Source organism: Acinetobacter sp. LipI_15, assembly GCF_058242865.1.
Genome location: NZ_JBZAYN010000001.1, coordinates 2,709,822 through 2,825,164 on the forward strand (window position 1 = coordinate 2,709,822; position 115,343 = coordinate 2,825,164).

General features: G+C 41.6%; 116 protein-coding genes, 4 tRNA genes and 2 pseudogenes (2 of these 122 cut by a window edge). 54 read left to right on the plus strand and 68 right to left on the minus strand.

Annotated features, from left to right (window positions below; translation table 11 throughout):
- From thyA to msrA, 5 genes are all read left to right on the plus strand, one after another.
- Positions 1-359 carry the 3' portion of a thymidylate synthase gene (thyA, locus tag AC4CU0_RS12790; protein WP_078189681.1) on the plus strand. The gene continues 484 nt to the left of window position 1, outside the view, so only the last 359 of its 843 coding nucleotides appear in the window; its start codon lies off the left edge, out of view; it ends in the stop codon at positions 357-359.
- A 99-nt stretch (positions 360-458) separates the two neighbouring features.
- The gene (locus AC4CU0_RS12795) at positions 459-971 is read left to right on the plus strand and encodes a dihydrofolate reductase (protein ID WP_180010197.1); all 513 of its coding nucleotides are present in this window, start codon (positions 459-461) and stop codon (positions 969-971) included.
- A gap of 27 nt (positions 972-998) precedes the next feature.
- Positions 999-2,069 (plus strand): Lnb N-terminal periplasmic domain-containing protein, encoded by a 1,071-nt coding sequence (locus tag AC4CU0_RS12800; RefSeq protein WP_490743268.1) that lies wholly within the window; start codon positions 999-1,001, stop codon positions 2,067-2,069.
- Between the two features lie 84 nt (positions 2,070-2,153).
- Positions 2,154-2,612, plus strand: coding sequence for an META domain-containing protein (locus AC4CU0_RS12805; RefSeq protein ID WP_168377884.1), 459 nt, complete (start codon positions 2,154-2,156; stop codon positions 2,610-2,612).
- Positions 2,613-2,771: 159 nt separating this feature from the next.
- On the plus strand, positions 2,772-3,296 hold the full coding sequence (msrA, locus tag AC4CU0_RS12810; RefSeq protein WP_180055634.1) for a peptide-methionine (S)-S-oxide reductase MsrA: 525 nt from the start codon (positions 2,772-2,774) through the stop codon (positions 3,294-3,296).
- 87 nt (positions 3,297-3,383) lie between these two features.
- Here msrA and AC4CU0_RS12815 read toward each other — a convergent pair whose 3' ends face one another.
- From AC4CU0_RS12815 to AC4CU0_RS12835, 5 genes are all read right to left on the minus strand, one after another.
- The gene (locus AC4CU0_RS12815; protein WP_078192724.1) at positions 3,384-3,788 is read right to left on the minus strand and encodes an ExbD/TolR family protein; all 405 of its coding nucleotides are present in this window, start codon (positions 3,786-3,788) and stop codon (positions 3,384-3,386) included.
- Positions 3,788-4,411 carry a MotA/TolQ/ExbB proton channel family protein gene (locus tag AC4CU0_RS12820; RefSeq protein WP_078192725.1) on the minus strand — a complete coding sequence of 208 codons (624 nt, stop codon included), beginning with the start codon at positions 4,409-4,411 and terminating at the stop codon, positions 3,788-3,790. Before AC4CU0_RS12820 ends, AC4CU0_RS12815 begins: the two co-directional genes overlap by 1 nt.
- A gap of 30 nt (positions 4,412-4,441) precedes the next feature.
- Positions 4,442-5,206 carry a TonB family protein gene (locus tag AC4CU0_RS12825; RefSeq protein WP_180171780.1) on the minus strand — a complete coding sequence of 255 codons (765 nt, stop codon included), beginning with the start codon at positions 5,204-5,206 and terminating at the stop codon, positions 4,442-4,444.
- A gap of 210 nt (positions 5,207-5,416) precedes the next feature.
- Positions 5,417-6,283, minus strand: a complete 867-nt coding sequence (purU, locus tag AC4CU0_RS12830) for a formyltetrahydrofolate deformylase (RefSeq protein WP_078192727.1) — start codon at positions 6,281-6,283, stop codon at positions 5,417-5,419.
- A 79-nt stretch (positions 6,284-6,362) separates the two neighbouring features.
- Positions 6,363-7,064, minus strand: coding sequence for a TetR/AcrR family transcriptional regulator (locus AC4CU0_RS12835; RefSeq protein WP_180004567.1), 702 nt, complete (start codon positions 7,062-7,064; stop codon positions 6,363-6,365).
- A 116-nt stretch (positions 7,065-7,180) separates the two neighbouring features.
- On the opposite strand from AC4CU0_RS12835, the gene AC4CU0_RS12840 reads away from it, so the two are divergent.
- From AC4CU0_RS12840 to AC4CU0_RS12860, 5 genes are all read left to right on the plus strand, one after another.
- Entirely contained in the window at positions 7,181-8,629 is a 1,449-nt protein-coding gene (locus AC4CU0_RS12840; RefSeq protein WP_180007171.1) for a coniferyl aldehyde dehydrogenase, read from the plus strand.
- A 162-nt stretch (positions 8,630-8,791) separates the two neighbouring features.
- Positions 8,792-9,028, plus strand: a complete 237-nt coding sequence (gene rpmB, locus AC4CU0_RS12845) for a 50S ribosomal protein L28 (protein WP_000048256.1) — start codon at positions 8,792-8,794, stop codon at positions 9,026-9,028.
- Between the two features lie 12 nt (positions 9,029-9,040).
- Positions 9,041-9,196, plus strand: a complete 156-nt coding sequence (rpmG, locus tag AC4CU0_RS12850) for a 50S ribosomal protein L33 (protein ID WP_001205031.1) — start codon at positions 9,041-9,043, stop codon at positions 9,194-9,196.
- 141 nt (positions 9,197-9,337) lie between these two features.
- Positions 9,338-11,056, plus strand: a complete 1,719-nt coding sequence (locus tag AC4CU0_RS12855) for a cation:proton antiporter (protein WP_490743269.1) — start codon at positions 9,338-9,340, stop codon at positions 11,054-11,056.
- Between the two features lie 264 nt (positions 11,057-11,320).
- Positions 11,321-11,548 carry a hypothetical protein gene (locus AC4CU0_RS12860; RefSeq protein ID WP_067763772.1) on the plus strand — a complete coding sequence of 76 codons (228 nt, stop codon included), beginning with the start codon at positions 11,321-11,323 and terminating at the stop codon, positions 11,546-11,548.
- A 69-nt stretch (positions 11,549-11,617) separates the two neighbouring features.
- On the opposite strand, the gene AC4CU0_RS12865 is transcribed toward AC4CU0_RS12860, so the two are convergent.
- The 4 genes from AC4CU0_RS12865 to AC4CU0_RS12880 all read right to left on the minus strand — a co-directional run bounded on the left by AC4CU0_RS12865 (position 11,618) and on the right by AC4CU0_RS12880 (position 14,956).
- Positions 11,618-11,896, minus strand: coding sequence for a hypothetical protein (locus tag AC4CU0_RS12865; protein ID WP_067763775.1), 279 nt, complete (start codon positions 11,894-11,896; stop codon positions 11,618-11,620).
- A 104-nt stretch (positions 11,897-12,000) separates the two neighbouring features.
- The gene (locus AC4CU0_RS12870) at positions 12,001-12,504 is read right to left on the minus strand and encodes a DUF6586 family protein (RefSeq protein WP_067763778.1); all 504 of its coding nucleotides are present in this window, start codon (positions 12,502-12,504) and stop codon (positions 12,001-12,003) included.
- Between the two features lie 123 nt (positions 12,505-12,627).
- Entirely contained in the window at positions 12,628-12,882 is a 255-nt protein-coding gene (locus AC4CU0_RS12875) for an RNA recognition motif domain-containing protein (RefSeq protein WP_067764143.1), read from the minus strand.
- 85 nt (positions 12,883-12,967) lie between these two features.
- Complete coding sequence (locus AC4CU0_RS12880; protein WP_411691162.1) at positions 12,968-14,956, minus strand: ATP-dependent helicase; 1,989 nt, start codon at positions 14,954-14,956, stop codon at positions 12,968-12,970.
- 97 nt (positions 14,957-15,053) lie between these two features.
- On the opposite strand from AC4CU0_RS12880, the gene AC4CU0_RS12885 reads away from it, so the two are divergent.
- Positions 15,054-15,437 (plus strand): hypothetical protein, encoded by a 384-nt coding sequence (locus tag AC4CU0_RS12885; protein WP_490743270.1) that lies wholly within the window; start codon positions 15,054-15,056, stop codon positions 15,435-15,437.
- 65 nt (positions 15,438-15,502) lie between these two features.
- Here AC4CU0_RS12885 and AC4CU0_RS12890 read toward each other — a convergent pair whose 3' ends face one another.
- Complete coding sequence (locus AC4CU0_RS12890; protein ID WP_180079656.1) at positions 15,503-16,633, minus strand: glycerate kinase family protein; 1,131 nt, start codon at positions 16,631-16,633, stop codon at positions 15,503-15,505.
- Positions 16,634-16,716: 83 nt separating this feature from the next.
- Here AC4CU0_RS12890 and AC4CU0_RS12895 point away from each other — a divergent pair, with 83 nt between their 5' ends.
- Positions 16,717-17,166, plus strand: a complete 450-nt coding sequence (locus AC4CU0_RS12895; protein WP_067763790.1) for a carboxymuconolactone decarboxylase family protein — start codon at positions 16,717-16,719, stop codon at positions 17,164-17,166.
- 74 nt (positions 17,167-17,240) lie between these two features.
- On the opposite strand, the gene AC4CU0_RS12900 is transcribed toward AC4CU0_RS12895, so the two are convergent.
- The 7 genes from AC4CU0_RS12900 to AC4CU0_RS12930 form a co-directional block, all read right to left on the minus strand.
- Entirely contained in the window at positions 17,241-17,813 is a 573-nt protein-coding gene (locus AC4CU0_RS12900; protein ID WP_067763793.1) for an HdeD family acid-resistance protein, read from the minus strand.
- Positions 17,814-17,939: 126 nt separating this feature from the next.
- Complete coding sequence (locus tag AC4CU0_RS12905) at positions 17,940-18,698, minus strand: hypothetical protein (RefSeq protein ID WP_067763796.1); 759 nt, start codon at positions 18,696-18,698, stop codon at positions 17,940-17,942.
- Positions 18,699-18,701: 3 nt separating this feature from the next.
- Complete coding sequence (locus tag AC4CU0_RS12910; RefSeq protein WP_067763799.1) at positions 18,702-19,496, minus strand: NYN domain-containing protein; 795 nt, start codon at positions 19,494-19,496, stop codon at positions 18,702-18,704.
- Between the two features lie 90 nt (positions 19,497-19,586).
- On the minus strand, positions 19,587-22,229 hold the full coding sequence (gene topA, locus AC4CU0_RS12915; protein ID WP_490743271.1) for a type I DNA topoisomerase: 2,643 nt from the start codon (positions 22,227-22,229) through the stop codon (positions 19,587-19,589).
- 38 nt (positions 22,230-22,267) lie between these two features.
- On the minus strand, positions 22,268-22,717 hold the full coding sequence (locus AC4CU0_RS12920; protein ID WP_180005286.1) for an ammonium transporter: 450 nt from the start codon (positions 22,715-22,717) through the stop codon (positions 22,268-22,270).
- Positions 22,718-22,787: 70 nt separating this feature from the next.
- The gene (locus AC4CU0_RS12925; protein WP_472585051.1) at positions 22,788-23,789 is read right to left on the minus strand and encodes a hypothetical protein; all 1,002 of its coding nucleotides are present in this window, start codon (positions 23,787-23,789) and stop codon (positions 22,788-22,790) included.
- Between the two features lie 132 nt (positions 23,790-23,921).
- Positions 23,922-24,167 (minus strand): SlyX family protein, encoded by a 246-nt coding sequence (locus tag AC4CU0_RS12930; RefSeq protein ID WP_078189840.1) that lies wholly within the window; start codon positions 24,165-24,167, stop codon positions 23,922-23,924.
- A 34-nt stretch (positions 24,168-24,201) separates the two neighbouring features.
- Between AC4CU0_RS12930 and AC4CU0_RS12935 the strand changes: the two genes are divergently transcribed.
- The 4 genes from AC4CU0_RS12935 (at position 24,202) to AC4CU0_RS12950 (ending at position 29,229) form a co-directional block, all read left to right on the plus strand.
- Complete coding sequence (locus AC4CU0_RS12935) at positions 24,202-26,106, plus strand: ATP-binding cassette domain-containing protein (protein ID WP_490743272.1); 1,905 nt, start codon at positions 24,202-24,204, stop codon at positions 26,104-26,106.
- A 191-nt stretch (positions 26,107-26,297) separates the two neighbouring features.
- Positions 26,298-27,059, plus strand: coding sequence for a 3-oxoacyl-ACP reductase (locus AC4CU0_RS12940; protein ID WP_411691154.1), 762 nt, complete (start codon positions 26,298-26,300; stop codon positions 27,057-27,059).
- Between the two features lie 89 nt (positions 27,060-27,148).
- Complete coding sequence (lpxL, locus tag AC4CU0_RS12945) at positions 27,149-28,084, plus strand: LpxL/LpxP family Kdo(2)-lipid IV(A) lauroyl/palmitoleoyl acyltransferase (protein ID WP_490743273.1); 936 nt, start codon at positions 27,149-27,151, stop codon at positions 28,082-28,084.
- 32 nt (positions 28,085-28,116) lie between these two features.
- Positions 28,117-29,229 (plus strand): glycosyltransferase family 4 protein, encoded by a 1,113-nt coding sequence (locus AC4CU0_RS12950; protein ID WP_490743274.1) that lies wholly within the window; start codon positions 28,117-28,119, stop codon positions 29,227-29,229.
- A 179-nt stretch (positions 29,230-29,408) separates the two neighbouring features.
- Here the strand turns inward: AC4CU0_RS12950 and AC4CU0_RS12955 are convergent, their stop codons facing one another.
- Both AC4CU0_RS12955 and AC4CU0_RS12960 read right to left on the minus strand, forming a co-directional pair.
- On the minus strand, positions 29,409-29,714 hold the full coding sequence (locus tag AC4CU0_RS12955) for a hypothetical protein (RefSeq protein WP_257231423.1): 306 nt from the start codon (positions 29,712-29,714) through the stop codon (positions 29,409-29,411).
- Between the two features lie 369 nt (positions 29,715-30,083).
- A complete protein-coding gene (locus AC4CU0_RS12960; RefSeq protein WP_180134952.1) occupies positions 30,084-31,211 on the minus strand; it encodes an endonuclease/exonuclease/phosphatase family protein in 1,128 nt (375 codons plus the stop codon).
- Between the two features lie 185 nt (positions 31,212-31,396).
- Here AC4CU0_RS12960 and asd point away from each other — a divergent pair, with 185 nt between their 5' ends.
- The 5 genes from asd (at position 31,397) to truA (ending at position 37,304) form a co-directional block, all read left to right on the plus strand.
- Positions 31,397-32,515, plus strand: a complete 1,119-nt coding sequence (gene asd, locus AC4CU0_RS12965) for an aspartate-semialdehyde dehydrogenase (RefSeq protein WP_180005293.1) — start codon at positions 31,397-31,399, stop codon at positions 32,513-32,515.
- A 143-nt stretch (positions 32,516-32,658) separates the two neighbouring features.
- A complete protein-coding gene (locus AC4CU0_RS12970; RefSeq protein WP_490743275.1) occupies positions 32,659-34,092 on the plus strand; it encodes a FimV/HubP-related protein in 1,434 nt (477 codons plus the stop codon).
- A gap of 75 nt (positions 34,093-34,167) precedes the next feature.
- Positions 34,168-35,478, plus strand: coding sequence for a fimbrial protein FimV (locus tag AC4CU0_RS12975; protein WP_490743276.1), 1,311 nt, complete (start codon positions 34,168-34,170; stop codon positions 35,476-35,478).
- Positions 35,479-35,527: 49 nt separating this feature from the next.
- Entirely contained in the window at positions 35,528-36,490 is a 963-nt protein-coding gene (locus tag AC4CU0_RS12980; RefSeq protein WP_180106030.1) for an asparaginase domain-containing protein, read from the plus strand.
- 16 nt (positions 36,491-36,506) lie between these two features.
- Positions 36,507-37,304, plus strand: a complete 798-nt coding sequence (gene truA / locus AC4CU0_RS12985) for a tRNA pseudouridine(38-40) synthase TruA (RefSeq protein WP_078189716.1) — start codon at positions 36,507-36,509, stop codon at positions 37,302-37,304.
- A gap of 129 nt (positions 37,305-37,433) precedes the next feature.
- On the opposite strand, the gene AC4CU0_RS12990 is transcribed toward truA, so the two are convergent.
- Positions 37,434-38,441 carry an AraC family transcriptional regulator gene (locus AC4CU0_RS12990; protein WP_078189717.1) on the minus strand — a complete coding sequence of 336 codons (1,008 nt, stop codon included), beginning with the start codon at positions 38,439-38,441 and terminating at the stop codon, positions 37,434-37,436.
- A gap of 231 nt (positions 38,442-38,672) precedes the next feature.
- Here AC4CU0_RS12990 and infA point away from each other — a divergent pair, with 231 nt between their 5' ends.
- The 3 genes from infA (at position 38,673) to AC4CU0_RS13005 (ending at position 39,983) form a co-directional block, all read left to right on the plus strand.
- Complete coding sequence (gene infA, locus AC4CU0_RS12995; RefSeq protein WP_001284370.1) at positions 38,673-38,894, plus strand: translation initiation factor IF-1; 222 nt, start codon at positions 38,673-38,675, stop codon at positions 38,892-38,894.
- A 153-nt stretch (positions 38,895-39,047) separates the two neighbouring features.
- A complete protein-coding gene (locus AC4CU0_RS13000; RefSeq protein WP_490743278.1) occupies positions 39,048-39,422 on the plus strand; it encodes a hypothetical protein in 375 nt (124 codons plus the stop codon).
- 114 nt (positions 39,423-39,536) lie between these two features.
- Positions 39,537-39,983 carry a hypothetical protein gene (locus tag AC4CU0_RS13005; protein ID WP_490743279.1) on the plus strand — a complete coding sequence of 149 codons (447 nt, stop codon included), beginning with the start codon at positions 39,537-39,539 and terminating at the stop codon, positions 39,981-39,983.
- Between the two features lie 73 nt (positions 39,984-40,056).
- Here AC4CU0_RS13005 and leuB read toward each other — a convergent pair whose 3' ends face one another.
- The 5 genes from leuB to AC4CU0_RS13030 all read right to left on the minus strand — a co-directional run bounded on the left by leuB (position 40,057) and on the right by AC4CU0_RS13030 (position 44,332).
- Positions 40,057-41,136 (minus strand): 3-isopropylmalate dehydrogenase, encoded by a 1,080-nt coding sequence (gene leuB / locus AC4CU0_RS13010; protein WP_078189719.1) that lies wholly within the window; start codon positions 41,134-41,136, stop codon positions 40,057-40,059.
- A gap of 41 nt (positions 41,137-41,177) precedes the next feature.
- Positions 41,178-41,741, minus strand: a complete 564-nt coding sequence (locus tag AC4CU0_RS13015; protein ID WP_078189720.1) for a hypothetical protein — start codon at positions 41,739-41,741, stop codon at positions 41,178-41,180.
- A 109-nt stretch (positions 41,742-41,850) separates the two neighbouring features.
- Complete coding sequence (leuD, locus tag AC4CU0_RS13020; RefSeq protein WP_249708087.1) at positions 41,851-42,501, minus strand: 3-isopropylmalate dehydratase small subunit; 651 nt, start codon at positions 42,499-42,501, stop codon at positions 41,851-41,853.
- A 24-nt stretch (positions 42,502-42,525) separates the two neighbouring features.
- Positions 42,526-43,974 carry a 3-isopropylmalate dehydratase large subunit gene (leuC, locus tag AC4CU0_RS13025; protein ID WP_490743280.1) on the minus strand — a complete coding sequence of 483 codons (1,449 nt, stop codon included), beginning with the start codon at positions 43,972-43,974 and terminating at the stop codon, positions 42,526-42,528.
- Positions 43,975-44,131: 157 nt separating this feature from the next.
- On the minus strand, positions 44,132-44,332 hold the full coding sequence (locus AC4CU0_RS13030; protein WP_111884089.1) for a hypothetical protein: 201 nt from the start codon (positions 44,330-44,332) through the stop codon (positions 44,132-44,134).
- On the opposite strand from AC4CU0_RS13030, the gene AC4CU0_RS13035 reads away from it, so the two are divergent.
- Positions 44,331-44,567, plus strand: a complete 237-nt coding sequence (locus AC4CU0_RS13035; protein WP_180101442.1) for a DUF2061 domain-containing protein — start codon at positions 44,331-44,333, stop codon at positions 44,565-44,567. The genes AC4CU0_RS13030 and AC4CU0_RS13035 overlap by 2 nt on opposite strands.
- A 129-nt stretch (positions 44,568-44,696) precedes the next feature.
- Here AC4CU0_RS13035 and AC4CU0_RS13040 read toward each other — a convergent pair whose 3' ends face one another.
- Positions 44,697-44,906, minus strand: a complete 210-nt coding sequence (locus AC4CU0_RS13040) for a hypothetical protein (protein WP_111884091.1) — start codon at positions 44,904-44,906, stop codon at positions 44,697-44,699.
- A gap of 470 nt (positions 44,907-45,376) precedes the next feature.
- On the opposite strand from AC4CU0_RS13040, the gene AC4CU0_RS13045 reads away from it, so the two are divergent.
- Positions 45,377-46,240: a LysR family transcriptional regulator gene (locus tag AC4CU0_RS13045; protein WP_180084725.1), complete on the plus strand. Its 864-nt coding sequence runs from the start codon at positions 45,377-45,379 to the stop codon at positions 46,238-46,240.
- Positions 46,241-46,436: 196 nt separating this feature from the next.
- Here the strand turns inward: AC4CU0_RS13045 and AC4CU0_RS13050 are convergent, their stop codons facing one another.
- The 3 genes from AC4CU0_RS13050 to AC4CU0_RS13060 form a co-directional block, all read right to left on the minus strand.
- A complete protein-coding gene (locus tag AC4CU0_RS13050) occupies positions 46,437-46,679 on the minus strand; it encodes a DUF2789 family protein (RefSeq protein WP_078189726.1) in 243 nt (80 codons plus the stop codon).
- A gap of 94 nt (positions 46,680-46,773) precedes the next feature.
- A complete protein-coding gene (locus AC4CU0_RS13055; protein ID WP_490743281.1) occupies positions 46,774-47,247 on the minus strand; it encodes a DUF2628 domain-containing protein in 474 nt (157 codons plus the stop codon).
- Positions 47,248-47,339: 92 nt separating this feature from the next.
- Entirely contained in the window at positions 47,340-47,996 is a 657-nt protein-coding gene (locus tag AC4CU0_RS13060) for an HAD family hydrolase (RefSeq protein ID WP_490743282.1), read from the minus strand.
- A 181-nt stretch (positions 47,997-48,177) separates the two neighbouring features.
- Between AC4CU0_RS13060 and AC4CU0_RS13065 the strand changes: the two genes are divergently transcribed.
- A complete protein-coding gene (locus tag AC4CU0_RS13065; protein WP_078192761.1) occupies positions 48,178-48,657 on the plus strand; it encodes an RNA pyrophosphohydrolase in 480 nt (159 codons plus the stop codon).
- A 77-nt stretch (positions 48,658-48,734) separates the two neighbouring features.
- Positions 48,735-51,029, plus strand: coding sequence for a phosphoenolpyruvate--protein phosphotransferase (gene ptsP, locus AC4CU0_RS13070; protein ID WP_180024480.1), 2,295 nt, complete (start codon positions 48,735-48,737; stop codon positions 51,027-51,029).
- A gap of 1 nt (position 51,030) precedes the next feature.
- Here the strand turns inward: ptsP and AC4CU0_RS13075 are convergent, their stop codons facing one another.
- Both AC4CU0_RS13075 and AC4CU0_RS13080 read right to left on the minus strand, forming a co-directional pair.
- Positions 51,031-51,216, minus strand: a complete 186-nt coding sequence (locus AC4CU0_RS13075) for a DUF7230 family protein (protein ID WP_180024481.1) — start codon at positions 51,214-51,216, stop codon at positions 51,031-51,033.
- 184 nt (positions 51,217-51,400) lie between these two features.
- The gene (locus AC4CU0_RS13080; protein ID WP_490743283.1) at positions 51,401-53,074 is read right to left on the minus strand and encodes an acyl-CoA dehydrogenase family protein; all 1,674 of its coding nucleotides are present in this window, start codon (positions 53,072-53,074) and stop codon (positions 51,401-51,403) included.
- 92 nt (positions 53,075-53,166) lie between these two features.
- On the opposite strand from AC4CU0_RS13080, the gene AC4CU0_RS13085 reads away from it, so the two are divergent.
- Positions 53,167-53,772, plus strand: a complete 606-nt coding sequence (locus AC4CU0_RS13085) for a TetR/AcrR family transcriptional regulator (protein ID WP_067764153.1) — start codon at positions 53,167-53,169, stop codon at positions 53,770-53,772.
- 204 nt (positions 53,773-53,976) lie between these two features.
- Here AC4CU0_RS13085 and AC4CU0_RS13090 read toward each other — a convergent pair.
- Positions 53,977-55,186 (minus strand): annotated as a pseudogene (locus AC4CU0_RS13090) (alpha/beta hydrolase family protein).
- Between the two features lie 810 nt (positions 55,187-55,996).
- On the opposite strand from AC4CU0_RS13090, the gene AC4CU0_RS13095 reads away from it, so the two are divergent.
- Positions 55,997-57,517: a catalase gene (locus tag AC4CU0_RS13095; protein ID WP_490743284.1), complete on the plus strand. Its 1,521-nt coding sequence runs from the start codon at positions 55,997-55,999 to the stop codon at positions 57,515-57,517.
- An 82-nt stretch (positions 57,518-57,599) separates the two neighbouring features.
- Here the strand turns inward: AC4CU0_RS13095 and AC4CU0_RS13100 are convergent, their stop codons facing one another.
- From AC4CU0_RS13100 to hcaE, 9 genes are all read right to left on the minus strand, one after another.
- Positions 57,600-58,655 carry an MBL fold metallo-hydrolase gene (locus AC4CU0_RS13100; protein WP_490743285.1) on the minus strand — a complete coding sequence of 352 codons (1,056 nt, stop codon included), beginning with the start codon at positions 58,653-58,655 and terminating at the stop codon, positions 57,600-57,602.
- A gap of 60 nt (positions 58,656-58,715) precedes the next feature.
- Positions 58,716-59,657, minus strand: a complete 942-nt coding sequence (locus AC4CU0_RS13105; RefSeq protein WP_490743286.1) for a cation diffusion facilitator family transporter — start codon at positions 59,655-59,657, stop codon at positions 58,716-58,718.
- A gap of 229 nt (positions 59,658-59,886) precedes the next feature.
- The gene (locus AC4CU0_RS13110; protein ID WP_490743287.1) at positions 59,887-60,789 is read right to left on the minus strand and encodes a DMT family transporter; all 903 of its coding nucleotides are present in this window, start codon (positions 60,787-60,789) and stop codon (positions 59,887-59,889) included.
- Between the two features lie 435 nt (positions 60,790-61,224).
- Positions 61,225-62,460, minus strand: coding sequence for a 3-phenylpropionate/cinnamic acid dioxygenase ferredoxin--NAD(+) reductase subunit (hcaD, locus tag AC4CU0_RS13115; RefSeq protein WP_490743288.1), 1,236 nt, complete (start codon positions 62,458-62,460; stop codon positions 61,225-61,227).
- Positions 62,461-62,471: 11 nt separating this feature from the next.
- Positions 62,472-63,434: a 3-carboxyethylcatechol 2,3-dioxygenase gene (locus AC4CU0_RS13120; RefSeq protein WP_180007135.1), complete on the minus strand. Its 963-nt coding sequence runs from the start codon at positions 63,432-63,434 to the stop codon at positions 62,472-62,474.
- Positions 63,435-63,499: 65 nt separating this feature from the next.
- Positions 63,500-64,318, minus strand: a complete 819-nt coding sequence (hcaB, locus tag AC4CU0_RS13125; RefSeq protein ID WP_490743289.1) for a 3-phenylpropionate-dihydrodiol/cinnamic acid-dihydrodiol dehydrogenase — start codon at positions 64,316-64,318, stop codon at positions 63,500-63,502.
- Positions 64,319-64,320: 2 nt separating this feature from the next.
- Positions 64,321-64,647, minus strand: a complete 327-nt coding sequence (gene hcaC, locus AC4CU0_RS13130) for a 3-phenylpropionate/cinnamic acid dioxygenase ferredoxin subunit (protein WP_067763933.1) — start codon at positions 64,645-64,647, stop codon at positions 64,321-64,323.
- Positions 64,647-65,165, minus strand: a complete 519-nt coding sequence (gene hcaF / locus AC4CU0_RS13135; protein WP_067763936.1) for a 3-phenylpropionate/cinnamic acid dioxygenase subunit beta — start codon at positions 65,163-65,165, stop codon at positions 64,647-64,649. The genes hcaC and hcaF overlap by 1 nt, the downstream gene beginning before the upstream one ends.
- Positions 65,162-66,529, minus strand: coding sequence for a 3-phenylpropionate/cinnamic acid dioxygenase subunit alpha (hcaE, locus tag AC4CU0_RS13140; RefSeq protein ID WP_067763943.1), 1,368 nt, complete (start codon positions 66,527-66,529; stop codon positions 65,162-65,164). Before hcaE ends, hcaF begins: the two co-directional genes overlap by 4 nt.
- A gap of 279 nt (positions 66,530-66,808) precedes the next feature.
- On the opposite strand from hcaE, the gene hcaR reads away from it, so the two are divergent.
- On the plus strand, positions 66,809-67,714 hold the full coding sequence (hcaR, locus tag AC4CU0_RS13145; RefSeq protein ID WP_180002937.1) for a DNA-binding transcriptional regulator HcaR: 906 nt from the start codon (positions 66,809-66,811) through the stop codon (positions 67,712-67,714).
- A gap of 405 nt (positions 67,715-68,119) precedes the next feature.
- Here the strand turns inward: hcaR and AC4CU0_RS13150 are convergent, their stop codons facing one another.
- From AC4CU0_RS13150 to AC4CU0_RS13185, 8 genes and pseudogenes are all read right to left on the minus strand, one after another.
- The gene (locus AC4CU0_RS13150) at positions 68,120-68,977 is read right to left on the minus strand and encodes an alpha/beta fold hydrolase (protein ID WP_168377928.1); all 858 of its coding nucleotides are present in this window, start codon (positions 68,975-68,977) and stop codon (positions 68,120-68,122) included.
- A gap of 294 nt (positions 68,978-69,271) precedes the next feature.
- Positions 69,272-70,540 carry an OprD family outer membrane porin gene (locus AC4CU0_RS13155; RefSeq protein ID WP_078192777.1) on the minus strand — a complete coding sequence of 423 codons (1,269 nt, stop codon included), beginning with the start codon at positions 70,538-70,540 and terminating at the stop codon, positions 69,272-69,274.
- 536 nt (positions 70,541-71,076) lie between these two features.
- Complete coding sequence (gene dmpG / locus AC4CU0_RS13160) at positions 71,077-72,096, minus strand: 4-hydroxy-2-oxovalerate aldolase (RefSeq protein ID WP_490743290.1); 1,020 nt, start codon at positions 72,094-72,096, stop codon at positions 71,077-71,079.
- 11 nt (positions 72,097-72,107) lie between these two features.
- Positions 72,108-73,004: an acetaldehyde dehydrogenase (acetylating) gene (locus AC4CU0_RS13165; protein ID WP_078192779.1), complete on the minus strand. Its 897-nt coding sequence runs from the start codon at positions 73,002-73,004 to the stop codon at positions 72,108-72,110.
- 36 nt (positions 73,005-73,040) lie between these two features.
- Positions 73,041-73,838 (minus strand): 2-keto-4-pentenoate hydratase, encoded by a 798-nt coding sequence (mhpD, locus tag AC4CU0_RS13170; protein ID WP_490743291.1) that lies wholly within the window; start codon positions 73,836-73,838, stop codon positions 73,041-73,043.
- 689 nt (positions 73,839-74,527) lie between these two features.
- A complete protein-coding gene (locus AC4CU0_RS13175; protein WP_490743292.1) occupies positions 74,528-75,196 on the minus strand; it encodes an HAD-IA family hydrolase in 669 nt (222 codons plus the stop codon).
- A gap of 151 nt (positions 75,197-75,347) precedes the next feature.
- On the minus strand, positions 75,348-76,319 hold the full coding sequence (locus tag AC4CU0_RS13180; RefSeq protein ID WP_078189751.1) for an RluA family pseudouridine synthase: 972 nt from the start codon (positions 76,317-76,319) through the stop codon (positions 75,348-75,350).
- 55 nt (positions 76,320-76,374) lie between these two features.
- Positions 76,375-76,683, minus strand: a pseudogene (locus tag AC4CU0_RS13185) (hypothetical protein).
- A 394-nt stretch (positions 76,684-77,077) separates the two neighbouring features.
- Here AC4CU0_RS13185 and AC4CU0_RS13190 point away from each other — a divergent pair.
- The 6 genes from AC4CU0_RS13190 to AC4CU0_RS13215 all read left to right on the plus strand — a co-directional run bounded on the left by AC4CU0_RS13190 (position 77,078) and on the right by AC4CU0_RS13215 (position 83,309).
- Positions 77,078-80,506, plus strand: a complete 3,429-nt coding sequence (locus AC4CU0_RS13190; protein WP_490743293.1) for an Rne/Rng family ribonuclease — start codon at positions 77,078-77,080, stop codon at positions 80,504-80,506.
- A 185-nt stretch (positions 80,507-80,691) separates the two neighbouring features.
- Complete coding sequence (locus AC4CU0_RS13195) at positions 80,692-82,533, plus strand: long-chain-acyl-CoA synthetase (RefSeq protein ID WP_180163325.1); 1,842 nt, start codon at positions 80,692-80,694, stop codon at positions 82,531-82,533.
- A gap of 140 nt (positions 82,534-82,673) precedes the next feature.
- Positions 82,674-82,749, plus strand: a tRNA-Lys gene (locus tag AC4CU0_RS13200).
- A 21-nt stretch (positions 82,750-82,770) separates the two neighbouring features.
- A tRNA-Lys gene (locus AC4CU0_RS13205) sits at positions 82,771-82,846 on the plus strand.
- Between the two features lie 49 nt (positions 82,847-82,895).
- Positions 82,896-82,971 (plus strand) — tRNA-Lys (locus AC4CU0_RS13210).
- A gap of 262 nt (positions 82,972-83,233) precedes the next feature.
- Positions 83,234-83,309: transfer RNA gene (locus tag AC4CU0_RS13215), tRNA-Lys, on the plus strand.
- Positions 83,310-83,446: 137 nt separating this feature from the next.
- Here the strand turns inward: AC4CU0_RS13215 and AC4CU0_RS13220 are convergent.
- On the minus strand, positions 83,447-84,100 hold the full coding sequence (locus AC4CU0_RS13220) for a hypothetical protein (RefSeq protein WP_180007128.1): 654 nt from the start codon (positions 84,098-84,100) through the stop codon (positions 83,447-83,449).
- 301 nt (positions 84,101-84,401) lie between these two features.
- Here AC4CU0_RS13220 and AC4CU0_RS13225 point away from each other — a divergent pair, with 301 nt between their 5' ends.
- The gene (locus AC4CU0_RS13225; RefSeq protein ID WP_180007126.1) at positions 84,402-84,659 is read left to right on the plus strand and encodes a PspC domain-containing protein; all 258 of its coding nucleotides are present in this window, start codon (positions 84,402-84,404) and stop codon (positions 84,657-84,659) included.
- A gap of 118 nt (positions 84,660-84,777) precedes the next feature.
- Here AC4CU0_RS13225 and AC4CU0_RS13230 read toward each other — a convergent pair whose 3' ends face one another.
- Positions 84,778-85,884 (minus strand): HPP family protein, encoded by a 1,107-nt coding sequence (locus AC4CU0_RS13230; RefSeq protein ID WP_168377935.1) that lies wholly within the window; start codon positions 85,882-85,884, stop codon positions 84,778-84,780.
- A gap of 275 nt (positions 85,885-86,159) precedes the next feature.
- Here AC4CU0_RS13230 and AC4CU0_RS13235 point away from each other — a divergent pair, with 275 nt between their 5' ends.
- Both AC4CU0_RS13235 and AC4CU0_RS13240 read left to right on the plus strand, forming a co-directional pair.
- Positions 86,160-86,741 (plus strand): hypothetical protein, encoded by a 582-nt coding sequence (locus tag AC4CU0_RS13235; RefSeq protein ID WP_168377936.1) that lies wholly within the window; start codon positions 86,160-86,162, stop codon positions 86,739-86,741.
- Positions 86,741-87,349 carry an OmpA family protein gene (locus AC4CU0_RS13240; RefSeq protein WP_180002927.1) on the plus strand — a complete coding sequence of 203 codons (609 nt, stop codon included), beginning with the start codon at positions 86,741-86,743 and terminating at the stop codon, positions 87,347-87,349. Before AC4CU0_RS13235 ends, AC4CU0_RS13240 begins: the two co-directional genes overlap by 1 nt.
- Positions 87,350-87,640: 291 nt before the next feature.
- Here the strand turns inward: AC4CU0_RS13240 and AC4CU0_RS13245 are convergent, their stop codons facing one another.
- A complete protein-coding gene (locus AC4CU0_RS13245) occupies positions 87,641-87,928 on the minus strand; it encodes a 2OG-Fe(II) oxygenase (protein WP_218956003.1) in 288 nt (95 codons plus the stop codon).
- 313 nt (positions 87,929-88,241) lie between these two features.
- On the opposite strand from AC4CU0_RS13245, the gene glyQ reads away from it, so the two are divergent.
- The 8 genes from glyQ to AC4CU0_RS13285 all read left to right on the plus strand — a co-directional run bounded on the left by glyQ (position 88,242) and on the right by AC4CU0_RS13285 (position 95,335).
- The gene (gene glyQ, locus AC4CU0_RS13250) at positions 88,242-89,225 is read left to right on the plus strand and encodes a glycine--tRNA ligase subunit alpha (protein ID WP_490743294.1); all 984 of its coding nucleotides are present in this window, start codon (positions 88,242-88,244) and stop codon (positions 89,223-89,225) included.
- Positions 89,225-91,294: a glycine--tRNA ligase subunit beta gene (glyS, locus tag AC4CU0_RS13255; protein ID WP_490743295.1), complete on the plus strand. Its 2,070-nt coding sequence runs from the start codon at positions 89,225-89,227 to the stop codon at positions 91,292-91,294. Before glyQ ends, glyS begins: the two co-directional genes overlap by 1 nt.
- Before the next feature lie 107 nt (positions 91,295-91,401).
- A complete protein-coding gene (locus tag AC4CU0_RS13260; RefSeq protein ID WP_180066230.1) occupies positions 91,402-91,875 on the plus strand; it encodes a hypothetical protein in 474 nt (157 codons plus the stop codon).
- A 235-nt stretch (positions 91,876-92,110) separates the two neighbouring features.
- The gene (locus AC4CU0_RS13265; RefSeq protein ID WP_078192788.1) at positions 92,111-92,467 is read left to right on the plus strand and encodes a DUF3060 domain-containing protein; all 357 of its coding nucleotides are present in this window, start codon (positions 92,111-92,113) and stop codon (positions 92,465-92,467) included.
- A gap of 106 nt (positions 92,468-92,573) precedes the next feature.
- On the plus strand, positions 92,574-92,963 hold the full coding sequence (locus AC4CU0_RS13270) for a hypothetical protein (protein ID WP_078189759.1): 390 nt from the start codon (positions 92,574-92,576) through the stop codon (positions 92,961-92,963).
- Positions 92,964-93,315: 352 nt separating this feature from the next.
- On the plus strand, positions 93,316-93,963 hold the full coding sequence (locus tag AC4CU0_RS13275) for a hypothetical protein (protein ID WP_180002919.1): 648 nt from the start codon (positions 93,316-93,318) through the stop codon (positions 93,961-93,963).
- 262 nt (positions 93,964-94,225) lie between these two features.
- Positions 94,226-94,714, plus strand: coding sequence for a hypothetical protein (locus AC4CU0_RS13280; protein ID WP_180113705.1), 489 nt, complete (start codon positions 94,226-94,228; stop codon positions 94,712-94,714).
- A 111-nt stretch (positions 94,715-94,825) separates the two neighbouring features.
- Entirely contained in the window at positions 94,826-95,335 is a 510-nt protein-coding gene (locus AC4CU0_RS13285; RefSeq protein ID WP_180078097.1) for a hypothetical protein, read from the plus strand.
- Positions 95,336-95,444: 109 nt separating this feature from the next.
- On the opposite strand, the gene AC4CU0_RS13290 is transcribed toward AC4CU0_RS13285, so the two are convergent.
- The 4 genes from AC4CU0_RS13290 to AC4CU0_RS13305 form a co-directional block, all read right to left on the minus strand.
- Entirely contained in the window at positions 95,445-95,738 is a 294-nt protein-coding gene (locus AC4CU0_RS13290) for a hypothetical protein (protein WP_490743296.1), read from the minus strand.
- A gap of 101 nt (positions 95,739-95,839) precedes the next feature.
- Positions 95,840-96,793, minus strand: coding sequence for a 2-hydroxyacid dehydrogenase (locus AC4CU0_RS13295; RefSeq protein ID WP_490743297.1), 954 nt, complete (start codon positions 96,791-96,793; stop codon positions 95,840-95,842).
- A gap of 97 nt (positions 96,794-96,890) precedes the next feature.
- Positions 96,891-97,082: a hypothetical protein gene (locus tag AC4CU0_RS13300; protein WP_078189765.1), complete on the minus strand. Its 192-nt coding sequence runs from the start codon at positions 97,080-97,082 to the stop codon at positions 96,891-96,893.
- A gap of 124 nt (positions 97,083-97,206) precedes the next feature.
- Positions 97,207-98,478: an alpha/beta fold hydrolase gene (locus AC4CU0_RS13305; RefSeq protein ID WP_490743511.1), complete on the minus strand. Its 1,272-nt coding sequence runs from the start codon at positions 98,476-98,478 to the stop codon at positions 97,207-97,209.
- Between the two features lie 116 nt (positions 98,479-98,594).
- Here AC4CU0_RS13305 and AC4CU0_RS13310 point away from each other — a divergent pair, with 116 nt between their 5' ends.
- Together AC4CU0_RS13310 and AC4CU0_RS13315 are read left to right on the plus strand one after the other, a co-directional pair.
- A complete protein-coding gene (locus AC4CU0_RS13310; RefSeq protein WP_180108796.1) occupies positions 98,595-99,371 on the plus strand; it encodes a class I SAM-dependent methyltransferase in 777 nt (258 codons plus the stop codon).
- A 9-nt stretch (positions 99,372-99,380) separates the two neighbouring features.
- A complete protein-coding gene (locus AC4CU0_RS13315) occupies positions 99,381-99,956 on the plus strand; it encodes a hypothetical protein (RefSeq protein ID WP_490743298.1) in 576 nt (191 codons plus the stop codon).
- Positions 99,957-100,083: 127 nt separating this feature from the next.
- On the opposite strand, the gene AC4CU0_RS13320 is transcribed toward AC4CU0_RS13315, so the two are convergent.
- From AC4CU0_RS13320 to AC4CU0_RS13330, 3 genes are all read right to left on the minus strand, one after another.
- On the minus strand, positions 100,084-100,494 hold the full coding sequence (locus tag AC4CU0_RS13320) for a GFA family protein (protein WP_180048801.1): 411 nt from the start codon (positions 100,492-100,494) through the stop codon (positions 100,084-100,086).
- Between the two features lie 73 nt (positions 100,495-100,567).
- The gene (locus AC4CU0_RS13325; RefSeq protein WP_490743299.1) at positions 100,568-101,773 is read right to left on the minus strand and encodes a TIGR03862 family flavoprotein; all 1,206 of its coding nucleotides are present in this window, start codon (positions 101,771-101,773) and stop codon (positions 100,568-100,570) included.
- Between the two features lie 6 nt (positions 101,774-101,779).
- Positions 101,780-102,430: a class I SAM-dependent methyltransferase gene (locus tag AC4CU0_RS13330; protein WP_490743512.1), complete on the minus strand. Its 651-nt coding sequence runs from the start codon at positions 102,428-102,430 to the stop codon at positions 101,780-101,782.
- A gap of 83 nt (positions 102,431-102,513) precedes the next feature.
- On the opposite strand from AC4CU0_RS13330, the gene AC4CU0_RS13335 reads away from it, so the two are divergent.
- The gene (locus AC4CU0_RS13335; RefSeq protein ID WP_067764029.1) at positions 102,514-102,699 is read left to right on the plus strand and encodes a DNA gyrase inhibitor YacG; all 186 of its coding nucleotides are present in this window, start codon (positions 102,514-102,516) and stop codon (positions 102,697-102,699) included.
- A gap of 100 nt (positions 102,700-102,799) precedes the next feature.
- Here AC4CU0_RS13335 and AC4CU0_RS13340 read toward each other — a convergent pair whose 3' ends face one another.
- The 5 genes from AC4CU0_RS13340 to AC4CU0_RS13360 form a co-directional block, all read right to left on the minus strand.
- The gene (locus AC4CU0_RS13340; protein ID WP_180089036.1) at positions 102,800-103,444 is read right to left on the minus strand and encodes an MBL fold metallo-hydrolase; all 645 of its coding nucleotides are present in this window, start codon (positions 103,442-103,444) and stop codon (positions 102,800-102,802) included.
- A gap of 12 nt (positions 103,445-103,456) precedes the next feature.
- Positions 103,457-104,479 carry a ferrochelatase gene (hemH, locus tag AC4CU0_RS13345; protein WP_490743300.1) on the minus strand — a complete coding sequence of 341 codons (1,023 nt, stop codon included), beginning with the start codon at positions 104,477-104,479 and terminating at the stop codon, positions 103,457-103,459.
- A gap of 65 nt (positions 104,480-104,544) precedes the next feature.
- A complete protein-coding gene (locus tag AC4CU0_RS13350; protein WP_067764038.1) occupies positions 104,545-105,573 on the minus strand; it encodes a DUF4062 domain-containing protein in 1,029 nt (342 codons plus the stop codon).
- A 121-nt stretch (positions 105,574-105,694) separates the two neighbouring features.
- Complete coding sequence (gene murI, locus AC4CU0_RS13355; RefSeq protein ID WP_490743301.1) at positions 105,695-106,579, minus strand: glutamate racemase; 885 nt, start codon at positions 106,577-106,579, stop codon at positions 105,695-105,697.
- A gap of 48 nt (positions 106,580-106,627) precedes the next feature.
- Complete coding sequence (locus AC4CU0_RS13360; protein WP_180163312.1) at positions 106,628-107,236, minus strand: DUF1285 domain-containing protein; 609 nt, start codon at positions 107,234-107,236, stop codon at positions 106,628-106,630.
- A gap of 194 nt (positions 107,237-107,430) precedes the next feature.
- Here AC4CU0_RS13360 and AC4CU0_RS13365 point away from each other — a divergent pair, with 194 nt between their 5' ends.
- The gene (locus AC4CU0_RS13365) at positions 107,431-109,143 is read left to right on the plus strand and encodes an electron transfer flavoprotein-ubiquinone oxidoreductase (protein WP_180026642.1); all 1,713 of its coding nucleotides are present in this window, start codon (positions 107,431-107,433) and stop codon (positions 109,141-109,143) included.
- A 199-nt stretch (positions 109,144-109,342) separates the two neighbouring features.
- Here the strand turns inward: AC4CU0_RS13365 and AC4CU0_RS13370 are convergent, their stop codons facing one another.
- From AC4CU0_RS13370 to tusA, 4 genes are all read right to left on the minus strand, one after another.
- Positions 109,343-109,858 (minus strand): hypothetical protein, encoded by a 516-nt coding sequence (locus AC4CU0_RS13370; RefSeq protein ID WP_490743302.1) that lies wholly within the window; start codon positions 109,856-109,858, stop codon positions 109,343-109,345.
- Complete coding sequence (locus AC4CU0_RS13375; RefSeq protein WP_180078078.1) at positions 109,855-110,640, minus strand: lipase family protein; 786 nt, start codon at positions 110,638-110,640, stop codon at positions 109,855-109,857. The genes AC4CU0_RS13370 and AC4CU0_RS13375 overlap by 4 nt, the downstream gene beginning before the upstream one ends.
- Positions 110,640-113,396: a type VI secretion system Vgr family protein gene (locus AC4CU0_RS13380; protein WP_490743303.1), complete on the minus strand. Its 2,757-nt coding sequence runs from the start codon at positions 113,394-113,396 to the stop codon at positions 110,640-110,642. The genes AC4CU0_RS13375 and AC4CU0_RS13380 overlap by 1 nt, the downstream gene beginning before the upstream one ends.
- A gap of 133 nt (positions 113,397-113,529) precedes the next feature.
- A complete protein-coding gene (tusA, locus tag AC4CU0_RS13385; protein WP_078189780.1) occupies positions 113,530-113,787 on the minus strand; it encodes a sulfurtransferase TusA in 258 nt (85 codons plus the stop codon).
- A gap of 200 nt (positions 113,788-113,987) precedes the next feature.
- Between tusA and AC4CU0_RS13390 the strand changes: the two genes are divergently transcribed.
- Positions 113,988-114,827: a CorC family transporter gene (locus tag AC4CU0_RS13390; RefSeq protein ID WP_078189781.1), complete on the plus strand. Its 840-nt coding sequence runs from the start codon at positions 113,988-113,990 to the stop codon at positions 114,825-114,827.
- Positions 114,824-115,343: the beginning of an apolipoprotein N-acyltransferase gene (gene lnt / locus AC4CU0_RS13395; RefSeq protein WP_490743304.1), read on the plus strand. It continues 1,040 nt past the right edge of the window; only the first 520 of its 1,560 coding nucleotides appear in the window; the start codon lies at positions 114,824-114,826; its stop codon lies beyond the right edge, outside the window. Before AC4CU0_RS13390 ends, lnt begins: the two co-directional genes overlap by 4 nt.

Consider the following 115,343-nt stretch of genomic DNA (forward strand, 5'->3'; position numbering starts at 1 on the left):
GCCATACCTTGTTCCAATTTTTTGTCCAAAACGGAAAATTATCCTGCCAATTATATCAACGCAGTGCTGACGTTTTTTTGGGTGTGCCGTTTAACATTGCCAGCTATGCCCTGTTAACACACATGATTGCGCAAGTTTGTGGTCTAGGTGTAGGCGACTTCGTTTGGACCGGTGGGGATACACATTTATATGCCAACCATTTCGAACAAGCGCAGTTGCAATTGACACGTGAACCAATGGGTCTGTGCCAATTAAAACTCAATCCTGAAATTACCGATCTTTTCGATTTTAAATTTGAAGATATTGAAATCGTAGGTTATGAATCACATCCTGCGATTAAAGCCCCTGTTGCGGTTTAATTTCAGAAATCCCAAGTGAAAAGCAAAATCCCGCTTTACCTCAAGCGGGATTTTGCATTCTAATAGACGACAAATAATTCGGCTATTTGAGTTCAAACTATGGCATTTCAAAATTTAGAAATCGTGCACGTTGTCGCTATGGATCAGCAGCGCTGCATTGGTAAAGGTAATGATTTGCCGTGGCATATTTCTGCCGATTTACAGCACTTTAAAGCCATCACCCAAGGCGGTGTGGTGGTCATGGGACGCAAAACCTTAGAGTCTATGGGACGTACCCTTCCGAAGCGTGTCAATTGGGTAATTACACGAGATAACACTTGGTCATTTGAAGGTACTAAAGTCGCATATAGTATCGATGAGGCGTTAACGCAAGCAGTTGCTGATGTCGCAAGTTCCGAAAAACCAACGAGCTTGTTTATTATTGGTGGTGGTGAAATTTTTAAGCAAACCATCGGCATCGCAGACCGTTTAGAACTCACGCATGTTGAACTGGATGTTCAAGGTGATGCGCATTATCCTGAAATTCCTGCGGACTTTCAAAAAGTGGCGTCAGAACAACATATCGACGACAAAACTGGGATTGCTTTTGAGTTCGCAACTTACCGAAAATAAAGAAAAATCTTAAGCTAAAAGAAAAATATGCAACAGAGTGACCAACAAGCAATGTTCAAAAAAATAGGGCGAAGTATTCTTCATGCCCTATTTAGTGTGTTTGTCCTCTGTTCTTCGATTTGGCTTTGTGCTGCCCTGTGGATACAGCAACCGGCAGGCTGGTTAGGCAGCCGCATTATCATTGGGATCTGGATTGCTTTTGCCCTGAGCATTTTAGGCATCTATATTACCCAACACTTTTTTAGCCGTCGTAAAGATGTCTTGATTTATATTGTGGGCTTTATCTGTGGTCTATTTTGGTATTTTGGCATGGAAGCGCGTCAAGATCGTGAATGGAATCCTGAAGTGGCAGAAATTCTGCATTATGAAAAGCAAGGCAATCTGGTCACCTTACACAATGTGCGTAATTTCGACTGGCATGCCGATGGCAGCTATACCCCGCGTTGGGAAACCCGCCAATATGACCTAAGTCAAATCAATGGCGTCAACATCATTACCTCGTATTGGATGGGGCCGCAAATTGCACATACACTGGTCAGTTTTGATTTTGCTGACCGACCACCGCTGACGTTTTCGATTGAAATTCGCAAAGAGAAAAATGAAGAATTCTCTGCGATTGGTGGTTTTTTCCGTAAATATGAACTGAGCCTTATTGCATCTGATGAAAAAGATATCATCTATACCCGCAGCAATACACGCGGAGAACAGGTTTATTTCTTCCCCGTAAACATGCCAAAATCTGAAATGCAGGCGCTGTTTGTAGAATATCTCCATAAAGCTGATGAACTGCAGACTCAACCTAAATGGTACAACACGCTCACCAGTAATTGTACAACACTGGTGTTTGACATGATTCAAGCGGTTTCCAAACATCAGCTTCCAACCGATTACCGCTTATTCGCATCGGGTTATTTGCCGAATTATTTACATGACCTTCATGCCATAGACCAAAATTGGGATATGAAAACATGGTATCAAAAAGCCCATGTTAACCCCCGCGTCTCTCAAATTAAACAACTGAGCAGTGAACAATATTCGAAGTTAATCCGACAAGGTTTGCCGCATTCACAGTCCAATCCAAGCGCCAATCAATTGTAATTCTTAAATATTGATACAAATATGGCTAGCTTATCTGTGCGATATTTGCTTAGATAATTGAAATGCTTCCACGGGGAAATTCCGATGCTAAAACAAATATTTGTTGCTGCAACTTTGGTTTCAACTTTAGTGGTGACAGGCTGTGAAAGCATGCCTGCACAAGACAACACCATAACTGAAAATTTAAACCTATTACAAAATCGTACTTGGATTGCCACTCAGATTGGCAATACCCCAATTAAAACAGCACCCAATGCGCATAATATTCCAAGCATTCAATTCGATGCGGCTTCAAAACGTGTCTCAGGTGCAGACGGCTGTAATCGTATAATGGGCGGCTATAACGCCGGCAAAGACACTATAACGTTTGGCCCGATTGCAGCGACACAAATGGCTTGTCTCAATAACAATGGGCTAGACCGACAGTACCATGCAGCACTCGAAAAGGTAACGCATTATCAAGTTTTTGGAAAAACCTTGAAATTGCTAGACCGTCATGGCAATTTATTAATTCAATATGAAAGCGCCGTTCAACCGCGTTAAATCATTTTAAAAGTCTGCTTCGGCAGACTTTTTTATTCATTGTTCAGTCATGCCAGAGACATTTAATGCACATAAACTTGTGATTAATATACAGACGCACATTGCAGTTTTTAGCTATAACCCCATATTAAACATCAGGGAACAAGATAGGATTTCACTATGCAACAAGCGGTATTTGGTGGTGGATGCTTTTGGTGTGTAGAAGCAGTTTTTCTACAACTTCAGGGCGTGCAAACAGTTGTCAGTGGTTATGCAGGGGGAATTACTCAGCATCCAAGCTATGAGCAAATCTGTGAGGGAAATACCCAACATGCAGAAGTCATCCAAATCAATTTTGATGACAGCCAAATCAGTTTTAGCCAATTGCTGGATGTATTTTTCGCAACCCACGATCCAACCACGCTGAACCGTCAAGGCAATGATGTCGGCACACAGTATCGCTCTGTGATTTTCTATCAGGACGAATCACAAAAGCAGCTCGCTGAACAACGTATTGAAGAGTTAAAAGCAGAAGGCATCAATATCGTGACTGAACTGAGTCCAATGCCGACCTTCTACCCTGCCGAAGAATATCATCAGAACTTCTTTGCGCGTAACCCAAACCAAGGCTATTGTAATTTCTCAATACCACCTAAACTCATGAAATTACGTAGCAAATTTCAAGACCTACTCAAATCTGAGTGATCTAATTAAACAGCATCTATTTTCAAAATAGAGACATAAAAAAAGCGACATTTCAGTCGCTTTTTTTTAGCTATCTTTACTCAGTGCTTAGTTATCACTGGCAAAGGCGATATCGCTGAGTCCGGCTCCACTCGCACGCGACATCACTTGCGCAACTGTGTCATAACGTGATTCTTTATCGGCTTTTAAGACCAATGCAGGTTTACGTTCTTGCTGACCAGCTGTATTTAGACGACTTTCTAAATCTTCGAGCGTGACAATATCACCATTCCAAGCGATATCACCCGCTGAGTTAATGCTGATGGTTACGCTTTCAGTTGGCAGATCAATCACTTCTGCAGTCGTTTGTGGCAAGGTTAATGGAATTGATGGGTTGGCAACAGTCGCAGTCACCAAGAAGATGATCATCAATACCAACATAATATCGATGAGCGGAATGAGGTTCATCTCATTCATGCCAGCATCGTTGTCTTCACCCAATTGAAAAGCCATTAAGCTTGACCTCCAGCTAAACTTTGCTGTGCAGTTTTCACGTCTTCTTTCTTCGCTGCAGATTCTTGTTGCAACATAGTATCAATCAATAAACCATGCGCTTGATCTTGCAATTCATTCGACAGTGTACGGTTAAAACGAACACAAATGTTATAAGCCAATACCGCAGGAATCGCCACAGCCAAACCAAGACCGGTCATGATCAAAGCTTCACCGACTGGAGTTGCCACTTGCGCTAAACCCGCTTGACCGCTTTTACCCACTGCTACAAGGGCATGGAAAATACCCCATACTGTACCGAACAAACCTACGAACGGTGCAATTGAAGCAATCGTACCCAATACAGATACGCCTTTTTCAGCATTAGCTTTTTCTACCGAAATTTGACGTAGTAATGCTTGTTCTGCCACAGCCTTACGTTGTTCAAAAGCCAAAGGAGCAAATTTCGCTTTCAGTTTGCTTAGTGCATCTGCAAGGTGGTTATACGCCACTTGTTTGAGCTGACGTGTGCCCATAATACGAAGAACGAAGATCGTCCAAGTCGCAATCGACATTGCAAGTAACACGAAATACAGTGTTTTGCTGACTGCATCTGCATGTTGCCAATAAACTGAAAAGTTCATATTCGAACTCCTAATGGGTTAGCCGGAATCTTAATTAAGTTTAAAGTTAAATGGTTGATCAACTCGCGTCGGAGTTGCGACACCATTATCAATATATTTGGATAAACGCGCACGCTTCACTGCTGCAGTCACTTTACGGTTCACAGCAGCGCCACAAGTCGAGTTTTTAATCGTTGCTGATTCGACTTTACCTTCAGCACTTGCTGCAATCGCAACTTCAACTGTACACGACGCTTTTAATTCACCATCTTCAAATTGAACATTCGGTTTCTTAATCCAACTGACACCATTACCAATACTGACTGATTTAGGCGTCGGTGGTGCAGGTGGTGCTGGAGGCGCAGGTGGTGGTGCAACAGGTGCCGGTGGTGTTGGTTCAACACGAACGACTTTCGTTTCAGAAACAACAGTTGAAACAACAGGTGTTGGTGGTACGTTTTTGACCGCTTCAACAGTTGGTTTCGGCGCATCTTTCTTTTTCACCTGTTCCACTTTTTCCACTTTCTTCGGTGGGGGTGGTAAAGGCTTATCTACAATTTTAACTTCTTTTGGCTTTGGTGGCTCTTTCTTTGGTTCTGGTTTTGGCTTCGGAGGTTCTGGTTTTTTCTCTTCAACAATCTTCACAAAGCGAACTTTAATCGGATCTTTTTCAATCGGTTTAAGTTCTGGTGCTTTCATATTGCTGACCGCCCACAATACTCCCATATGCCCTACCACAACAGCGAGAAGCGCAGTAATGATTTTCTTTTTCATCGGGTTAGGTGATTGCATCATTGGAGCGGGAGATTGACTCATTAAACTCAGTTACCTTGAAGAAGCGATTGCATTTATTTTGTCAAAAATACAATCATGCTCATCGGTTAGCACAATTAAAGTACGGCAATAATAAATGAGAAGTGTTTTCATTTGCAACTATTAATTCGTCAGTTTTAATGACTTTTTTTAATCATAATATAAAAAAGGCATACCTAAAGTATGCCCTTTTATTCAAAAAATCATCTCGTTTTATTGAAATACAACAGTTTTATTACCATCGACAATAATACGATCTTCAAGATGCCATTTGACTGCACGTGCGAGTACATTACGCTCTACGTCCTGACCTAACTCACGCAATTGTTCAACGGTAAAGTCGTGGCTTACACGCTCTACGTCTTGCTCAATAATCGGACCTTGGTCAAGATCAGCAGTCACATAGTGCGCTGTTGCACCAATCAGTTTCACGCCTTTTTCATGCGCTTGCTTATATGGGTTCGCACCAACAAAGGCTGGGAGGAATGAATGGTGAATGTTGATCACTTTCATTTCCCATTTTTGAACAAATTCTTCGTCTAAAATTTGCATATAACGAGCAAGAACCAATAAATCATTGCCTTGCATCAATTGATCAATTTGCTCATAAGCTTCACGTTTATTTTCTTTGTTCACAGGAACCACTTCAAACGGAATACCGAAATTTTCTACAGATTCACGTAAAGCATCGTGGTTAGACACGACTTTAGTGATTTCACATGGCAAACCACCACGTGCATGACGCCACAACAGTTCAAGCAATGCATGGTCTACTTTAGACACCAAGATACCGACTTTCTTCACATCACTGACTAAAGCTAAACGCCAGTGCATGTTGTAACGCTCAGCAACATTGCTCGCAAATGTTTGAGTTAGACTTTCTTTACGGCTTTGTAAATTGTCCAATTCGAACTCAACACGCATGAAGTATCGCCCCCCTTGAGCTTCAGTCGCGTATTGATCAAGTGCGGTAATATTTGCTCCCTGATGATACAAAAAGCTCGATACAGCTTGCACAATCCCTGGTTTATCTTCACAGGTAATGAGTAAGCGTGCTGTGTTAGCGGTCGACATATTCATGTTGGTTTATATCACTAATCAGTTAAATTGAAAAAATAGCCGAGTATTCTAACGCTTTTTAAAGCCAGACTAAATAGTCTTATTCAGTAACCTGATGCTTTACGTTTGAAAGACTTGCAAATAAGTCCGACGGCCCTAAAGTTTCGAGCAATCGCTCATAGGTTTCACGGCTTTCACCACGTAGATATGCGCCTTCTAAGAACACCATTTGTCGCAGTGCTTGCCACACCCACTTTTCTTCCAAAGTGTTGGAGTCAGTAATATGGCCCGACATATAAAGGAAGTTGGTCCAGTTGGTCAGCACGATCCACAAGTTAATGGTTAAGGCCTCAATTTCAGAATCAGTCATCTGCATTAAGCCTGCGTCAACAAAGGCACGATAAATTTTCTGCCCTTGTTGCATAACTTGACCGGCAAAACGTGGATACATTTTGCGGAAATCTTCATTATTTTCGACCAAGTGATAAACATCACGATGTAAAAAGCGATAAGCCCATAATTGGCTACTTAACACTTGGAAATAGCGAATTTTATCATTGGCATCAAGCTGACGATCATCAGGAAGCGCTAACATTTCTAGCGTTTCATGCTGATATTGCTCCATTAATTCCTTAATAATTTCACTTTTATTTCGGAAATGGTAATACAAGTTACCTGGGCTCATTCCCAGTTCAGCAGCAATATGATTGGTTGTCACTGAACGCTCGCTACGCTCATTAAACAACTGCAAACTCAGCTGCAAAATACGTTCTTTCGTTTTTAAGGTTTTGGTGTGAGACATCCTAAAACAACCATTTATTTCAAAGCATTAGAACACTAACACATAAAGTAACTTGACTATTTAGAGTATTTACTCTAAAAATTAATTAATCGCTAATTTGGATATGGTCGTGCGACATGAATAGTCAGACAAAAACAACTTCAATGACACCACATTCTTTTGATCACCAGCATCTCAACAATATGTTGGAACAGCAGAAACAAGCGTATTTACGTTACCCATTGCCTACAGCGAAGGAACGTATTGACCGTTTGGCTCGGCTTAAGCGTATCTTAGTTAAGTATCAAGATCAATTTGCTGATGCAATTAATCAAGACTATGGTAACCGTTCTATCGGTGAAACCAAGATTGGTGAGTTACTCACATGTCTTGAGCACATTAAATATTATAGCAAGCATTTGACAGACTGGATGAAACCATCCAAACGCCATGTCGGAATTATTCACCAACCTGCAAAAGCATGGGTGCAATATCAACCGCTTGGTGTCGTCGGCATTATTACGCCATGGAACTACCCACTGCTTCTTTCTATAGGCCCACTGATTTGTGCTTTGGCTGCGGGCAACCATGCCATGATCAAAATTTCGAGTGCCTCTGCGGCATTCGGTGATGTGCTAGAAAAAGCTCTCGCAGAAGCATTTCCTCAAGAATTGGTCGCAGTCGTCAACGGTGGTGGCCCAATTTCAGATGCGTTTAGTCACCTTGCCTTCGACAAAATGATTTTTACTGGCTCGACCAATGTCGGTAAAACCGTCATGGCGGCAGCGTCTGAAAACTTAGTTCCGGTGATTTTAGAATTAGGCGGAAAGTCACCTGTATTGGTTCATCCGTCTATTGACCTTGCAGATGTCGCACAGCGTCTTGCGGTTGGTAAACTTTGGAATGCAGGTCAAACTTGTGTTGCACCTGACTATGTGTTCTTACCTCGTGGTAAAACAGCTGAATTTTTAGATCACTATAAAGTGTGCGTTGAAGCCATGTACCCAAGTATTGCCCAAAATCAGGACTACACCTCGATTATTAATGACAAGCAGTACAACCGCCTACAAGGTTATTTAGAAGATGCACGTGATCAAGGCGCACAAATCATCAGTTTTAACCCACAAAATGAAGATGTGGATGCTGTACGTAAAATTGCACCTACTGTTTTAACGGGCGTTACTCCAGACATGCAAATTATGCAGCATGAAATCTTCGGTCCGATCCTTCCGATCATGGAATATGATCAAATTGACGAGGTTATTGCTTTTATTAATAGCCGTCCTCGTCCACTTGCTTTATACTATTTCGACTTTGATCAGGCACGTGCCGACTATGTCGCAACACGTACCCATTCAGGACATTTCGGACAAAACACGGTATTAACCCATGTTGCTCAAGATGACCTGCCGTTTGGCGGTGTGGGGGCTTCGGGTATGGGGAAATATCATGGTCCAGAAGGTTTCTTCAGTTTGTCGCATGAACGCTCGGTGATGTCGAATCCAAAACTCTATAGTTTGAAATTCATTCTTCCACCGTTCAATAAGCCGATCCACAAACTGATTTCGAAGACACTTCTTCGATAAACGATCAAGGCATGAACGATCACACTAGGTGATCGTTCGTTTTATGCAAAATCGCTTGTCTTTTAAGCGCATTTTTGATATAAAACGCCCCTTGAATGAATTCAATGTTTTTTTTGACTGGCCATACAGATTTGCTGTTGGCTAAATCAATGGAGTTACACCATGTCTAAGGTTTGCCAAGTTACCGGCAAGCGTCCAGTCGTTGGTAACAACGTCTCACACGCCAACAACAAAACTAAACGCCGGTTCGAGCCGAACCTGCATCACCACCGTTTTTGGTTAGAAAGCGAAAAACGTTTCGTACGTCTTCGTCTAACTACTAAAGGTATGCGTATTATCGACAAATTGGGCATCGAAAAGGTTGTTGCTGACCTACGTGCTCAAGGTCAAAAGATCTAAGGAGCTACGAACATGCGTGATAAAATTCGCCTAGTTTCTTCTGCTGGTACAGGTTATTTCTACACTACCACTAAGAACAAACGTACTATGCCGGAAAAAATGGAAATCAAAAAATTTGATCCAAAAATCCGTCAACACGTAATCTTCAAAGAAGCTAAAATCAAATAATTTTAGTTTTTTGAAAAAAACGACCTGCTTAGGTCGTTTTTTTTGCATTTTTTTTATTCGAATTGCTAAACTTTCAAAATGCTTTTTGGCACTTTTTGTGCTTGTCTTTTTTACCCTTAACTTAGGCTTAAGGAGTTTTTAGTGCCTCATGATGTAGAACTCATAATATTACTTGCTGTTGGCTTTGGTTTTGCCTTAATTTTTGGCTATATTGCTGCACGCCTGCGACTTCCTCCCCTCATCGGCTATCTAATTGCCGGTATTATTATTAGCCCAAACACACCTGGGGTAGTTGGCGATATCCATCTCGCTAACCAGCTGGCCGAACTCGGTGTCATGTTCCTGATGTTTGGCGTGGGTATGCACTTTTCACTCAATGATTTGATGCAAGTCCGTCGTATTGCCCTCCCGGGCGCCATTTTACAAATTGCAGTGGCGACCTTACTCGGTATGGGAATTTCCATGCTTTGGGGCTGGAGTATGGGGTCAGCATTGGTCTTCGGCTTAAGCCTGTCCTGTGCGAGTACTGTAGTTCTACTCAAAGCCCTAGGCGACCGTGGTTTACTCAACTCAGTAAACGGTAAAATTGCCGTAGGTTGGCTCTTGGTCGAAGACCTTGTAATGGTTCTCGTATTGGTTTTATTGCCAGCAACAGCCGTTCTGTTAGGTGGCCAGCCACTAACTGAAGGCGGCTCAGATGAAAATATTTGGCTCACCCTAGGCATTACATTACTTAAAGTCGCAGGCTTTATTGCCTTCATGCTCATTATTGGCAAACGCCTCGTCCCAATGATTATGCAAGTCGTGGCGCGTTTAGGTTCTCGCGAATTATTCACGCTTACTGTTGTTGCGGCGGCTGTATCAATCGCATTTGGTGCTTACAAAGTTTTTGGCGTATCCATGGCGCTAGGCGCATTCTTCGCAGGTATGGTGGTAAAAGAGTCTGATTTCAGCCACCGCGCTGAAGAAGAAACCCTACCTTTGCGTGAAATTTTCTCCATCTTGTTTTTTGTTTCGGTGGGTATGCTCTTTGACCCACGAATCTTAGTTGAACAGCCCTTACACGTATTGGCAGTTGTTGCCATCATCATGATTGGTAAGACTATTGCTGCAATGGCGTTGGTATTGTTCTTCCGCTATCCAATCAATACTGCCCTAACCGTAGGCGCAAGTTTGGCGCAAATTGGGGAATTCTCTTTTATTCTAGCAACACTCGGTGTTTCGTTAAATTTACTGTCACTTGAAGGACAAAATTTAATTTTAGCCGGTGCATTAATTTCAATTACCCTAAACTCGTTTATATTTTCTGCTATTGAGCCTGTGCAAAAACTGATTCGTGAGCGCTCGAATTTGGCTCGTTTACTGGAACGTAGTGGTGACCCATTAGCGATGCTGCCAGATGAGGTTTCACAAGACTACCTACGCGATCAAGTGGTGTTGATTGGTCATGGTGAAGTCGGTCGTCGTATCACACGTGCACTCATGAATGAAGACATTAAAGTAGTCATAGCCGAAGAGAACCGTGAAATCGTTGAAAATCTGCGTGAAAAAGGTATTGCAGCTGTTTCAGGTGTAGCAACGGAACCTGGTGTATTGATCCAAGCTCATATCCAACATGCTCGCCTGTTGGTCATTTCACCGATGGATATTTTAGATATTCATAAAATTGTGGATATTGCGAAAACACTTAACCCTTCGATTCAAGTACTCGTTTGTGCAGAAAGTAAAGAAGAAGCCGAAGTGATTCGCCGTGAAAATATTGGTGAGGTGTACTACGCCAAAGAAGAAATGGCCAAAAATATGAGCAATCATATTTTGAACCAAATTCAAATTGCACACCATCAAACACCAACACATTAACATTCAATAATTTTGCATATTCGTGCATGAATGTTCGAAACATAAAAACCTGAGAAGGCGATACAGCATTGTGTCCCCTTCTTCATTTTTATCAACATTGAACAAAGATAAACTTCTTAAACAGATATAACGATTTGAATTTTAATAGTAGTTTTAATTTTATACAGGATAAAAATACGATAAGATGATGACTAAATAAGCTGCCTCAAGCAGTGTTATAGCATCTCTAAAACTGAACTTAAAAAATCAAATTGAGTAAATAAGATGTTCCTGATGTATTTAGGCTTTGCCATTATTTTTATCGGTGCCATTGGATTTTTAATTGCCGCATTTAGAACAAGTATTTTATGGGGAATAGGCTGTTTACTCTTTTATCCAATATCAATTGTATTTCTTATCCTGTATTGGTCTGATGCAAAAAATCCATTCTTCTTACAGCTGATCGGTATTTTTATCGTATTTTTAGGTTCAATGACGATTTCACCGACTTAAATCCATGACTTACTTAGGGTTAAATAAACAATAAAAAACGCACCGATGGGTGCGTTTCTTTATATACATTCAGCTCATATATTTAGGCTTTTCATCCACCACTTCAGCATGCCATTCATCAACTTGCTTTTCCAGCAAGCCATAAAGCGCGGCCTGAATCATTTGCTGGGCGATCACATTCATTTGCTCACCCAAAATCGAGCGTAATTCTTCATTAAACTGAATAGTTACCAAAGGTTCACTTTCAGAGCCTGCATTACGTAATGCCAGCTCACCACCTTCTAATTGGACCAATTCAAGAATCGCTTCCTGATTTCCAAATAACTCTTTCAATTGTTCTATCGACATACATCCTCCATGTACCACATGGTGACAAAGGCATGAGCGCTTTGCATTACCTAGATCATCTTATATCGGGTTGAATTTTATAAATTCAAGCGTCAATGGTCAGATTAAAACTCCACCATTTCATTACGAAAGCCATCAATCAGCTGTGTCAGATCACGATGCCATTCACGCAAAATTGCTGTATCTGGTAACCAAGCCTGTGGTGTTTGAGTCACTTTGATAATCAAATTAGATGAAGTCTCATCTTCTGGTTCAGGCGCTGTCGGCTCTGGTGCATACTGACAAAAACGATAGGCACGCTTTAATTCAGCAATAAAGCCCTGCTTAGCCAATTGCTGCATGACAGTAACTTCAGGTGAAACCTGTCCTTTATCTGCCATCAGGTTCTCAATGGACTTCAAGGTTGGTGCTAGATCATTTAAACGATAGTAACGAACCAGTTCTTGTAAGAAGGCTAAAACGGCGCCATGCAGATGAAATACAGCAGCCTCTCGATGTGCTTGTGCTTGTTGAACATGATCGGTCTGCTCTGCCTGTTGACACGATAAACGCGCAAAATAGAGTTTTTGATTGGTACGATCGGCATGAAAGCGAGCAACACGAGACATGAGGAAATATTCCTTAGTATTTAAAAAAATTTTGGCTTATATAACTTAAATGGCATATGCCATTTTCACAATCAAAATCATCAATTTTTACGCATAAAAAAAGGAGCGACTTGCTCCCTTTTTTTATTTTGCTTCAGGCTTATCTTCAGCAGCCTTAACGCGAATGCCCATACCTTTCACTTTTAAGGTATTCAGACCTTTGATCGCTTTGATCGCTTCACGGCCATTCGGCATATCTACAAAGCCAAAACCTTTAGACTTATTTGTGCCTGCATCCATAACAACTACAGCAGACTTTACAGTACCAAATGGTTTAAACAGTTCAACCAATTCAGCCTCAGTAATTGAACGCTCTAAGTTACGTACTAAAATATTCATTAAATTTTCCAAATAGACAGCATCATCAAAAAGCATGGTCTATTTTGCTTTTTAACTTGCGTGTAAATCACGACAAAGATCTATTTTAATCGAGATCGATGCCAAAATCTAAATTAATCGATTTTCTTTCGATTAACGCACTTTTTACCGTTTGTTGACGAGTTTTATAATGGGTTTCTAAGCTACATAAATTTCGGGTTAAATCATTTAAGAAATAACTTTCTACTTTCCGCCCTTGCTCATCTACAGTTTCACGTGCCCAATGATTTAAGTTTTGCTTGGTCAGAATCAATTCATTCTGCGCACGTGTGAGGGCCACGTATAACACACGACGCTCTTCTTCGACTTCATCAAAATTACCTTGCGCGCGCGCATGTGGATATTGCCCCGGCGTCACATTTGCCACATAGCAAACCTTTTGTTCTGTCCCTTTAGCAGAGTGAATGGTAATCAAAGTGACCACATCACTATCTGATTGCCGTTCAATTTCAGAAATAGACACAGGATCGAGCACATACTCTTCCAGAAATTCACTGAGCTGTGTATGCTTTGATGCCAGTTGCTTAACCAAATCAAAATCACCCTGACGGCGGTTCCAATCTTTTTTATAGTTTTCTGCCAATTGATCAGAAATCGCTTGAACAGCCAAGCTCACGCACTCTTTCACCTGATCTTTCAGTACTGACATTTGCTTCATCATCAAAATGGCTTGATCTGGGACTTTGCCAAATTTTTCTAGCTTTTCACTAATCGCCTGCATTTCGGGATCAAGTAATATTTGCTGTGACAGTTTGCTCGCACCGACATCACCCACGCCATTCCACAGCGTCAGAAAACGCATCCATGCAATATCATCTAATGGATTCGCCACCACACGCAGTACACTCAGTAAGTCTTTTACGTGCGCGGTTTCTAGTAGTTTCATACCACCAATAAAGCGATATGGCACATTTGCAGCGATACACGCCGCTTCAATATGTCGTGCAGCAAAACTAGAGCGCACTAAGACCATGTGATCTGACCATTTACTACCTTCAAGGTAGTGTCGCTCTTTAATATCAATGGCAATCCATTTGGCTTCATCAAATTCATTTGGGAAAATGTGCATTTTCGGCTTCACACCCTCCCCTCGATAAGCATCGAGTCTTTTGTCGTATTTGATTTCGCTTTCATCTAGCAACCAATTGGACAGGTCTAAAATTTCTTGGGTTGAACGATAATTTTTTTCGAGTTTGAAAATCTGTGCGTCGGGTACACGCTCTTTGAAATGATGAATATTTTCAAAATCTGCACCACGAAAACCGTAAATGGACTGTGCATCATCGCCAACACAGAACAAACTGACACGTTCCTTTAATGGCTCAAGTAATGCCCATTGCAGTGGATTGGTATCCTGCATTTCATCGACCAACATGTGGCGACAAATCGAAGCCACATAATCCACCAAACCATCTGACTCAGCTAAGGCTTTCGCGACAATCGCCAAGATATCGTCATAATCTAAAAAACTACGCGCACGTTTACGGGCTTCGTATTCTTTCATGATATCCGCGATTTGATCTTTTAACGCAAAGTACTCAGGCATTTGCTTTTCCATGGCAATGCTGAGTTTCTGACGTGTATTCCGCGCAAAGGAATACAGATCACAAAGTTCTTTCGGCTTGGGCAAGTGATTGGGGTTTTTCTTATCATCACGACCACGAATCAGGCGGAACATCATGAGTTGATCATCACGATCAATAATCGAAAACTGTTCTAGACCAAAGGCTTTGGGAATGCGGCGTAATAGGTACATACAAAAGGTATGAAAAGTCGATGCTCTTAAACCTTTGGCCTGCTCACCAAGCGCAAGTTCAACACGCGCGACAATTTCACTGGCCGCACGGCGGGTAAAAGTCAAAATTTGAATTTGATTGGCAGGCATGCCTTGATCAATTAAATAGGCAGCACGCGCCACGATGGTTTTGGTTTTACCACAACCTGCTCCTGCCAAAACCAAGCTATGCTGTGCTTCTGTTGTTGCGGCTTGTTTTTGTTGAGGATTTAATTCATCAATCAGGTTGGCTAAACTCATATGTACTCATCATTTCATGGATAGGTATAGTTTAGCAGATTGAAAAAAAATACATGCTAATGTAGGATCAAAATTAAAACTAGAAAACGATAAGTTTATGAAAAATTTTAAGCTAATTAACCATTTCCTTCAGCCAGTTTTATTACTCATAATATTTACAAATCATCCATCTTATGCAAAAAAATTGACTCAAACTGAATTTGATCACTTGATAAGTAAAAATAATCAGAAAGGAATTCAACTCCATGATAATCTAGCTGTAGCTCTAATTTCTGGCAATCATAAGCTTATATCCGATAATTTATGTGCAGCTTATAAAATGAGTAAAGCACAATATGAAATTGCTTCAGAGAATTCTGAATTATTAAAAGCGAAACGGGCAAAAGAAAATGCAATAGAAAATATAAAAAACATTGAAAATATAATTCCAAAAAATCAAAAACCAATGGAAAAATATTGCAAAGATTTTCAACAAAATTAATCATATTTTCTAACTATGATTATCTTAAAACTCACTAGATGCATGCATAAATTTTACCTTGATTTTTATTTCAAACATCTCATCACATTTCTACAGCAATGTTCCAAATTTAGTTCCGCATATTTTAATGCATCCTCCAGCTTACAATCTGGTGGATTAATCCCAACAATCTGTGTGAAACCTAAATCATAGAGTTCTGCTATTTCCTCACCCACTAGACCAGCAAAGGCGATCACGGGTTTATTAAACTTTTTTGCAACCTGCGCCACACCAAATGGTGTTTTACCGAACTTGGTTTGATAATCAATTTTCCCTTCACCAGTGAGCACATAATCTGCCTGTGCTATTTTTGCATGCAACTGAGTTTGTTCAATGACCAATTCCACACCTGATTGCATCGATGCACCTGCAAAAGCCATCAACCCAAAACCTAATCCACCTGCAGCACCTGCACCTGCTACATCACGTAAAGCACAACCCAGTGTCGCTTCAACGACATTGGCATAATGACTGAGTTTCTGATCTAACTGACGCACCATCTCCTGCGTTGCGCCTTTTTGCGGGCCAAAGATATAGGATGCACCATTTTCACCACAAAGTGGATTAATGACATCACTGGCAATGATGATGTCTGTATGCGCTAAACGTGAATCAAGCTGCGTCAAATCAAGCTTGTTAATTTGATCAAGACAACCACCACAAACTGCTATTTCCAAGCCATTTTCATCTAAAAATTGCGCCCCCAAGGCCTTTGCCATACCAGCACCGCCATCATTGGTCATACTCCCGCCCAAGCCAATGATAATTTTACTTACTCCGAAGTCTAGAGCAGCCTGGATCATTTCGCCCGTACCATAAGTGGACGTCAATAAAGGATTCCGCTGAGCAATATCCACAAGATGAATACCATTGGCTTTTGCCATTTCAATTACCGCAGTTTGCCCACCGTCAATCAAACCGAAATACGTCGTCACACGTTGATTGGGCAAAGGACCTGTAAGCGCTATCGCCACTTTTTCACCGTGGCAAGCACTGAGTAACGCATCTACAGTTCCCTCACCACCATCTGCCATTGGCACAGCGATGACATTTGCATCTGGTATGAGCTTTAAAATTGCACGCTGCATCGCGTCACAGGCTTGTTGAGCACTCATACTTTCTTTAAATGAATCGGGCGCAAGAACAAAAGTGGTCATCTAAATGCTCAAAATAAAACTTGTCCTCAACCATAACGGTTTTAAAATAGCAGGTATATCTAAAAACATCAGAAAGGCTCGAAATGTCACGAATCAATCTAGGTCAGTCTGCACCTGAGCTATATAAAAAAGTCGCAGAACTTGATGCACTGGCAATGCAAAAAATAAATGAAGCAGGCCTAAGTGAAGGACTAGCTCATTTACTCAAATTACGTGCATCCCAAATCAACGAATGTGCATTCTGTATTCGCATGCATGCGCAAGATGCACTTAAAACAGGTGAAAGCATTGAACGTATTAGCCTACTGAATGCATGGCGTGAAACAGCGTACTACGATGAAAAAGAACGTGCGGCTTTAAGCTTGATCGAAGCGATTACATTGATTGCCGAAGGCCAAGTTCCTGATGCAGTTTATGAAGATGCCTTGCCATTTTTAACGGACGATCAAATCAGTGCGATTGAATGGCTCGCAATTGTCATTAACACATGGAACCGAATTGCAATTAGTAGCCGCTATAGCGTGAAACCTTAACGGGTTGCACATTTCAAGTGAATAAAAAAAGAGTGCTGAGGCACTCTTTTTTATTTATAGGATCCGCAAGCAGTTTACTGCTCTGCCGAGCTTTTCGGTACTTCACGTCGAATATAAGAAGCCAAAGTAAGGTAGTTGACCCCTTGGAATAAAATATCAACCGCCAAGAATAATCCTAATACCCAAAATGGCGCATCAGGTGACATCAAAATAATAACACCTGTCACCAAAGTTAAAATGCCTGAAAAGAGTGTCCAACCCCAACCTTGAAAGGCACGGAATAACAGCGCATTAAAAATACGAATCACACCAGCGATGATTAATATAATGGCCAATATATTGGTGAGGACAATCGCTGTTTTAACCGGTGTACTAAAAGCATAATAGCCTGCAATGAGGTACAACACCCCAAACAAAGCCCAAAACCAACGATAACCACCTTCAAATATTTTAAATGCAGCTATGAAATGGATAATCCCACCAAGCATCATTAATGCACCGAAAATATAAATCACGGTGAGTGTCGCAAATGGCAAAGCTGCCAAAAGTACAATACCGAAAACCACCAACAAAGCTCCTAAACCGAGATACCACTTACGGTTTTCATGGAGCTGACTGCGAACTAAATCGTTGCCTACTGTTCTCATATTTATTCTCAAGTTGATTGTTATTCATTTGATTATGCAGACAAATGATGAAGAGAAATGTAAGAAAAGTGCAAATCTTATCCACATAAACACCCTCATCTGTGGATAAAATCGACGTTATCCACATTATTTTAGCCATCCCACCTCGAGCGCCGTTGCTTCATTAATAACGGTTTGCTTCAAAGAATCAGGCATCTTACTTTGTATTTTGGATGTCGGAATATGCCCTGCCATTAACTCTGCTTGTGCCTGAGGAAATAGGGGTTGTTGATTGGGTGCAGCATAACCAAGCGGAAAAATTGGTTGACCTGTCGCCAAATCATATTTATCCGTCGCACCGAAGGCATGCAGTAATTCATGCACCAATACAATTTTATTTTGCTCCGACTGCTTCGCTGAAGCAAACAAATTCACCGAGCCGATGCGACCATTTTCCAAAGCAGTTGAGTGCTTTAATTCTCTGGTTGATTTCGGATCGTAATAATTTAAAAACAATGTGACACTGGGTGCGCCATCGCCACTTTCATGCTGTTTCCACGCATAATAGCGAAACTTTAGACTCCATAAAATGACATCAAACATTCCAGCATGATCTGGAACTTTAGGCGCTAATGAGTAAATTTCACGGCCTAACTTGAAATAAAAATAGGTAGGTTTCCCACGGTATTGTTGTGCAGCTTGTTGCAAAAATTGTTGTGCTGAAAGTAGATCGCTTTCTTTTAAATTTCTAATATAGGTTTGGGTACTTTCCAATCCATCTGCATTGATCGGATGTAAAAGCACAAAGACTGGTTTGCTCCAATCTTGATTTTTATCACGATAGGCATTCACTGCTACAATCAATAAGATGATGAGTAAGCACAATACTCGAATTTTTTTCCACATAATTTAATTACTTTGTTTTTTGATTTTTCTTAAATACATTTGGCTAAATTCTATTTTTGTCTCAAATAAATTAAGCGTTTTGATTAAACCTGAAAGCTTAGCACGTCCATAGTTACGTGAATCAAAATCAGGTTTTACTGCACTAATATACTGCCCAACCATGCTCAAATTCGCCCAGCCATTTTCATCTGCATTATCTTTCACTGCTTTATAAATTAAATTTAAAGTCGCTCTATCAATAGTATCAGCAACTGTATTTTCTTTAGTTTGTGCAGATATTTTAGACTCAATATTGTTGACATCTTTCTTCATTGCAACAGATAGTAATTCATCCTCATCTATGCTTTTTACATCAATATCACTTGTTAAATTTTCGACATAGATAAATTTGTCACAGGCTTTTTTAAATGCTTCTGGTGTTGTCTTTTTCCCAAAACCATAAACACTCAAACCATTCTCACGAATTCGAGATGCCAAAGGCGTAAAATCACTATCACTGGATACAATACAGAAACCATCTAAAGCTCCTGCATATAACAAATCCATCGCATCAATAATCAAAATCATATCGGTTGCGTCTTTACCTTTGGTATAGGCAAATTGCTGTACGGGTGTGATCGCATGCGGAAGTAAAACATCACGCCAATTTTTTAGCGTTTCGCTGCTCCAATCCCCATAAACTCGTTTAACACTGGCAATTCCATATTTTGCAACCTCTTCTAATACGGAAGGAATAGCATTTATTGAAGAGTTATCCGCATCTATGAGTACAGCAAACTTTTTTGTTTGAATTTCCACTATTTCCCCAATCATTTTTATCATTTAAATTTTGATTAATTCTGACATAAAAAATGCCGACCGAAGTCAGCATTTTATTGATTTTAAAGCTTAAGCCTCAACCCACTTACCATCTTGGTACACCAAAGACCATTTGGTTTGTTTGCCTTCCGCATTTTCAGAACCAATATATTGCGCTTGATTCTTACGGCTAAACTTCACCAAGGTTGGGTTGCCTTCAGGGTCGACATCTGGCGCTTGTAAAATAAATTGATATTTCGGATCAAGCTGCTCAGCTACACTACGGAGTTCCGACACTTTCGGCGCACGTGTTTCACGTACTTTCGGGAACTTACTTGCCGCTAAGAATAAGCCTGCAGCACCATCACGAAGTACAAAGAAGTCATCATGTTTGGTTGAACGTAGATGTTCCATTTTGATTGGGTCGACACGTGGAGGCGCTGGTTGGCCACTTTTCAATACTTTGCGGGTGTTATCACAGCTATTGCAGGCAAAGTAAGGACCAAAACGGCCCGTTTTGAGCTGCATTTCGCCATCACACTTATCACATGGAATGGTTGGGCCATCGTAGCCTTTAATTTTGAACTCACCTTCTTCGAGTTCAAAACCAGCACAATCTGGGTTATTACCACAGACATGTAACTTACGACCACCATCAATCACATAGCTATCCATGGCTGTTTCACAGATTGGACAGCGTTTTTTCGACATTAAATCTGCTGTTTCTGCCGAGTCATCATCAGACAGTGCAGCCAATGATTCTACAGGTGTCAGGTTTAAAGTTCCCTTACAACGCTCTTTTGGCGGTAAGTTATAACCTGAACAACCCAAGAACACGCCTGTAGTCCCTGTACGAATTTGCATCGGACGGTCACATTCTTTACAGTGCACAGCATCCACTTCTACAGGTAAATTACGGCGCATGCCATTTTCACCCTGAGCTGTGGTTAAGCGTGTTTTAAAATCACCGTAGAAGCTATTGAGTAACTCTTTCCAGTTACGATCACCATCCGCGACTTTATCCAACTGACCTTCTAAATCGGCGGTAAAGGCATAGTTCATCAAGTTATTAAAGTTTTCATCGAGACGGTCTGTCACGATTTCACCCATTTTCTCGGCGAACAAACGACGGTTATCGAGCTTCACATAACCACGGTCTTGAATGGTTGAGATAATCGCAGCATACGTCGATGGACGACCAATCCCTTTTTTCTCAAGCTCTTTGACCAATGATGCTTCAGTGAAGCGCGCAGGTGGTTTAGTAAAGTGCTGCGATGGATCTAATTTTTCAAGTTTCAGTACTTCACCGACTTTTACAGCAGGTAACAGTACATCATCATCCGATTTGTTTTGGCCACGCACTTTAGTGAAACCATCAAAGACCAATGTACGGCCTTTGGCTTTGAGTTCGACGCCATTGGCATTAACTAAAATCGTTGATGATAAATATTCTGCAGGGGTCATTTGACATGCAACGAACTGACGCCAGATCAGGTCATAAAGACGCTGTGCATCACGCTCTACACCCACCAAACTATCGCCTTTTAGCGCGACATTTGATGGACGAATCGCTTCATGGGCTTCTTGCGCACCAGCTTTATTGCCGTAGCGATTTGGTTTAGCCGGTAAATATTTTTGACCAAACTCAGTTTCAATATGACCACGAACCATATTTACAGCGTCATCACTCAAGAATGTTGAGTCTGTACGCATGTAGGTAATAAAGCCGGCTTCATATAACCGCTGTGCCAACATCATGGTTTTCTTCACAGAAAAACCTAAACGTGTACTTGCTGCTTGTTGCAATGTAGACGTGATGTAAGGCGCGCTTGGATTAACCTTGGTTGGTTTGTCTTCACGTGCTGAAACTGTGTAGTCGGCATCTTTAATCAGGTTCAGTAAAGCATCCGTTTCAGCTTTATTGTGCAGTTTTAAAGTCTTGCCATTTTGCTTCACCGCTTCTAAGCGGATATCGTCTTTCTTCGACTTGGTATCTGCAAAAACTTGCCAAAATTCTTCTGGAACGAAGGCACGAATTTCACGTTCACGCTCAACCACAAGTTTAACAGCCACAGATTGCACACGACCTGCCGATAAACCACGGGCGATTTTTTCCCATAAGAGTGGCGAGATCATAAAGCCCACAATACGGTCGAGGAAACGACGGGCTTGCTGAGCATTGACTTTATCTGTATCCAGGCGAGAAGGATGTTTAAACGCTTCTTGGATGGCATTTTTGGTAATTTCGTTGAACACCACACGTTGATAACGTGAGTCGTCACCGCCAATTACTTCTTTTAAATGCCAAGCAATTGCTTCTCCTTCCCTATCCATATCCGTTGCGAGATAGACCTCGTCAACTTGCGATGCAAGCTTTTTCAGTTCCGCAACAACATGTTCTTTACCCGGTAGGACTTCGTACTGTGCCTTCCAGTCATTTTCAGGGTCTACACCCATACGATTAACCAAAGCTTTTTGTGCTTTTTTGGCTTTTTCAGCTTCAGTTAATTTCGCACGAGTTACTGGCTTTTTCTCTGCTGTTTTACTCGAGCCGCCTGTAGGTAAATCACGGACATGACCCACCGATGATTTTACGATGTAATCAGAGCCCAAATATTTATTGATTGTTTTCGCTTTTGCAGGCGATTCCACAATCACTAACGCACGCTTTTTCCCAGCATCGGCAGATTTTGCTGTGGTACTTTTAGATGTGGACCGAGGAGCGTTCGCCATAGTTAACCATCATTCCTGTTTAATAGGTTTTTTAAAATTTAAAGTTCAGCCAATGAATGTAAAAATGCTTTCATATCTTCAAGCTGTGTGGCTCTTAAGTCAGATTCTTCGTTCCAATAGAGTCCTACACAGTTTGCCTGCATATCAATAGCATAAATGCCCTTTAATGTAATGGCTAAATCCTTGAACTTGTCATCACCATGTACCAGTTCAAGTTTGTCATCGACCACTAAAGCACGCATTAAAGGCAAACGCGCATCTGGAATCAGCACACTGTAATACGCCACCATACTGGCACGTTTTTCAGAAGCCATTGGAATCTTGGTCCAAGCAGGTGCAGCCACTAAACGTGGGTGCAGCCCCATCTTACGCGCCTTCTCGCGCATAATGCCTAAGGCTTTTTCTCTAGGATTTACTCGAAGTCCAAAAATCGACCCAAGTACAAAGACCACAATAAAAACAGTAACCCAGATTCCAGTATTTTCCATAGCACAACCTTTATATTCCTTTATTAGAGTTGCATAAGCGCAATATAAAACGCAAGTTCACTCGATAAAATTAATTCAGGAACATCTCGTGGCTATACAGCACTTCGTGACCATTCCAATAGATATATCCTTTTTCGATCAACTCTTTAAGTAATAGTCGAACATCAGATTGTGGGAACATTTGCTCCAATAAATCACGTAAGGCGTAGATATCTTTTGGTTTATCTGACTTTAATTCATGCAATTTTCGGATCACTTCCATTTGCACAGGATCAATCTTATTGAAATTTTTAAATAAGCCTTGCTGTGCAGCCTGAATCATCGATGCCGTATCATCAGTATTTGAGGTTTGTTCTTCGAGTGAAGCAGTAAATGCATTCAGGTCTGTTTTTATCGGCAATGCTGTTTCAGCAGTCGTATTTAAATCTAGCTGCACCCATTGTTTGAGTACTTTTTTTCGAATCGAAATCTGCTCATCAAAGCGTTTGACGATTTTTAGATTGATCAACATACCGACCAAATGCTGAGCTTTTTCGCTAGAGACTTGCAAAATATTCATCAATGAGTTTTTCAGTTTATCCAAACTGTTGGGTTTGCCACTGAGTTTTTCCAGACCATCACAATAGTGTTTAATCAGTAATAAATCAGGTTTATTCCGAATGGTTTCTAGGTCAGGAATTTTATACTTCACTTTATGTGAAACTTCTTGTTCTGACTGAATTTGAATAAGATGTGCGCTGAGTCCAGTGCCGTTCAATTGTTCCATCAGTAATTCAATATCAGGCATTGCTGAAATCACTTCAATATGCGCATCTGGATCCATCAAGGCCATCAGTTGCCCCACAATCACCGCATATTCAAATTCTTTTTGCGGCGTTTCTGGAATATCCAAAACCACCAATTGACCACTCGCGATCCACCCTGCAATTTCAGTCAAATCTTCAAGTGCATATTCAAATTTTCCGCTGCAGCTAAACACATACAAAGTACTGTAATGTTCAATGATATTGCGCAATAGATTTGCTGTGGGCGGGTTATTTTCCAAATCTAGCAGGACAACTTTTTGACTCATGAGATGAAATAATGGGTTTCGATCAGCAGATGCGGTGCATTAGACCTGTCACGCTGCAAAAGGTCAAATAAATTTACACCAATCCACAGCTTTGGCGCTGATTCGTCATCTGCTTGTCATTCATAATCGACATTAATAATGCGGTGGGCGGTTGGTCATCGGGTCAAATGCCGCAATACCTTCAGATAAATCTGCCGATTCAATACGACGATACAACATCTGCATTTGTTTCTTTAAATCAGCGATTTCGGCGTTTTGACGCGCAACTTGATCATTCAGTTGGTCAACTAAATCATCTAAAAATGCAATTCGGACTTGCAAATCTTCAATGGGTGCGGAAAATGACGCCTGTTCATCAAGATTTTGTTGTGTAGTCAATTTACACTCCTCATATAAGATTTCAGGAAACATTATGGCCTATATTACTTTAAGGGACGTCCAGCTTGCATTTGGCGGACCTTCCCTACTCGACGGCGCGAACTTCAGTTTAGAACGTGGCGAGCGAGTATGTCTAATCGGTCGTAATGGTGAAGGTAAGTCTACTTTACTTAAACTGATTGAGGGAACTTTATTGCCAGATGGCGGTGAAGTTTCATTGCAAAATGGCATTACGATTTCAATGCTTGCGCAAGATGTACCCATGGATTCGGGCAAAGTCGCTGATATTGTAGCCGATGGTGCAGGTGAAGCTGCTACTGTACTGCGTGCTTATCATGAAGCCAGCGAAGCCTGCGTACTCGGTGATATGGACGCCTGTGAGCGCATGGGTAACCTACAACATCAGATGGATCAAATGGATGGCTGGTCACTTGAAACCAAGGTGAATGCTATCCTCAGTAAAATGGGCCTAGACCCAGAAGCTGACCTTGCAGATTTGTCTGGTGGTCGTAAGCGTCGTGTTTTATTGGCACGTGCTCTCTTGACGCAGCCCGACGTATTACTACTCGACGAACCGACCAACCATTTGGACGTTGAAAGTATTGAATGGCTCGAAAAATTCCTGCTTGATCAAAACAACTTAACCCTGTTGTTTATTTCGCATGACCGTTCATTTGTCGACAATATTGCGACTCGTATTGTGGAACTTGACCGCGGCATTTTGCGTAGCTATGAAGGTAACTATTCACGTTACCTCGAACTCAAAGCTCAGCAAATGGAAGCGGAAGAAAAGCAAAATGCGCTATTCGATAAAAAACTCGCTGAAGAAGAAGTGTGGATTCGTCAGGGCATTAAAGCGCGTCGTACCCGTAACGAAGGTCGTGTTCGTGCCCTAAAAGCATTGCGTGAAGAGTCTAAAGCACGCCGTTCACAACAAGGTAAAGTGAGCATGGCAACGCAAGATGCGCAGCGCTCAGGTAAAGTGGTCTTTGAAATTGAAAACTTAGCTGTGCAATTTGGCAACAGCGCACCAATCATCAAAGACTTCTCGGCACTGGTATTACGTGGTGACCGTATCGGCTTAGTCGGTGACAACGGTGTGGGTAAAACCACTCTTATCAAAGCTATTTTGGGTGAGCAAGAACATACTGGTACAGTAAAAACAGGTACACAGCTTGAAGTTGCTTACTTTGATCAGCTTCGAAATGCACTTGATCTTGAAAAATCAGTGAAAGATAACGTCTCTGAAGGCTCAGACCATGTCGATGTAAACGGTAGCCGTCGTCACATCTACAGTTATTTACAAGACTTCTTATTCTCTCCTGAACGTGCACGCACACCTGTAAAAGCATTATCGGGTGGTGAACGTAACCGTATTTTGCTGGCTAAATTATTGCTCAAACCATCGAACCTGATTGTGATGGATGAACCAACCAATGACTTGGATATGGTGACTCTCGAACTGTTAGAAGAAATGCTCAGTGCTTACAAAGGCACACTGTTACTGATTTCGCATGACCGTGCATTTATGGACAACGTGGTGACTTCAACTTGGGTCTTTGATGGTAAAGGTCAAATCGATGAATACATCGGCGGTTACCAAGACTATTTGGAACAGCGTCCTGACCAAACTGCAGTCGATCAAAAAAGTGATGTGAAAAAAGCCTTAGCCAAAGCTGAAGCGGCAGCTGCTGCGGCTGTACCGAAAAAGGTCAAACTGAGCTATAAAGATCAACGTGCACTTGACCAATTACCAACCGAAATTGCGGCATTGGAAAAAGAGCAAGCAGAACTTACTGATAAGTTGGCAGATGGTTCATGGTTTGTGACCGATGCTGATGCTGCGACCAAAGCCTCACAACGTCTTGCGGCTATTGATGACGAAATGCTTGAAAAAATGGAACGCTTAGAAGAACTTGAAAATATGAGTAATGGTTAATTATTTAGTTACTGTCTTACACTCTTAATGCATTTAAAAAGCCGTATTTCGATACGGCTTTTTTTAAATCTCAGACTTAAAAAACTGAAAACAAAAACGTTTGGAATATTCTTAACCCTACACCTTCAATTCGATTTGGGCTTTGAGTCAAAGCTTGCTATGGTTTGCTCATATCAAATAAGGACTTGTGTATGCAAATTTCAGAGCAGATTGTATTAGTGACCGGTGGCGCTCGTGGACTCGGCTTAGCCATTAGTCAGGCATTAATTGCCGAAGGCGCTCAAGTCGTAGTGAACTATTTTTCAAGTCAAACCGCAGCTCAGCAATTGGCTCTAGATTTTCCACAGCAAGTTTTTGCTTATCAAGCCGATGTCACTGATAAAGCACAAGTTGAGCAATTATTCACTGCTGCCAAAGCACATTTCGGTGCGTCAATAACGTCAGTCGTGAATAATGCGCTGATTGATTTTCAATTTAATGGCGATGCCCGCCCGAAAATTGCGGAATTAACAGCACAAAACTTACAACAACAATTCAATGGTGCTGTGGTTGCGGCACTTAATACGACTCAAGCAGCCTTAGAGGATATGCAAAATGCCCACTTTGGACGTATTGTGAATATTGGGACTAACCTCCTGCAAAATCCTGTCGTACCTTACCATGACTATACTGCGGCAAAGGCTGCTCTATTGGCTTTCACACGTACAGCAGCACATGAACTTGGTGAGTATGGCATTAATGTCAATATGTTGTCAGGCGGTCTGTTACAAAGTACGGATGCCAGTAAAGCTACGCCTGATGCTGTATTTGATTTGATTGCAGCTTCAACACCACTACGAACAGTCACGACACCAGACGAGTTTGCTGCAGCGATTATGATATTTTTATCACCTTATTCACGAGCAGTGACAGGACAAAACCTCATTGTCGATGGTGGTTTAGTTAAAGGTTAAAAATGTAAATGCCATGAAGCTGAACTTTCTCTTTCAATTCAGCTTCATGTTAAACTGATTCCTATTTTTTAGCATTTTCATTTTGCCCTATGAGTCAAAAGCCTGAATATCAACCTGGTCAGTTTCAATGGTCATTCTTACTCCCACAGTATTGGGGAATTTGGATTGGCATTGTCTTCCTGATGATTTTGGCAATACTCCCTTGGGCAATTCAACATCGTCTTGGGCATTTTTTAGGTTCTGTTGCTTTTAACAATTTGAAATCACGCCGTAAAACCACCATCCGCAATTTGGAAGTCTGCTTTCCTGAATGGACGGCAGAACAGGTTGAAGCCAATGCAAGACAGGTTTTTATCGACCAAATGATTGGTATTTTTGAAACCTTAAATGCATGGTACAGCCCGCAATGGTTCAAAAATCGGGTGCAAATTGAAGGCTTAGAGCATATTCAAAATGCACAAGCTGAAGGCAAAGGTATTTTGCTCCTCGGCACACATTCTACCCTGCTCGATGCTGGTGGCTATTTATGCGCACAGTTCTTTGAACCGGATGTGGTTTATCGTCCGCAAAATAATCCGCTGTTGGATATGTTGATTGTGCGTTGCCGTGCCACCATCTATGCCAACCAAATCGACCATGATGATATGCGTGGCTTAATTCGTAATCTGAAAAATGGCCATGCCATTTGGTACAGTCCTGATCAGGACTTTGGTTTAAAACAAGGGGTCATGGCACCATTTTTTGGTACTCCAGCAGCCACTGTTACTGCACATCGTCGCTTATTAAAAATTGCTAAAGCCGTGGCGATCCCGTTGTATTTTTATCGAGACGGCGACATCAGCAACCCTCAATATCATGTATTGATTGAACCTGCTTTGGACAATTTTCCGAGTGACGATGAAGTTTCGGATGCTATTCGGACCAATAAAATTATTGAAAATCAGCTGCGAATCGCACCGACACAATACATGTGGTTCCATCGCCGCTTTAAAACCCGCCCACAAGGCTATGACAAAATCTATTGAGTTCAACTCAGCACATAAAAAAGAGAAATGCTATGAAAGTGATGCAGCTTTTACCTGAATTGAACAGTGGTGGTGTCGAGCGAGGAACCTTGGAAATAGCTCGTGCTTTAGTGACCGCCGGTCATGAGTCCTTAGTGGTTTCAAATGGTGGCCGCATGGTGGCACAATTGGAAGCTGAAGGTTCAACTCACCTCACGCTCGCAATCCATAAAAAAGCCTTATCAAGCTTATGGCAAATTCGTCCTCTACGTAAACTGATTGAGCAACATCAACCAGACATCGTGCATGTGCGCTCACGTGTCCCTGCGTGGCTCACGCATTTTGCCCTCAAAGGGATTCCTGCAAACAAGCGACCTCACCTGATTTCAACTGTACATGGTTTTTATTCGATTAATCGCTATAGTCAAATCATGACGCAGGCTGAAAAAGTCATTGCGGTCTCGGATAGTGTTGTCAAATACATCACGGACAACTACAAAAACTGTCCTACCAAGGACATTGTGCGTATTTATCGTGGCATTGACCCCGCTTCTTTTCCACATGGTTATCAACCCTCAGCACAGTGGCTCAATCAAACCCTAAAAGATTTCCCTGAACTAGAAAATAAGCGTCTGATTTGCTTACCAGGCCGTATCACCCGTTTGAAAGGTCATGAAACCCTGATCCATTTAATGGAACAGCTACAAACACAGTATCCCGACGTACATGCGGTGGTGGTCGGTGGTGCAGATCCGAAAAAAGCGGCTTATTTACAAGAAATGCAAGACAGTATTGCGGCTAAAGGGCTGAGTGATCGGATTACGTTTGTCGGTCATCGTTCAGATATCCGTGAATGGTTAGCTTTTAGCGATTTGGTTTTATCTTTGTCGAGCCAAGCGGAAACCTTTGGACGGACTGTACTCGAAGCACTGTCTGTAGGTACACCTGTGATTGGTTGGAACCGTGGTGGGGTAGCTGAAATTTTATCCAATGTCTATCCGCAAGGTTTAGTCACTGTCGATGATGAAATACAATTACTCAATACCTTAAAGTTGCATTTAAACCAACCACAACACGTGCAGCCTATCAGCATGTTTAGTTTAAAAGAGATGTGTGATCAGACTTTGGAGTTGTATACGCAAGTAGCCTCTCAGCATTCAGCTTGATTGACTACACGCCATAGATCTTTGCTGTGCAGGATAACGCTCTGGAAATCTTTTTAATTCAGCAACTCGATCAACATCTAGAAAGGATATTGTGCATTTCACAATATCTTTTTTTCTATTAGGATTTTTTAACTGGCGATTTAATCCTTCCATTTAGCCCTTCAATTTCGGGCTTCCACTTAGCCCTTCCATACACGGTATCGGGACATCAACCAAAGAATTAGCGGCAACCACATGACATTTAGAATATGTTTCAAACTTTGCCCTATACGCCAAAAGCCTCTATCTAAAATATCATGGCGTGCATTAAACAATTCCAATCCCACTGCGACGACCACAACCGTCCAAATCGCATAAGGTGATTTCAATTGGCGGTGATGGCAAAAGGCCACAAAAAAGAACAGGATTAAGCCAAGATAAATGGAAAGTGCATCGGTGGATAAGTGTGTAATCTGCAATATTTTTTGGTGCCATTCGGACAGCATAGAATGCCTCGTACTTATATTTATTGGAAATTCATCGTTTTTTTCTTGGCACACTGTATAAAGAAATTGATCAAAAGAAAAGCAAAGAATTCTATATCACAAAAGCAAAACCCGAGTTTTGCATCCTGCAAAACTCGGGTCTATGAGGTTGTGCTTTCACAAGTATTCTTTTTATTTTTTATTGGCTTTCCTTTCCTGCATCCGTTCCGTGATGCTTCCATCGGCTTCGTCTTCCTTAGTGGGATGTTCCGTTCCCAGTTCCATGTGCCGATGAACAAAGAATAAGTCAATACACTTGACCTGACCATTCGTCAGAAGCCGAATGCTGTGTAAGCTATTTCTTACACTTTTCTCTTAAATCAAACAAAATCAAGGTGCCTTCGTACCATCCTTATAATCACGGGCGATTTCATCAGTCACAATCTTCTCCTCTTCCTCAGCTTTTTCTATACCCTCCTGAATTGCCTCTTGCGCTTCTTGTTCATCTTCATCTGTTTGCTCTAATTCTTCTTGGATTTGCTCAAATACCCTGCCTGTTTGCAGCACCACATAGACTGGAAAATGGTCTGAACCGATATTGGGCAAGCGTTCCATATGTACCAATGCAAAATCTGTACTATGAAAAATATGGTCGAGCGACCAACGCAGCAGTGGATAATTGGCATGAAAGGTATTCACGAAATGCCGTCCAACTCGTGGGTCTAAAAGCCCACTGATCCGTTGAAAGAGTCGTGTGGTACGTGACCATGCCACATCATTCAGGTCCCCCATAACGATGCAACTTTCATCTAAATCTTTGATCTGATCGCCGACAATCAGCAATTCTGCATCGCGTAAGGTTGAATCTTTTGCTTCCGTTGGACTTGGCGGTTTGGGATGTAAACAATACAGTTGTACCTGATTTCCTGACGCTAAGGTGACTCGGGTATGGATCGAAGGAATTTCATCACTGAGAATAAATTTGACTTTAGTTTCACTAAGTTCTAACTTGCTATACAAATGCATCCCATACAAATTATCCAAAGGTACGGGTACGCGGTAAGGATAATCAGCCTCAATCACTGCCAATTCATTTTGCCAAGTTTGATCGGTTTCTAGCGTGAGTACTAAGTCAGGTTGATGCTTTTGTATTTGTGCCAATAATAAGTGATATTGAGTATTCGGCGTAAGTACATTTGAGACAATGATTGAAATTTGTTTCTGTTTATCTAACTGGTCTGATCGAACTTTTTTGACTTGTTTTTTCCAAATAAAGGTATAAGGCAAAACCATTTTTAATTGATATGCCAAAGCAGCAATCAACCCAATTAAAATGATTTCACGCGCCAAGTCCCATTCAGCATTCCATAAAATTAAGCCTATGAAGGCAAATATGCCCAAAGCCAAGATTTGCAGACGCGGAAAATCTGCACCACGAAACCACCATTCATCTCGTGGTATGAGTGACCAAAATGTCAACCAAATGACGAAGCCCGCCAGTATTTCAATCCAAATCATTACGCCTCCCTTATATTCTTTATTTTTTATTGATTCATAAATTTATATCAGTTTTGCATGTAACATAAACAAGATATATTGCACAATATTATTGGTGTTTTCATTATGTAGCGCTTGCAGTTATGCGCCCTTTTGGTACACTCGAACCCCCTTTTTATTTTTTTAACGCACCGAGGCAAAGTGACATGAAAGTAGGTCTGGTCGGTTGGCGCGGGATGGTTGGTTCCGTCCTTATGCAACGTATGGTTGAAGAAAACGATTTCGCTCATTTCGAACCGTTTTACTTTTCTACCAGTAATGCAGGTGGTGAAGCCCCTGCGTTTGGTGGTAAGACTGCCCCAGCACTTATGGATGCAACGGACATTGATAGTCTGAAGCAAATGGATGTCATTATCACCTGCCAAGGTGGCGATTATACGACTGAAGTTTTTCCTAAGCTTAAAGCTGAAAACTGGAATGGTTACTGGATCGATGCTGCATCGACTTTACGTATGGATGATGAAGCGATCATCGTACTTGACCCAGTAAACATGAACGTAATCAAAGACGGCTTAGTGAAAGGCACAAAAACATTCGTGGGCGGTAACTGTACCGTTTCATTGATGTTGATGGGTTTAGGTGGTCTATTCCAAAATAATTTAGTGGAATGGGCAACCTCAATGACGTATCAAGCGGCTTCTGGTGCAGGCGCGCAAAACATGCGTGAACTGATTTCAGGTATGGGCTACTTGTACAACAATACCAAAGATTTGCTAGATGACCCTCGTTCTCCAATTTTAGATATCGATTCTAAAATTGCACAGTTACAACGTGGCGAAGGTTTCCCATCTGCAAACTTCGGTGTGCCTTTAGCAGGTTCGCTCATTCCTTATATCGACAAACAACTTGAAAGCGGTCAGTCGAAAGAAGAATGGAAAGGTCAAGTTGAAACCAACAAGATCTTAGGCAACCAGCAAATCGTTCCAATCGATGGACACTGTGTACGTATTGGTGCAATGCGTTGTCACTCTCAAGCATTGACTTTAAAACTTCGTAAAGATGTTCCACTGGATGAAATCGAAGATATCATCGCAAGTGCCAACGATTGGTCTAAAGTGGTTCCAAATACCCGTGAAGCGTCAATGACTGATCTGACTCCTGTTGCTGTAACTGGCACCTTGTCTGTTCCAGTTGGTCGTCTCCGTAAGCTCAACATGGGTAAAGAATACCTAGGTGCATTCACTGTGGGTGACCAATTGCTTTGGGGTGCTGCTGAACCTTTACGTCGTATGCTAAGAATTCTCATTGATTATAAAAATGCTTAAGCATTTTTAAGTCTCTGAACAGGAAGCCGATCACAATTGATCGGCTTTTTTATGTAACTGTCGTGTAAATATTTTACAATTCTTTGACAACTCGCTAATCTATAATTTTCGCCATGCGACATATATTCGAGCTAAAGATTAAGATGACCGTATATAACAAATTAAAGATCGCCATTTTAGCCGTTATTGCATCTCAAAACATTCAAGCGATCAGCATTGATCCTGTACAAGTCCAGTCAGCACCCGGGGAATTGCTGTACGCTGAGATTCATTTTCGCCACTCAAACACATCTCTGCCGCTCAATGCAAGTTTAGCCACTGCAGAGGATTTGTTGAGTATGGGTACAGGGCATCAACCACCGGGACATTTAAACTTCTTTACGCGTCGTGATGGTGCAGGCAACGGGGTAATTACCATTACCTCTTCGCGTCCAGTGACCGATGCTGAGCTTAATTTTATTGTTAATATTAAAGAAGGGAATGCTTCACGCCTGCAACAAATTCGCACACCATTAAAACGCAATCCAGCGCCGTCGAATGCGAATCAAACACGTGCCAATGAGCGTGCTTTAGCACCTGTCGTTATTGTAAATGAAAAAGATATTGCCTTAAATTTACCTGTCAGCACACTGTATACCGCAAAAGCACCCGTAGCTGCAGAACAACCCTTATTACTCAGTACCAAAGCACCTCCACAGTTAGCACAATTAGCAACGTCAACGCCTGTTGCGATTGAACCTGTCACGCATGTACAAAATTATAGTGTTACGCCTGCGGAGCAACATAGCGGAAGTACTTCATCAGGTGCTGAAACATCAATTTCGCAAGTTACAAAAACCAATTCGACCGGCTCTGTCAGTTCAGAAATGCAAGCCACACAAACTGCAACAGCATCAATTGCAAGATCTAAAGACCCATTGGCACAAAAATTTGCTGCGGAGCAGGCAGCACAAAAACGTGAAAATCCAACAACGACAGCTCCAACAGCATCTACACCAAAACCAACAAGTACCGCGGCTTCATCGACAGCAACACCAGCGGCAAAATATGTGGTTCGCTCGAATGAAAGCCTTTGGGGAATTGCTTCACGTATTGCGACAGAACAAAACCGCCCTGTTTCTGAAGTCATGCAACAGATTAAAAACAGCAACGAACATGCATTCATTCAGGGCGATGTAAACCGTCTGCGCCGTGGTGCGGCCTTAAATCTGCATGGTATGCAGCAAGCAAAACAGCCTGTAAAAGTCTCTGCGGCAGAACTTGCCAAAGTGCCTTCGAAGCAGTCAGGCAAAACCAAATACCGCTTGAATCAAGCTGAAATGAGTCTGGTGGCAGAGAAAGCGCAAGATTCGGCACAATCTTCTGCCAACAGTGCAGCAGAAAAGAATAAAACTTCGAAAGAGTTGTCATTAAAAGTTATGACATCTCGTGAAAAAACCGTTAAATTACAGAGAAACGTAACTCAATTAGAATTGGCGCTAAATCAAAAGGATCACAGAATTCAATTATTAAATGCTCGTCTTGCTCAACTGCAACAACAGTTGAAAGCTCAACAAGCAGATAAAAGAAGCCAATAAACTAAAACGTTACCAATCAAGATTTTATAGGGATGAGTGCAACTTTATATCGCTCTATCTCCAAGGGGTTAAAACATGCTGATTTATGTGATTCCATTAGTGATCTTAGTGATCGTATTGGTTTTTTTAAACAAACGCCAAAAAGGTCAAGAATCAGATAAAGCCAAACCAACATCCACTAAAACCAAGAAAACGGGTGTTTCGGCCAAAGCGACTCCGAAGAAAACTCAAGTAGTTGAAAGCAGTGTCATTGAAAAAAAATCAATGACACCATTAACGACAGAAGCTCGTGGCAAAATTGAAAAATTAATTGCAGAACGTAATTTCTTTTCTGCTGAAGCACAAATCAATCAATCGTTAAAACGTGACAACTCACAACATGAGTTATACCTATATCTATTAGATATTCACATTTTACAAAAAGACGAATTTGCCATCAGCCAATTGCTGAGCCATATTCGTTCACTTGAACTCGATGAAATTTTAGAACAAGCTGAAGCAAAAAAAGTAGAGTTTGAAAATTCTCAAAATGTGAAAGATGATGCCATTAACTTTGTATCACCGATCACTGAAGAGGTTCCATCAAAAGCTCAAAATACCTCTGATTTTGATGCTTTAATGCAAAGTTCAACTGCTGCACCTGTTGAGCCCAAAGCAGCCGAAATTAAACCACTAGATTTTAATTTCACCACTGAAACGCCTGCAAAAGCAGACATTTCTACCCCAGTTGAAAGTGCTCCTGCTGAAAAAATACAGCCGCTTGAATTTGATACGCTTTCAATTTCACCAGAACCTGCACTTGAAGCGACACCGAAAACCGAAGAGATTGCTCAGCCATCTCCTGCCGTTGAAGAAATCAAACCGATTGATTTTGCAATGGACTTTGCCCCAAGCACTGAAGCTGTGGCTGAAACCAAAACACAAACTGTAGAAGATAAAATCGAGCCTTTAGATTTTTCATTTACAACAGAAACACCAGTGGTAGAAGAAAACAAAGTTGAAGCTCCAACCTTAAACTTTGACTTAGGTGCTTTCGAAACAGCAAAAACAGAAGAAGCGGTTGTCGCTCCTGCAACTGAGTTTAACTTAGAGTCTACGCCTGAAGAGAAACCTGCCGTACCTGCATCAAGTGGTGTGAGTTTTGACATTAGCGGTTTAGGCACACCGTCAACCCCATCTGCTACAGACCAAAAAGATCCATTGGTTCAATCTTTCCCTGAACTGGTTGAAGTCAATGAAATTGAATTGAATCTTGAATTGGCAGCGCAATACATCAAACTAGGTGCTTATGACGCTGCACGTGAAATTTTAACTGAAAAAGAGGCTGAGTTTTCTTCAGCTCAGCGTCAACAAGCAGATCAGTTACTGAATCAAATCGCATCTTAAGCAAAAGCGATTTAAACTAAAGCAGTCTTTCAAGGCTGCTTTTTTTATGATGAAAAAAATTGCTCTTATCTATATGGGTGGTACCTTCGGTTGTATCGGTGAGCCTTTAAGCCCCATGCCAGCGAATGCTTTTTTACCTAAATTACAGCATGTGCTGCCACTACACCTAAACATTGAATGTTTTGTCGCACCTGTCATTCGTGACAGTAGTGCTTGTACTGCACCCGACTGGCTGGCACTGATCCAACAAATTCAAAGTTTACAATTACAACAATTCCAACATTTTGTCGTCATTCATGGTACTGACACTTTAAGTTACGCAAGTGCTGTATTGGCCCATTTTATAGGTCAATCTGCACATGTCGTGCTTACAGGCAGCCAATATCCGCTGTTTAATGTGGCTGGTGACAACACCCGTGAATTTACCGATGCCATCGACAATTTAAATTTTGCATTGGAATCGGTACACCAATCGAGTGTTGGGGTTTATTTGGCCTTTCATCATCAACTGATGCATGCTCAGTCCGCACTAAAAGTACATACAACCGATCTGAAAGCCTTTGATGGGCTGCCAGCCACACAGCCACTTTCAATGCTGACATCGCCTTATATTGTTCAAGTCAATGATTTAGACAAAGCGGCTCATTTCAATTGCCTGAATTGGATGTGGCAACCGATAACAACTGATCTACACAGTCAAAATTTAGCCGCCCTGCTTACACACACGCCAGATGTTTTAATTCTGCAAGGTTTTGGCACAGGCAACATTGCCGTTGATGCTGAGTTACTCAATGTATTGAAGGCTATACAACAAAAAAATTGCAAAATTATTTTAAGTACACAGGTTGTTCATGGCGGTATAGATCAACGCTATGCTGTGAGTGACTGGGTTAAAGACAGTGGAATATTACTAAGCAATTGTTTGGGTCATGCAGATCTTTATGCCAAATGCTTGAAAATGTATTTACAATACGGTAGTGCCGCAGACTGGACTGCGCATTGGAACGATTAAGTCATTTGAGGTAACTATGCAACGTTTTGCGATTGGGATTGAGTTTTGTGGCATGCAATACAAGGGCTGGCAAACTCAGCAACCGGGCGTACCAAGCGTGCAAGAAACCATTGAAACCGTCCTCAGTAAAGTAGCCAATGAGCCGATCATGTTGCATGGCGCTGGCCGAACAGATGCCGGCGTCCATGCAACCAATATGGTGGCACATTTCGATACTCAGGCGATTCGCCCCATTCGCGGATGGTTAATGGGCAGCAATAGCCAATTACCCCGTGATATCTCCATCCAATGGATTAAGGAAATGGATCAGGACTTCCATGCCCGCTTTAAAGCGCAAGCACGTCGTTATCGCTATGTGGTCTATAACAATCCACAACGTCCAGCTTTACTGCACAAGCAAGTGACCCATGTTTATGCCAAGCTAGATGTGCTGAAAATGCAACGTGCTGCGGCCAAATTTGAAGGCACTCATAATTTCGAAAGCTTCCGTGCCGCAGCCTGTCAGTCCAATCAGCCTGTTCGTCATGTCAGCCATTGCCGTCTGATCCAACACGGATGCTACTTGGTCCTAGATATTCAGGCCGATGGTTTTTTACATCACATGGTGCGTAACATCATGGGCTGTTTGTTGGAAATTGGGCAAGGTATGTATGACGTTGACCATATTGACGATATTTTTGCTGCTGAAGACCGAAAAGCAGCAGGTGTCACCGCACCACCCGATGGACTATATTTTATCCATGCAGACTATCCAGCTCAGTTTGAACTTCCTCAAGTTCCGTTAGGACCACATTGGCTAAATATGCCTGAATAAACAATCCCTCCCAACCTCACTTTCACAGAGAGGGTGTTTCATTTCCGCCATTGCCAGATTCTAAAGATGAAAATCCCCCTTTGAAAAAGGGGGATTCTGTTTAGGGAAGGATTTTATCGAAGATCAACCTTAACGCTGCTTCCGCTTACGATATTCCACAGGCGTTTCATTGGTCCAGCGTTTAAATGCGCGATAGAACGTACTTGGCTCAGAAAAACCCGTTAAGTACACAATGCGCTCCACACTTTCATTGGTATTGGCCAATAATTTTTTAGCCAAACGACAGCGATAGTCTGACAAAATTTGCTGAAAACTGGTATTGGCTTCTGACAACTGAGTCCGTAAACGACGCGGAGTAATGTTGAGCTGCGCAGCGACCGTTTCGAGTGTGGTTTCACCGCTTTCAAGCGTTGAACCAATAGCACGGCGAACTTCACCGACCAAATCATAACGCGCCAACTCCTGAAGCTTTTCAATCGCCAACTGCTCATGCAATTGTAATAACTCAGGTTCTGCCTGCCACAATTGATACTCTAAAATAGCCGGATCAAAATACAATCGGGTTTCTTTCTGCCCTAAGCTCACAGGACATTCATAAACACGGAAATACTCATCATCTGGCGCGCCCTGACTAAAGTTAAAGTCGATATAAATCGGCTGAAAACGCCCTTCAGTAATAAACTTAAAGAAACGCAAAACACCGGACATCGCGCATTCAGAAAAATGACGATTCACGATATTTTCTGCCCAAGGCTGATGACCATTGGTCAAATAGCAGCGGTCATCTTCAATCACCAATTGTGCATGAAAGGCATCGCTAATTAGGCGTTGATAGGCCAAAGCCCGCTTTAAACCTTCACCGAAATTCTCAGATGAAATAAATAAGTGTTCAATCACCTGCCCTCGATATAAAGGCAAATGCTCTCCCAGATGCAAACCAATATCAGGATCCTTACTGACTTCTTCTGCAGCCACCCAGAAAGCAAATTGCGCATTCAATGGGGTACGGTCATTGGTTTCAACCTGATTTAATGCCACACCCGCTTTTGTTAAAATTTCTTCTGTTGGCAATCCGGCACGACGAATCGCTTGATACCCTAAACGCAACACAACAGATGCATCAGTTAGCTGACCCACTCCAGAACCTTCCTTGTATGTACTTCATTTATACCTAAAAAGATTGATTTTAGATTAACTGCGATTGACCAAACTGACAACTGTTACTGCACATTTTTTGTTGAAAATATTTAACTGAATTGTTCGCTTATTTTACTGACAGTCGATCAGTTCAAAGCCTTTTACGGCTTGTATTCTGAAAAAAAATTGACTATAATTTGCGCCTTGCTAATTTATTCATTCAGGTAGGCTATGGCCAATAAAGAGGAACTCATCGAGTTCGAAGGCGTTGTCACCGAGACGCTTCCTAATACTATGTTCCGTGTACGTTTAGAAAACGGTCATGAAGTGATTGCTCACATCTCTGGCAAAATGCGTAAACACTATATCCGTATTTTGACTGGCGACAGTGTTAAAGTAGAAATGACACCTTATGATTTGACTAAGGGTCGTATCACTTACCGTGCGCGCTAAGTTTTAGCGAAGCGAAAAAGCCACTTTATCAGTGGCTTTTTTTGTATTTATTTCAATGCAATGATAAAAATTGACTGCAAATTTGCTTTCCTTTACAGTCTAAAAACATAAAAATTCGATTATAAAATTCAAAATATAAGGACATAAAATCATATGAAACATCTAGGATTAGTCGGAGCTATCTTTTGTGTGGCTTGCGCCACGACAGGCCAAAAGCAACTCAATCAATCCCTACAACACTATATTGGACAGCCAGCTGATCAAGTTCGTAAAGAGCTCAACTTGAGTCAATTGGGCTATAAAGTGATGGGAGCACCCGTACAAAGCAATGAAAAACTCAGCTATACCATTTTACGCTCGATACCAATCCCGATTGGTACACCAAATATCGGCACCAGTATAGCCATGGGCGCCCCTATCCCAACGCCGTCTAAAGGTGGTGTCACTGTCGATATGGAATGTAAAATCGAGTTCAAATTACGCAACCAAATCGTTGAATCCATTGACTATGTCGGTAAAGCTTGTTGATCCTGTATTTGAATACTAGGGGCTAATCCTGCTCGGATGACCGTGTATCAAATGACTACAGTGTTATACAGACCAATCTGACTAAACTGAATTTATTTCGTGAGGAGCTGATCCATGAAATTTATTTTGGAACATCAGGTTTACGAAGATCACCATTTTATTCACCCCACATTGAGCATGGGATGCGTTCTAAGCATTGTATGGTTGGCTGGTTGTACCACGACATCAACGATATCCTCCGTTGAACGTGAACGCTATTTAGCCTCATTTATTGGTCAATCGAGCCAAACGATTCAAGCAGAACTTAATCTCAGCAAACTCGGCTATCAAAGAACCTCTCCCGTAGAGGTCAGTTCAGACTACCTTCGTTATCGTGTTACACGCCCGATCAGTATTCCTTTACCGATGGCGGAAAATCCTGCGATGCGCATGGGCAGCGGCGCTGCTGTGCCGATTCCCAGTGGAAATACACGCTATGAGGTTGAGTTAAACTGCCTTATTCAATTTCGCATAAAGCATAATATTGCAACTGATGTCCGATTAACTGGTCGCACCTGTTAGCTCATCAATTCTAGGATTGATAATTTCTAGGCACAAAAAACGCAGCATAAACGCTGCGTTTTTTGATTCGCCATTAGTTCAATGCAGAAACTACAGCTTGACCCATTTCAACAGTACCGACTTGAGTACTGCCTTCTGACATGATGTCACCTGTACGTAAACCTTGATCTAAGACATTACCTACTGCATCTTCAATCGCTTTTGCCGCCGCTTCTTCACGGAAGGTATAACGTAGCATCATAGCAACAGACAGAATTGTAGCTAATGGGTTCGCAATGTTTTGACCTGCGATGTCTGGCGCTGAACCGTGGCAAGGCTCATACATACCTTTACCATTCTCATCTAAAGAAGCCGATGGCAACATGCCGATAGAACCGGTTAACATCGCCGCTTCATCAGACAAGATATCGCCGAACAAGTTACCTGTCACGATTACATCAAACTGTTTTGGCGCACGGACCAATTGCATGGCAGCATTGTCAACATACATATGAGACAAGTTAATTTCAGGATACTGCTCTTCTTTTAACGCAGTTACAGTTTGTTTCCAAAGCTCAGTCACTTCTAGTACGTTGGCTTTATCAACTGAACACACTTTACCACCACGTAAGTTCGCCATTTCAAAAGCAACTTTGGCAATACGCTTGATTTCAGATTCAGCATATACGTCAGTATTGAAACCTTGTTTTTCGCCGTTTTCGAGTTCACGAATACCACGTGGTTGACCGAAATAGATCCCGCCAGTTAACTCACGTACGATCAAAATATCCAAACCTGCTACGATTTCAGGTTTTAAGCTCGACGCATCTGCAAGCTGCGGATAAAGAATTGCTGGACGTAAATTGGCAAATAAATTTAATTCTGAACGAATTTTTAATAGGCCACGTTCTGGACGAATTGAACGCTCAATGGTATCCCACTTAGGACCACCCACTGCACCCAATAAAATCGCATCAGCAGTCTTCGCTTGTGCTGCTGTTACATCTGGATAAGGTGAACCGTGCGCATCGATCGCTGCACCACCTAAAAGACCTTGTTCCCAAGTCAAACCTAAGTTGAATTTCTCGTTTACACGTGTCAGCACTTGTTCAGCCGCTTTCACGATTTCAGGACCAATACCATCACCTGGTAAAATCAAAATATGTTTTGACATGAGTCTTTCCATTTATACGCTGGCTTGATTACCAGTCAGATTTAAAGTTTCTTTTCTACAAACTCACCAAGTCCTGTGAGGACATTGTACGGTCGGCAGAAACGTCGAATCGTTTTTGCACCTTGCTTTAAGTCTACACAGAGCGGATCAGGCGCAGATTTATCTAGTAAACTGCCTCTGTTTTTTGAACGCTCACGGTACATTTTAAAGGTGTACTCGTGTTTGGACCTAAAGTTGTGAATGACATGCAAGCGCTCTGCTTTTTCCTGAGAAATAGGATAATAGCGAATCACGACTTCATGCTGACCTGAAGGTACGGACAAATACAAAGGATTAGGCTCAGACAATGAACGACCATTCAACCGTACAATACCTGCTTTAATCGCAGCACGTTGTACATGTTGATTATTTGGATCAACCACTTGTATTTGATCAAAACGCTCAAATTCACAGTGCGCTGTACCTGCACAGTAAATCAAAGCATTATTTTTTGTACTTTCAGTTTCCTTCACATTTTTAATGCGTGCCGTGTCAAAGCTTTGACAGGCAGAGAGCGTTGCAAACAGCGCTCCCGTTACAACCAGCTGACCGAAGAACTTTTTCATTTTTCGAACCCAACCTGATAAATTCTGGCTAACGTATAAATTTTGTTTCGCCTGATATTAACAAGACTTAAGCCGACTGACTACTAAGAAGTTCTACAGTGACACTGACTTAAGCTTTAATGTCTGCAAATACCCAAGGGCGAGATGCTTTGGTTTTTTCTTCATAAGCACGGATCTCATCGGCTGCTTGTAAAGTTAAACCGATATCATCCAAGCCATTCAATAAGCAGTGTTTACGGAATGGATCGACTTCAAATGTAAATGCTTCACCACTCGGTGTACGCACTTCTTGCGCAGCCAAATCAATGGTTAATTGATAGCCTTCAGATGCAGCACATTCTTTAAACAACTGATCGACGATCTCTTCAGACAAGATCACTGGCAACATGCCATTTTTAAAGCTGTTATTAAAGAAAATGTCCGCATAGCTTGGTGCAATGACGGTACGGAAACCATATTCTTCTAATGCCCAAGGCGCATGCTCACGGCTCGAACCACAACCAAAGTTTGCACGAGAGATCAAAATCGACGCACCTTGATAACGTGGTTTGTTCAATTCGAAATCGGGGTTAATTGGACGTTTTGAAATGTCCTGACCTAAATAGCCTTCATCCAAATAGCGCAACTCATCAAATAAGTTGGCACCAAAGCCTGTACGCTTAATAGATTTCAAAAATTGTTTTGGAATAATTAAATCTGTATCCACATTGGCACGGTCTAATGGTGCAACGATACCTTGTTCAACGGTATATTTTTTCATGCGATTTGCTCCTATTAGCCCTGATTAGAAGGTACGAACGTCAACGAAGTGACCAGCGATTGCCGCAGCTGCTGCCATTGCTGGACTCACCAAATGCGTACGACCACCATTACCTTGACGACCTTCGAAGTTACGGTTAGACGTCGATGCACAGTGCTCACCCGGTTGCAATTTGTCAGCATTCATTGCCAAGCACATTGAGCAACCCGGCTCACGCCATTCAAAGCCTGCTTCAATTAAGATTTTATCTAAGCCTTCTGCTTCTGCTTGTGCTTTGACTAAACCTGAACCCGGAACCACCATGGCTTGCTTAATCGATGCCGCCACTTTTTTGCCTTTGGCTACTTCAGCCGCTGCACGAATATCTTCGATGCGTGAGTTGGTACATGAACCAATGAATACACGGTCTAATTGAATATCTGCCAAAGCTTGACCCGCTTCTAAGCCCATATAATTGTACGCACGTGTCCAGTCATTACGCTGTACGTCATCTTTGGCTTGTTCTAAAGTTGGCACTGCTTGAGATACAGGAATCACCATCTCAGGAGAAGTCCCCCAAGACACTTGTGGCTCAATCTCTTCACCTTGCAACACCACAACAGTATCAAAATGCGCACCTTCATCAGACACTAAAGTATTCCAATATTCTACTGCAGCATCCCACTGTTCGCCCTTCGGTGCATACGGACGGTCTTTCACATAGGCAATGGTTTTGTCATCGACAGCGACCATACCCACGCGCGCGCCACCTTCGATCGCCATGTTACACACCGTCATACGACCTTCGATCGACATATCACGGAATACTTGACCACCAAACTCAATTGCGTGACCTGTACCACCTGCCGTACCGATTTTACCGATAATTGCTAAAACCACGTCTTTAGGAGTTACGCCTTGACCCAAGTGACCGTCAACACGCACCAACATGTTCTTCATTTTCTTTTGAACTAAGCATTGAGTCGCCAACACGTGTTCAACTTCAGATGTGCCAATACCATGAGCCAAGCAACCAAAAGCACCATGCGTTGCAGTATGTGAGTCACCACACACCACGGTCATACCTGGCAAGGTTAAACCTTGTTCTGGCCCAACCACATGCGCAATCCCTTGACGGACATCGTTGATATCAAACTGGGCAACATTAAAGGTTTTACAGTTGTCATCTAAAGTTTGCACTTGGATACGTGAGGTATCATCTTCAATACCCGCAATACCTTCAGCACGCTCCTTAGTAGACGTAGGTACGTTATGGTCTGGCGTTGCCACGTTAGCGCTTAAACGCCATGGTTTACGACCTGCAAGTTGTAGCCCTTCAAAGGCTTGTGGAGAAGTCACTTCATGCAATAAATGACGGTCGATATACAATAATGAAGAGCCATCATCTCGTTGTTTTACTAGATGGTCATCCCACAATTTGTCATACAAGGTTTTTTTTGTTTGGGTTTCCGCTTTTTGGGTTTCGCCTGCCATGTCGATTTGCTCCACTGGACTGGGTAAATTCTTTCGTTAAATCGATTATAACCACGTATTCACATAAATCTAATTTATCATTTTTATTAGTTTAAAAACTTATAGGAATGATATTTAACTGCTGATTTCCGCTGCATTTTAAAGACCATTAATGCGTTTAAAACACGCTCACTTCAATACTTTCAGTAGATGAAACTTTAGAATTTTCTCCGACTTTTTGTTCACTTTCTGCCATTTTTAAACAGTAATTTAAAAATTCAATGATCATAAATTGAATTTTCTCTTTTACATTGCAAATAAGAATCATTATTATTAACTCATTGCCAAGATTTATCAATTTAACAAGGAGCATTTTCATGGCACACATTAACAAGTTCGTCGAAAATAATCAGCGCATGTTCAAAAAAACCTTGAGCTATTACATCATGCATATCACGGTTGCGATGTTGGTTGGTTATTACGTGACAGGCAGTATTGCAATGGCTATTACATTAAGTTTACTTGAACCAACTGTTCAAGCGGTTGCCTTTTTCTTCCACGAAAAAGTCTGGGAAAAGAAAGATAAAGCTTTAGAGGAAAATATCCCCGCTTAATCCAACCCTGCTCCTTGTAAAAAAACCACCATCACGGTGGTTTTTTTTATGACCTTTAAACGTTTTTTTACTCCATCTACTTTAACTTTTTATCGATTTCATCCTATAGATTCAAATGTAGACAGCTCATCAAAGCTTGGTTTTTTGCTGTAAGGCCAGCTGTTCATGCGCCTCAACCAATTGTTCTATCGCAAGAATCAGTTTATTTTTTGCCGCATTACACTCAGCAGCTGCACGGTTTTCGTCGTCTTCATCATCTGCGATTTCATATATCGCACAGCGCTTTTCGACTGTCCCTTCAAAAATATCCAATAAATTTTTAATGTGTTTAATATCCATCGCCTTCTCCCTGTGAGATAAAACATAGCTAAAAGATGCTGCCCTGACTGTACCTGTTGCTATAATTATTCACTGAAAAGTATGTTCTCCAAGCCATCAAAACTTGAACTCATTTTTTGTTCTAGTTTAAAGCTGAGTTAAAAAGAAAAGCCATCTCTCCTCTTTAATTCAAACGGTTAAAAATACTTTTCAGCCCTATATTTTTTATATTATGCATAACTGTGGTTTCTGTTTAAAAAACAACTTTGTAACAGCGCATTTGAGCTGAAAACGTCACAGCTCAATCTCGAATCATGCAACAATCAAGCACTCGAATAACGCTATAGAACTCGGAAAATCCCCCTCAGATTTAACGCGTCATCTGGCTTGAACGCCTAGTTTTAAATCAAAAGATACAACTTTTCCTTTGATTTATTCTTAAAATATTATAACAATGAGACTACGCATAAAAATTCTTTATAGGAATGAAGATGAATCTCGCAGCCTTTGAAGCCTTTGTAAAAGTTATGGAAACTGGTTCGATCTCCTTGGCAGCAGATCAGCTCTTCATTACGCAACCTGCTGTGACCAAGCGTATTCACAGTTTAGAAGAATACTTCGGTGTCAAACTTTTTGAATCCGCGGGTCGTGGTGTTCAAGCGACGCATGCAGCAAACTCTCTCTTGCCAAAAGTGAAAAGCTGGCTGAATGAATTGGGTGATATTCACCATACGCTCAGCCATGAGCAAGGTCAGGTTCAAGGTAAACTGAAAATTGGTACCAGTCATCATATCGGCTTACACCATTTACCAGCGCATTTGCGTCAATATGTGCAACAGTTTCCGGAAGTAACCTTAGATGTACACTTTGTTGATTCTGAACAGGCCCATGAGCAAGTTTTGGCTGGCGACTTAGAATTGGCATTTTTAACTTTACCGCCACAAGGTGACAGCCGTTTAAAATACATCACGACATGGAATGATCCACTGGTATTCGTGGTTGCACCTTTCCATCCTTTGGCGCATGTTGAGCATTTAACCTTAGAAGATTTGATCCAATACCCAAGTCTATTGCCTGCGGCGCAAACCTATACCAGTCAAATTACCTTAGCTGAGTTTGAAAAGTATGGACTCAAGCCCAAAGTCACCATGAGCAATAACTCACTTGAGTCGATTCGTATGTTGGTTTCCATTGGTCTTGGTTGGTCAGTCCTTCCTAAAACATTATTGAACCAAGATTTAAAACAATTGAATTTACCTTCAAACATGAATCGTCAATTGGGCATGGTATGGCACCCAGGCCGTACTCAGTCACTTGCTGCACAAAAGCTGGTTGAATTGATGAAACACATCTAATTCATTTTTTTGCCTACAAAATTCAGTTATTAATCAAGCCACCGCTATGGTGGCTTTTTATATTCATCTGTTTAAGCATTTAGAAAAAGCGAATAATTTTCTATATGTTGAATGGTCGCTTAAATTTCTTTTGCATTAAAAATGGGATCACCTTTTTCAGCCGATCCCATTAAATACCAAGGCAGACCCGTCAGTTTTACTTCGTCAACGAATCTTCATGTAATGATTCATTCAATTGATCGACAATAATCGCCCACTCACCATCTGACTTAATTTTTTCGGCCAAGAACTGGCGCTGAGCATCTGTCCAATAATCTGCTTCGGTAATTTTAGTTTGGGCACTGAGTTGATGCGTCACGATAAATAAAGCAATCGCGTCTTCACTCGAATCTAAACCCAGTTGTTCAAATAGATGAGTCATGCGTGGACGTACACTCATTGTCATTCTCCGTGTTAAAACTTATTGTTTATGGATACAAAATTTCTGTTTTAAGGATATAACACGGAACGAACACGCACTCAATTACAGAATTCTATAGCGGTGAAAATTGAATAAAAGGCAAACTGAGCATAATCATCACGACAGATTGAATAAATACCAACAATAAAGGCAGCCCCCAGTTCACTCCTCCTTCTTCAGCAAACACCTGTTCACTATATTTCGGCTGCTGCATATAGGCTTTGGTCTTTTGCACAGCAAAATCGCTATAAAGCCGCTTTCCGATCCCAGCGAGTATGAGGTTAGGAATCAATGACAGCCCCATCAAGACTTGTTCAGGCACACCGATGATGAGTGCCAACATGCTAATCAAAAAACCAACCGCAAAGAATAAGAAGAAATAGCGGTACATCTTTCGATAGAGTAACCAATAGGGTCCAAAAATTAGCCCTGCCCAACTCAGACCATTGTTCTGTCCACCTTGTTGTTCAATGAAATTTAAATAAGATTGAGCACGTGGCCCAATAAAGATTTGAATTAAATGTTTAAAAGAAGCTTCTGTCTGCATACGGAGCGATAGTTCAAATAAGTGAGTCGAGGGTTAATCAAAAGAACATCAAATAAAAAAGCATCTCAAGATGCTTTTTTTCCTGTTCATCTTTAGGCTTGAATTGACCAGTCTTGAATGTCCCAACCTTGTTCTTTTGCTAGGACCTCTAAACGATCATCTGGGTTAATTGCAAAGGCATGATCGGCATATTCCAATAGGAAGCGGTCATTAATCGAATCTGAATAGGCCCAAGATTCTGTCACATCACGACCTTCTAACCATTGATTCAAACGGACTAATTTGCCCTTTTGATAGCACGGAGTATTAATTACTTTACCTGTATATTTACCATTCACAACTTCGGCATTGGTCGCAATGATTTCAGTAATGCCGAATTCACGAAAAATCGGTGCGGTAATAAAATCAGACGTTGCGGTGATCCCGACCAATTGATGCCCTGCATCTTGATGGCGCTGAATGGCAGCATAGCCCTCTGGACGCATTTGCGCACGAATAACTTTTTTCATAAACAACTGATGTAACTCAGTTAAGTAGGCATTATCATGTTGGGTTAAAAACTCAAATACAAATTCGTTATAGGCAATCGGGTCAAGCTGGCCTTTTTTATAATCATCATAAAATTTGTCATTCATGGCACGATGACGAATTGGATCAACCAAGCCTTCATTGACCAAAAACTCCCCCCAAGAATGGTCTGAGTCGGTATTTAATAAGGTGTGATCAAGGTCAAACAGTGCCAATTTCATGAAAATACTCGTAAAAGCTGAAATTTAAGAAAAAAATTGTAAATCTATCTCCGCTAGTCGATAGAAATTCGTTAAGATCATAACAATTTTAACATTTTTACACTTTGCTTTTTCGAGATGGACACAGAAATAAACGTCCCCGTGAGCAAAGTCATAAATTACACAATATTTAGGTAGCCAAATGATCGATTCAGAAGGTTTCCGACCCAACGTCGGGATCATTTTGGCAAACGACATTGGACAAGTTTTATGGGCAAAGCGCATTGGTCACAATGCCTGGCAATTTCCACAAGGAGGTATCCAACATGGAGAAACCCCCGAACAGGCACTTTACCGTGAGCTGAGAGAAGAAGTTGGCTTACTGCCCGAACACGTCCAGGTGATAGCACAAACCCAAGGGTGGTTGCGCTATCGTTTGCCACATCGGTATATACGTACCGATTCAGCCCCCGTTTGTATTGGTCAAAAGCAAAAGTGGTTTTTATTGAAACTGACAGCTTCAGCACAGCATATTCAGCTGGATTTGTCAGACCCACCTGAGTTTGATCAATGGCAATGGGTCAGCTATTGGTACCCACTAGGACAAGTGGTGAATTTTAAACGCGATGTATATCGTAAAGCCATGGTGGAACTTTGCAGTCAGCTTCCACAAAAGCCGTAAAAATTTGCAGAATGGATGCAGATTTTTAGGATGAGTGTTGTTATAAATAAAGCAGAATAAATTTTGGAGCAGACACGATGTCGAACATGCAGCTGGATACATTAAGACGCATAGTCCAAGAGATTAATGCGTCAGCCAGTTTGCATGAATCTTTAGACATAATGGTCAATCAAGTGGCAGAAGCCATGCATGTGGATGTCTGCTCAATCTACTTGCTTGATGAACGAAACCATCGTTATTTACTGATGGCTTCTAAGGGTTTAAACCCTGAAGCCGTTGGGCATGTCTCTTTGCATACCAGTGAAGGTTTGGTCGGCTTAGTTGGACAACGTGAAGAAATCGTCAACTTAGACAATGCTCCCAAACACGAACGCTTTATGTATCTGCCAGAAACCGGGGAAGAAATTTACAATTCCTTCCTCGGTGTTCCGGTAATGTATCGCCGTAAAGTTATGGGTGTCTTGGTGGTTCAAAACAAAGAACCTCAAGACTTTAGCGAAGCTGCCGAATCCTTCCTCGTGACCCTATGCGCTCAACTTTCAGGGGTGATTGCCCATGCACATGCCGTCGGGAATATCGAAGTCTTTCGTAAACCGAACAACCTCCCAGCCTATAAAACCTTCCAAGGCATTTCAGGTTCAGGCGGCATTGCTCTAGGTCGTGCAGTCATCTTATATCCACCTGCTGACTTGGCTTCAGTCCCTGATCGTGAAGCCGATGACATTAGTGAGGAGCTCGAATTACTCGACAATGCCATAGACGCAGTTCGCCAAGAAATTCAGTCGCTTGATGAAAAAATGCAAGATGCCCTCATGGCTGAAGAACGGGCATTATTTAGCGTGTTCTTACGGATGCTCGATGCCAATGCCCTCCCCGCGGAAATTAAAAGTGAAATTCGCGACGGTAACTGGGCACAAGGTGCTGTTCGCATTGTCATTGATAAACACATTGCGCTCTTTGCACAGATGGAAGATGACTATCTCCGTGAGCGTGTCTCAGACTTAAAAGATCTGGGGCGTCGTATCTTAGCCTTTTTGCAAGAAGCAGATGCCAGTCACCGTGAAATCACCGATGAAAGTATTTTAATTGGTGAGGAAATTTCTACAGCTGCTTTGGTTGAACTCCCAGTCGATAAAATCGCAGCGATTGTGACCACTGAAGGTGCCATGAACTCACACATGGTGATTGTGGCGCGTGCCCTCGGCATTCCAACTGTAGTCGGTGTGACTGAACTGCCAATTAACACCCTCGATGATGTCGAAATGATTGTCGATGCACATCAAGGTCGTGTATTCATCAATCCACCTCGTCGCTTACGCACACGTTATAAAGAGATTCAAAAAGAAGAAGAGCAAATTGCCAAAGACCTAAAACAATACGAAACAAAAGATGCCATCACGCCAGATGGCGTCGCGGTTCGATTGTTTGTAAATACAGGCTTGATGATCGATGTAGTTCGCGGTGTACAACGTGGCGCCAAAGGTGTCGGTCTATACCGTTCTGAAATTCCATTTATGCTGCGTGATCGCTTCCCAGGTGAAGAAGAACAGCGCGCGATTTATCGTCAACAGCTCAGTCATTTTGCCAATAAACCCGTAGTGATGCGTACCCTCGATATTGGTGCAGATAAAGACCTGCCTTATTTCTCGATTGAAGAAGAAAACTCAGCTCTGGGTTGGCGTGGGATTCGCTTTACCCTCGATCATCCTGAGATTTTTTCAGCCCAAATTCGTGCCATGCTCAAAGCCAGTATTGGCCTGAACAACTTGCATATTTTGCTGCCGATGGTGACCAGTGTCAGCGAAGTGGAAGAAGCATTGTATTTACTCGATCGTGACTGGCAAGCGGTGCAAGAAGAAGAACAGGTGAAGATTACCAAACCCAAAATCGGCATCATGGTCGAAGTGCCGAGTGTGCTGTTACAGATCGATGAGTTTGCTGAATTGGTTGACTTCTTCTCGGTCGGATCTAACGATTTAACCCAATACTTACTTGCGGTTGACCGTAATAACCCACGGGTTGCCAATGTCTATTCACACTCACACCCAGCCGTACTTCGTGCGCTGACTCGCTTGGTGCAAGAATGTCATAAATACGACAAGCCGATCAGCATCTGCGGGGAAATGGCCGGTGATCCACTCACCGCTATTTTACTGATGGCAATGGGCTTTAATACCCTATCGATGAGTTCGAGTAATATCCTGAAAGTTCGTAAAGCCATCTGCCATGTGCCGATGCCAGATGCAAAAGAGCTCTTGGATCGTGCCTTAAGCATGAATAATCCACTGATGGTGAAAAGCTTAATGGAGTATTACTTTAAGACTCATGGTCTAGGTGATATGGTGAAATCAGCGACACGAATAGTCAGTTAAATTATAAAAATACAGACCAATAAAAAGGGAGATAATCATTCGAATATCCCCCTTTTTTGTGCTTTGCATAGCCGCGTTTTGCATTTTTCTTTCGATCTACAAAAGTTTGGCTTTTGTTAAAATCGTTCATGTGTTTTGCCACAAAGTTGCGAACTTCAACTTCAGGCAGGACTTTTTTCTTTGCCATTTGCATTCACCTTTTTGCCTATACAGCACCCTCGTGCTGTAGTGCATATATTGGTCTATTTTTAGATTTTTTCAAGCACTTTCCTATGGCTTTTTGATACAGTAGAGTTAGCCCCAAATCCATAAAAACTTTGCTTTGCCACATTTTTCCCCCTCTCCCAAAGGGAGAGGAAAATACGTTGCATTTAACTTGCGAAAGCCCTTTCCAGCAAACGCTCCACATCGACCATTTTGGCGTCCAACATCCCCACTACTTGCCCATGTTTAGCGCTATAACGGCTTTGAATAAAACCTGCTGCCACATAGTCAGGTGCATATCTTTTTAATAATACCGCTTGTGCCAAGACCGTTAAGCGACTGACCAAACTGCGCCCCATAAATTGTAAATCTTCAGGTGACTGATGAAATGATTTAAACAAGTCTTGTAATTCGGTTTGCAGGGTTGCATCTGTATTTGCTGTGGCGGCTAAATCTTTAAATAATACTTCGATGGACTCAGCATCACGTGCAACTGCACGCAGCACATCCAAACACATAACATTGCCTGAACCTTCCCAAATGGTATTCACAGGTGCTTCTTTAAAAATGCGCGCCATGATGCCGTTGTCTACATAGCCATTGCCGCCAAAGACTTCCATCATTTCACCACTCAGCTCTACTGTACGCTTACAAATCCAGAACTTAGCAGCTGGGGTCATAATACGCTTCCATGCCACAGACAAAGCATCATCGGATTCATAACACTGCGCCAAATGAAAACTGAGCTGAGTGGCTGCTTCACTTTCTAAAGCTAAATCTGCCAAAACTGCACGCATCAATGGTTGCTCAATCAATAATTTACCGAAGGCTTTTCGCTGACGCGTATAAGCAATGCTCTGCACGAGGGCTTGGCGTAGCATGGCACTTGAACCGACTGAACAGGTTAAACGTGTATAATTGGCCATTTCAATAATAGTCGGTATCCCACGCCCTGCTTCGCCAATCATGATACCCCACGCATTTTTAAATTCGACTTCTGAACTTGAGTTGCTACGGTTACCGACTTTTTCTTTTAAGCGTTGCACCTGAATTTGATTTTTGCTGCCATCTTCCAACCAACGCGGCACAAAAAAGCAGGCTAAACCGTCTTGCTCGGTTTTTGCCACCACCAAATGCGCATCACACATCGGCGCAGAGAAAAACCATTTGTGCCCTGTGAGTAAATAAGCTTGGCCTCGACCTGTTTCTGCAATAGGTGCAGCAAGGGTTTCATTGGCACGCACATCCGATCCACCCTGTTTTTCGGTCATGCCCATACCGAGCCAAATCGACTTTTTCTGTGCAATTGGGACATCACGCTCATCATATTCGGTGGATAAAAGCTTCTCACCTATTTTTGCCCAAAGTTCAGGTTCACGTTGTATGAGTGGAATGCTACCCAGCGTCATCGAATTTGGGCATAAGTTGCCACACTCGACCTGCCCCGCTAGATAAAAACGCGCTGCCCATTCAACCCATTTACTTTTAGAATTCGGCTGATTGAAAGGATGTGCATGGGTATCAAACTGGCGGTTTAGACTCATCCATTTATGCCATGCGGGATGAAATACAATGTAGTCTTTCCGGCGTCCACGCGCATCGAAGGATTGTAAAATTGGAGTGTGGCGATTTGCGAGATCTGCATATTCATAATATTCACTAGAACCTACAGCTTTGCCCATTTCGCACAATGTCGCCTGATCATGACTGCCATAACGTTTTAATATTTCGTGTAAAACCGTATCACTGGAAAATAGATTATAGTTTTCCAATTCATCAAATTGATTCGTAATTTGATGGGTCATCCATGCCTGATCGAATGTCGGATTTGATGTCTGCATTGTTTATATTTCCTGCTTGTTCTTATCTCCATTTCATTTCAGTATAGACAATTATTTACTGCTATATGTTCGGCTTTTCTTGGCCTATCTTTATGAAACATTCTGAGATAAACGTACGACGTAAGCCTCGTCAATCACGCGCCAAGCTCACGCAAGAGGCATTGCAAGAAAGTTTTGTTCGGCTTTTGCATGAACGGCCTGCCGACAAAATTACCATTCGTGAAATTACTGATCTCGCAGGTGTCGGTTTAGGCACCTTTTATGAGTATTTTTCAAAAAAAGAAGATTTGATTGCGCTGACTATTCATTTACATGTGAAACACAATGCCGAACAGATGAAAACTTATGCACAATCGCTGATGAAGTTATCCACAAATTTGGACTTATCTGCTTATGTTCAGCACATGATTCATTTTCAAATTAAGCAAGTTAAAGCACAGCAATTTTTATGGGCACAGGTATTTTTGTTAGAACGACAGATTTCTAGTATTGAAATCTATCAAAAAAGCTATGCCATGATGGTAGAGATGTGGCGCACGATTTTGACACATTTTAAAGCTGAAATTGCGCTTGATCGGCTGGCGTTGAATTTTCAGCGAGTGTGTTACGGATTTATTTCGCAGAGCTTGTTAGTAACCCCTGAGTTTGCGAAATGGCATGATTTAGAGCGAGATATAATTCATATGTTGCGCGATTAGACCTCACGGACAAGTTGCTGACGTTTAAAATGCATTGGTTAATAAAATAAAGTCATGTTATTTATAAAAAAACCGGCTGTTAAACCGGTTTTTTTAGATATTTAGGAAATTTATTTTTACGGCAGAAGAAAATCATTCATCACTTTGCTTATCCGGCAATAAAAGTGCTTTAGAAGTTAAGCTTTTATTGCCAGCTAACTTATCTCATTTACACGCCTTTGCAATGCTGCCGTGTTCTAAGCTCTTTAAAAACTCAGCCGTATATTTCGGGCTATGGCGTAATGCATCTCGATGATCGCCATTTGGGATCGCATGATAGACCGCTGGCAATTTTTGTTTGCACACTTGCTGGTAATAACTTTGTGTACCGCGATGATCGACCAAATGGTCTGCTGTACCCTGAACAAACATCAATGGTACGGTTGGCTTCATATATTCAATCGACTGTCGTTTTAAGTAGCTTAATAAAGGTTTTAAGTCTGTATCTTTTTTAAAGATTGGCTGAGGTGCTTGTTTTAACTCAGTTTGTAGTTCTGACAAACAGCGTTTACGGGCCTGATTTAATAAAGACTGCATATCTGGACTAACCAGTTGATCTACATTGATCGATGGATCTGCTGCGGCTGCTCCCAACAACACGATTGGGAAAAATGCTGCTACATTGGTATCTGGATTTGGATTGGTTTGTACGTATTCAGCAATGCCTTCATATTGATAACCACCCGGTGCCAAGGCGATTGCAGCGTTAAGATTCAATTCAGGCGCATCTTTTTGCCCCTGAGCTGCAACCGCAATAGCAGCTGCACCACCTTGACTATGCCCCATCACCACCCAATCTTTATTAAACTGCTTCGGCTTCCAAGAATGCAATGCACGCACAGAATCCACCACATTATAAACTTGACTCGCTGCATTCATATAAGGATGCATCCCCGGTGTACCCAGTCCTTGATAATCTGTTGCAATCACTGCATAGCCACGCATCAACCAACTGTCGAGTGCACCATCAATGACTTCTTGCAAACTATGCACAGGCCCACGGAGCACATGTATCAGCCACACCAGTCGTGCCATGTGCCCATGCCAATACGGGCCAGCCTTGTTTAGGTGCTTGTCCTTCAGGTAGTAAAATATAACCCGAAGTCACAATGGGTTCGCCATTAACCCCTCGACTACGATACGTGATCACATAACGTTGCCCAGCATGTTGATATGATGTAGGAATCGATTCACGTTGCAGTGACAACATCGAACCTGGCAACAATGCTGCAATATTGTTTTGAGTTTGAGAAATATTAGCTTTAGGCATCACTGTATCTGCCGCATATAATTCAGTTGCACTTAAGCCAACAATTGAGCCAGCAATGACTAAGGCGCTGGAGAACTTTGATAAATGTTTTCTTTGATTCAACATAATAAACCTCTGAACGTTCATTCAAGTTACACGTTGTTTATCTAAAAATAAGAAACTCATAATCACTGTTTATTTAATTCTTGTCTTACAGCTACATATCGATTTTTTACAAACTATAAATGGTGCTTTCAACCCTCTTTTCAATTAGCCCACTTTTTCAATTCCGCTTAGCCCTAATTAAAGGCTTTTTATAAAAAGTCCAGCTTAGTACATAAAATCGTTTTATGTATTTCGTAAAAGTTAAAGATAGCTGTACCAACTGGCATCAATCCATAAAAATTTATTTACATTTTTTTAAACGACGTAATCCACTTGCCAATATTAATAGCTCAAAAATGTCTTTCATTAACTAGAATCAGCTAAAAAAACCTATATGAAGACTAAAATCCATAATAAAAATATGGATTTAATTAGTTCGTCCTCTTCTACCTATCATAGCAACATATTTGAGTTTAATTCATCGATAAAATATTAAAACAAAATATATAAACAAATAATTTAAATTCAACAACTTGATTCATCGAATTAACCATTTATTCAAAACTATTTTTCCATTTGTCAAAAGCCACAGAAAGCTTTAGAGTCAATAAGTAAATAAAGATTTTTAAGCTTTTAACGGCTACAGTTTTATGACTTCTCTTCGATTGATTGCTGCTTGAAAAATTTTAGAATGAGAGAAAAACTGTTGTCACATTGTCACTTTAAAATGAATTAACAAAACGGTTAATGTCATGTGCTGTTGAGCGTGTTATCAATTGAAAAGTTATAGCTCCCAACTTTAATACATGATCATAATAATGGAGATACTCAATGAGCGACGACGTTAAAAAATGTCCTGTCACCCACCTAACAACTGATGCTGGTGCTCCTGTTGTAGACAACCAGAACAGTATGACGGCAGGTGCACGTGGTCCTTTACTTGCCCAAGATTTATGGCTTAATGAAAAACTCGGTAATTTCGTTCGTGAAGTAATTCCAGAGCGTCGTATGCATGCTAAAGGTTCTGGTGCTTTCGGTACGTTTACCGTGACTAACGATATTACCCAATATACCCGCGCTAAAATTTTCTCAGAAGTTGGTAAAAAAACTGAACTTTTTGCTCGTTTCTCTACCGTAGCGGGTGAGCGTGGTGCTGCAGATGCAGAACGCGATATTCGTGGTTTTGCCCTTAAATTCTATACTGAAGAAGGTAACTGGGATTTAGTTGGTAATAATACGCCTGTCTTCTTCCTACGTGATGCACGTAAATTCCCTGACTTAAATAAAGCAGTGAAACGTGATCCAAAAACCAATAAGCGTAGTGCAACAAATAACTGGGATTTCTGGACTTTACTTCCTGAAGCTCTACACCAAGTTACGATTGTGATGTCTGACCGCGGTATTCCAGATGGTTACCGTCATATGCATGGTTTTGGTAGCCATACCTTCAGTTTTATTAATGCCAATAATGAACGCTTCTGGGTTAAATTCCACATGCGCACTCAACAAGGCATTAAAAATTTAACCGATGCTGAAGCTGAAGCGATTATTGCCAAAGACCGTGAAAGCTCACAAACAGACTTGTTCGATGCAATTGAACGCGGCGATTTCCCGAAATGGAAAATGTACGTTCAAATCATGCCTGAACTTGATGCAGAAAAAGTACCTTATCATCCATTCGATTTAACCAAAGTATGGCCTAAAGGTGACTATCCATTGGTTGAAGTGGGTGAATTCGAACTCAACCGTAACCCTGAAAACTATTTCCACGATGTAGAACAAGCTGCGTTTGCACCAAGCAACTTGGTTCCAGGCATTAGTTTCTCACCTGACCGCATGCTGCAAGCGCGTTTATTCAACTATGCGGATGCTGCACGTTACCGTGTGGGTGTAAACCATTACCAAATTCCTGTGAATGCACCACGTTGCCCTGTTCACTCGAACCGTCGTGATGGTCAAGGCCGTATGGATGGTAACTATGGTGCAACACCGCATTATGAACCAAATAGCTTCAGCCAATGGCAAGAGCAACCACAATACAAAGAACCACCATTGAAAATTACTGGTGATGCTGACTTGTGGGATTATCGTGAAGATGACAGCGACTATTTCAGTCAACCACGTGCATTATTCAACTTAATGAATGATGAACAAAAACAAGCATTGTTTAATAACACTGCTGGCGCAATGGGCGATGCACTCGACTTCATCAAATACCGTCATATCCGTAACTGTTACGCATGTGATCCAGCTTATGGTGAAGGTGTTGCAAAAGCATTAGGCTTAACTGTAGCGGATGCGCAAGCTGCTCGTGCAACTGATCCAGCTCAAGGTAATCCTGGCTTGCTTTAAGTTTTATCTTTGAATAAAAAAACCACCTTTTAAGGTGGTTTTTTCTTGGCATTAAATATTCCAATTAACTTCTAATTAATCCTTAAACAATCAATTTTTTGCCTTCATGCATGGTTAAAAATGGATTCATTAACTTTGATGTTTTTCGCATTGCATGATGTAAGTCATGTTCAGGTTGGTCTCTAGCTTCATCAGTCAACTGAAAAGTCCGATAATGCATTGCCAATGAACATTTTGACTGTAAATCTTTATGCGCCTGAAAAGCTTCTTCGGGATTCATGTGCAAATATTTCATTAAACGACGTGGCTCATAAGCTCCAATCGGTAATAACGCTACTCGGGGTGCACCTAAGCGTGTATGGATTTGTTTGAAATGTGCGGCATAGCCCGTATCTCCAGCAAAGAAGAAATGTCCTGTACTATGCACGATGGAAAAACCTCCCCATAAGGCATGATTTTGATCTCGCCAACCACGACCTGAACCATGCTGTGCAGGCGTATAAACGATACGCAAATCTTCAAACATTTCCGATTGCCACCAATCAAGTTCAATGACATTGAAATGTGTTGGCAAATAATAAGCATTGCCTAAACCAGTATAAATCGGCATAGCGAATTGTTCATGTAACCAATTCAAGGTTGCTAAATCCATATGATCATAATGATTATGGCTTAGTAAAACCCCATGAATTGTAGGTAATTCTTCTAAGGCAATTCCTGCAGGACAAGCACGTCGTGGTCCAGTCCCGTGACGTGGGCCTGCATACTCCGCCCATACAGGATCGGTCAAAAAATTATATGGCCCAATTTGAATCAAAACCGTCGCATGTCCGACAAACCAAACCAACCAATCATCCATTTTAGCCAATGGCCGATTGTGCGGAATGCTACGCGAAGAAGCAAAAAACTGTTGGTATTCTTGCTCACGATCTACTTTCCATGTATCGCTTTTACGCGTCATGATCCATTTCAGCATATCTTTACGCGTAAACGCATCTGGATTTTGAAGGGTATTAAAGAATTTTTCCCCATTAAAATGGTCAGTTGCCAGATAATCAAATACAGGCTTCGTCCCCGTATGTTTCATACAGCTTTTAGTACTGATTTGAAACTGTGCTGATTGAGTTTTTTGATTCATGTGTATTTAAAATTCATTCACTGTGCTGACAAACCTTGCAAAGTATTTAACCTCGCAGACCTATTGATCAAGACGACCTTTCATGCGCTCAAGCCAAACCTTCCGAGATTGAGGCTTGACAAAGAGTGCCACAATTTCAGGATGAAGCTGTTTAATTTGTGCTTCAATTCTGTTGACACAAGCTTCTATATCATCTGACGTTAAATTATCTTTAAATTCAAGACTCAAAGATGCCAAAACTTGATGTGCACCCATCTGCTCTGTTAACACCCCATTGGCAGAATGCACTGCTGGATCTTGCTCTGCAACCATCAAGACATTATGCCTCAATTGTGGGTCAGCAGTTTCTCCCATGAGCAATCCTTTAGTCTCACGTGCAAGTAAAATTGCTGAAATAGCGAGTACAACCCCAATTAGAATTGATGCCAGACCATCAAGCATTGGCATATTCAGCGCGTGTGATAAATAGATCCCGATCAGGGCAATAAACAGACCAATCAGGGCTGCTGAGTCTTCAAATAACACGGTAAATGTCGTCGGATCTTTACTGCGTCGAAATGCTTCAAAATAGCCCTGTTTACCTTTGATTTTACGAAATGCTTTCAATGCCACAAACCAAGAGGTCCCTTCACACAAAATCGCAATACCTAATACGATATAGTTAATCATCGGATTTTGCATTTCTTCGGGATGATAAATATGACTAACCCCTTGATAAATCGACACGATCGCACCCAAAGCAAAGACCATCAACGCCACAATAAACGCCCAAAAATACAGCTCTCGCCCATAGCCAAACGGATGGCGTGCATTTGCTGGCTGCTGCGATTTTTTCATACCGTAGAGCAGTAAGATTTCATTTAAAGTATCAACCACAGAGTGAATGGCTTCACTCAACATGGCTGAACTATTCGTCAAATACGCAGCCACAAACTTAACCAAGGCAATGGCAAGATTTCCGAATAAGGCTGCATACACAACGACTTTATTAGATTCAGACATTTAAAATTGTCCTAAATTTATTTTTATCAAACAGATCTATTTGATTTTATAGCTCATTCCATAGTACTCAAACTGACTGTAGCTGTTGTTTGTTATTTTGTTGTTTTTACACCAACTGTCGATTGTTTCGACAATGCCATCATGTTCCATGTGAAACACGCTCTTTAGCGCAAAGGTATAGAAAAAAAAGAAGCCGCAGCTTCCTTATAATTCTGTAGATGTACACGGTTCAACGTACTTTATTAAAATATTGCTCGTGCCACTCTTTCCAAAAGTACATCACAATACCAAACATCACGACCACGATTCCAACAAAGGCATTGGAGCTAATATGTTCACTGTTCAACGTAGCTCCCAAAACCAATGCTATGACAGGTGTCATCACATTACTGAGTGACACCGTTGATGCCGCCAAACGTCTGATCAGCCAGAAGTAACACAGCATTGCCACAATGGATGACATGATCATGGTAAAGACAAATCCAATCATCGCACGGCCGCTTGGCAATTCGGTTGGAAAATGCTGCCAGATAAAAGGAATGATGAGTACCGAACCCAAGGCAGAAACAATCAGAGAACCTGTTGCCTGAGACATCGGTTTTAACGGTGCGTTAATCTGTTTCACCCAAAAAATCGAACTGATATACGACACCATGCTGATTAGCATCAGTACAACGCCAATTGGATTGACTTTGCTATCAGCAGAATCTGCAAAGACAAAAATTAGCCCCCCCACTGCAACCGCCATGCCCAACCACTGCAAAGCGACCAATTTATGTGTTTTTAAAATTACATGGCCAATCAAACCGGCAATTAAGGGTGAAAAACCAAAAATCAGTGCCATTAAACCAGAGGTGAGATAATTGGCTGCCAGATAAATAAATAACTGTGCGCCAATCAAATTCAAACTCCCTGCCACATAACTTTTTAATGAGGTTTCATCAAACGGCAAAGGATCACGCATCAATTTCAACAAAAACAGCGCAATAATAGATACACCGAAGTAACGGATAATCAACACCCACATCGGATGTATTTCCTGTACACTCCACACAATCGCGAGCGGCGTCGTCGCCCAAATCAGTACCAAAAGAGCATATATACTTGCCGTCAGCGGCAGTGAAGATTTCATTTCATTCTCAAATTTGATTGTTCTAACGACTTAACCTGAAACCCACTATTCAGATCTGGAACTACTCGTAAGACCATTAACTAATAAAGTTTAAGACCAATTATTGTTCTCCCCTTTATCAACTAAATTGGAGGCGGTATGAATGCCACCCGATCGTTTGGGGTATAAGGACTTCTCTTCAAACGATCAATAATCTCCCCTAACCCCTCTTTAAAAAAAGAGGGGGAATCATCCAAACGAAATCCATTCTTCACAAAGACTACTCCCTCCTTTGAAAAAGGAGGGCTGGGGAGGATTAAAACCGTTGAATAGATCTACATAAGCTAAAACTATATACATGGACTACAAAATAGCTTTATAAGTGCGACGCTAAAACTAAAGACATAAAAAAACAGACCTACGTTACCGCAAGTCTGCTCCTCTTAGACATTCAGCTTACTTTACAAGTTTACGTAAATCTTGGCTTAAATCTAAATATTTATCCGCTTCAAACGCCGCATTCTTGCTAATCAATTTTTTCAAATGACGCATCTCTTTCGCAGCATTTACAGTGATACCACCCACGATTACACCGTCAGTAACACCAAATAAAACAAATGATGATTCTGCAGCTAATTCAGGATTAACTTCGCCACGTGCAATCCATTCGCTTGCAGCCATATCACCTACAAATTGATAGTTGATATTTAACTGATCTGTCCAAAACCACGCTGGATTTGGGGTTGGATGTTCTACATCCATTACATGACGAGCAAAGATACCTGCTTGCAAGTTCGCATTTTCCCAAGTTTCGACACGACGGTGGTTACCACAGTCACGAAGCTGAGTCGCAACGTCACCCGCTGCATAAATATCTGGATGCGAAGTTTGGCAGTTATTATTCACTTTAATGGCAAAATCAACGTCTAAACCTGCATCAACCGCAAGTTGAGCATTTGGCACAATGCCAATACCATAGATCACTGCATCGGCACGAAGTTCTTCACCGCCTTCAAGCGTGATCACTACTTCTTCGCCATCAAGCTTACAGTCAGCAATAGAAGTCGAAAGACGAACATCTACACCTGCAAGACGTTGCTGTGCCAATAAGAATTCACTTAAAACACGTGGAGATGAACGACCCATGACCATCGGACCCATTTCAATCACGGTCACGATACAGTCTTTAGAACGTGCTGAAGATGCAAGCTCAAGACCAATCACACCACCGCCGATCAATACAATACGGCGACCCGCTTGTAATACAGGCACCAATGCTTGTGAATCTTCAAGGTTACGTAAGGTATAAACGTGTTTACCCAAAGCATCGAAATTCGGTAAACGGCGTGCTGCACCACCGGTTGCTAGAAGCAACTTGTCAAATGCAACAATTTCGCCATTTTTCAGTTCAACTGTTTTCGCATCGCTATGGATTTTCACAACGCCATTGCCACGAATATGTTCAACACCGAGTTCTGCCAATTTTTCTTCTGACAGAATTTCGATTTTGGTCTCTTCAGGTTTTAGAATTACGTCTTTAGACAAAGGCGGACGTTCATAAGGAAGATGTGTTTCATCACCCACCAAAATGATTTTGCCTTCATACTTGTTCGCACGGAGTTCTAAAATGGCGCTAGCACCAGCTTGACCAGCTCCAACAATAACGATGGTTTCGATACCATTTTGGCTCATGGGTTTGTTCCTTATTTCAATTCTGCAGATACGATGCCGAAGCCCGCAATCCACTCACTAATATCTTCGTAGCAATGTGTTGTCATGTCGTATTCGCCCACTTCATGTAGTGCAGCAAAAGCAGCCATCCAAGAACGAACTTCTTGACCGCCACGACCACCTTCAACACGAATTTCAGCTTCAGTCATCGCTTCAATAGCAGCAAAGTCAGCTTTGGCAAAAGTATCAAGCAATGCACGATCCCATTCTGGGTTTAAAGGCACTGCGACAGAAGTATCACCCGCTGCGAGCTTTTGACCGACAGCAATGATTTTGCCTTGACGTGTATTACGTGCCTCTTCAGTTGGATTACGACCTGCAATCAGGAACTCTTCCACTTCTGGTGGAACTGAACCCATTTGCGGCGTTGGTGGATCATGAGACAAACCACCTGTACCCAAAACAAGTACACGTTCATTCTCTAAGTTCAATGATTTAATGAACTGACCGACTGCACGACCCAAAGCGACTGTACGCTTGGTTGTTGGCATCGGTGCAGCTGCACCATTGATAAAAATTGGAATCGTTGGATAACGATCAAGCTTGCCACCACAAAGGAAATGTAATGGTTGAGTCACACCGTGGTCTGCCTGCATACGATAAGAGTATGCAACATCGACACCTTCATCCAATACGCGACGAACCAGACTGATTGCTGTTTCTTCAGGCACATTGATGTGGTCATTGTCTTTACCATAATCCCAATCACCTGCTGCTTTGGCACGAATACCGACGCAGAAAGATGGCATGAGGTCATAGAAGAAACCATTGAAATGGTCTGGACCAAAAGTAATGATCAATGTTGGATTATAGTCTTCAACTTCTTTAGCGAGTTTGGCAAAAGTTTCGCGAACTTTTTCCTCTTTGTATTTCTCTTGCGGAGAAGCGAATTCCATTAGGGGACTGTGCGATGCACAAATAAGTTTAACGGCCATGGGTGACTCCTAAACGGAAGGCAGCCAAGACGGCTGCCGAGTAAGTCCTTTACGTATTTGGCGAATTAAATCTCGTCAAAGAAGCCAGCACGTGGTTGACGTAAACCACGGATACCCAGACCACATTCAGCATTAATTAAAACACCAGTTAATGGGCGGTTGTTTTGACGAGAAGCCAATAACACGTATGAACCAGTCATATCTTCAGGTTCGGGTAAGAAATTGAGCGGCATGCCGCGTGCAATCTTCTCAGGATCACGTGCATCGAGTAGACCGAGGTTTTCTTGGCCTAAAGAAGCAGCACCTTTGATGTTTACATTCATACCCGACGGAGCAACAGCGTTCACTCGTACTTTAGGCGCAAGCTCATAGGCTAATTCTTTCATAATCCCAACGCCAGCATGCTTAGACGCTGTGTATACAGGGCCTCCGCCTGCCGAATACAGTGCTGAGTTAGACAAAGTAAATATGATAGAACCTTCTGAAGCTATCAATGCATCAAGTGCAGCTTTGGCACCTAAGATGAGAGATTTGGTGTTAATACCCATAATCTCATCAAAAGCTTTCTCCAGCTGTTCACCCGATGTATTGACGATATCTGCGTAATGATCCCAGATACCTGCGTTCCCGACGAAACAGTCAAGTTTGCCATAATGTTCTACAGTTGCTTGAACTGCGCGAACATTATCTTCATAGCTGGCTACATCTCCTGCGATCGCAAGCACGCGGTCACCAAAATGTTCTTTCAATGCATCAACTTTCGATTGAGAACGTTGAAGAACGGCAACTTTTGCACCTTCGTCTAAGAAACGTTCAACCAATGCCCAGCCTAAGCCTGAACCACCACCGGTAATAAGTGCAACTTCGCCTTGTAGCCAACCCATGATTACTCTCCTGCCATCTCTACGTATAAAGCACCATCTTCAACAATCACAGGGAATGTCTTGATAGGATCTGTTGCTGGTAAGCATAATGCTTGACCAGTTTTCAAACAGAATCGAGCCGAATGAAGTGGACATTCAACAGTGCCATCATCTTCAAGGTAACCTTCAGACATTGAAGCATTACCATGTGAACAACGGTCGTTCATCGCGAAAAATTCGCCATTGTTGTTGAATACTGCAAGCGCATCGATACCGTTAACGCCGCAATCTACTTTCAATGCTTCGCCTTCGTCTAATTCGTCAACTTGGCAAACAAAAATCTTATTCATTAGAAGAACACGCTCAGGTTATGTGAGTTGTAAGTCACCTGATCAAGGGTAATCTTACGGTTGAAGATTTCGAAACCTTGCTCAGTGTCGACTTTGCGGATCTTGTCGTGACGCTTACCACAGTAGATTGTTACATCTTTCTCTTTCTGGGTACGGTACAACAAGTACGTTACGTAAACGTCGTATTCGCCTTCAACTTCAGTCGCTTCAACAATCACATTTGAAACCATGTGTGTTGTACGTGAAGGAGGTTCTTCAGCCCAAGCCATACCTGTCTCTAAACGAGCTACACGGCGTTCCAACAAATCTTTTGTATCGTTAAATACCCAAGTTGTTGGCGGCTCAATCGAACGTCGACGGTCACGTGTTTGCGCGTTTGGTGTTGTGCGTAACGTATAAGAAATATCTTCAGCTAATACAGCTAACCAATCGCGGAACTTCCAATCGTCAAGCAATTTTGCTTCACGATAAAGAAACTGACTAATTTGGTGATGGAGTTCTAAACTAATTTGACTCATTTCATAAGCTCCTTCTCATATTCGTCAGCCGCAGCTTCAACGTCTTCCCATTTTTCATGAATCAATAGGTCAGCCCAACGACGGTACATACCACGTGCAGCTGTTTCTGAGAAAATGTAGTTGGTGATACCAGGGATACCATCTTCACGTACTTTCTCGTTACCTTTACCCATTTCCATAATGAGTTTGTTTTGACGGGCTTTATAACCACGTAAAACTTTTTGAATTTCAATCCAGTTCTCAGAGTCATCTTGCTCAAGGAAACCAGCAGGACCGAATGCACGTGTTGCAGAACGTTCGAATGCTTCTTTTACTTCTTGAGATGCTTCAGCGTCTGCAATACAGAATGCCCACACTTCAGTTTTATTTGGACCACGTGGGTGCCATACACGAAGCGTTGCAGTACCGTTCAACCAAGACAATGTTGGGAACATGGTGTTGTGACCAGCAAGACGAAGTGCACGTACTTCACCAAGACGCTCTTTAACCTCATCAAATGTTTCACGGAAGTAGTTCGCCACTTCACCGTCTACCCAAACGTTTGCATCTGGTTTTTCAGTAAAGAAGAAGCCTGAACCATGACCGCGTGAACCATATTGAATCGCGTCTTTCGCAGTTTCCCAAACAGGACGAGCGGTTTGTGCAGCACCTAATTTCTTAGATGATTCGTCATCTGGTTTTGCACCCAATACTTGGATCGCAGATGCGTGAGAGAACAATGCGTGGTATTGGTCAGATGCAAACTGTTCAGCTGCAAATTTCCAGTTACACTCGATTTCCCACTTGTGTACACCACCGATAATTTCTGTACCACCTGGACGACGGTCAAGAACACCATCTAAGTACCAAGCGATATCGCCCATGTATTCTTCTAGGTCAGGTGTAGTTTCATCCCAACAAGCGAATACTAAGCCTTTGTATGATTTAACACGGTTAACTTCAACAAGACCCCATTTCTCTTTGCAAGCACCGTGCGGGAACGCGCGGTCTTCAAGTGGGATATCTTTTAAAGAACCATCAATGCCGTAAGACCAGCCATGGTACGGGCAAGTAAATGCACGTGTATTACCACAGTCTGCGAAGCTCACACGCATAGAGCGGTGACGACATTGGTTTAAGAATGCTTTGATTGAGCCGTCTTTTTGGCGTGCCACGATAATCGGATCTTCACCCATGTAGGTATTGAAGAAATCGCCGGCTTTAGGAATTTGGCTCTCATGGCATAGGAATAACCATGTACGACCGAACACACGTTCTAATTCAAGTTCGTAAATGTCTGGATCGGTATAGATAGATGGCGTGATACGTCCATTTTGTGCATCGACCAAAGCATCGATTTCGCGCACATCAATTTTTCCACTCATGAAAAGCTCTCCTGTGACCAGTAAGGCACAAAGTAATAGACTCAACTTTTCAACGATGATGGATTTTAGAGCGATATTCGGGAAATATTTATTTTGTTTTAATTAAGAGATTTTATGGATTATTACGGTAGATTTTTTTTATGGCATTTTTTTTAAATTGCCGAGAACACCATTTATTTCGTGAATGGTAAAATAATCCTCACGCAATAGTTGTTTATAGATTATACTGAACGGACTTCTAAGTAAGACATTTTTTGGATTACTCCACGGGTTGATTATATGGAATTACGACACTTACGCTACTTTATTACTGTCGCTGAAGAACTCAATTTCAGTAAAGCTGCGTTAAAACTTTATACTGCTCAACCTTCTTTAAGCCAACAAATTAAAGATCTTGAAGAAGATGTCGGCGTAAAACTGTTGCACCGTACTAAACGTAAAGTTGAGCTCACAGAAGAAGGTGCCGTATTTCTAGAACAAGCACGTTTGACACTAGCTCAAGCAGACAAGGCCGTGGCGATGGCACGTCAGGTTTCACAAGCCAAACAGCAGATGCTGCGCATTGGTTTTGTCCCTGTCGCAGAGATGAAAATCTTCCCTTATGTGCTGCCAAATTTACGTGTTCAGAACCCAGAACTCAAGATTGAATTACTCAGTTTAAATAACCGTGATCAGATGAAATTGCTGCAAAAAGGTGAACTGGACATCACTTTTACCCGCAATAACTTCCACAGCGACGAAATTGAAAGTCAGTTTGTATTACGTGAACCATTGATCTTTATTTTACCCAAAGATCACCCTTTAGCGAAGTACGAGCGCATTCCAGTTAAAGCATTGAATGGGATTGATTTTATCATTCCTGCACGTGAACAATCTGGCACGTTGCATGAAGCCATTTTGGACTTTGCTTCGACCCATGATATTCAATTTAATATCGTGCAAAAAGCCGACAATATCCTGTTTAACATTAACTCCATCGGCATGGGCTTAGGCTGCACGATCCTACCGGGATACATCGCGCCATTGACCATGAACAATACGGTGATTCGTCCTTTAGATGTCGAATTACCGTATCTAGACTTGTATGTAAGTTACCGAAAAACGGCGAGTTCTGTGGCTGTAGATAAATTCCTTGAACTGCTAACCAAAGTTTTTTATCTCGATATCAATCGCGAACAGCGTTAATTTTCGCCAAGTCATCATTTATAGATATAGCACCATTATTTTTAAAATGAATAATGGTGCTTTTTTTATGGCTAAAAAGTCGCTTTTTTAATCGTTTAAATGTTTTAATCGACGCATTTTATCTATCATGCATATCGACTTGATGGAAAATAACTTATAAATTTTAGTTTAGACATTGATAAAAATTGCTAAAAATTGCCGATTTACAACTTAAGTCTAATAAATAATTCCCCTTCCCCAACCATTCAGATGAGCTTATTTTATGCCTTTTTACTGATTTAGACCGTACACTGTCGACCCATTAATGAGAATAATACTCATTTAAAGTATTTCTTTCAAAAGATTTATATAAAAAAAAGGATGGCAAAACCATCCTTTTTTGAATTTCATGTCAGTGACAAGAAATTACACACCACGCGCTTTTAAATAATCTTTAATCACGGTGTTGAATTCTTCTGCTTTTTCAACTTGTGACCAGTGACCACATTGGCTAAAGATATGCGCATCCGCATTTGGAACTGTGTTCAAAATATCCCACGTACGAGATACTGGAATCACCACGTCTTGTACACCGTGAATAAGCAATACTGGTACAGTAATGTCTTTCATTTTTTCAAAGTCGAGTGGGAATTCGAAACGGTCACGGTCGCGTGCGCCAACAACATCCATCAAACGATTTGATGCATAGTCATTTGCAGCAGAAGCGAAACGTACTTTTACCAATTCGTCTGTGATCAAGTCTTTGTTTACAACAAACATAGACAAGGTTTTCTTGATGCCTTCTTCGGTTAATACAGGGTTTGCATGTGCTTTAAGTGCTGCAGTTTGTTTAGCACCGCCTGTACCCATAGACACGATACCCAATACACGTTCTGGATAGTCCAAAGCCATTTGGAATGCTAACCAGCCACCGAGTGAGTTACCCACTAACCAAGTTTTTTCAATACCTAGGGCATCTAGCGTACGTACAGCATGATCAACCCAAGCACGGATACCATAAGCAGTATTCGGTGCAACAACAGTTTGACCATAGCCAATCGTATCGATAGCGATACAACGTGCTTGTTCACCAATTTGTGGAAGGTTTAACCACCAGTTTGCCGCAGCAGATACACCTGTACCTGAACCGTGTAAAAATAGAATTGGTGTGCCTTCACCCACTTCGTGGTAATGCGTTAATTCGCCTTCAGCAGTTTCAATCCATTTATCTTCTAAACCAAAGAATGAATCAGTTGTATAGTCAGGAATCTGAACAGTGCTCATACATGCTCCTCGTATTGCGTAGAGCTTATGTTTCAATCCATAACGGATTTAAACACAAGGGGGACTCTTTTGGATTTTGTGGTTTTTACAGTCTCATATTACCTGTTCAGCCACTGCTAACTGATACATATTTACGATCATAAACAACAAATAGACTATAATTTAAGTTATTGTTTTTTAAATATATAACTCAAAAATATATCCATAAAATCTTTGAGGTATTTCTTTTTTAAATAACCCAGCAAATAAAAAGGGAAGCAATGAATCCACTTCCCTCTTTTTTATCCTGAGAAATTAGAACTTATAGGTATAAGTTGTCGCGACACGGTACTCTTGCAAGTCAGATTTGTAATCGAAATCGGCATCGATATACATTGCCTGGAAGCCTAAGCCCTTCAACTTACCTTCAGGCACGGTGTAGTTCACAATTAAGTTCAATTCATCTGACTTCTGATCTTTAAGACCAGCAATTTCTGCATCTGAACCTGTGAAATACACAGCAGTTGTATTTAAGCCTTTCACACCCATTTCTGAGAAATCATAGCCATAAGTAAAGCCCCATGATTTTTCATTTTTTGCAGTAAATGTTGCTATACCCCAGTTGACTAAGTACGGCTGCGGCACCCATCCACCCAGTGTTGGGAATGCATTATCACCAAACATTTGTTGATAACCCAAACCAAAGGTATGCGAACCGTAATTCACTTTCGCACCAACCGATAACGCTTGGTTATCAATTTCGCCATACAGTTTGTCACCCGAATCTGAGTTGTCAAAATAACGGATATGGCTATCCAGTTTGGCTTTGTCACCTAACTTAGTTTTATAGTTCGCGCCGACATATTGCTGTGTGTAAATGTCTTGAACATCGGCATACCAATAGCTACCACCAATTTCAGGTGTAAATTGATGGTCAATACCCGCAATATACATACCATCAGAAGTTGGCCCAAGATCATAATGACCTATGGTGCCATCTGGTAATCTTTTACCTGGAGCGAACATTGATAAATCACGGAATTGGTTGTCATAACGGTTATTGATCCCGTCAATGTATGCCAAAGTTAACTTAGTATCTTTAATCTCTTTCGATTCTAACCATGCACCGCTATAAGTCGTCATTAACTGACGTGATGGATCGAAAACCAACACTGGAGACACTGGTAATAACTCACCCACTTTCAACTCAGTTTCAGATACTTTGGCTTTAAGGGTCACGCCCACTTTACCAAAGTTATCTTTTGATTCTTTACCGTCGTGCGGCAAGATCCAGTCTGGGTTTTTATCACGTGCATTAAGTTTAAATGCATGTTGAACCAAAAGGTCAGCACCCACTTGAATACCTGCACCAATATCTTGATACCCTGACTTGGCATCCAAAGTCACACCCTGTGACCATGAACCCCAATTACCCGCCGGATTTTCTTTAATTTGACGGTCTAAGTAGAAGTTTTTAAATTTCAATTGTACTTGGCTGTCGTCAACAAAGTCCGCATAAGTTGCAGATGTTCCTAATGTTGCTGTCGCAGCAAGAATTGCTATCCATAAATTTTGACGACGCATGGCTTATTCCCAGTGATCAAATTAAGCTATGACATCATCATGCTCAACAATACCTTGGAAAAAAATCCGACTACAGTATTAAGGTTTATCAGGCTTTTGTACGACTTGAACTTTGGAAGCTATTTCTGGTTATTTTCCTTAGAGATTAAAACAATAACTCTTTTTTATCATTTAGAACAACTGATTAAATTAACCCCATGTTTTATTAACATAAAATTTAAAGTTTTTTATTTTTCGCAATTACATACGCTGTATTAATTGCTTTTAAGTTTAATCAAAGTTTTTTGCTGAGATTTATCCTTATTTAAGTTATAAAATTTAGCTATCACATAATATTTAATTTATATAATCATCAACAGCTTAAAGTTAAATTTTACTACTATGGCTGCTCGAAATCAGCCATTGGTTCGCAGAACTTTTCTTATTTCAATCCGCTTTCTATGCATCAATTCAATCTCAACTAAAAACCAAGCCCATATAGTCAGTTGAGACATAAAAAAAGCGCCCATTTCGGGCGCTTTTTGATTTAAAGCAAATTAAGCATTGGCTTCTTTTGCTTTAGACATGGTCAATGCCAAATCTTCGATCATATCTTCTTGACCACCAACAGTACCACGACGACCAAGCTCAAGAAGAATTTCACGCGCAGAAACGCCATATTTCGCTTCAGCACGTTTCGCGAATAACAAGAATGATGAGTAAACACCGGCATAACCTAAAGTTGCTGCATCACGGTCAGCACGGATCTGATGTGTCATCATTGGAATGATTAAATCTTCCGCAACATCTTGAACTTTAAACAAGTCCACACCTGTCTCCATTTGCATACGGTTGGCAACCGCAACAAACAATTCAAGTGGAGTATTACCTGCACCTGCACCTAAACCTGCAGAAGCTAAATCGACACGCGTTGCACCCGCTTCAACAGCCGCAACAGAGTTTGCCACGCCCATACCTAAGTTATGGTGACCATGGAAACCGAGTTCAATCTCTGAACCCAAGTTTGCACGTAAGATACCTACACGGTCAGTCACATCTTGAGGAAGCATGTAACCTGCAGAGTCTGTTACATAAATACAGTTTGCACCGTAAGACACCATTTTTTGTGCTTCTTCAAGTAATTTTTCAGGTGTTGCCATGTGCGCCATCATCAGGAAGCCCACAGTGTCCATACCCAGTTTACGAGCAGCAGTAATGTGCTGTTCAGAAACGTCTGCTTCAGTAGAGTGAGTCGCTACACGAATAGTTGCTACACCTACATCATGTGCCATTTTCAAATGGTCAACCGTACCAATACCAGGAAGTAAAAGTGCAGATACTTTCGCCTGTTTCAGGTTTGGAATCACCGCTTTTAGGTATTCTTCATCGGTTGCTGCTGCAAAACCATAGTTCACAGAGTTACCGCCTAAGCCGTCACCATGCGTAACTTCGATTAAAGGTACACCTGCATCATCCAAAGCAGTTGCAATGGCAACCATTTGTTCAGGTGTAGTTTGATGGCGCATAGGATGCATACCATCACGTAAAGTCATATCATTAATAATAATCTTAGACATTTTGGTATTCCTTAAGCTTCAGCAGTGTTTAATACGCGTTCTGCAAACATTTCTGCAGTACGTGCAGCTGCCGCAGTCATAATATCGAGGTTACCTGCATATTTAGGAAGATAATCACCTAAACCTTCAACTTCTAAGAAGATTGAAACACGGTTACCGTCAAATACAGGACCATTTACAAGTTTGTAACCTGGTACATATTTTTGAACTTCAAGAATCATCGCATGTACAGATTCAGTGATTGCTGCTTGATCTGGTTCACCTTCAACAAGACAGTGAACAGTATCACGCATCATCAGTGGTGGCTCAGCAGGGTTAATGATGATGATCGCTTTACCTTGTTTCGCACCGCCCACTTTTTCAATAGCGCCAGCAGTCGTACGAGTAAATTCATCAATGTTTTTACGTGTACCTGGACCCACAGATTTTGTTGATACTGTTGCAATGATTTCGCCATATTCAACAGGCTGAACTCGTGAAATCGCAGCAACCATAGGAATCGTTGCCTGACCACCACATGTCACCATATTGACGTTCGGAACTTCACCGGCATCCAATAACGCTTCTAAGTTTACTGGTGGTACGCAAAATGGACCGATTGCAGCAGGTGTTAAGTCAATCATTAACACGCCAAGTTCATTCAATTTACGGCTGTTTTCAGCATGAACATAGGCAGAAGTTGCATCAAATGCGATTTTAATGTCGTCTTCAATTACGTGTGCAAGTAAACCATCTACGCCTTCAGCAGTGGTTTTTAAACCCATTTTAGCAGCGCGAGCCAAACCTTCAGACGTCGGGTCAATACCAACCATCCATACTGGTTCTAAAAATTCGCTGCGTTGAAGTTTGTAAAGCAAGTCAGTACCAATGTTCCCTGGACCGATCAATGCACATTTAATCTTTTTCATGAATGTGTACTCTTAAAAATTCCGTAAAACCCAAGCTTATTTCGCTGCAAATGCTGCAGTCACAGAACCAAAGCCTTCAATTTCAACTTTGAATTCATCACCAGGATTTGCCACAACCATTGGGCCTAAGGCACCGGTCAATACGATGTCACCTGCAAGCAATGGACGACCACGACGAACCATTTCGTCAGCCAACCACACTGCTGCATTTAATGGGTTAGAAAGACACGCTTTACCCACACCTTGTGAAACCACTTTTTCACCACGAGTCATGACCATTTTGCAATTTACAAGGTCAAGATCTGCAAGTTTTACAGGCTTAGAACCCAGCACAAAACCTGCTGAAGATGCGTTATCTGCCACAGTATCAATCAACGAGATTTTCCAGTTTTCAATACGGCTATCGACCACTTCAATTGCAGGCAGTGCATATTCTGTTGCACTAATAATGTCTGCATAGGTGTGTTTTTCTTTGGTCAAATCTTGGTTAATCACCAAAGCAATTTCTGCTTCAACTTTTGGCTGAATCAATAAACCAGCAGGGATTTCTTCACCATCGCCATACGCCATGTCAGCAAACAACATACCGAAGTCAGGTTGATCAACGCCTAACTGCGCTTGTACAACTTTTGAAGTTAAGCCAATTTTACGACCTACAAGGCGACGACCTTCTGCCACCGCACGTTTGGTATTCACTTCTTGAACGGCATAAGCAATATCTACATCAGCACTTTCACCACCAAGTTGTGGACGGATCGGTGCAATCGCAGCCTGATTTACTTCCGCATCGCGTAATGCTTGCGCAACTGATTCAACAACAGCAGAATTCGACATCAATGTTTCCTTAAACTGCAAAAATTGGATGCACAACGTGTTTCATCCCGATCACCATCAAAATCAAAGTGATGAAAGTCATGTCAGGATTCGCCTAAAGCATTTCACTTGACATACTACACGTTATGTTTAGATGCATTTAGCATCGAGATTTTAGAAAGTGAATACCAATACTTATTTTATTTATGACTATAGCTATTAGCTATAAATTAATCATTATTTATTATTAATATTCAAAAACTTAAGTCAAAATAATTAAATAAAATTCACTATTTTTTTCGCCCTTAAATCTGAATCTCTACTAAAAAACTTGGCTTATACGACTAAAAGATAAGATTAAAAGATTATTTTAGCGTCAGGCCAGCTTTTACACATAGGTGTTCAATTTCATCTGATTTAGTTTAATAAATTGAAAATTTAAAAATAAATCAATAAACAACAATAAGATAAAACCAAAAATTCAAACAAAAAATCTATTCCAGCTTGTGGTAAAAGGCCAAATAGTTGCGCTCAACTTTTTAAGGTAAATTTGCTAGAAGACTGCTTGTTATTGTAGAAAAATCTAGTGTTATTACTTTTTTAAATAATTGAATTTACTCATTTCAACAAGTAGAGCTTGCATTACTATTCATTTGGTAACAAAAAAGGTGAAAACAAATTTCACCCTTTTTACTCGTTTGTATCTAAAACTATACAGCTAGACGTAATTTCACATGTTCTAGTAGAAATTCAGTCAAATCACCTACGCTATGTGCAATATGTAAGGGTTGAAAACACTGGAGTGTTTCTACAGTATGCACTCCATAGCTCACGCCTACACGTGGCATCTGAATATTGAGGGCCATTTCTAAATCATACGACGTATCACCAACCATAATGGCTTGATCGGCACGTAGTCCTGTTTCCGCCAAAATTTCTGCCAACATCAACGGATCTGGCTTAGATTTGGTTTCACTGGCTGCACGTGTCGCACGAAACAACTCATGACTTTGCGTTTGAGCCAAGACACGGTCTAGACCTTTACGACTTTTTCCTGTTGCAACAGCCAATTGTAGACCGGCATCGCGTAATTCCTGCAACATATCCGCGACACCTTCAAACCACATATCCCCTTTGGAATGGGCCACATAGTGATCGGCATAACTTTGCAAAATTTCGCTGTGCAATTCAGGAACCGTCGGAAATAACCGCTGTGCGACTTCCGGCAGACCTAAACCAATAATACTTTTCGCATCAGCATCGGTCAGCGGCTGTGAATATTGATCTGCTGCAAATTTTAAACTCGCTACAATTTGACCCACAGAATCAAATAAAGTGCCATCCCAATCGAAAATGACTAGTTTTACAGCTGAGTTCATACGTTTTCCTAGATTTGATTCAGTGTTTGGTAATTCAGATTCTGGAGTGCATCAATTTATTTACCTCACCCCGGCCCTCTCCTTAAAGGAGAGGGAGAAAGAAAACTTACGAAGCAGTCCTGCTCAGGGAGAGAAGTCTCGTATTTAAAACTTACTCGTCATCTTCTGAAGACTTCACCACTTTGTCGGCTTTTTGCGCGCGTAGCTGCGCCACAAGGCTTTGCATATCTTCTGGCAATGGCGCTTCAATGGTTTGGTAACCCGGAATTTCTAAACGCATAGCATGCAGACATAAACGACGTGGCTTTGGACCACGGTATTCAGTTTCATGACCGTATTTTTCATCGCCCACCAATGGATGACCAATACTTAAACCATGTACACGGATCTGATGGGTACGGCCCGAAAGTGGAGACGCATACACCAAGGTGGCATGCATAAAACGTTCTTTCACGTTCCACAGCGTCTTCGACTCTTTACCTTCTTTAGGTGATACACGAACACGACGCTCGCCATTTGCCAGTTCGTAACGATGCAAAGGTTGATCAATGAGCTGCTTATCCAAACTCACCACGCCTTTCACCACAGCAGCATAAGTTTTTTGGATTTTGTGCTCACGTAACATGTCTTGCAGGCTTTTTAACACACTACGTTTTTTCGAAATCATCACCAAACCAGAAGTGTCGCGGTCAATTCGGTGAATCAGCTCAAGGTATTTCTTCCCTGTTGCGGCACGTAAGCCTTCGATCAAACCATACGCCACACCACTACCGCCGTGAACAGCAATACCAGAAGGTTTGTTTACCACCATTAAGCCTTCATCTTCGTACACCACACGGCTCAGTAAACTTTGCGCGACTTTGTCCGATACGGGAACCGCAGACTCATCTTTTTGCTCATAACGAATTGGAGCAACTCGAACTTGGTCACCAATATTGAGTTTGGTTTCCGCTTTGACGCGTTTTTTATTGACGCGGACTTGGCTTTCACGAATCAGACGATAAATGCGACTTTTAGGCACACCTTTCAGACGACTAAACAGGAAATTATCAATACGTTGACCCGCCTGATGCTCGTCCACTTCAAACCAGGTGACGCTTTGCCATTCTTGCGTAGAATTCATACAGTTACTGTAACCTAAAAAAATACTAAAATTGATTAAAAATTGATCATTTAAGCTATACTTTTCGCAAGAAACATAAGCTTAGCCCATAGGCAGATGATGCAAGGTTTGATATAGTCAGCGCACGGAAACCACCGTAACTGAGTAAAAGTTGATTCATTTCAGTATTTACTGTCATTGAACTTTCAAGCAATTACTCATTTAGCTCGGAAAGGTCCCAAAAGAATTATGCCGACGCCGAAGGCTTATTATATCGGCAAAACTGCAAACTGTTGCGTTTAATTGTGCCGTAGGTACATAAAACAGTTTGCCCCAAAAAAATATGTGCCAACCAAGGTTGGTTTTTAAACGTAAACTGATACACATCAGACCAGTCGCTCCCTGGAAATCGTGTTCAGGCCACAACGTTTGATGCATTGGATCTGCACAGTTTGTAAAGGTACGATGATAATTCCGTATCAAGACGCTCTATCAGATATGAATGGATGCTCTTCGAGCAATGTGACAGTGAAAGTTACTCACATCCAATGCACCGTTTGTCCGCCAGTGAAACGCGTTCAGGTGACTTTAATCGTTTAAAAGATTGAAGCCGTATTGCCATCATCAATACGTGAATCAAAAACCGTTGCCCACCCAAAGAAGGTCGGTACACATGCACAGATGATGTTTTTCGATCTGTGCAACTTGATCCATGCTATCTGATGCTCGCTACGAGTCAGGCGATGTTCTTCTGTGTATCACTATTAGGTGTTACACCCATGAAACGTATGTTGATTAATGCAACACATGCCGAAGAAATTCGCGTTGCACTTGTCACTGGTCAGCGTCTTTACGATTTTGACTTAGAGAATCGTACCCGTGAACAAAAAAAATCGAATATCTATAAAGGTCATGTGACTCGCGTAGAGCCGTCTTTAGAAGCTGTATTTGTTGAATACGGTGCAGGTCGTCAAGGTTTCTTGTCGATGCGCGAAATCGCTAATTCTTATTACAAAGCAGATCCTCGCCAAACTTCAAACATCCGCGAATTGATCACTGAAGGCACTGAGCTTTTAGTTCAAGTGGAAAAAGAAGAACGTGGTAATAAAGGTGCTGCCCTTTCTACATTTATCTCACTTGCTGGTCGTTATTTGGTTTTGATGCCAAACAACCCGAAAGGTGGCGGTATTAGCCGTCAAATTTCAGGTTCAGTTCGTGAAGAATTGAAAGAAATGTTGGCGTCTTTAAATGTCCCTCGTGGCATGAGCGTGATTGTACGTACTGCAGGTATTGGTCGTTCTCAAGAAGAACTCCAACTTGACCTTCAACACTTGCTGGACCTTTGGGCACAAATCCAAAGCACATCAAGTTCTGGTCCATCACCAATGTTGGTTCACCAAGAAGCCGGTGTGGTTACACGTGCAATTCGTGACTATTTACGTGATGATGTTGCTGAAATTCTGATTGACTCTGAGCAAGCGTATAACGAAGCGTATAACTTTGTTAAAGCGGTGATGCCACGTCAAATCGACAAATTAAAAACCTATACGTTAAATGAACCGTTATTTGCTCATTTTGGTATCGAAAGTCAAATCCAAACGGCCTATGAACGTGAAGTAAAACTTCCTTCTGGTGGTTCAATTGTGATTGACCAAACTGAAGCATTGGTTTCAATTGATATTAACTCTGCAAAATCAACACGTGGTAGCGACGTAGAAGATACAGCGCTCAATACCAACCTTGAAGCTGCTGAAGAAATCGCTCGCCAATTACGTTTACGTGATATCGGTGGTTTGGTTGTGATCGACTTCATCGACATGACCAAAGACCGTAACCAACGTATGGTTGAAGCTAAACTTCGTGAAGCAACACAAAGTGACCGTGCACGTATCCAATTCGGTCAACTGTCACGCTTTGGTTTGATGGAAATGAGCCGTCAACGCTTACGTCCATCGCTTGAAGAAGCCACTGGTTATGTGTGCCCACGCTGTCATGGCACAGGTATGGTACGTGACCTACGTTCTTTATCACTTTCAATTATGCGTAAAGTGGAAGAAATTGCGCTACGCGAACGTCATGGTGAAGTTCAAGTTGAAGTGCCTGTTGAAATTGCTGCATTCTTATTGAATGAAAAGCGTCACAGCCTTGTATATCTTGAACAAACTTCAAATGTTCGTGTGACTGTACTTCCACACCCTCACCTAGAAACACCACATTACGAAATTTCGTATAACCCTGAAGGTTTTGCACCTACAAGCTATGAACGCACTGAAGCGACACGTTCTAGCGAAAAAGAATTGGGTTACGAAGCATCTGAATGGCATTTAGGTGAAGAACAGGCCGCTGCTGCTCAGCAACAAGCACCTGTACAACAACAAGAAAAAGGCCACAAAAAGAATAAGCAACAACCCGTTGCTGCTCAACAAGCACCTGCACAAGTTGCCGCTCCTGCAGCATCATCTAGTCCATGTGCATGGTTAGAAAACTTATTTGTTCAAAAACAAGCTGCAACCGTTGACCAGTCGCGTACTGCAAACAATGCCGCTGCTGCAATTGAACAAATGGTAAATAGCGGTGCTGCAAGCCGTGGCCAGTTTGGTCAAATTACCCCTGCATCGGCAGCGCCTGCTGTTGTCGCAGATAATAATGCTTACCTTGCGCCTTCTTCTGTTGTGCACAAACAAGAACGTGACAGCCATTCAGAAAAAGCTGAACGTGAAGAAAAACGTCACAATAAAAAGCGTACTAAGCATAAAGAACCACGTGAACAAGAAGCTCAACCGCATCAAGTTCATGAAGAAGTGTTACAACCTTCACGTCAAGACCGTCAAGAACAGCGTAATAACGAAGCACGTCAAAACGAACGCCAAGAGCAACGTTCTGAACGTCAAGAACCGCGCCAAGACAACCGTCAAGACCAACGTGAAAACCGTCGTAACTCACGCCGTCAACACAACAACGAACAAGTGCAGCAAGATGTTCAAAACAATGAACAACCGCAGTCTGTTCCGCGTCGCGACCGCAACAACCAACAACGTCCAAATCGCCCAAATCGCCACCGCGATCAAAGCGTATTGAACGAGCAAGCGATTGCTCAGGAAGTTGCAACTGAGCAACAACCTGAAAATCGCAATCAACGTCAACCTAAAGTTGAAGTTGTTGATGCACCACGTCAAGACGTGATGCCAACAGCACTTGTGGTGAATGTTGATCAAGCTCAAAGCGAAATCGTAGCGCTAAATACTGCTCCAGCAGTTGAAAAACCTGTAGATACCCCAGTGGTCGAAAAGGCCGCTGTCGTTGAAGCAGTAAAAGTGGAAAAACCTGCGACTGAAACAAAAGAAGCAGCGCATAAACCACAGCATGCGCAGCAAAAACCGTCTCGTGCAAGCAATGACCCTCGTCAGCGCCGCCGCGAACAGCGTGAAGCTCGTGCTCAACAAGCACAGGCTCCGAAAATTTCGCCATCTCAAGTGCCGACACTAGGTCAATACACTATAAGCAGCTTGATTAAGCATGTATACGGCGAAGACTGCTCAGTACTGATTGAGCAATTTGGCTTAATTCCAACATTCAACCGTGCATTGCAAAAATTCACGGAAGAATATGCCGCGACTTTGACTGCACCTGCAGCTGAAGCAGCTGTAGAGAAAAAGCCTGTCACTCGTGATGTTCAAGTTGCAAAAGCTGCACCTGAAGCTGAACCAGCGCCAATGTTGGATTTGACACCACCAAAGCCTGTGTCAGATAAACGTGTTGCTAATGACCCACGTGAGCGTCGTCGCCTTGCTAAACTTGCCGCTGAACAAGCGAAACAAGACCAAGCAAAAGCACATGCTGAGGTGGAAGCTACTCCTGTTGCAGACACTGCTATTGAGGCGCCTGTAGTTGTAGAAGCTGAAGCTGCTACAGTTGAAGCCAATGTATCCGACGTTGCAATTCAAACTGAAGTACCTGTGCCCGCTCAAGCTGAAGTACCGACACCCGTTCAAGCTGAACTGGATGTGAGTGCGCAGCCTGAAAAGACGGAAGAAGTGTCTAAAGCTCCTGCTAAACCAGTAGAAGAAAAAGCTCAAGCCGTTGAAGCGGAAAAGAAAGTTGAGGTTCCTGTAGACGAGAACTCGGCCACTGAAGGTGAAAAACCTGCACGCCCTCGTCGTCCTCGCGGTCGTCCACCGAAAAAAGCAAACACCGCAACTGAGCAGTAATTTGCTATTTTGCAGGTGAATAAAAAAATCCAGTCATTTCGGTGACTGGTTTTTTTTTGATACTTTTGTCAAATTAGGTTGATTGCACTAGATCGAAACGATTAAAAGACAATTGTAGAATTTGCTGCAAATTTCATTGCAAAGAAATAGACCGTATCGGATTACGAAAAATAAATAGGATTCACATGAGCCAAACTACACAACACGACCTTATTGGGATTGCTGATGTTGCAGCAAAAATTCCCGCGTTCATTAGCAAAGTACCCAACCTGTTGAGTGGTCTAAAGCAAGCCTATTTACGTACCCCAAATACTTCCGCAGGCTTAGGAATTGCATTTGAAAAAGCCGTCAAGCGTAATCCCAAAGGTTATGCACTTTATTTTGAAGAGCAAAAATATACCTATAACGAATTAAATGAATGGGCCAATCAAATTGGTCACTATTACCTAGCACTCGGTGCAAAAAAAGGTGATGTGATTGCAGTGATGATCGAGAACCGATCTGAACTCGTGGCAACTATCGTGGCATTAGCCAAAATTGGCGTCACCAGTGCCTTGGTCAACACCTCACAAGTCGGCAAAGTCCTGACACACAGTATCAACTTAGTAAACCCAATTGCGGTAATTGTGGGCGAAGAATGCCGTCAAGCCGTAGAAGAGATTCGTAATGATCTCAGTGTGGCTGCAGATCGTTTACATTGGTTCGCAGATCAGGCCACCCGTGTAGATGCCGGTAAAGCACCTAAAGGCTTTTTAAACCTTGCAGTAGCGATTGATGAATTTCCAAAATTCAACACACCCACCACTGCAAGCGTAAAAGGCAAAGACGGCCTATTTTATATCTACACCTCTGGGACAACAGGCTTACCTAAAGCGGTGATTTTCACCAACAGCCGTTGGACTTTGGCTTATGGAACATATGGTCACGTCCTCAATTTGAACAAAGATGATGTGATGTATGTGACCTTGCCGCTCTATCATGCTACAGGTACTGTGGTTTGTTGGTGTGGGGTGATTGCAGGTAGTGCTACCCTTGCTCTGCGCCGCAAGTTCTCGACCTCTTCATTTTGGAAAGATGTACAAAAATTTGATGCATCAGCCATTGGCTATGTGGGCGAACTTTGCCGCTATTTAATGGATGCCCCACATTCAGACCTTGAAAAAGGCCATCGTGTGAAAAAAATGATTGGTAACGGCATGCGACCAAACATTTGGGATAAGTTTAAAGAACGCTTTGGGGTCGAAGAAGTCCTTGAACTCTATGCGTCAAGTGAAGGCAACGTCGGCTTTAGTAATGTGTTTAACTTCGACAATACCGTTGGTTTTTCACCAACGCCTTATGCGATTATTCAGTTTGATAAAGAAAAAAATGAAGCTGTACATGATGCTAAAGGTCGCTGCATTAAAGTGAAAAAAGGCGAAGTCGGCTTACTCATCGGTAAAATTACCCGTCGCTCACCTTTCGATGGCTATACCGACACGGAAAAAAACAAATCCGTCATTATGAAAGATGTGTTCAAGCATGGTGATTCATACTTCAACACTGGCGACTTGGTCCGTGACATTGGCTTCCGACATGCACAATTTGTCGACCGTCTAGGCGATACCTTCCGCTGGAAAGGTGAAAACGTCTCAACCACTGAAGTTGAAAACATGGTGAGTGAGTACGATAAAATTGCTGAAGCTGTGGTTTATGGCGTAGAAATTCCAGACACCAATGGCCGTGCAGGTATGGCTGCCATCACGCTCACCGATGGTGCCGAACTCAACGAACAAGATTGTAGTGAAATGGTTCTACAATTTAAAAAATGCTTACCAGCGTATGCTGTACCGGTATTTTTACGTGTACAGAAAAAAGTCGAAACCACAGGTACGTTTAAATACCAAAAAAATAAGCTGAAAGAACAAGCCTTTGATCCTCAGCAAACGGATGAGCGAATCTTGGTTTTACTGCCGAACGCGAGTGCTTATTGTGACTTGACCCCTGAAATTTATAATAATATTCAGGCCTATCAATACCGTTTCTAAATCAAACTTGCTCATTTTGACGACAATCACCCGTCAAAATGAGCCACATTGTTGTATTTATAATCAAACACAAGCAAGTTTATGATTTTTTACTTGCGCTTGAAGCAGATCTTGCTACAATACGCACCATCAAGCGAAATGGGTCGTTAGCTCAGTTGGTAGAGCAGTAGACTTTTAATCTATTGGTCCCGCGTTCGAGTCGCGGACGACCCACCATTTCCTTCGATACCACAAGATGGGTCGTTAGCTCAGTTGGTAGAGCAGTAGACTTTTAATCTATTGGTCCCGCGTTCGAGTCGCGGACGACCCACCATCTTTCTAAAATGCCAGTTTTAGATTACAATCTTGTGCATACCCCCTAAGGGTCGTTAGCTCAGTTGGTAGAGCAGTAGACTTTTAATCTATTGGTCCCGCGTTCGAGTCGCGGACGACCCACCATTCTTTCTTAGGGCTTCTTTCTTTCGGCAGTTGAAGAAAAAGAAACCTGCAGGTTCCGACCAAGACAAACCATCACCATTATTGGTTTTGATTCGCCATTCTCGAAATTTTGCTATAGCGATGTTGCGAAGTATCATTCTTGTCTTGCTAGATGAAGTATTTGACCTGAAAAATTTTAGATAACAAATATTCCCTAGTACTCAAAATTACGCGCTTCGTTTATCTTGCTAAAATTTTAAAATGTTATTTTAAAATTTTCTCAGGGTTGTTAGCTCAGTTGGTAGAGCAGTAGACTCTTAATCTATTGGTCGTGGGTTCGAACCCCACACAACCCACCAATTCTATTTAGTCTTTACTATGTCGTATTAATAATTCAATTTTTTATAAGCCAATAGCATTCGATCCACCAAGAACTACGAATTTCACGCCGACGCTCAAACTCAATTTATAATTTTATTTATTTTATCCGCAGCATTTAATTTGGGTCTTTCACCAAGGTATAGGCATGTTGAGGCTGAGGATAACCTTTAGAAAATAATTCCTGATTTCGGTCGACTTCACCTTGACGAATTTTGTCCAAATCCATAATGATTTTATTTTCATTAATCACGTGATAATAAAAATTCACGCCTTCTTTTCGATGAACCACCAGCTCGGTATGTGCTTCATTGACACTCCACGTATCCTTACGGTATTTCACATTAATGCCTGGCGTATTGGTTTTTTCAGCAAACACTTTACCAATTTGAATAATACTGCGGTGTACCGTGCCATCTGGTAATAAGTTAAGAATGAACTCCGCATCGCCTTCTGGGCATGGAATAAAACTGTCATCGCATTTTACTTTGGCATGAAAACGTCCAATAAAAATTTTGGCATGCTCAGGAACAGGAGCTGACTTTATTTCATCGTCATTCGGTAATGTCGCCTGCCCTGCCACTTGGGTTAATTTTTTTCCATGATCTTGCTTCGCTTGAACTTCCGATGCGACAGTTGATGCTGAACTTTCACCCTTATCCGCTGCGGGTTGATGCGTTGGACTACAACCAATAAAAGAGAGGCTGAACACTCCTGCAAACACTGAAAGATATGCAAATTTCATCAAAAAAGGTGAAGCCGATGTTTTCATATAATGTGCCAAGACCAATCATTCATTGGTTTTTTCAGTTCTTGCTGACTTAATATTGTAATCAAAAAATCAACGCTGTATACATATATTTGCGATATATGTTAATCATATCTCATTGTTATCGTTGATATTTAATTAATACTCAAGCTATTTTAAAGGCAAACTAATCAAACTAATTCTTCAAATTACATAACTTTACTTAATTTTTTTCTGCACCCTTTAAATCGTAAAGCTTGTCACCATTACTATAATATGAATTTGGAAATATTCAAATTTGTTCTATTTTTTTAAGGAGACCTGAATGGCCAATGTTGGTTTATATCGCTCAAACCGCTCTAACATGATTGCTGGTGTGATGGGGGGTATTGCTGAACGTTTTGGTTGGAACGTAAATTTACTGCGTATTATTTTTATCTTTGTATCATGCTTAAGCGCAGCCTTTCCCGGTATTTTGGTGTACTTGGTTTTATGGTTAGTCATGCCTAAAGCACAAGATAACTTTTTCCGTACCAATGGCTATTCAGATCCAATCCGTACTGTGAATGATGACAGACGTTAAAATCCCTTGACCCAGTTTGGTCGCTACGGTTTCTCCCCCAAGATTCCGTAGCTTTTTTTTGCCTACATTTTGGCAAAACCATATTTAAGTCTGATGAATTTAAATCAAAGTTTAAGGCTTAAGATTTTGTTTGCTGATTTAACTGTTGATATAACGCTGCGATCATATCAGCACGGCTAATCATTCCCACCAACCGTTTTTGCTCAACGACTGGAATATAATTAAAAGATCTTTCCACAAAATACGGCACCAAATCTTCAATCGGTTGATCTGGCTGCACGGTCACCACTTTGGGATTCATAATTTGATAAACGTGATTTTCCCAACTGGCTTTGGGGTCTGCGGCACGTTTAAACCATTCCACTACATCATATAAAGCCAAATTTCCCACCAAGCGATCCAGATCACTCACCACTGGCAAACTCATCAAATTGACTTGTTTAAACTTTTCCAATGCTGACTGAATATCATCTTCTGCACGCAAGCTAATCACTTGCTGGCTCATGAGATCACGACAATGAAACTGGCTTAGACCACGACGACTAGCTAACTGCTGTGCTTCTAAAATGATTTTTTGTAGGTCGTATTCACTGATATCGAGTAACTGACTTTGCTGTTCTAAGACTTGCTGAATATCCGCAGGTTGAATCGACACTTTTTGTGTCGGTGTTGGATCTGTCGTCCGTGTATTAACTTGTGATTTTTGTGGATACTGCTTACCTAGTAATCGGTTATAAATAATAGCAACCACCATCAAGAGGACCGAATTTAAAAGGACTGGATAAAAAAGAAAGGCGTAGCCTAAATCATGGACAGCCTCGCCGCCCAATACCGCGGTAATCGCTACTGCCCCACTGGGTGGATGCAATGAGTCCGTGGTCATCATTAAGATAATCGCTAATGCAACTGCGATACTAAAAGCTTCGGTTAAATTAGGAATATACATCGCACAAGTCACGCCAATCAAAGCCGCAAGACTATTACCGACCACCATATTCCACGGCTGTGCCAAAGGACTAGCAGGTACAGCAAAGAGCAGCACAGACGATGCGCCCATCGGGGCGATATACCATGCATTTAAGTCACCTAGCGCTAACCAACTAATCAGCGAAGATATACTCAAGCCAAGCAAAGCACCTACCCCACATAGGATGCGATCTTTTAATGGTAAAACTTTAAAGTTGGGTTTAAGTGTATTAAGCCAAGCTGATTTTGCGTGAAACACGATATGCCTGATTGATTATTCGAACAGATGGGCGATTATAAAACGAAGTCTCTTATAAGATGTATTTATTTTATACCTTTATCTTATAAAATTTTCTACTGAACAATATCTAATCCAAATTAAAGCCGAAAGAACTGAATAATGCTCACGAGTCAATCACCTGCTCATCTCTCTTATTTCATTAACGTTTTACAACAAAACCTAGACAGGCTAGCTGTTTAAAATTCCCTATAGTCAAAAGACCTATAAAAATATTTGAAAAAAGGATGTTCTGAATGAATAAAAATATCTTCGCAATGTGTGCCCTCTGTATGCTTGGCTTGGGTTTATCGGCCTGCTCCAAAGAACCTCAACAAGCCAATCCGCCAGCCAATGATAATACACCTCAAGAAATGGCCCCAGCTGAAACTGCAAAAAATGGGGATGATCTTATTCGAGAACCAGCACCACAAGTTGAAGCACCAGCGCCTCAACCCACTTTAGCTGAAATCCCCATGAGTAAAGGCACTTTAGGTTTACAAAGCGTCAAGGTGATTGGAAAAATTTTAACCGTAAAAGTGATAGCTCAACCTAACCCTGCCCCAAATGGAAACACTGAATTTATGAGCACATCCATCAATTTGGAACAAACCAATTATATTGATGATGACACAGCCAAAAAAGTAGGACTGCTGCAAGATGATGCTGGCATTTGGATGGCAGCACCTTTAAATGCAACAAATAAAGCTATCCAAAAAGCCAGTTATGAACCTATTTTACTCACCTTTAAATTCCCTGCGCCGCCTGAAAGCACCAAGACCATTAGCATCAATTTAGGTAATGCAGGTTCTTTTGACGGCATACCGGTTGAACGCTAATGAGAACATTACTGTATAGCGCAAGTTTGAGCTTATTGATTGCAGGATGTGTAGATTCCAAAACTGATCCACCGCCTACTCAGACTGAACAGAACGTCACGGAAATAGACAACTCTCAGACTGTGCCAGAACAGCAGCCGAAGTCATCTGAACCAAGTCAACCTCAGGCAGAAGCCAGTAATTTATCGGCTGTCGGTTCAGATTTAAGTGCCAATCATAATGAATTTAATATTCAGGTGAATTTAAGTTCGGATGTGCTGTTTGATTTTGGCAAAGCCAATTTAAAACCCGAAGCTGAACCTGAGTTGCAGCAAGCAGCCCAGACCTTAAAAAGCAAAGGTAAAGGCATTATTGCCATTGTTGGCCATACCGATAATATTGGTTCAGATGCCGCCAACCAAAAACTGTCGTTACAGCGGGCTGAAGCGGTGCGTGATTATTTTAAAGCGCAAGGTATTGATTTAAATTATCAAATCAGCGGAATGGGAGAAAGTCAGCCGCTTAAACCGAATACCCTATCTAATGGTGAGGACAATCCTGAAGGTCGTCAGAAAAATCGACGGGTTGAAATTGTAATTAATAAAACCAAAAGCTTATCTGAGTCATAAAGCCTTGATAAAAAATGAGTCTAAATGGCTCATTTTTTATTTTACGACTAAATTTTTAGTGGTGAATTTTGATTCTTTTTTTGAGAATATCTCTAAACGATAGACGCGCCAAAGTCATATAGCAAACGTTCATTGAGCGGCGATATTTTTTATTCGATTTTCGTATGCTGTACCAAGCCACCTAAGTTGCAAAAGACGTTATAAAAGACCGATTACCCTGTTGGTTATTTGGGATTTTTTTGAAAATGACAGGCTGAATTTTCTTAAAGATATTAATTTTATCTATCAAATTTAATCGATTACGCATCCGATACTTAATACATAGCGTGAGCTGCCCTGCACTTCTGTAACCTCATGCCGATACAAATCCGGTCTAAATAATTTAACTCTTGGTAAATCAATGATGCTTCGCTCACATATAAATTCACCACCTGCTTTAGATTTTTTAATCACGATATTCAACCTAAAATGCCGCCCCTGCTGTACGAGATCTTGATGTGGTGGAATCATTGAACCCACAGGAAAATGAAGAAAATAGGCATCACATTTAAGTCCTAAATGGTTTTGTAATAACAACATTTTGTCACAACCCGAATGCTGTCTTCCTTTTTACCAACGCAACCACTTCGAACACATAAGTCTTTGAATAATTTTATTATTCCTAAATTTCATTGTATTTTTATAGCATGATCATCATTAACAACAGTATCACTGATGAAGTTGTCTTATTGCCACCATATTTCACCAATAAAGACTCAGCTTCATTTAAAACCCGCAGTGCCTTTATTCTATCTGGCATTAAAAGCCCACTTGTTCACGCGAAACCTTTGCCACACACCCCCAAAATCCTTATAATTGAGCACAATTTTTATCTAATTTTAAGTGGATGACCATGAGTCGCGCCATATCGCATATTGATACCTTCCAAGGCTTAATTCTTGCCTTACAAAACTACTGGGCTGAACAAGGCTGTGTAATTCTTCAACCTTACGATATGGAAATGGGTGCGGGTACATTCCACACTGCAACTTTCCTACGTGCCTTAGGCCCTGAAACTTGGAACGCTGCTTATGTTCAGCCATCTCGCCGTCCGAAAGATGGCCGTTATGGTGAGAACCCAAACCGCCTACAACACTACTACCAGTTCCAAGTCGTGTTGAAACCAAACCCAGACAACATCCAACAGTTGTACTTAGATTCATTAAAAGCCATTGGTATTGATACCCTTGTTCACGACATTCGTTTCGTGGAAGATAACTGGGAATCTCCAACACTTGGCGCATGGGGCTTAGGTTGGGAAGTTTGGTTAAACGGTATGGAAGTAACTCAGTTCACTTACTTCCAACAAGTTGGTGGTGTTGAGTGCTACCCTGTGACAGGTGAAATCACTTACGGTCTAGAACGTCTAGCGATGTACCTCCAAGGTGTAGACTCTGTTTACGATTTGGTTTGGACTAAAGGTCAGTTTGGTACAGTGACCTATGGCGACGTGTTCCACCAAAACGAAGTGGAACAATCAACCTATAACTTCGAATATGCCAACGTTGAAAAAATGTTTGAACTCTTCGACTTCTATGAAGCGGAAGCGACTCGTTTAATGGAAGCGGAACTTCCACTTCCTGCATACGAACAAGTGATTAAAGCATCGCATAGCTTTAACTTGCTTGATGCACGTGGCGCAATTTCAGTAACTGAACGTCAACGTTATATTTTACGTGTACGTACATTGGCTCGTGCGATTGCGCAAAGTTATGTTGCTGCACGTGCGAAGCTGGGCTTCCCAATGGCAGAACCTGCTTTACGTGACGAAGTCCTTGCTCAACTCAAAGCACAAGTTGAAGCGGAAGTAAAAGTAGAATCTAAGGAGAGCAAATAATGTCTAAACATACAGTATTGTTCGAATTAGGCTGCGAAGAACTTCCACCAAAAAGCTTAAAAAAATTACGTGATGCGCTACATGCAGAAACGTTAAAAGGCTTAAAAGACGCAGGTCTTGCATTTGATGCGATTGAAGCTTATGCAGCACCACGTCGCCTTGCACTTAAAATTGTGAATGTTGATGCAGCGCAAGCCGACACACAAAAACGTTTTGATGGCCCTGCTAAACAAGCAGCGTTTGATGCCGAAGGCAAACCAACTAAAGCGCTTGAAGGCTTTATGCGTGGTCAAGGCATCACTGTTGATCAAGTATCGACTTTCCAAGCCGGTAAAGTTGAAAAAGTGTGCTACTTAAAAGACGTGAAAGGTCAAAGCCTTGATGTTTTACTTCCACAAATTTTACAACACGCTTTAGATAACCTACCTATCGCAAAACGCATGCGTTCTGCTGCAAGCCGTACTGAGTTTGTACGTCCTGTAAAATGGGTTGTGTTGTTGAAAGACAGTGATGTAATTGAAGCAACCATTCAGGATCACCAAGCAGGTAACGTGACTTATGGTCACCGTTTCCATGCTCCTGAAGCAATTACACTTGCAAATGCTGATGCTTATCTTGATGCCCTTCGTACTGCAAAAGTGATTGCAAACTTTGAAGAGCGCCAAGCCATCATCGACCAACAAGTCAAAACTTTGGCGGATGAAGTGAATGCCATTGCGATTGTCCCTGCGGACTTACGTGACGAAGTAACAGCATTGGTTGAATGGCCAGTTGCGCTTCGTGCAAGCTTTGAAGAACGCTTCCTTGCAGTGCCTCAAGAAGCACTCATCACCACGATGCAGGACAACCAAAAATATTTCTGCTTAGTGAATAGCGACAATAAACTTCAACCTTACTTCATTACTGTGTCAAACATTGAGTCGAAAGATCCGTCTCAAATTATTGAAGGTAACGAAAAAGTCGTTCGTCCACGTTTGTCAGATGCTGAATTCTTCTTCTTACAAGACCAAAAGCAACCGCTTGCATCTCGTAAAGAAAAACTTGCAAACATGGTCTTCCAAGCTGAGCTTGGTACACTATGGAACAAGTCTGAACGTATCGCGACTTTGGCTGTTGCACTTTCTGCAATCACTGGGGCAAACCCAGCAGATGCTGAAAAAGCTGCGCTTCTTGCTAAATGTGACTTAACCTCTGAGTTAGTGGGTGAGTTCCCAGAGCTTCAAGGTATTGCCGGTACTTACTACGCACGTATTGAAGGCGAAAATGATGAAGTTGCTGAATCTTTAGGTGAACAATACTTACCTAAATTTGCAGGTGACGTTTTACCAAAAACCAAGACCGGTACAACGCTTGCCCTTGCTGACCGTCTAGATACATTGACAGGTATTTTTGGTATTAGTCAGGCACCGACAGGTTCTAAAGACCCGTTTGCACTACGTCGTTCTGCGATTGGTATTTTGCGTCTTGTGACTGAAAATGATTTAGACGTTTCGATTGAAGATCTAATCAAACTTGCACTTGCTGCTTATGGCGATGTATTGAAAGACCACGATAAAACTTTGGCGGATGCAGTTGCATTCCTTGAAGGTCGTTACCGTGCGAAATACGAAGACCAAGGCGTGGCTGTAGACGTGATTCAAGCTGTTCAAGCACTTTCTCCAAAATCACCACTTGATTTTGACAAACGTGTAAATGCGGTAAATCATTTCCGTGACCTCCCTGAAGCTGCTGCACTTGCCGCTGCAAACAAACGTGTTGCAAACATTCTAGCGAAAGAAGCTGCTCCTGAAGGCGCTGTGGTTGAAGCAAACTTGGTAGAAGATGCTGAGAAAGCATTGTTCGCTGAACTTGCGAAAATCACACCTGTGGTTGAGCCGTTATTTGCTGCGAAGGACTACACTGCTGCATTGTCTGCACTTGCTGCACTTCGTGCGCCAGTCGATGCGTTCTTTGACGGTGTGATGGTGATGGCAGATGATGCTGACTTAAAAGCGAACCGTTTACGTATGCTTGCACAGCTTCGTGACTTGTTTACGAAAGTGGCTGATATTTCAGTGTTACAGCACTAAGTTTAAGCATTAATTAAAAACTCGCTTTAAAGCGGGTTTTTTTATGCCGTTTGAAATCTAGGTAAAATCCTGTTAGAAATAGCGGGATTTTTTGATAAGAACAATATATGAAAAGTATTACAGTCAATCATCCTTATCGCCCAGATCTCTATCTTTTTATCTTACATACAGTATTGATGGCATGCAGCTTTTACCTTTGGAAGGTTTATCCATACATTCCAAACAAGCCAGATATGGGTGCTTTATTCTTTTTGATTATTTCTGTTTTGGGTGGATTTATTGGAATCGTCATCGTTGCGGTGACTTTGCCAAGATTAGACCGCACTGTGCGTTACTTAACGCTTTCAAAATTTGTTTTAAGTTTGGTGTATTGGTTGTCGAGCACAACCATTTTCGTTTTATTGGGCAGTACTAAATTTATATTCAATAATTCCCTCGTGCTATTTGTCTTCGTTTTTCTATTTTTTAGCAGCCTGTATTTTTCAGTAATTCGTGTTGCAGATATGCGTAAGAAAGATTGGCTCATTATCGGTGGAGTATTGGGTGGCCTTGTGTTGTTGTTCTTTTTGCCAAAACTTTAATCGCTAAATAAAACAGCTAAGGCTTCATGGGTTATTTAGAATAACGTCCTGATAATTCAATGAGACGGTTTGAAATACGAGATCAATCACCAAGCTAAATCACTTCTTAATACATCAATGTGAAAAAGATCTGCTGTTGCACTCAATATCTCGTTTTAAATAAAGTTGAATAAGACTTGAGCAAATAAATCTCGGCATGCTAAAAATAACTCAACCTGAATAAAATGAAATACCTATGATGAATAAAAAATTACTTAGCTTTGGATTATTGATCCTATCTATTTCTTCTGCAAATGCTGGAACGGAAATGACTCATTCTCAAATCATCATTTCTTCACCTGATACCGTTGCAAGTTATGATTGCGCAGGACGCTCAGTGAATATTCCTGCTCCAGATAGCCGTATTACTCTAAAAGGCAGTTGCCCGATGATTACGGTTGCAGGTCCAAATACAACGGTCTATGTAGAATCAGTCAATAAAATCAATATTTATGGACCAAATTCGAAAGTGTATTATCAAAAAAGCACCCATCCATCACGCCAAGTCAGCATCAATGCCGTTGGTCCAGGAAGTGCAGCCTATAAACGTTAAATATTAAGTGAATGAAGTTGAATTTGGGCTTAAGACTTAAATCTATAGCCAATAATTCACCAATTCCCTATACTCAATCCAACAACACTCAACAAGAATGAAACTTATGAAATTGAAAGCATTCCTTTTGACTGGTCTTGCAGGTCTAACACTTTCTGCATGTACATCTGCACCAACGATTCCACAACTTGAAACTGGTGTATTACAAGAAGTTCAAAACATTGATGTATACCCAGATACCACCGATAACAAAGCAAAACTGACTAAATTTGTAGATAAATGCGTGATTGAATTTACCGGCAATTTAGAAGAAGCAAAATCGGTTGAACAATGGTCATTTAAAGGCTTAACCCTAATTTCAGGTGGTACAGCAACCTTTGCCAAAGATGGTACAAGTTCAGCGCACAATTTTGATTTAAATGCGGCGGATGTACAGAAAAACTTCCTTGCATTACGCGGTCATTTTGCAAAAGATGCGCTTACACAATGTGAATAAATAATAAAAACCATATCTCCAAAATGGAGGTATGGTTTCATTTTTCGTTTAATCTTGAATCATAATCAGTTCAAACCCATAATTTTTAATCATGAAAATCGTAACTAGAACCACACCACAGCAACGCTCAAAACACATATAAGCCACTGTATTTTCATAAAATTACAATAATGCATTAACTTAACCATGTTTCCACACTTCAAACTTCCGCGTATCTGAGCTGTTATTGCATTGTGTGACTTATCACACAAAACCACTTTTTGCTTTTTTTTACTCTTAAGATGTCCTCTGCTCCAAAAGCGCAAATGCTGAGTGCAACAGCAGCGTTCAATAAAAGAGGACAATTGCAAAGATGAAACCTTTATTTAAAACAACACTGATCACCGCAGCATTATTCGCAAGCACCCCACTATTTGCGAACACCGCAGTAGAAGCCAATGCGAAAGTTGAAACACAGCAACCGTCTGTACTGCAAAATCTAAAACAAGACATTAATCAGTCTGCGCATACAGCCGGTGACAAAATTGAAAAAGGCGTCGATAAGACCAAAACATTCACCCAAGAAAAGTGGCAAGACACCAAAGAATTCAGTGCTGACAAAAAGCAAGATGCAAAAAATAAATGGGCTGACCTAAAACAGTCTAAAGATGAAAAGTCAGATGCAGCGAAAGCCAAGATCGATGCCAAGGCTGAGCAAAATAAAGCTAAGCTTGATGAGCGCAAAGCACAGCTCGATGAAAAAGCTGCAAAAGACAAAGCAAAACTCGATGAACGTAAAAGCAATGTCGACAACAAAGTTGATCAAACCAAGAGTTATTTAGGTGAAAAAGCTCAGGAAGGTCGCCAATTTGCCAGTGAAAAATGGCAACAAACCAAAGCGAATTTCCAAAAAGGTCAAGAAGCCAATGTGAGTGGCAGTAGCAATGTACAGTTGCAAACGCCTGTCGCACAAGCTGAAGTCCATAGCTCACATGAAGCCAGCTTAGGCGCTCACAAATAAGTAAACTGGCTTTCATACCCTCTCCTCCAGAGAGTAGGCTCACCCTTCAGTGGGCCTTTTTTTTACCCTAGGCAAAATACAAACGTGTACAAAGCTGTCATTTGCTGTATTGATTTTGCTACGGCAAGTTTTTTTCGCTGCAATTTTTCCTATAATGCGTTAAAACCATTCATCAGATAGAAAATCTATAAAATTCAGAGGTGAAGCTGTGAAGATTTCATTAAAAGCAACGTTATGCCTAAGCTTAATATTCACGACACCCATGCTTTGGGCACAAGAAAACACAGCAGCGCAAAGTACTGAGCAACAAGCGAAAAAGCCTGTGAGCCCTTATGGAGATAATCCAAATTTATTGCATGTGTGGGCCTATAAAGCCCAAGAAGGCGTAGTCGGCGCTGCTAAAAATATTGGTGAAATGACTGAACGTGGTATTTCTAAAATTAAGCCTTCGGTTGACCAAGCTTGGGACAATACGAAAACTGCTACTCAAAATACAGTACAACAGGTTGATCAGGGCGCACAGCAAGCCACCCAAAACGTTAATGAAAAATTGAAGCAAACCCGTGAAAATATTACAGGTAAAACTAGCCAACCTGCGCCCATTAGCCAACAGTCGTTGAGTGAACCGTCTTCAGGCAATACAATCAATACGGCTCCGAGCAACAATGCGGGGCAAAATAACAATCAATATCCTCAAAGTAGCTATCCTTCGAGTTCGACGTCTACAACCTATCCTGTGACTGATTTATAATTTAACACCACATTTAAAAGCTCAACTTTGGTTGGGCTTTTTTAAAACCCAAATTGAATGCTTTGGGTCTTTGACCTATGCCTATAAAAACAATGAATTAATGAGAAAAAAATGCGAATTTTATTTGGTATCTTGCTTGGTATTCTGCTCTGCGTTGGCTCTGTGATTGGCTTACAACGTTTTCCACAATTGTTGAAAAGTTATCCACAGTTGCAGACTATTTTTCCCCAATTGTACGATTCATACCAATATAACCATGATGCCGAAGGTAAATTATTACAAACCTTAGAAATGCTTGATGACGAAGAATACAAATCAACTGAAGGCAATGAAGCGACACTGTATCAACTCGATGGTCAATGCAAAATAAACCTCTATGTTTTTGGTGAATCCAATCAATCCCTAACAAGTTATTATTTTCACAATGATCAGATTTTACGTGCCTATGAGACAAATTTGATCTACCCAAATGGTGGCTTTAATCCTGTACCCAATACCAAAGAGCCTTTTAAACTCGAAAAAAGTTATTTACGAATCATGATGCCAAACAGTATCAAGACTGAACTTGAATTTGAGCGGATCAAAAATCATTTCAATGCTAAATTTTTGAAAAAATGCTGAAATTTAACTATTAAATTAAGTATTAAGCATTAGGCTTGAGATATCGCCTACGTACAAACGATGCTGTACAGATTTGAATAAGCATCAACAGGCAAAATGAATAGTCAACCTAGACTGATAAATGATCAATATGAGCAACCTCTCCAAAGACAGAAAAATAGACCTGTCCCACAATAATAGGCGCCACAACAAGCCATAGCCCCCAGTACCAATAGCGATTTAAAAAATCAATAAGCGCCAAGACGAAATGCGCAATAAAAAATACCGAAACCAGCACAACTTGTAAGGTCGGCATGAATTTATGAACTTCAAAATCAGGATTCTGGAATAAATAATTTTCACTGATATTCAGTACATAACTGTACCATGCCCAAGTGATGCATGCGGTAAAGAGAATCAGCATGCAAAATATTCTTAAACTTTTTTTATTGGCAAGATCGACCTGCATAGACATCCCTATTTATATGGAGCATTGTTCAAAAATAATGTTCCTTAAACTCGATTTTAATTGACCTGTCGAATGACCATTCCCGCTTTAAAGGCTTCTACATTTTCCACCAATTGCTGCACAATGCGTTGTCGCGCATCGACGCTTCCCCATGCACTATGTGGGGTAATAATTAAATTTGGAATACTTGGGTCGAGCAGCACATTACCCTGCTTGGGTGGCTCAACCGTCAAGACATCGGTTGCTGCGCCTGCGATCCTCCCTAATTTTAATGCCTCGGCTAATGCAGTTTCATTGACCACACCACCTCGTGCGCAATTGATCACAAAGGCCGATGCTTTCATTTGAGCCAAGCTTTCATGATTGAGTAAATCACGAGTTTCATCAGTTAAAGGACAATGTAAACTCAGAAAATCGACCTGCGCTAGCATCTCAGAAAATGCTACACGCTCAGCCGCCATAGGTCGATTCGGTAGCGCACCAATCATAATTTTCATGCCAAAAGCTTTAGCCAAATGGGCCACGGCTTGCCCCAATTCGCCATAGCCAACAATCCCCAAAGTCTTACTAGCCAACTCAATAATTGGAAAATCCAGTAAGCAGAACTGATCCGCTTTTTGCCAATCTCCCTGTTGGACCGCCCGATCATACTGTCGAAATGATGTCGCCAAGTTCAACATTAACATCAAGGTATGCTGTGCGACCGCAGCGGTGCCATAAGCTTGGCAATTACACACCACGATGCCTTGTTGCTGTGCGTGTACAAGGTCAACATTATTGGTGCCAGTAGCAGAAATCAAGATCAGTTTTAATTGCGGATTGAGCTGCATGTGCTCAGCATTGATGTGTACTTTATTGCTGATAATCACATCAGCCCCTTGTATGCGCTGAGCAACCTCTGCAGCCGTTGTTACGGGATAGAGCGTCAAGTCATCAAACTGTGCTTCTAATCCGCTAAAATCTAAGTCCTGTTTATCTAGAGACTGATAATCTAGAAATACCGCTTTCATGGCTGCTTCCCTTCTGGCCGATTATAAAAATTCGATTGTGGATGATTAAAACCTGTGATGCACCAAAGTGCAATCGAACAGCATATAAAAAAACCCGCTATTTCGCGGGTTTATCGAGATGATGTTGCAATGAATTTCGAATTTTGAGTATGACATAAATGGTCAGTATCGTAAGTAATAACATACTGCTGCTAAAAATCAGTATGCTTGAACTAACCCCCTGTGCATAGGCTGAACCCATGGTCAGCACTAAGATGAATAATACAGCAAGCATCTGTGTTGAATGCATACTGATACCCCTCGTATTCCTCATGATGTTTTAGGTAGTATGATTGTTTTTTATACTGCCTTTCTCTCATCATAATCTCTTCCTACAAATTAGCAAGCTTTGGATTTTCAACCCAATGTCGAGCTTAAATTTGTTCGGGTTGCACCACGAACTGACAAGATGCATCGGCATTTTCCACAAAGAAGACTTGACCAAATTCATCGCTACTCAAACGCAGTTCTTTATAGTTCAGCGTGTAATAGCCCTCATATTTCTGCATTAAAATCGGATGCATACCTGTCGCCAGTTCATCTTGAGCTAAGACCAATTTCATTACCTGACGGTCATTCATCACCACCATGTAACGCTCATCTTGGACTTGTACGTATACCAGACCTGTGCCCTTGGGCTGCAAAGGGATCAAAAACTTGTGATTCAGTGCAATCACACCGGCTGCATAGCTTTCAATTTTTTGGCTAATCACGTTAAACACTAAACCATGATCAAACTGGTCGAGTAACAGGTTACGATTATCCTGTGGCACAAAAGTTGTGATCCCCAACTTTTGCAGATCTTGCTCACTGACTTGTTTGTTATTAAACAATACTCGTAATAAGGTCTGCTTTTGTTTGGCATCAAAAAATTGTGGATCAAGCTGAAACGAATTACTTTTTAAAATTTCACCCAAGGCATCTCGATGGCGAGTCAGTAAATTTTCGATAACTTTTCGATAATAAAATTTGCTGTTTTTCTTAACCCGACGCATTTTTTGATAAAAATACGGCGCATCAAAAGGATGTCTCAAGAAATCATTTAACAGTTCAGAACTCGCCAATACCGCAATGGCATCATGCCCTGTAAACGGCAGATGTAACACATGCACATGCGGAATTAAAGCCTGTAGTTTTTCAAAGTGAGCGCGATCTTCTGGACAATAAGGATCATACACCACGATATATTCGCGTGTAGTCGATACATCTTCAGCAAGTACTCGCATATTGGCATGCAGATTAGGTTGAAAGAACATGCCATAGCGTGTATCGACAATGTCTTCAGGGTCTATGGAGTACTGCGGCACCATACTGACCACACGATGGAATCCAAATAAATTGGCATACTTAATGGCAGCATAGCCGCCCATGGAACCACCATAGGCAATACGCAGATCAAATTGTTCGAGGATCGGCTTGATGGCTTGATACATCGGCTGCATTGATGATGCTGGAAACCACGATTTTTGTTTCGGCATCACACCGATCACATTAAAATCATATTTTTGCAAAGACTTCTCGGCATTGATGCTCAAGCCCTTGGCACGGGTAATCAAATCACCGAAGGAGAAAATAAGCTCACGAGAACTGCCAGGCTGAAAAATGACACGAATTTGATCATCTTCAAAAATGATGTGCTTTTCCATTGTACTTTGCTCCAGTCCTTGTTGCGTCACGCTTTTCCTTCCTTGTTGCATTCAAAGTTTATCTTGTTCCGAATATGCTATTTTATAGAGGCCATACAGATTAAAAAGTGCAGAATATGACACATTCAATACATCCTGCCGCACAACAAGGCTTTAGCTCTGCAGCTGAACTCTATCAACAAGCCCGTCCTGACTACCCGATTGAAATCAGTGCGTGGCTACAACAACATTTAGCTTTAGCCCCTCAAGCCCATCTGGTGGACTTAGGTTCAGGTACAGGCAAATTTCTCGAGTATATTCGCCCACTCAGTGAAAATATCACCGCGATCGAACCTGTGCATGAAATGCTGCAACAATTGCAGAAAAAACATCCGCATATTGCAACTTTAGCCGCCCAAAGTGATCAGATTCCACTGCATGATCATTCTGTGGCAGCGGTATTTTGTGCCCAGTCTTTTCATTGGTTTGCCACCCCTGAAACCCTCAATGAAATCAGTCGTATCTTAGTTCCCCATGGGGATCTTGTATTGATTTGGAACCAGCGTGATATCCAAGTCAATTGGGTCAAACAACTCGCTGATATCTTGAGTGTACTCGAAGGTGACACACCACGTTATCATAGTGGGCAATGGCAAAAAGTGTTTGCACAGCAGCAAACATTTAAATTAATTGCCGAAACGACCTTTCAACAAGTGCATCATGGTACAGTGGAACACGTGGTTTCCAAACGATTATTGTCCACCAGTTTTATTGCAGCGTTAAGCATGGATGAACAACAAAAACTGAAACAACAATTTGAAAATATCGTGGCTGAATCAACCCAAAAGACTGCGCAGGATTTCATTGATTTTCCCTATATCACGCATGTCTATATCTTTAGAAAAACACATTAGGACACGATTATGCTCATGCCAATCTCTTTAAAAAAACTCAGTGTTGTCTTCTTCATGGGTACGGTGCTAGGACTCACTGCATGTGAAAAATCAACAAAAACAGTGGAACAAAATAGTGAAATCAGTTCCGATGATCAAATCATGAAAGAGCTGAATAGTGATCCTATTAAAAACTTTGCCAAGACCCCAGATGATTTACACGACCTCACGCTTCTGACGCAATATGACGAGAGCTTTAGTCAAATTAGCGATGAGATGGAAGATGAGCTGATGAAACTGCGTGAGGAAGGCAAACTCACCGATGAATTTTCTACACAGCGTAAGCGTGACAACATCCAGTCGGCATTAAATATGCTCAAAGAACTCGAAATGAAAACTGAACAAGGCCGTTACATTCAAGGCTTGATGTACCAGTACTGGGACAATCAATCACAAATTTATCGTGAGAAAAATCAAGCAGCCGATGGTGAGTTAAAAAATCCTAGTGATAGTGTCAAAGGTCTCGGTCAGTTTATTCATGCACAAGAACAATTAGGTCATTGGCAGGAACAATATCCTGAACTAAAAAAAACTCGACAGCCTTAATCTTCCAAACTGTTGTAATCTATTTACCGAAATTCAACGTGGATGAATAAGAAGGTGACACGAGCTTAAAACTCAACGTCAAGGGCAAATTCATGCCCTTGAGGTGATTGCTCAATCTTAATTTGCGCTATGGTCGTTCAGCATATTGTGGTAAATCACCTGCGATATCATCCCATTCTGCTTTGGATGCGACAAAGATATGACAGGTTGGTTTCTGCGTGAGAGGCGTATCTAAGGTACCTATACGTAGACGATAATAATCAGGCGTTTCAGCCTTAATACTGATGATCGGTGATCCACACTCACTACAAAAACAACGCTGTGTGGTAGCTGTAGACGCATACTGTTTCAGAAACTGCTCACCGGCTACAATTTTAAAATCTGCTTTAGCAATCGGGGCATTGGTCGCAAATGCTGTACCATTGGCTTTGCGGCACCGAGAACAATGGCATTGCATGATCTCACCGACCGGACCATTGATCTCATAACAAACCGCTCCACACAAGCAGCTTCCGGTATATTGTTCTTGTACGCGCATAGTGGTCTTTCTTAGAAGAATTTCATCTCAAAATATCACAACTCCTCAGCAAGATTGTGACAATTTGAAGCGCTTAGTTCTGCAAAGAAACCAGATAGTTTTGAACCCCTTCACCCGCTGCACGACCGGTCGCAAGGCATGCTGTTAGCAAATAGCCTCCTGTAGGCGCATCCCAATCCAACATTTCCCCGCAGACAAATACTGCAGGATTGCTCTTCAATTGTAAGCCATCATTTAGGACTGAACGCTTCACACCACCTGCGCAGCTAATCGCCTCATCTATCGGGCGAAATCCATCAAGGTGAATATCTAAATTTTTAATTTTCGCTGCTAGTAAGGCCGGCTCATGCCACAAAGATTTATCCACCAGTTCACGGACCAGCGCAGCTTTCGCCGAATCTAAACCGGCTTTACGCCAAACATTGGTTAAAGACTGCTTCTTCGAAGGCTGTAGTTTCTTTGCCAATTGCTCAATACTTTGGTCTGGCAATAAGTCCAAAGTCAGCTGCATGGGCTGAGCAGATTTCACCTGTTGACGCAGTGCTCGACCTTGTTTGTAGATCAATCCACTTTCCAGTCCATAGTGTGAAATGATGATATCGCCTTGGGTCGGCTCGGCTTGCTCGACCCATGCATTGACTCGTTTTAAGGGCTGTCCAAACACGGGCTGCATGAACTTCGACCAAACACGTTCCACACCAGCATTACTGGCCTGAAAAGCTTCAATGCTCTCAGGCTGCAGCCATTTTTGCCATGCGCCATCACTACCTAAACGTGACCAAGACACTGCGCCACATGCCATAATAATCGCATCAAAGCCAAGCGCTTGATTTGATCCATCAACAAGGTTTTGAATCGTCAGCTGATTGGACTGTAAGTCCAAAACTTGATGTCGATAATGAAACTGCACCCCGTCGAGACTGAGACGTTTTAACCATGAACGCAGCAAAGGCGCAGCTTTCATTTCAATAGGAAAGACCCGACCCGATGAACCAATATAGGTTTCAATACCTAGCCCCATCATCCATTGTTGAATCCATGCGGCATCCCACTGCTTAACCCATGGACTCAGCCATTCCACTTGATCATAGCGCTGCACAAATTGTTCTATAGGTTCGGCATGGGAAATATTTAACCCCGTTTTACCTGCCATGAGAAATTTACGCGCCGCTGAAGGCTTTTGCTCATAAACATGTATCTCATAGTCATGCTGACTTAAGACTTCAGCCGCCATCAAGCCTGCCGGACCTGCACCAATAATTGCAATACGCTGAGTCATGCCCAATTATTCCGCAGATGCTTCGGTGGGTTGCTTGCCTTGTAGTGGCTGAAAATCATCAAAACGTGTGGTGTAATCTACAGGCTTGGTAATGATTAACTGCTGACAGAGTTCACCACGTTCAAGATATTTAATTTCAAAATGCGTGCGTGCTGAAGTCTCTGCAATGCGTTCTTTGATAAAAGGCAGCTTCCAAACATCGATTAACTGCTGCTGCGCTTCCTCAATATATTCAGGAATATTACTGGCCAAGGTAATCTGACCACCCGGCTGCAAACGCGACAATAGAAATTCAAAAAACGGCATATTTAACCAGCGCTGTGCAGGATTATGCGGTTCAGGGTTTGGATACAAAATAAAGAATTGCTGTACTTGCGCAGGATGTAAGGCATGTACTACCCAAGGTAATGCATCAGCATGAATTGGAGTTAAATTGTTTTGCCCCTCAAGTTGATGCTGCTTTTGCATTGCCACAAATTTTTCACGTGTCCGCTCAACAGCAATCAATTGAAATTCAGGGTGATTGGCTGAAAACAATAATGCATGTTTACCTTTACCAGCCCCAATTTCCACACAAATCGGTGTGGAATCAATCGGCTGAAAATCACGGGGAGCTCGCATACGCTGCGCTTGAAATTGACGAATAGGCATAAACAGATCAAACTAAACAGAACGGCATAAGTCTAACAACTGCGACTGTATTTGCCTAATTGAATCATCCGTTTTTGCTGGAGTTAAGCATGCCCACCACCATGAACTGCCCTCGCTGTGGCAAACTCACCACATGGGAAGACAATGAATACCGCCCATTCTGCTCAGATCGCTGCAAATTGATTGATCTTGGTGCTTGGGCCAATGACGAATATCGCCTGCCAACCCAAGATGCACCTCAAGCTGATGGTGGCCGTGAGGAAGATCAGTTCTAAATACGTTTAGCTCAAATTTAAATATAAAAAAGTTCCAATAAAAAAGGTCTACATGGTTAGACCTTTTTTTATTTTACCCAATCAAGTTAAAGCGTATTGCTTAACCCGCTTTACTTGCAACAAAAGGATTGTGCTGCTTTTCATAGCCAATGGTACTCATTGGCCCATGCCCAGAAATAAACTGGGTGTCATCTGGCAAGCTAAAACATTCACGCTGAATGGAGTCGAGTAATTGTTGATGGTTACCACGTGGAAAATCTGTCCGGCCTATCGAGCCTTTAAATAACACATCACCCGTCCAAAGCACGGCATATTTTGCGTTATAGAACATGACATGACCCGGTGTATGCCCCGGTGCAAAACGAACTTCAAACTCTTCTGCACCTAGCTTCAAGGTTTCGCCGCCTTCCAACCATTGGGTCACATGGACATTTTCAGGGATCGGGAAACCATATTTCGCAGAAACTTCCTGAATCATGTCCAACCAAAATGCATCTTCTTTATGCGGGCCAATCACCGGAACATTCCATGCTTGGGTTAATGCCCCAACCGCACCCGCATGGTCTAAATGGCCATGCGTCAACCACAAGGCTTTGACCGTTAAACCAAGCGCTTCAACTTCAGCTTTTAATTTTTCAGGCTCTCCCCCTGCATCAATCAAGACCGCTTCTTTCGACTCAGAGTCCCAAACAATGGAACAGTTTTGTTGAAATGCCGTGACGGGTACGATTTTAACTTGCAACATAGGGCGAAAACCTCAAGGCGATGAATGGGCTAATGTTTGCTTTAAGGCATCAAGATTAGCTTGAAGTAATAAATTGAGCAATGCGACATGATCATCCCGCGCGTTTAATGCAGGAATATAACCATATTCACCACCGCCTGCAGCTTGGAAAATTTCAGCATTTTGCAGCGCCAACTCTTCTAGCGTTTCCAAACAATCCGCTGAAAATGCAGGGCTCATAACCTGTACCGATTTCACGCCTTGTTTGCCCCATGCGTCCAAAGTGGCATCAGTATAAGGTTTCACCCATTCTTGCTTACCAAAGCGAGATTGGAAACTGATTTCATATTGATCTTCAGTTAAACCAAGCGCTTGCGCGACTAAATGTCCTGTTACACGGCAACGGTCAGCATAGGGATCACCCTTGTCTGCATAAGGCTGTGGAATGCCATGAAAAGACATCAATAACTTATCCGCGACCCCATGCTCCGCTTGATAATCACGCACACTTTGCGCTAAAGCTTGAATAAATAGCGGGTGCTGATAGTAATCACGAATAATACTCAAGCCCGGCAAATTGCGTTGCTGCGGAATCCATTGTGCGATCGCATCATATAGCGGTGCAGTCGATGTTGCTGAATATTGTGGGAATAGTGGAAACAGGACGATGTGGTCTTGTGGCTGCTGTGCCAATTGATCTAAAGCTGCTTGAATGCCTGGATTGCCATAGGTCATGGCAGGAACCACCTTCAGTTCAAATTCTGGATACGCTTGAGTTAAATGTGCTTTTACAGCGTCAACTTGCGCCAACAATATTTCACGCATAGGCGAATCATTGCCCCAAACCATTTCATAGGCATGCGCCACACGCTTTGGTCGAAATGGCAAAATGAACAAACGCAAAATCAATTGCCAAATCGGTTTCGGGATTTCAATCACCCGCTGATCTGACAAAAACTGTTGCAGAAAACGACGCACTGCGGGCACAGTTGGCGCATCAGGCGTACCTAGATTCGCCAGAATAATGGTGACTTTAGCTTTCTCGACAGGCAACATTACGCTTTTTCCATCAATTTGAATGACGCTAATGTAGCAGCTTTTTATCTATTTAATAAAATAGATTAATATGCAGATTTAAATTGAAAAACTCGATCATTATCTAGCAAATTACTTTCTAGTAATTTTTGACCTTTACTTGTCACTTGCCACAACATCCGCTGACGGTCATCTCGGCCATTGGGCACAATCCAGTCATTCTGCCGCATCTGGCTTTTAATGCTGTGTAAAGCACGAATATTCACTTGTGCCCGCGCAACCGCATGTGCACGCGGCATCTCAATACGAGCATCATCCAAACCTGTTTCATTCAAAAACTCATTCATTCGTTTAGAGAAGAATTCTTCAGGGGTTGGATTAACAAAGGTTGCGCCTAAAATCGACAAGAGCTGCGCCCACGTCATTTTCTTCTGTACTTTTAATTCTTTGAAATTACCATCTTGATAAGCGTGCATGCGGTATTCAAATGAAAATAGTTCATGCATCGACACTTTTGGTAAAGATAGGAATGGATCAACTTCGCGTTTTCCAGACTCTGTTTCGAGTTGAACTAACTGGGCTTTTAAACGATCAATTTCATCATGTAAAGCTTGAGTATTCTGTGGGCGCACCCAACCTGTAACAGGATAGCGTTCTAGCATTTGTGGCATGTTCAATCGAACTGCCATTTCTAAATCACGCAAACTACGATAGGTAAAAACTTGATCAACTTCATTTTGTAATAGTTTTCTAAATTCTTTAAATTTTTCACGAAGTTCAGGTTTAGCATCATGTAACGCATCATCACGTGAATCTGGATCATCATGCATAAACACAATGACAGGTTTTTGCTTGGTCACCGCATAGATGTATTCAAGGTGCATATAGCCCACACCAGACACAGACTGCTCACCGTATTGACTGCCCAATAAAATCATCACATAGTCACAATCGTCAATTTGACGACGTGCAAAAGCAGTGCTCAATGGTGTGCGTTGTTCTAGCCCCCATGAGAAAAACCCCATTCCTACAAGCGTCTGAGCCAAAATGATCCGTTCTGGCTGCATTTCGCTACCAGATGTGGAAATGAATACTTGATAACGCTTATCGAGCATTAGTGATCCTCTCCCGCTGCATAACGCACTCAGCATCGAATTGATCTTAGCTGGAAAATGCGACATGACTACCCCAATAAAAAACTAATTTTTTCATTTAACGTTGTCCAAAATGACTGATTTAGTCTTCTGAACTTATAAGTCCGATGTTGGCAATGTTCCAAGAAATATCATCTTGAATCAGGCGCGCCACAACCGGTTTTAAATTTTCCGCATTATTGCCACTGACATAGCATTCTATACGCAAACAATTTTCTCTTTTCTGATCAAATAATAACTCATTTTTAATCAAAATTCGGGCTGTTTGTCGTGCAACTGCAAAACCTGAGTCAATTAATGTCAGCTTCTGACCAAAAATATACTGAATTGCCGATTTTAGGAAGGGGTAATGCGTACATCCAAGCACTAAATAATCTGCACCGGCATCTACAACTGGCTGTAATATCTCGGTTAATGTCTGCAGGCAAGGCTCAGTCATTTGCGCACCTGCTTCAACAAAGGGCACCAATTCCAGACTGGTCACTGACAAAACTTGCACCCCTGCAGGTTCAGCAAAACGATGCATCACATCTTTAATCAACTTTCCACGAAATGTCGCAGGTGTTGCAAGAACAGCCACTGTTTTACTTTTTGTTTGCAGAACGGCAGGCTTTAACGCAGGAACTAAACCAATAATGGGGAAGTTCTCCCCATAATGTTCACGCAAATAATCCAAACTAAAAGCAGATGCCGTGTTACATGCCACGACAGCGACTTTACAGCCTTGGCGGTATAACCACTCTATGGCATGTGCAGTCAACTCACGTATATTTTGATCATCACGTGGCCCATAGGGTACATGTGCAGTATCGGCATAATACACAATGCGTTCATTCGGCAAGTAGCGCGCAATTTCTAAAGCCACAGATAAGCCACCAATCCCCGAATCAAATAAACCGACCGGTGCATCTGCGCCAGCTTTCGGCATGGGTACATCCAGTGGGTAAATGGGGTGAATGGCGGTCATAGGGTCACTTATATATTGTTCAGAATGACAAGGTGGAAAGCTTAAACCTCAGGTGCCTAATTGCAAGCGCAAATCACCACTTTGTAACACTAAAATGGATTCACCTTTTTCATTTTCAAGCAGTTCACCCATCTCAACCAAATGAAAGAATGCGGCACGCTGGATCAGTGCATTAATTCCAAAACGCACATGTACATAAGGGCGCAATTCACCTTGATATTCACGCATAAAAATAGGATGTTCATCATCCACAACAATCACGTCTTGTGTTGTGGTCGTAAACTGGATATAGCGCTTGTTTTCTAGCTCAAGCGTATCGACTTGATTAACAAATAAAGGCTCATCTTCCACCTGTATTTCAATTTGCTCGACTGGGGTCTTTAAATAGAACTTGCTGTCTTCTTTCCATAGTACTGTCGAGAACAAGTCAATAAGCGCTTGGCGTTTGATCAATTGACCATCGTGCCACCATTCTCCGTTGGCTAAAACCTTCAGATCCATTGCACCACAATGCTTTGGATGCCATTGATCTAATGGGGGGATTGACCTTTTGTGACCGGACTGTCCATCTTTTAAGTATTGTGCAATGTTCATTAAATTTCTATCATCCCTATTAATGAATTTTTTCGTCGGGTTTTCGTTCAATTGCTGCTTCATCCGCCTAATAAATACCTTAGTGACGGAAAAATAATATGATTCAGCCAATTGGCTAGAACTCGGTTTAAAACTATACTAGCCCACAATATCAAAGACACGATAGAAAAATTGTGTCTGGGCATTAAGAACACTCATGGCAGCACCATTTAAATGAATTGAATGGATGCCACCTTCCGAAATATGAGGAGTCCTACATGGAACACATCGAACGTGAATCGATGGAGTTTGACGTAGTTATCGTCGGTGCAGGTCCTGCCGGCCTATCTGCTGCGATTAAAATTCGTCAACTTGCAATTGAAAATAACCTAAACGATCTGTCCGTTTGTGTCGTGGAAAAGGGCTCCGAAGTGGGTGCGCATATTCTATCGGGTGCTGTGCTTGAACCCCGCGCGATGAATGAATTGTTCCCAGACTGGAAAGAACAAGGTGCACCGTTAAATGTGCCTGTGACTGAAGATAAAACCTTCTTCTTATTGTCTGATGAAAAATCACAAGAAGCACCGCATTGGATGGTGCCTAAAACTATGCATAACGATGGCAACTATGTTATTTCGTTAGGTAACGTTGTTCGTTGGTTGGGCGCTAAAGCTGAAGAATTAGAAGTGTCTATTTTCCCAGGTTTTGCCGCTTCTGAAATCCTTTACCATGAAGACGGGACTGTGAAAGGTATTCAGACTGGCGACATGGGTATTGGTAAAGATGGCGAACCAACGCACAACTTTACCCCTGGCTATGAACTTCATGCGAAATACACATTATTTGCTGAAGGCTGTCGTGGTCATTTAGGTAAACGTCTGATTGCTCAGTTCAACTTAGATAAAGATGCTGATCCGCAACATTACGGTATTGGTATTAAAGAACTTTGGGAAATCGATCCTGCTAAGCACAAACCAGGTTTGGTGATGCACGGTGCAGGTTGGCCTTTAAGTGAAACAGGTTCTTCAGGCGGTTGGTGGTTATACCACGCTGAAAACAACCAAGTGACATTAGGTATGATCGTTGACTTGTCATACACCAATCCACACATGTATCCATTTATGGAAATGCAGCGCTGGAAAACACATCCACTGATCAAGCAATATCTTGAGGGTGGTAAGCGTATTTCTTATGGCGCACGTGCGGTTGTAAAAGGTGGCTTCAACTCACTACCTAAATTCACTTTCCCAGGTGGTAGCTTAATTGGTGATGACGCAGGTTTCCTAAACTTTGCGAAAATCAAAGGCTCTCATACAGCAATGAAATCAGGCATGCTGTGCGGTGAAGCTGTATTTGAAGCGATTGCTGCGGGTGTGGAAAAAGGTGGTGACCTTGCCATTGCACGTGTGACTGAAGGTGAAGACTTCTTCACTAAAGAGTTAACTGCTTATACTGACAAGTTTAACAACAGTTGGTTGAAAGAAGAGTTATATAACTCTCGTAACTTCGGCCCTGCTATGCATAAGTTCGGTCAATGGATGGGTGGTGCGTTCAACTTTGTTGATCAAAACATCTTTAAAGTGCCATTTACACTACATGACTTACAGCCAGACTTCAGCGCTTTAAAAACTGTCGATGCTGCGAACTTCAAACCGAATTATCCAAAACCAGATGGTAAAATTACATTTGACCGTCTGTCTTCAGTATTCGTATCGAATACCGTTCACGAAGAGAACCAGCCTGCTCACTTGAAACTGACAGATGCTTCTATTCCTGTAAATGTGAACTTACCAAAATGGGATGAGCCTGCTCAGCGCTATTGCCCTGCTGGTGTTTATGAAATTATGGAAGAGAATGACGGTTCTAAGCGTTTCCAAATTAACGCAGCAAACTGTGTTCACTGTAAGACGTGTGATATCAAAGATCCGTCTCAAAACATTACTTGGGTAACACCTGAGGGTGGCGGTGGTCCTAATTACCCGAACATGTAATTAGTACCCGAACATGTAATCTCTTTTGATATAAAAATAAACCCGCTTCGCGCGGGTTTATTCTCAGTTTAAAATAATTTATTCAAAGTTAGAATTCTTCAAATTTGAATAGTTAAATTATAAATAATATTTGAATACCAAAAATTCATAATCTAACAGTAAATATTCTAATTCTAGCTTCTACTCTATAAGAATATGCTTATTCCAATGCATACTCTTCTGCATTTAATATTTGATTCTTATCGATTTTAAATCGATTTGAAATAATTATTTTTGATTTAGTCATTCCACCAAAAACGACTTCACAGCTTAAATTTGTTTTTATTCTATTACTAAAATCTTCAATATTTTTAACACAATGCTCACTATTAGCATCATCTTCCGGACATATTTTCAACAAAAAATCCGATTGAAAAGTATTCTTCTTTCTTTTTTCATCTTTTACTTTTAAATACGCATAAGGTTTGAACTCATTCAACTTGTCACACTCAATACGTGCAAAGTCGAATTGTTCTTTTATCAAAACTTCTTTTAATGAAACTGAACTTATTAAATTTCCTGTAACTGCTAATGCAGGTTTTTCTTCTGAACCGATAATACTGTAGCTTAATTTAAGAGAAGGATTAACAGTAATTTTTCTATCTAAGCTTTGATGATTAGCATTTTGGCAACCCAAAATAAATACAACAAAACCCAAAATGTATTTTTTTTTCATTTTATTTTCTTCAATTGAGTGAACATCATATCTTCAGCAGACTGGCCCATAAATATTTTTTCTTTCATCATTTCCTTAAATTCAGCATGACTATATTTTGTAGAATAAAAAACATTTGCTCTCTCTCTGGGTTTATTCCTCCACTGCCCTCCTGAATCTGCAACAGCATCGTTACTATCATACGACTTTGGCTCGCATGTTACACTTACCCAATAATTACAATTTGGTGAAGGTTCTCTAAAATAGATTCGAGCACTTACTGGAGTTAATGCACTATACGATAATAAAGTTCCAACAGGATCAATTGTTATAAGTAAATTAACTTTACATATCTTTTTCTTCACTAGTTCAGCTGCTAGGCCAGCTGCGTTCCATCCACCTAAACTATGTCCAATAATATTTACCTGAGTATTCGGGTTTTTTTCTAAGAATTTCTTAATATTGTCAAATGCATCTAATTTTTTCCCTCCAGCTTTCATGCCAGTATATGCTTCCTCATACCCGTAATATTCAATCGTCGCATTTTTAAATTTCTTCTTTTGTGATAAATCAAACTCATCAAAATATTCACCAACAAATCTATTAGGTCCTAAGCCTCTACCTCCTATATTAATAGGCAGATCGTTAGGAGCAAAAGAGTACTTATCAGATGCTCCACCAATAAATGCGGTATAACTATGTGTATATACCACCAGCTGAACAGGAACTACAGGTGGTGTAGGGTTTACATTTCCCATAGTTGTCCTAACTAAGTCAGCATAGGCTTGTTCTTCTAATCCCATCACATCACCACATGTATTTTATATTGTTTATTTAATTCTTCAGTTTCTAGCCTAACAAGACCGGATTTATCTAATTTTCCACGTTCAACTTCTTTGTCTGTTTCATCGTAAATAATATATTCCGTACCTGAAGCAAGTTTCTTTCCTTGATGATCCATCACATCAAACCATACGCCATATTTTTGCTTTTCTTTTTCAGGCAAAAATGGAAGCGGCTTATTTACTTTTGCACCCTGTTTAAAATTATGCTGCCCTGCCTTCACTTCAAACTTACCGCTAGTTGTCGGTAATACACCCGCACTACTAATTTCAATCTGGCTACCATCAGCAGTCAGCACGATTTTTTTGCTTGCTTTTATTTCAACTTTATCTTCCGTAGAAATAATTTGAATACCCTTTCGTGCAATCAAATCAACCCCATCTCCTTGGGCTTGGATTTCAACTTTGCCTTTGCCTGCATAAGCTCGTAATCCCTCTTGTGCTGCAAATAGACTGATCTTGCTTTGTGCATGGGTAATCAAGGATTTTTGACTGCTGAGGTTGATGCTATCGCCTGCACTTTGGCTGATCTGCCCATCCGCTGAAAGATGAATATCTTCCTGACTACTCACAGCAATTGAGTTTGGTGCAGATAAAATCATTAAGGCTTGTTTAAAGGCATCAGCTTTTTCTTTACTGCCTTTTTCGATTTGTCCAAGGAAGTTTTTTAGGTTATCCAGGACTTCAAGTGGGTCGGTTTGTTGATTTTTCGCCACTTCACTTAAAGCTTTGCTGCTGTTTAAGTTAGCTTCGATTTGATCTTTTGCAGCTTGTGCATCGAGGTGCATTGCTGCTGCTTGTTGTTGTGGGTGTGTGCTGACAAGGAGCCCTTGTCCTGCACGCACTGCGCCCCATTGGTCGGTTCTCAGTTCAAAGCCTTCCCCTCGTCCTGCACTTTCTGCGGTTTCTTTGGGATGACTGAGGTTCCCTAGGTTGAGCTGAGTGGCGCCATGGGTACTTTGTAATTGTGTTGAGATTTGTCCAGTCGTGTCATCAAAGCGAAGTTGTCCAAAGCCTTCACCTTGGACTTCCTTACTTTTTATTCCAGCCAGTTTTTTGGTCTCAGGTAGTTTGCCTTTACTATCAAATTGGGTTGGACTGCGCTGTGCTTCATGTATGCGCCCCACCACAAATGGTCGGTCGATGTTACCGTCAAAGAAATCGATGACCACGATTTCATTAATACGTGGTAAGAAACGTGCACCATAGCCTTCACCGGCCCATGGGGTAAGCACATCTACCCATGCAGAGTCCGTATCATTGTCATTACTGCCTGCACCGCCATCATGGCTGTGGTCATCACCACGGGTAAATAAGAAGCGGACTTTGATACGCCCCCATTCATCGACATGTATTTCTTCACCACTTGGCCCGACAACTTTAGCCCGTTGCGGATGGGTGCTTGGACGGTGTTCGAGTGGGTTATATTCAGGAACCGTCGCAATATTGCGGCGTTGTAATGTGAGCTGATTGGCCTGACGCTCGGCCTGTTCATGGATCGGTTTAATGTTCCACTGACTTTGTTCAATCAGTTGATTGACTTGTTCAGAGAGATCTTTAGGTAAGTTATTTTGGTTATAGAATTTTTTTTCTGTGATTAAAAATTGTTTGTCTGTACCACTGTGTTGATCAATTTCAGGGTGTTCATTCAGTTCAAACCAATAACCCACTTGTGTATCACGCACGGTCGATTGTGCATTGAATTTTTTCGATTGCAGCTCGTGATAGCGCGTTAGGTTTTGATTCAGTTTTTCAATCTGACTGTTTGATGAAGCGGTAGCTTGGTCTTCGCCTTTTAAGTCTTGCATCCATGCAGGGCTGATATGCCATGCTTGCTCTAGACTTAAGCTGGCATTGTCTTGGCTTTGGCTATGCTGATGTTTGCTTTGAACTGAGCCTGCGCCTTCTTCTTGGCTGAGTCCATCGGCTTGCCAGCGCTGTACATGGACCGCAGTCGGTTGAATGCTACGTTCACCGATCAAGCTGGTGATGCTGTCTTGTTTTTCTGTGGCACTAGAGCGATGAAAGCGGATACTACGACGGCTGAGTGCTTGATATTGGCTATTGTCATCAATCAGGCGAAGTTTTTGTTTTTCAATTGGCGCTAAGGAATGCGGCACTTTCAGCTGCACTTCATCGATGAGCCAGTTGATACCCTCACTGCGCCAAAGACGCGTTAAAAATTCATAATCGCTTTCATTCGACTGCATGATGAAAGGTCGTACATCATAGTTCTGACTTAAACCGCTTAGATCTAGCGTTAGACTGGCAGCAAAGAGCGGACTTTTGCTTTGCCATTCTTTAAAGAGAGTTTCACTGACATCTCGTACCGATTTGTTCATAAACACACGGCTGTTGCGGCGTTTATGCCACAGTGAAGTTGCATCTTCTAAAGTGAGTTTATATAGCGTGAGTGAACCGTCACTCTGCCCTTGGGTCGCTTCGGTAATAATACCCGTGGTACGGAAGAGTTCGCCCTGATCGGTCACTTGATCAACGGCGACCTGTGCGCCAATAAATTGTTTTAGTGGAATAAGTGCATTAGTAGATAGGCAAATCAAAGTCGCTTGCAGGCCTTGGTTTAAGACATGCTCCCCATCAATACGTTGAATAAAAAGCTCATCATTCAACGCAGGGTTGGAAAATTGCACATGAATGGCACGTTTTTGAGCGGATAAGCCTAATTTTTCAAGTATAAGAGCAATCGAATTTAACATTTTAAAAGTCTGTTTTTTAAACTTTGTATAATTATGCTGCGAATGATATAGGCTAGCCATCAGACTTGACCAGCCTATTTTATTAATAAAAATGTAACATCTTAATAATTATTATTTTTTACAATCTCTTAAATTAACCTTTCTGAACCAAATAATGGAATTCTTTATTTCCATTTTCATCAAGACGTTCTTCTTGAAGCAAAAGCTCATGACCTAAATGCATACAAAATTTCGGAATATCCCAAGAGGTCGAATTATCTGTTGCAAAAACCTCAACAATATCGCCCGATTTTGATTTACGAATGGCTTGATGCAACATCATCACAGGCTCAGGGCAACGTAAGCCACGGGTGTTTAATTGAATTGATGGGGGCACAGAAGGCTCAGACATTAGAAAACTCAGTATTAAAATCTAGGGCTATTTTAGCATAATCCTGACGACCGAATGTTAGCTTGAAAAATGCAAACGATAGCGTCTTAAAATGACTTGATCGCTCATCATCTTGATCAACATTAACAATAGACAACTGTATTTTCTACGGTATGATAAAATCATCATTTATTAGATATTAAGAGTCTTTAGGAAAGATCATGCAAGAGGAATCCGGCCCGTCGTGGGGCATGCGCGGCTTACGTAAATGGCTGGGCACTGCACCAGAAACCCGTGACGAACTGTTGAAATTGGTACAAGATTCACGTCGCTTCTTAGAACCCGATACAGTTGCCATGCTCGAAGGGGTACTCGACTTACCTGCAACTAAAATCCGCGAGGTCATGACCCCCCGTACTGCGATGATCAGCTTGCAAGAAGATGATGAGCTATTAGATATTTTGCATGTACTTGTTGAATCTGCACACTCACGTTTCCCAGTGTTTTCCTCAGACCAGCCAGACAATGTTGTCGGTATTTTGTTGGCCAAAGATTTGTTGCCATTTTTGACAGAACCGACCACCAAAGTCGATATTCGTGCATTAATGCGTCAACCCTTATTTGTACCTGAGAGCGCGCGTTCTGACCAAGTTTTACGTATGTTGAAAAATACCCAAACCCATATCGCTGTAGTGATTGATGAATATGGCACAACTTCAGGCTTAGTCACTTTAGAGGACATTCTTGAAGAAATTGTGGGTGAAATTGAAGATGAACACGACAAAGTTGATGAAGAAGCTCAATTTATCATTCCAGATGAAGACCCACTAAGTGCAAATACATGGTTGGTTCAAGCACTTACACCAATTGAACACTTTAACAATCTTTTAGATGCTGATTTTTCAGATGATGAAGTAGAAACTGTGGGCGGCTTACTGCTACAAGAAATGGGCTTAGTCAGTGATTTACAAGGTCAAGTGATTGAACTTGAAAACTGGGAATTTACCATTTTGGAGGCAGATGCACGTACTATTCATCTGATCCGAGCTGTCCGTAAATGAGAACCTACTTTGATAAGCTGCTAAACCACTCACAACAAAAAAAACAGCTACCTTTCATCTATCCTTTGCTGATTGCATTATTTTCAGGTGCCATCTTCAGCTTGTCGCTGGCACCTTATCATTATTGGTGGTTGGCAATTTTATCTCCAGCCCTGTTGTATGCCTGCCTAAGTCAACGTGCACCTAAACAATCGTTTTTCATTGGTCTAGCTTATGGCTTTGGCTTATGGTTCGTCGGGGCTTTTTGGCTGTATACCTCGATCCATGTCTATGGTGATACCAATTCAGCACTCAGTGTTTTGATGATTGCCATTATGGCGATTGTGATGGGGCTGTTTACCGCAGTTCAGAGTTGGCTCTACCGCCGCTTCTTTCCAGAAACCCCACTGACCTTTGCGCCACTGTGGGTGTTTTTCGAGTGGAGTAAAACTTGGGTCTTTACCGGTTTTCCATGGCTGTTTGCAGGTTATGCCTTTACTGAACGATTCCTCGATGGCTATGCGCCATTATTCGGGA

Bases quoted from the DNA above. Each gene is read 5' to 3' on its own strand.
- AC4CU0_RS12795 (WP_180010197.1), top strand. From the start codon at position 459: ATGGCATTTCAAAATTTAGAAATCGTGCACGTTGTCGCTATGGATCAG.
- AC4CU0_RS12800 (WP_490743268.1), top strand. From the start codon at position 999: ATGCAACAGAGTGACCAACAAGCAATGTTCAAAAAAATAGGGCGAAGT.
- AC4CU0_RS12805 (WP_168377884.1), top strand. From the start codon at position 2,154: ATGCTAAAACAAATATTTGTTGCTGCAACTTTGGTTTCAACTTTAGTG.
- msrA (WP_180055634.1), top strand. From the start codon at position 2,772: ATGCAACAAGCGGTATTTGGTGGTGGATGCTTTTGGTGTGTAGAAGCA.
- AC4CU0_RS12815 (WP_078192724.1), bottom strand. From the start codon at position 3,788: ATGGCTTTTCAATTGGGTGAAGACAACGATGCTGGCATGAATGAGATG.
- AC4CU0_RS12820 (WP_078192725.1), bottom strand. From the start codon at position 4,411: ATGAACTTTTCAGTTTATTGGCAACATGCAGATGCAGTCAGCAAAACA.
- AC4CU0_RS12825 (WP_180171780.1), bottom strand. From the start codon at position 5,206: ATGAGTCAATCTCCCGCTCCAATGATGCAATCACCTAACCCGATGAAA.
- purU (WP_078192727.1), bottom strand. From the start codon at position 6,283: ATGAATATGTCGACCGCTAACACAGCACGCTTACTCATTACCTGTGAA.
- AC4CU0_RS12835 (WP_180004567.1), bottom strand. From the start codon at position 7,064: ATGTCTCACACCAAAACCTTAAAAACGAAAGAACGTATTTTGCAGCTG.
- AC4CU0_RS12840 (WP_180007171.1), top strand. From the start codon at position 7,181: ATGAATAGTCAGACAAAAACAACTTCAATGACACCACATTCTTTTGAT.
- rpmB (WP_000048256.1), top strand. From the start codon at position 8,792: ATGTCTAAGGTTTGCCAAGTTACCGGCAAGCGTCCAGTCGTTGGTAAC.
- rpmG (WP_001205031.1), top strand. From the start codon at position 9,041: ATGCGTGATAAAATTCGCCTAGTTTCTTCTGCTGGTACAGGTTATTTC.
- AC4CU0_RS12860 (WP_067763772.1), top strand. From the start codon at position 11,321: ATGTTCCTGATGTATTTAGGCTTTGCCATTATTTTTATCGGTGCCATT.
- AC4CU0_RS12865 (WP_067763775.1), bottom strand. From the start codon at position 11,896: ATGTCGATAGAACAATTGAAAGAGTTATTTGGAAATCAGGAAGCGATT.
- AC4CU0_RS12870 (WP_067763778.1), bottom strand. From the start codon at position 12,504: ATGTCTCGTGTTGCTCGCTTTCATGCCGATCGTACCAATCAAAAACTC.
- AC4CU0_RS12875 (WP_067764143.1), bottom strand. From the start codon at position 12,882: ATGAATATTTTAGTACGTAACTTAGAGCGTTCAATTACTGAGGCTGAA.
- AC4CU0_RS12880 (WP_411691162.1), bottom strand. From the start codon at position 14,956: ATGAGTTTAGCCAACCTGATTGATGAATTAAATCCTCAACAAAAACAA.
- AC4CU0_RS12885 (WP_490743270.1), top strand. From the start codon at position 15,054: ATGAAAAATTTTAAGCTAATTAACCATTTCCTTCAGCCAGTTTTATTA.
- AC4CU0_RS12890 (WP_180079656.1), bottom strand. From the start codon at position 16,633: ATGACCACTTTTGTTCTTGCGCCCGATTCATTTAAAGAAAGTATGAGT.
- AC4CU0_RS12895 (WP_067763790.1), top strand. From the start codon at position 16,717: ATGTCACGAATCAATCTAGGTCAGTCTGCACCTGAGCTATATAAAAAA.
- AC4CU0_RS12900 (WP_067763793.1), bottom strand. From the start codon at position 17,813: ATGAGAACAGTAGGCAACGATTTAGTTCGCAGTCAGCTCCATGAAAAC.
- AC4CU0_RS12905 (WP_067763796.1), bottom strand. From the start codon at position 18,698: ATGTGGAAAAAAATTCGAGTATTGTGCTTACTCATCATCTTATTGATT.
- topA (WP_490743271.1), bottom strand. From the start codon at position 22,229: ATGGCGAACGCTCCTCGGTCCACATCTAAAAGTACCACAGCAAAATCT.
- AC4CU0_RS12920 (WP_180005286.1), bottom strand. From the start codon at position 22,717: ATGGAAAATACTGGAATCTGGGTTACTGTTTTTATTGTGGTCTTTGTA.
- AC4CU0_RS12925 (WP_472585051.1), bottom strand. From the start codon at position 23,789: ATGAGTCAAAAAGTTGTCCTGCTAGATTTGGAAAATAACCCGCCCACA.
- AC4CU0_RS12935 (WP_490743272.1), top strand. From the start codon at position 24,202: ATGGCCTATATTACTTTAAGGGACGTCCAGCTTGCATTTGGCGGACCT.
- AC4CU0_RS12940 (WP_411691154.1), top strand. From the start codon at position 26,298: ATGCAAATTTCAGAGCAGATTGTATTAGTGACCGGTGGCGCTCGTGGA.
- lpxL (WP_490743273.1), top strand. From the start codon at position 27,149: ATGAGTCAAAAGCCTGAATATCAACCTGGTCAGTTTCAATGGTCATTC.
- AC4CU0_RS12950 (WP_490743274.1), top strand. From the start codon at position 28,117: ATGAAAGTGATGCAGCTTTTACCTGAATTGAACAGTGGTGGTGTCGAG.
- AC4CU0_RS12955 (WP_257231423.1), bottom strand. From the start codon at position 29,714: ATGCTGTCCGAATGGCACCAAAAAATATTGCAGATTACACACTTATCC.
- AC4CU0_RS12960 (WP_180134952.1), bottom strand. From the start codon at position 31,211: ATGATTTGGATTGAAATACTGGCGGGCTTCGTCATTTGGTTGACATTT.
- asd (WP_180005293.1), top strand. From the start codon at position 31,397: ATGAAAGTAGGTCTGGTCGGTTGGCGCGGGATGGTTGGTTCCGTCCTT.
- AC4CU0_RS12970 (WP_490743275.1), top strand. From the start codon at position 32,659: ATGACCGTATATAACAAATTAAAGATCGCCATTTTAGCCGTTATTGCA.
- AC4CU0_RS12975 (WP_490743276.1), top strand. From the start codon at position 34,168: ATGCTGATTTATGTGATTCCATTAGTGATCTTAGTGATCGTATTGGTT.
- AC4CU0_RS12980 (WP_180106030.1), top strand. From the start codon at position 35,528: ATGAAAAAAATTGCTCTTATCTATATGGGTGGTACCTTCGGTTGTATC.
- truA (WP_078189716.1), top strand. From the start codon at position 36,507: ATGCAACGTTTTGCGATTGGGATTGAGTTTTGTGGCATGCAATACAAG.
- infA (WP_001284370.1), top strand. From the start codon at position 38,673: ATGGCCAATAAAGAGGAACTCATCGAGTTCGAAGGCGTTGTCACCGAG.
- AC4CU0_RS13000 (WP_490743278.1), top strand. From the start codon at position 39,048: ATGAAACATCTAGGATTAGTCGGAGCTATCTTTTGTGTGGCTTGCGCC.
- AC4CU0_RS13005 (WP_490743279.1), top strand. From the start codon at position 39,537: ATGAAATTTATTTTGGAACATCAGGTTTACGAAGATCACCATTTTATT.
- leuB (WP_078189719.1), bottom strand. From the start codon at position 41,136: ATGTCAAAACATATTTTGATTTTACCAGGTGATGGTATTGGTCCTGAA.
- AC4CU0_RS13015 (WP_078189720.1), bottom strand. From the start codon at position 41,741: ATGAAAAAGTTCTTCGGTCAGCTGGTTGTAACGGGAGCGCTGTTTGCA.
- leuD (WP_249708087.1), bottom strand. From the start codon at position 42,501: ATGAAAAAATATACCGTTGAACAAGGTATCGTTGCACCATTAGACCGT.
- leuC (WP_490743280.1), bottom strand. From the start codon at position 43,974: ATGGCAGGCGAAACCCAAAAAGCGGAAACCCAAACAAAAAAAACCTTG.
- AC4CU0_RS13035 (WP_180101442.1), top strand. From the start codon at position 44,331: ATGGCACACATTAACAAGTTCGTCGAAAATAATCAGCGCATGTTCAAA.
- AC4CU0_RS13030 (WP_111884089.1), bottom strand. From the start codon at position 44,332: ATGAAAATGCTCCTTGTTAAATTGATAAATCTTGGCAATGAGTTAATA.
- AC4CU0_RS13040 (WP_111884091.1), bottom strand. From the start codon at position 44,906: ATGGATATTAAACACATTAAAAATTTATTGGATATTTTTGAAGGGACA.
- AC4CU0_RS13045 (WP_180084725.1), top strand. From the start codon at position 45,377: ATGAATCTCGCAGCCTTTGAAGCCTTTGTAAAAGTTATGGAAACTGGT.
- AC4CU0_RS13050 (WP_078189726.1), bottom strand. From the start codon at position 46,679: ATGAGTGTACGTCCACGCATGACTCATCTATTTGAACAACTGGGTTTA.
- AC4CU0_RS13055 (WP_490743281.1), bottom strand. From the start codon at position 47,247: ATGCAGACAGAAGCTTCTTTTAAACATTTAATTCAAATCTTTATTGGG.
- AC4CU0_RS13060 (WP_490743282.1), bottom strand. From the start codon at position 47,996: ATGAAATTGGCACTGTTTGACCTTGATCACACCTTATTAAATACCGAC.
- AC4CU0_RS13065 (WP_078192761.1), top strand. From the start codon at position 48,178: ATGATCGATTCAGAAGGTTTCCGACCCAACGTCGGGATCATTTTGGCA.
- ptsP (WP_180024480.1), top strand. From the start codon at position 48,735: ATGTCGAACATGCAGCTGGATACATTAAGACGCATAGTCCAAGAGATT.
- AC4CU0_RS13075 (WP_180024481.1), bottom strand. From the start codon at position 51,216: ATGGCAAAGAAAAAAGTCCTGCCTGAAGTTGAAGTTCGCAACTTTGTG.
- AC4CU0_RS13080 (WP_490743283.1), bottom strand. From the start codon at position 53,074: ATGCAGACATCAAATCCGACATTCGATCAGGCATGGATGACCCATCAA.
- AC4CU0_RS13085 (WP_067764153.1), top strand. From the start codon at position 53,167: ATGAAACATTCTGAGATAAACGTACGACGTAAGCCTCGTCAATCACGC.
- AC4CU0_RS13095 (WP_490743284.1), top strand. From the start codon at position 55,997: ATGAGCGACGACGTTAAAAAATGTCCTGTCACCCACCTAACAACTGAT.
- AC4CU0_RS13100 (WP_490743285.1), bottom strand. From the start codon at position 58,655: ATGAATCAAAAAACTCAATCAGCACAGTTTCAAATCAGTACTAAAAGC.
- AC4CU0_RS13105 (WP_490743286.1), bottom strand. From the start codon at position 59,657: ATGTCTGAATCTAATAAAGTCGTTGTGTATGCAGCCTTATTCGGAAAT.
- AC4CU0_RS13110 (WP_490743287.1), bottom strand. From the start codon at position 60,789: ATGAAATCTTCACTGCCGCTGACGGCAAGTATATATGCTCTTTTGGTA.
- hcaD (WP_490743288.1), bottom strand. From the start codon at position 62,460: ATGAGCCAAAATGGTATCGAAACCATCGTTATTGTTGGAGCTGGTCAA.
- AC4CU0_RS13120 (WP_180007135.1), bottom strand. From the start codon at position 63,434: ATGGCCGTTAAACTTATTTGTGCATCGCACAGTCCCCTAATGGAATTC.
- hcaB (WP_490743289.1), bottom strand. From the start codon at position 64,318: ATGGGTTGGCTACAAGGCGAAGTTGCACTTATTACCGGTGGTGGTTCA.
- hcaC (WP_067763933.1), bottom strand. From the start codon at position 64,647: ATGAATAAGATTTTTGTTTGCCAAGTTGACGAATTAGACGAAGGCGAA.
- hcaF (WP_067763936.1), bottom strand. From the start codon at position 65,165: ATGAGTCAAATTAGTTTAGAACTCCATCACCAAATTAGTCAGTTTCTT.
- hcaE (WP_067763943.1), bottom strand. From the start codon at position 66,529: ATGAGTGGAAAAATTGATGTGCGCGAAATCGATGCTTTGGTCGATGCA.
- hcaR (WP_180002937.1), top strand. From the start codon at position 66,809: ATGGAATTACGACACTTACGCTACTTTATTACTGTCGCTGAAGAACTC.
- AC4CU0_RS13150 (WP_168377928.1), bottom strand. From the start codon at position 68,977: ATGAGCACTGTTCAGATTCCTGACTATACAACTGATTCATTCTTTGGT.
- AC4CU0_RS13155 (WP_078192777.1), bottom strand. From the start codon at position 70,540: ATGCGTCGTCAAAATTTATGGATAGCAATTCTTGCTGCGACAGCAACA.
- dmpG (WP_490743290.1), bottom strand. From the start codon at position 72,096: ATGTCTAAGATTATTATTAATGATATGACTTTACGTGATGGTATGCAT.
- AC4CU0_RS13165 (WP_078192779.1), bottom strand. From the start codon at position 73,004: ATGAAAAAGATTAAATGTGCATTGATCGGTCCAGGGAACATTGGTACT.
- mhpD (WP_490743291.1), bottom strand. From the start codon at position 73,838: ATGTCGAATTCTGCTGTTGTTGAATCAGTTGCGCAAGCATTACGCGAT.
- AC4CU0_RS13175 (WP_490743292.1), bottom strand. From the start codon at position 75,196: ATGAACTCAGCTGTAAAACTAGTCATTTTCGATTGGGATGGCACTTTA.
- AC4CU0_RS13180 (WP_078189751.1), bottom strand. From the start codon at position 76,319: ATGAATTCTACGCAAGAATGGCAAAGCGTCACCTGGTTTGAAGTGGAC.
- AC4CU0_RS13190 (WP_490743293.1), top strand. From the start codon at position 77,078: ATGAAACGTATGTTGATTAATGCAACACATGCCGAAGAAATTCGCGTT.
- AC4CU0_RS13195 (WP_180163325.1), top strand. From the start codon at position 80,692: ATGAGCCAAACTACACAACACGACCTTATTGGGATTGCTGATGTTGCA.
- AC4CU0_RS13220 (WP_180007128.1), bottom strand. From the start codon at position 84,100: ATGAAAACATCGGCTTCACCTTTTTTGATGAAATTTGCATATCTTTCA.
- AC4CU0_RS13225 (WP_180007126.1), top strand. From the start codon at position 84,402: ATGGCCAATGTTGGTTTATATCGCTCAAACCGCTCTAACATGATTGCT.
- AC4CU0_RS13235 (WP_168377936.1), top strand. From the start codon at position 86,160: ATGAATAAAAATATCTTCGCAATGTGTGCCCTCTGTATGCTTGGCTTG.
- AC4CU0_RS13240 (WP_180002927.1), top strand. From the start codon at position 86,741: ATGAGAACATTACTGTATAGCGCAAGTTTGAGCTTATTGATTGCAGGA.
- AC4CU0_RS13245 (WP_218956003.1), bottom strand. From the start codon at position 87,928: ATGTTGTTATTACAAAACCATTTAGGACTTAAATGTGATGCCTATTTT.
- glyQ (WP_490743294.1), top strand. From the start codon at position 88,242: ATGAGTCGCGCCATATCGCATATTGATACCTTCCAAGGCTTAATTCTT.
- glyS (WP_490743295.1), top strand. From the start codon at position 89,225: ATGTCTAAACATACAGTATTGTTCGAATTAGGCTGCGAAGAACTTCCA.
- AC4CU0_RS13260 (WP_180066230.1), top strand. From the start codon at position 91,402: ATGAAAAGTATTACAGTCAATCATCCTTATCGCCCAGATCTCTATCTT.
- AC4CU0_RS13265 (WP_078192788.1), top strand. From the start codon at position 92,111: ATGATGAATAAAAAATTACTTAGCTTTGGATTATTGATCCTATCTATT.
- AC4CU0_RS13270 (WP_078189759.1), top strand. From the start codon at position 92,574: ATGAAATTGAAAGCATTCCTTTTGACTGGTCTTGCAGGTCTAACACTT.
- AC4CU0_RS13275 (WP_180002919.1), top strand. From the start codon at position 93,316: ATGAAACCTTTATTTAAAACAACACTGATCACCGCAGCATTATTCGCA.
- AC4CU0_RS13280 (WP_180113705.1), top strand. From the start codon at position 94,226: ATGCTTTGGGCACAAGAAAACACAGCAGCGCAAAGTACTGAGCAACAA.
- AC4CU0_RS13285 (WP_180078097.1), top strand. From the start codon at position 94,826: ATGCGAATTTTATTTGGTATCTTGCTTGGTATTCTGCTCTGCGTTGGC.
- AC4CU0_RS13290 (WP_490743296.1), bottom strand. From the start codon at position 95,738: ATGCTGATTCTCTTTACCGCATGCATCACTTGGGCATGGTACAGTTAT.
- AC4CU0_RS13295 (WP_490743297.1), bottom strand. From the start codon at position 96,793: ATGAAAGCGGTATTTCTAGATTATCAGTCTCTAGATAAACAGGACTTA.
- AC4CU0_RS13300 (WP_078189765.1), bottom strand. From the start codon at position 97,082: ATGCATTCAACACAGATGCTTGCTGTATTATTCATCTTAGTGCTGACC.
- AC4CU0_RS13305 (WP_490743511.1), bottom strand. From the start codon at position 98,478: ATGGAAAAGCACATCATTTTTGAAGATGATCAAATTCGTGTCATTTTT.
- AC4CU0_RS13310 (WP_180108796.1), top strand. From the start codon at position 98,595: ATGACACATTCAATACATCCTGCCGCACAACAAGGCTTTAGCTCTGCA.
- AC4CU0_RS13315 (WP_490743298.1), top strand. From the start codon at position 99,381: ATGCTCATGCCAATCTCTTTAAAAAAACTCAGTGTTGTCTTCTTCATG.
- AC4CU0_RS13320 (WP_180048801.1), bottom strand. From the start codon at position 100,494: ATGCGCGTACAAGAACAATATACCGGAAGCTGCTTGTGTGGAGCGGTT.
- AC4CU0_RS13325 (WP_490743299.1), bottom strand. From the start codon at position 101,773: ATGACTCAGCGTATTGCAATTATTGGTGCAGGTCCGGCAGGCTTGATG.
- AC4CU0_RS13335 (WP_067764029.1), top strand. From the start codon at position 102,514: ATGCCCACCACCATGAACTGCCCTCGCTGTGGCAAACTCACCACATGG.
- AC4CU0_RS13340 (WP_180089036.1), bottom strand. From the start codon at position 103,444: ATGTTGCAAGTTAAAATCGTACCCGTCACGGCATTTCAACAAAACTGT.
- hemH (WP_490743300.1), bottom strand. From the start codon at position 104,479: ATGTTGCCTGTCGAGAAAGCTAAAGTCACCATTATTCTGGCGAATCTA.
- AC4CU0_RS13350 (WP_067764038.1), bottom strand. From the start codon at position 105,573: ATGCTCGATAAGCGTTATCAAGTATTCATTTCCACATCTGGTAGCGAA.
- murI (WP_490743301.1), bottom strand. From the start codon at position 106,579: ATGACCGCCATTCACCCCATTTACCCACTGGATGTACCCATGCCGAAA.
- AC4CU0_RS13360 (WP_180163312.1), bottom strand. From the start codon at position 107,236: ATGAAGCAGCAATTGAACGAAAACCCGACGAAAAAATTCATTAATAGG.
- AC4CU0_RS13365 (WP_180026642.1), top strand. From the start codon at position 107,431: ATGGAACACATCGAACGTGAATCGATGGAGTTTGACGTAGTTATCGTC.
- AC4CU0_RS13370 (WP_490743302.1), bottom strand. From the start codon at position 109,858: ATGAAAAAAAAATACATTTTGGGTTTTGTTGTATTTATTTTGGGTTGC.
- AC4CU0_RS13375 (WP_180078078.1), bottom strand. From the start codon at position 110,640: ATGGGATTAGAAGAACAAGCCTATGCTGACTTAGTTAGGACAACTATG.
- AC4CU0_RS13380 (WP_490743303.1), bottom strand. From the start codon at position 113,396: ATGTTAAATTCGATTGCTCTTATACTTGAAAAATTAGGCTTATCCGCT.
- tusA (WP_078189780.1), bottom strand. From the start codon at position 113,787: ATGTCTGAGCCTTCTGTGCCCCCATCAATTCAATTAAACACCCGTGGC.
- AC4CU0_RS13390 (WP_078189781.1), top strand. From the start codon at position 113,988: ATGCAAGAGGAATCCGGCCCGTCGTGGGGCATGCGCGGCTTACGTAAA.